Below are 112,888 nucleotides of genomic sequence, written 5' to 3'. Positions count from 1 at the left end.
GCCGCTGTCGTGGGCGCGGCCATTGCGCTGGTGGGGCAGTACTTGGCGAAGCGCAGGGAGGAACGGGCGAAGGCGGTGGAGTTGCTGCTCAACTCCTGTGCCGAGGTCGCGGCCTCGTGCAGCGATCTGCTGTACCGGGTGTGGGAGGAGCGCGAGCTCGGTCTCCCGGGCCGTGTGGAGGGGTGGGACCTGAACGGCCACCGGCTGGCCACGGCGCGCATCCGGATCCTCTCGGGCGATCCCGCTCTCGTCGCCGCGTCCGAGGAGGTGAACACCGCAGGCCAGGCACTGAGCTCGTACTGGCGCAAAGGCGTGGTCGACGACACCGAGTTCCAGGTACGCCGTGAGCGCTACCGGGCGGCGACGGACTCCTTCGTGGACGTCAGCGGCCGCAGGATCGGCGTGCGGGCGGGCTCGGCCGCCTCCCGCGCTGAGGGGTCGGAGGGCCGACAGGATCGGGGGCGGCGGGCTTCACCGGGCACCTCACCGGCGGGCCGGGGTGGGGACGGGGCGGCCTCCGGGTGCCGCGGCCACCGGGACGTCCCGCCGCCGGGGGTGGTGCCCGCTTCACCCGTCGGGGGTGGTGGTCGGTAGGGTGCGGGGCGTCGGGGCTTGGCAACGGGGAAGGGGGCCGGGATGACGGAATCGCCGGTGGGGAGTTTCGGTGCCGCGCCGGAGCCGGTCGAGGTGGCGCCCGAGGTGCGGGCGCTGCTGGTGCGGCTGCGGGACGGCGTGTTCGACGCGCCGTCGCCGGAAGGGGCGACCCACCTGTTGGAGAAGGTCGCCCGCGAGATGACGTCGCTGCTGGGCCGCTACGACCGGGACACGCTGGTGGCGTGGCGGCAGCTCGGCCAGATCCGCAACGAGTCCGGCGAGTGGGCCGCCGCCGTCCACCTGCTCGGGCAGGTGGCAGCAGACATGGCCCAGGTGCTGGGCCCCGCCGACCGCGAGAGCCTCCACGCGCAGGCCGACCTCGCCTTCGCGATCGGGAACGCCGGGAGCGGCGAGGACGCCGCAGCCCGCCTGCGCCACCTGTTGCCTTCGCTGCACGCCGAGTTCGGCCCGCAGCACCCCATGACGCTCACCGCGCAGGTGCAGCTCGCCGTGAACACCGCACGCACCGGCGACGTCCTGACCGCCGTCGGCGACCTCGTGCAACTGCTCCCGGTCATCGAGCAGGCCGTCGGCGACGAAGGCCTCACCCTGTCCGAGGCCCGGGCCGAACTGGGCCGCCTCGTCCCGCAGTGGCGGCGGGTGACCGGCGGCGCGGCGCTGGCGCCGGTGATGGCGGTCGCGATGGTGCACCGCCTCATCGTCTGGGACTTCGACTCGGACCAGGAGGCGGACGCCTTCCTGACCGAACTGGAACGCGCCACCGGTCGCAAGGGCCTGGCGGGACGGCTCGCCGCGGTCCCCGACGGCATGACCGCCCCGCATGCGACGGCGATGGTCCTCGCCTGACGATGCGTCACCTCCCGTTTCGATCAAGGCCGGAGGACTCCTTGGCCACTGTCCGCGGCGGCGCCGGGGTGTCAGAGCGGCAGTGACAGGAGCGTGTAGCCGCCGATGTCGACGTCGTCGCAGACCTGGGTGAGGCGGTGGACCACGGCGGCGGCGCCGGTGCCCCCGGGCGGGGCGCTCAGCTCGACGGTGGCGGTGCCGGCGGCGGGTATGTCGGCCTCGGCGGCCGGCCGGCCGAAGTCGTGGCCGGGCGCCCGGCGTTGGCGCAGGTCGTCGAGGACCGCGTCCGGGTATCCGCCGCAGCGGGCGTCGGCGTCGACGACGGCGTCGCCGATCCACAGGCCCCGGCCCGGTTCCGGTGCGGTGACCTCGGCGCCCAGGGCGGCGAGCGGTTCGGCCAGGACGGGGTCGTCGACGTGGAGCAGGGTGTCGGCCGGGGAGAGCGGCAGGCCGAAGCCGGGGAGCCGTTCGAAGCCGGTGATTTGGAAGGTGCGCACGTACAGGGTCGTCCGGGCGTCCTCGCCGAACGGGTTGGCCAGGGTGAGGACGATGCGCTGCGGTTCGCCCTGCGGCGACAGCACGGTGACATTGCGCTGGCCCACGTGCCGGTCCAGGTCGGGCCGGAAGGTGCTGGTCAGTGGGTCCGACAGCGAGGCGATCTCGACCACCAGGCATTCGTGGCCGCCGTTGACGAACACCGGGGTCCAGGGCGTCGTGCAGGTCAGCGTCTCGGCGAGGCCCGCGGCGATCGGCGTGCGGTCCGAGGCGCCGATGAAGGTCGCCTGCTGGGGCGTCAGCCCGGCAGACGGGTCCGCCCACCAGAACCGGGCGCGTACGCCGGGCGCGGCCGCGTGGCCGAGGTTCTGCGCGGTGACCGACACCGTCACGGGGTCGCCGGCCCGCACCCTCCCCCAGGCGTCGGCGGGCGCCGCCGCGATGTCCGGGCTGGCGTAGTAGACGGCGCCGGCGGGCAGCGGCCGTGCCCCCTGGTCGCCGGGTGCGGCCCGCACGACGAGCCACGGGGTGTAGGTCGGCGGTGGTCCCTCGCCCTGGGGGCGGCGGGGCGTGTCATGGGCGGGCGGTGTCATGGCGGGCCTCCCTTCACGGTCCCTGGTGCCGGTCCCGGCGGTCGGTCCGGACGGTCGTCTTCGGCGGTCGGTACCGGCCGTGGGTTCCGGCGGTCGTCTTCGGCGGTCGGTACCGGCCGTGGGTTCCGGCGGTCGTCTTCGGCGGTCGGTCCGGACGGTCGTCTTCGGCGGTCATTCCCGCACGACGGGGCCGGGCTGGCCGGCCGCGTCCTGGAACATCCAGGTCGGCCAGCCGATGCCGCGGTCCCCGTCGAGGTCCCAGTCGGGGAGCGGGGTCGTGGGGCTGCCGATCAGGGCGACCGCGACGTCGACGGCGTTGCCGAAGGCGCCCTGCGGGCTGCCGCCCGCCTCGGCGCGCCGCATCCGCAGCTCCCACTCGGCGGCGTCGAGGACGGTCGGCTTGCCGCCGGCGGGCGCGGCGAGCGGGTTGTTCTGGGTGGACGGGAACCGCGGCACGGCGCCGGGTCCGGCGTCGGTGAAGGTGAAGCCGTCCACGAAGTGCAGCGGCCACCACGGGCCCTCCGGGTAGGACAGCTGCGGGGGCGGTTCGAGGGGCTCGGTCGGGTACTGCGGCCAGTTGCTCTCGTTCGGCGCGACGGGACTCCACAGCGCGGCGGGGTAGCCGTCCCCCTCCTGTGCGGACGGGCTGCGGCAGGTGCCGAGCGCGGAGTCCGGCGGGACGACGGTGCCCCAGGTCTGGAACTGGATCTCGTTGTGGGCGAGTTGCACCGCGTACGGCGGCCCGAGGCCGCTCGTGCCGAGCAGGTCGTGGAACGCGTTCTCCAGGCGGGCGAGGAAGGAGTCCGTCCAGCCGGACTGGCAGCGCAGGTTGTCCCAGCCGGGGTCGGTGGCGTCGTCCAGCAGCTCGACCGCCGCCCAGATCAGCGCCGCCGCCGCGGCCAGTCCGGCCAGCAGGTACTCCGCCACGGCGAGGATCGCCGCCGCGATCGCGCTCGCGATCTCCGGGACGGACGGATCGGGCCGGGCGACCGGCGGCTGCGGGACCGCCGTGCCGCCGACGACCACGCTGCCGTCCACCTCGACCCAGTCGGGCCGGTCGCCGCAGGCGTCCGGCTCCTGGATCCGGTGGGGCGGCGTCGAGCCGAGCAGCGCCGCCGAACTCGTGATCCAGGTGGTCAGCCAGGTCATCGCGTACGCGCCGTCCAGGCCCGGCCCGTCGACGCCCGGCGAGGGCGGGTCGCCGACCGCCTCGCGGTAGCTGTCCAGCCAGAGCGTCAGGAGCTCGGGCGGCAGGAAACCGGTCAGGGGAACCCGGTCGCGGACGGCGTTCAGCACCAGGTCGGGCGCGATCCCCCCGACGGCGAACCGGTCCTGCAGCTCGGACCCGGCGATGTCGTCCCAGGTGCCGCACGGCGGCAGCGGCACCCGGCCGCCGGTCCCGGCCGGGAAGACGATCTCCCCGCCCGCGGCGCGCACCCGTTCCCTGGTGCGGTAGTAGCCCCACACCCAGGCGTCCACGTGGTGCGACACCCAGCGGTGGCGCCACCAGTGGGTCCGGTACGGCGACCCGACCACCCCGTTGACGAACGGGTTCCCGCACAGAGCCCCCGCGTACCCCACGGCGGTGCCCAGGCCGAAGGCCCGGACCCGCGGGTCGCCCGAGGCCGCGGCCTTCTGCCGCAGCGCATGCCAGAACGCCCCGGTGCGGTGGGCGTGCACGGTGTCGCGCGGCACCCACGCGCCGGCCGGCCGGGCCTTGGGGCGCGGCCGGGTCCTGAGGATCGCGTCCTTCAGCGCGGACCTCAATCCGCTGATCGAGGCGAACTGCCCCTGCAGGGCCGTCACCACGCCGGGCAGCCCCCGCAGGTCGTCCTTCATCGCCAGCAGCGCGAGCTGGTCCTTGTCGCGCACGGCCCGCTCGAAACGGCCGAGCACGTCCTTCAGCGTGCGCAGGTTCGCCGCCATGCCCGGGGTGCCGGGAGTCCCCGCGAGCAACCCGAGGACCGGCGCCCACACCCCGAACATCGGCGCGCTGCCACCGGCCGGGGCCGCCGGATGGGTCGGCAGGAAGTCCGCGAGCACCGGACCGAGCGCGCCGAGGCGGAAGAACGGCAGATCCGCGTCGTCCGGCACCGGGCCACCACCGGAACGCAGGGAGTCGAGCACGAGATCCGCCACCGTCAACTGCGTGGCCACACCGGTCACGACGCTTCACCTCTTCACGGGAGGCCGACGGCGGCCACAGGCGCTGGCATCGCGTCATGCTCCACCGCAGGCCGTACGAGCGCGGTACCTCCACCGTCCTCCTGCCCCCACCCGGACGCAATCGGGACGCCCCGGCAGCCGCTCGACGTCCAGGCGGCCCCGGGAGCAGCGGGCAGGCAGGCGCAGGGCCGGGGCGCGCACCACGGGCCTGCCGCGCGACAGGCGGGGGCGGAGCCGGACACCGTCCGTCCCGCGGGCACCGGGCGGGCCGCGTCACCCCCGGCGGTGGTGGGCCTCGATGGGGAGGCGGGCCTCGTCGAAGAGGGCCGGGCCGTGCTGGGGCACGGTCGGCCAGGCGCCCGACTCGGGGTTGAGGGCGACCAGTTGGGCGGTGGAGAGGGCGAACACCACCCGGCCCAGGCCGGAGCGCTGCAGGGCGCCCGCGCACATCGTGCAGGGCTGGCAGCTGGTGTACATCGTGGTGCGGGCCGCGGCCGCCGGGTCGAGTTCGCGGGCCGCCCAGCGGGCCAGCTTCAGCTCCGGGTGGGCGGTGATGTCGCGGTCGCGGCGCACCGTGTTGTGCGCCTGCGCGAGCACGGTGCCGTCCGGGCCGGCCAGCAGCGAGCCGTACGGGGCGTCGCCCAGCTCGACCGCGCGGGCGGCCAGGGCGACCGCCCGGCGCAGCAGGGCCTCGTCGGCGGTGGAGATCACGGCAGCTCCTTGCGGTGGGCGGCGACGGCGGCCAGGTCCCGCCAGGCGGTCTCCGGCGACCGGGTCAGCTCCGGGTCGCCGTGGTACGGGTCGAGGACGGCGGCCTGCGCGCCGAGCGCCCTCAACTGCCGCAGGTCGTCCAGCACTTGCGGCAGGTCGCCGGTTCCGGCCGGTCGGTCCGCACCGGGGACCGGCCGGTCCGTGAGGCGGAACGCCAGCCGGGGCGCGAACCCCGGAAGCCGGTGCGCCGCCAGGACCTCGCGCATCGCCGGCAGCGACAGCCGCAGCGGGTGCCAGGCGTCGCCGTACCGGACGGCGCGGCGCAGCGCCGCCGGGCTGTGGCCGCCGACCCAGACCGGCACCGACGCGGCCGGGCCCTCGCGCAGCACCCGCAGGCACGCGTCGGCCCGCCGCCCGCGCTCCGTGAACGGCACGCCCAGCGCGGCGAACTCCTGCCGGGCCCAGCCGGTGCCGACGCCCAGCACCAGCCGCCCGCCGCTCAGCGCGTCCAGGTTGGCGGCCATCCGCGCGGTCAGCAGCGGGTCGCGGTACGGCAGCACCAGCACGGTGGTGCCCAGCCGCACCCGGGTGGTCAGCCCCGCCAGCCAGGACAGCAGGGTGAACGGCTCGTGGAACGGCTCCGGGTAGCGCTCCGCCACGTCCGGGGTGACGGCCACGTGGTCCGACACCATCAGCAGGTCGAAGCCCAGCCCCTCCACCGTCCCGGCCCAGGCCCGGAGCACGCCGGGGTCGGTGCCGGGCCCGAAGTTCGGTACATTGACGCCCAGTTGCATGCGGCGAGGCTATCCCGGCGCCCGGCGGCCGGTGAAGATCGAACTCCCGGTGAACGGGCCGATCTGCCGGGAGATCGCCGGTAGGATCGCCGGATGACCGGGAACCTCGACGACACCGACTGGGCGATCGTCGCGCAGTTGCAGGCCGACGGCCGCCTCTCGCTCAGCGAACTGGGCCGCCGGGTCAACCTCGGGTCCTCCGCCACCGCGGAGCGGGTCCGCGGCCTGGAGGCCGCCGGCGTGATCACCGGCTACCACGCCGCCGTCGACCTGGGCCGGCTCGGCTACCCCGTGCTCGCCGTCGTCCGGCTCAAGTACCCGGGCAGTCGGCACCAGCCGCTGCACCGGCTGCTCGCCGAACGCCGGGAGATCCTGGAGTGCCTGCGCACCACCGGGGACGACTGCTACACGCTCAAACTCGCCGCCACCTCCATGGAGCACCTGGAGACGCTGGTCGACGAACTCTGCACCCTCGGCACCACCACGACCAGCGTGGTCTACCGCCAGACCCTCCCCTACCGGGGCCCCGACCGACCCCGCTGACCCCGTCGCACGGAACAGGGCGGAGCGGGGCAGGGCGGAGCGGGGCAGGGCGGAGCGGGGCAGGGCGAGGCGGGGCAGGGCGAGGCGGGGCAGGGCGAGGCGGAACAGGGCGAGGCGGAACAGGGCGAGGCGGAACAGGGCAGGGCAGGGCAGGGAAACCAGGGAACGGGCCCGCCGCACCCTCCCGGACCGGAGGCACAGCGCACCCGCGCAGCAACGCCACCCGGGCAGGCAGTGCCCGGGCCCCGCCGTTCGGGCCGACTGCGGCGGCTCCGTCCCCGGCCGGACAGCCGCCGGGGCGCTGGGGCGGCATCTGCACTGGTCAGAACGGGGCGCGGTCAAAAAATGGCGTGGACAGCCCGGCTGCAGGGCCCCTATCCTCCGGATGATCTCTGCGCGTGACCGGCACCGCAGGCGTGGCTGTCGGGGGCAGTGGTGGACTCTGGACCTGTTGTGGGAAACGCGCCGCGGGCCCTGGCCTACAGCGGGGCGGTGGCCGATCCCCGGCGCCTGGCCACGGCCACCCAGGTGATCATCGGCGCGCAGGCCGTCCTGCAGGTCGCGGTGGGAGTGGCCGGCGGCACCGGATCGGCGCTGTTCGTCTGGACCCTCCCGGTGTCCGTGCTGCTGTACTTCGGCGGCATCATGGTGTTCCTGTGCTGGTTCCGGCGCTGCCGGCTCAACGCTGAGGTCTTCGCGCCCGGAACGCACCGCTACCCGCCGGGCTTCGCCGTCGGCGCGTGGTTCATCCCGCTGGCGATGTGGTGGATACCGCGCCGCGTGGCGCTGGACGTCCACCGCGCGAGCGGCACCGGCGGCGGCGCCCGGGTGGTCGACGCCTGGTGGGCCGCATGGCTCGCCAAGACCCTCGGCGGGGCGATCGTCATCCGCTTCCAGGCGCACCCCGACGGCTTCTCGCCCTACCACCTGGTGACCGGCGTCGCCGCCGCGGCCCTGGCGGTCCTGTTCGTCCGACAGGTCACGGCCGGTCAGGACGAGAAGGTCCACGCGGACCTGGCGGCCCTGCCGTTCGCCCCGACTCCCGCCGCCTGACCGCCCGCAAGCCCTCCCCTCGTCGCGGCGAGGAGGATGTCGAAGCTGTCGGTGTCCGGCGCCGGCGGCGGACGGCGCCGCCGCGACGAACTCGCTTTCCCCGCGGGCTGCTCCTCCTCTACGCTGCGGCGTCGTGGTCATCGGCGGGTACGCGAAGCGCCGGTGTCCGTCAGGGGTGGACCGCCGCAGGGGAGGGAAGGGCCGTGTCCGAGCAGTGTCCGCAGTGCGGGGAGCGGGGCGGCACTCTGAGGGCGCGTCAGGCGTACGAGGGCGATCCGCCGGCGCTGGAGGTGTCGCCGCCGGCCGCGCCGCCGGTGACCCGGATCGCCACCGCCGAGCCGCGCTGGAACCCCGGCACGCGGGCGATGGCGCTGATCGTCGGCTGCTACCTGCTGGTCGCCCTGGTGGCGGTCCTGGGCGCCGAGGCGGCGGGGATGAGCGGGGGCGCCGTCCTGGCCGGGGTGCCGCTGCCCGGCGTCGGGTTCTTCGTGGTGCTCCACCTGGCTCGCAGCCGGGCTCCGCGCCCCGAGGCCAACGCCGAGCTGGTATCCTACCACAAGCGCGTCTGGACGAAGCGGATGCAGGCGTGGGAGAACGCCTGGTTCTGTACGGGCTGCCGGGTGGCGTTCTGGCCCCCCCGGGGCGTTGACGCCTGCCTCCCCCGCCTCGGCCGCGGTGCCCGCGCGGGAGTTCCCGCTGGCGGTCGCCTCGCTGGCCGAGCGGGCGTACGGGCCGGCCTGACCACCCGTCGGCCCTCCAGGACTTCCCACCGCCGGTGGGCCTCCGGCCCGCAGAGGGTGGCGCACCGTCGGCGCCACGACCGACCGGGGTCTCGAACACGGTCGTGAGCAGCACACCCCCTGCTGGCGCCCGGCCCGGAACCTTCTCACCAGTACTCCCCCGGTCGAACGGAAGCAGCACCGATGAGCCGTCCCGCGGTACCCGACCCGGCCTGGTGGTGCGAGGACCCGGAACGGTGGGAGCTGCTGGAGTTCGACGGGCGACACGACGACCGCGGTCTGCCCGTCGACATCTACTGGGAGGACCGGCAGCAGGTCCTCGAAGCCCTGATTCTCACGCCCGAACCCGGCGTCGGGGACTTCGCCAGGTACCTGCTGGCCCAGGAGACCGAGCGCCACCGGCACTCCTGGGGCTTTTGCCACAGCATCGAGCTCGCGGCCCTGCTGGTCGCCGAGGAGCGCCGGGTCGAGGACGTCTGGCTCCTGTGGAACGCGATCTGCCGGAGTTTCGACACGTGGTGCGGACTGCCGCACCATCTGCTGCTCGCCGCCGGCGTGGCCCGCACTGTCGAGTACGTCGGCAGCTCCGAACACCCGCAGCGGGACAACCTCCTGGGGCATCTCGGGCAGCTGAACGAGACCGGTGACGACGAGGTCGCCCGTTCGCTGACCGGGCGGCGTCGCCACTACGGCCGGCTCCTCGGCGAGCCGGCCGGGGAGTGAGACGCCGAGCTCGTGAGGCGGCGAGTACAGACCCCGTCCGCTGGTTACTGAAGGTGGGACCGACATGTTCGAGTACGTCCGTGGCCTCACCCCGTCCCTGGGCGCTCACCTGACCGCACTGGTCGAGGAGTGCCTCCCGCTGCTGGGCGGTGACGGCGGGATGGACCTGGTCCAGGAGCGGCTGCGTGAGCGGGGGTCCGGTGTCCTCGAAGCCGTCATCGTCACGCGCGGGCTGCTCGGCTTCGAGGAGGTGTCCCTGTGGGAAGCCCGGGAGATCGTGGTGACCAGCCCTGCCCGCACGGCCGGGTTCAGGGACCTCGATGCGAGCGACGACGAAGACTCGGCCGGCGGGGCCGACGCCGCTGTCAGGGCTGCACGGAACGGTCAGCGCATGCTGGTGGCGACGAATGAGGCCGAGCTGCGGGTCAGGAAGCCCTCGAAGCCTGCGACGAGCACCATGCTGGCCGATCTCCGACGCGGAAACGCGTTCCTGATCGTCGAGCACGTCCCGGAGCAGCCCGACGCCGACCGGTACGTCCAGGTGCGGCTTCGCGACGACAACACCTACCAACTGGAGTACCGGGACGGCGGCGCCGCCGAGCACTACCGGACCCGGACGGTCTCCCGGGAGAAGGTGGTCGCCGCAGTGATCGGGTGGGCTTCCGGAGATCCGGCCCGGAAGGACGCCTTCATGGGGAACAACATCGGCTCCGGGTTCGCGGGTCGGGGTCAGCAGCCGGCTCGGTCGGCGTTCCCGAACCACCATTCGACGTTGTGCACGCCGGCGGCCCAGTCGTTCATGACCCGCTCGATGGCGGGCAGTCCCACCCTGCGGGCGACCGTCCCCACGATGAACCGGCGGTCCGCCGGCGCCTCGGCCAGCCCGTTCAGGGCGGTGAGGCCGGCCGCCAGTCCCGCCAGGTCCTCCGCCGAGAAGGGGCCTCCGCGGTAGGCCTGGACGCAGACGTTGGCCCCGGGCCCGGTCACCTCGAAAGTCCCGTCGTCGGCGACCTGCAGCACGTCTCCGGCAGCGCATCCCGGCACCAGGCCAGGACTGCCGGTCAGCTCGAACGCGTCCGCTCCCAGGGTCCGGGCAGGAAGCACCTCGAACACCGGCTGCCCGGCGCCGCTGTGGCCCGCCAGCAGCCGTACGTGGGTGTCAGCACCGGCGAAGGACTCATCGATCATGAGCGTGATCGTGTCACACGAGCGCGACGAGGAAGCGGCCCGGGCGGCCGGACACCGGCGCTGCGGCACTGGGTACGGTGGCCCGAGGAGGGGACGCCCCGGTCCCCGACCCGCCAGGTCGAGGGCCGCCTCGTGCCCGAGACCGGAGCCCCGCCCACGGACCGCCACCGGCTCCTCGCCGCACTCCAGGAGGTTCGACACCGAGGCGGCGGCCTGCGCCTACCTGTACGCCTGGTTCGTGAGGACCTGACGGACCCTGTCCCCCGGGCACGCCGGTCCCCGCCGAAGCCGGGCCCCGCTCTCCGGCGGCAACCCGAACCGACCGCCCCCGCCCGCCCCGCCCGGACGGCGAGAGCACCGTGCGGCCCCGGTCCGCTACGGTGCGGTGCATGCGATCGCTGATCACCACCGTCCGCGGGAACGACGACGCGGCCGACTACCTGTCCTGGCCGGGCGACTTCGACCTCGACCGGGGCGACCACGTCGAACCGGTCCACCTGGCCTGCGGCGCGGCGCTGGAAGGCTTCGCGGGCGACGGCGCCGGCGGCACCTACTTCTTCTGCGGGGACGGCGGCGAGGAACGCCCGGTGCTCTACGCGGACTCCGAGGGCGGCGCGGCCCTCCTCGCGATCGGCCTGCCGGAGCTGCTGCGGCTCCTGCTCGTCGCACCCTGGTGGCGGGACTGCCGCGCGTTCACCGCCGAGGAGAGCGCCGAACTGGCCGAGGACTGGGCGGAGGACGTCCCCGACCTGGCCGAGCAGCGCGATCGCGCCGCCACCGCCCTCGGCCTGTCCCTGCCCACCGCGCCCGAGGCCCTCGCCCGCCTGCGCGAGGTCGCCACCGGGCCCGGCCGGGAGTACGCCCTGGTCTTCACACCCGAGAACACGCCCTACGCCCCGCTCATCGAGGGCTGAGGCGGCCTCGGTCGGCCTGCGGGCGTTGTCGACAGCGCTTCGGGACCGGCTCCGGCCGTCCGCCGCCACAGCCGACGCCCGCCCCTGCCCGGTCGGACGGGCAAGGGGCAGGGCTTCGGCGAAGTCGCGGGATGTCCGATTCGTGAGCATGTGGCCTCAAGAGGGTGAGAGGCATTCACGGATACGGATGTCCAGCCCGAGACCCAGCCTTACGGCAGCTTCAAGCTGTCGACCAGTTGCACCTGGGGATCCCACGCCGCCGGGCGTTCGCTCACCGATCCGCGCCAAGGGCAGCCAGCCTCGATCCATGCAGCCCGCGCGGTCATGACCCCCGCATTCGAGGCGTCCTCGTAGCCGAACTCGATGAAGCAGCAGCTGCAGATCGCGAACGACGGCGTCAGTCCGTCGGAACCCCAGGGATCGAATCCCTGATCGAGCCCGCACACAGGGCAATGAGCTCCTGGCCTCGGTGTCCTCGTCACAGGCTGATGCTACGTGCCGTCGTACCCCGTCGCTGATGCTTGCCCGGGTCAGGCAGGCACGGCTTCCAAGATCATGGAGTTCTCGTGGAGCGCCCCTGCCCGCGCTGCGGGCCGAGACCGGTCTGCTGTGCACCACGGCGGGGCCGTCGCGGCAGAGCCGGGGCAGCGCACGCCGGGAGCAACTTGACCATATGGCCGGACCACCGGGCCACCGGACCGGTGGTGCCGTGGTGGGAATGCCGGGCCCGGCGATCGGCGGCGGGCAGGGGTTCGGCCTGCAGTTTTTCGGCCGGGCCCCATCAGTAACAGTCGCCACAATTGTTTCACGGGCTCCGGGGGAATCGATTCCGATCACAGCGTCCCGCTACCGGGAACGGGGCAGGGATTTTCGCCGGGCGGACCTGGACAGGCCATTTCCGTCCAATGAATTCGGGAGGGGGAATGGTTTGTCGAGGCTCCTGGTGGGGAGCTAGTGACGGAACGGCCGGGGCGGTATCGACGGGTGGGCGCGTGACGGATTCCAGGTGTTCCGTCGCATGCGCGGGTCTGCCGGGTCGGCCTTATGACGGGAGGTGGTCCGTGGCAGCCGGAACCGCAGTTGCGCGGGTGGTGTTGGCGATCGAGGTGGACGAATCCGGCGGGGCGCGGCGGCTGTCCGCCGTATCGGATCAGCTGGCCGGGGAACTGACGGCGGCACGTGCTGTGGTGACGCGGATACCGGCGGGGGATGCCCCGGACCATACGAAGAGCGGCGTATTCGCGACCGCGGGCGAGCTTTTGGTGACGACCGGTTTGTCCGTCGCGGGGTTGCGGCAATTGGTCCGCCTGGCGATCGCGTTCGTGGAGCGGGGTTCGGCGCGAAAGATCACGCTGGAATCGGGGGGTGAGACGTTCACGGCGGAGGGCCTGTCCGCGCGGACGGAGCGCCAGCTGGCCGACGCGTGGATCGCCAAGGTTCTGGCGGCCGGGCAGTCCGCCGCCGATGCCGCGCCCGGCGAGTCGGAGAGCGGTGGGTCGGCATGAGCGGGACGGGGCGACGGCACGCCCTGCTCGTGGCGACCGGCGAGTACACCGATGCCCGGCTCGGTCGGCTGCGCGCTCCGGACCAGGACGTCGAACGACTGGCCGCCGTGCTGGAGGACCCCGACGCGGGCGCGTTCGACGACGTCCGGGTGCTGCGGGACGCGCCGGACTTCGAGATCCGTGCCGCCGTCGAGGACGTGCTGGCCGACCGGGCCGGTGACGACCTCGTCCTGGTCTACTTCTCCTGCCACGGCTTCGTCAGCGCCCAGGGCCAGCTCTACTTCGCCGCGACCAACACCCGGACCGATCGCCCGGCCGGCTCGGCCGTTCCGGCGTCCTACGTCAACGATCAGCTGCAGAACTGCGCGGCGGCCGGGCGCCTGCTGCTGCTCGACGCGTGTTTCAGCGGCGCGTTCACCGACGGGTTCAAGGCCGGTACGCCGGACGTCATGGACGGCAGGGTCGGCGACGGGTACGTCGTGATCACCGCGTGCGACCGGTACGAGTACGCGTACGAAGCCGACAGCATGGTGCTCGAGTCCCCCCGCGCCTCGGTCTTCACGGACGCGGTCCTCGAAACGCTGACCGGGGACGCGGCGCCTGGCGGCGAGGACGGCTGGATCACCGTCGACGAGTTCTTCAAGCACGTCCAGGACGGGGTGCTGCGCCGGCAGCCGGAGCAGCGTCCGCGGTTCTTCGCGCACGCCGCCGAACCGCACCGGATGCGTCTGGTGCAGAAGGCGGCCCGCAGGTCGGCCGGGGTGGCGGTCTCGGGGGCGCCCGCCTCCGCCAAGCCCGTGGCCTCGACGTACACGCAGAACCAACTGGTCGTCGCACGCGGCATCAAGGCCCTGGCCGAACCCATCGGGCGCACGCTCGGCCCGATGGGCCGGCGGGTCATCCTGCGCGACGGGACCGGGATCTACCAGGAGGCCGCCGACTCGTTGGCGATCGCCGAGCAGTCCCGGCCGGACGACCCGCGCGACGCGGTGGGCATGGCGTACGTGCGTGATCTCGTGCTGGAGATGCGCAGGACGGTCGGCGACGGCGCCGCCACGGCGGCGGCCATCGGCTGGGCGAGCGTGCGCGGCATGATGGACGCCCAGCGCCGCGGGGCGCGGCAGGTACGGCTGCTGCACGGGTTGCGGGCGGCGACCGACCTGGTCCGGGAGCAGCTGACCCGATCGGCGATCCGGCCGGACCTGGCGGCGCTGACCGCGATCGCCACGGAGGTCTGCCCCGACCCCGGGACGAGTGCCCTGGTCGCCGAGGCGGTTCTGGCGATGGGCGCCTTCGGCGCCGTCCACGTGGAGGAGGCCAACGGGTTCGGGATCGACAGCATCCGCACCGCGGGGCTGCGCATCGACTCCGGCTACATGTCGGGCCACTTCGTCACCCATGCGGAGCGCGCCGAAGCGGTCCTGGACGACGCCTACCTCCTGGTCACCGACCTCGAACTGTCCTCGGTCCACCCGCTGGTGCCGCTGCTGGAGAAGATCATGTCCTCGGGCAAACCGCTGCTGGTCGTGGCGCGGGACGTGCGGGACGAGACGATGGCGACGCTGGTGGTCAACAAGGTCCGCGAGACCCTGAAGTCCGTGGCGGTCAAGCTTCCGACCTTCCCCGGCGGCGCCATGGACTGGGGCACCGCCCAGGACCTCGCCGTCGCGACCGGGGCCACCCTGGTCACCGCGCGGTCCGGGCCGGCCCTCGAAAGCCTGGAACTCTCCCACCTGGGCACCGCGGTGAAGGTCGTGATGACCAAGGACCGCACCCTGGTCTCCGGCGCCGGCGGAAAGCCGGAGCTGACCGGTTCCCACGTCAACGCGCTCACCGAGCACCTCCCGCGCGCCGCCTCGCCCGGGGAGCGGGCCTGGTACCAGCACCGGATCGACCGCCTCACGCACGGCCTGTGCGTCATCCGCGTGGGCGGCGAAACGCAGGAGAAGCTCACCGAACGCGTCGCCCTGGTGGAACGGATCCTGCTGGTGTGCCGCCTCGCGTACGACCAGGGCGTCATCCCGGGCGGCGGCGCCGGGCTGGCGCGGGCCGCGCAGCTGCTCGAAGCGTCGGAGGGCACCGGGCGGGAGCAGGCCGAAGCGGCCGCGGTCCTGGCGCAGGCGCTGCAGGAGCCCTACCTCAGGATCGGCGCGAACGCCGGCTACGAGGAGGACGAGATGCTCCAGGACCTCCACCGGACGCCCTCGACATCGGTGTTCGACGTCCGCACCGGGGGATTCCGCGACCTGGCCGAGGCCGGCCTGTTCACACCGGTCGCGCAGGCTGCGGCAGCCATCGACAGAGCGGCCGGGCTCACGGAACGGTTCCTCATGGTCGAATGACGGAGCTCCGGGCCGGCGAGAAGGACGTGCCGGCTGCGCCGGGACGTCGACGAGACGGTGTCGGGGCGGCGCCGGGAGGAGGGTGTCTCCGGCCGGATCGGACGGCGGTGCGCTCTGCCCGGGCCCGCCGGCGCGGGGGGCCGACCCGGCCGCCGGGTCAGCGTCCCTCGCGTACCTCGAAGACGCCGCTGTCCCAGTACACGGAGGGTTCGTCGGCGTCGCTCGGCCAGTCGCTCTGCAGGTGGCGGCGGTTGCGTCCGAGGGCTCCGATGCGGTGCGGGCTCAACCGGCCCGCGGTCAGGTCGTCCGCCTCGGCGTCGGTGATCGGCAGCACGGTCCGGTACTGGGCGTCCTGCGAGGCGGCCCAGTCGATGTACTCGGTGAAGACGCTCGCGAAGGCCTGGGAGCAGAGGGTGCAGCGCTGGATCGAGACGATGAAGTGCGAGTCGTCCCGGATCATCGCCTCGTGCCGGACCCCGGTGCGGTTGCGGTGGTGCGCCCGTGCCACCGCGACGTCGTCGGCGCAGCATGTCGCGCATCCGAAATCCTCGGACTCCGTCAACTCCGTCACGCCGCCCCCGTTGTCGTGCCCTGTTCCGGTCGTGGGCCCATGCTACCCAGGGGTTGGAGGCGTGAGGGAGCGTCCGCCGTGCGGGGGTGCGCCGACTTCGGCTGCGCGATCGTGCTCAGAAGTACGTACCAGTGAGCAACTATTGACATCATGTGTCAACTGGGCTGCACTGTTGGGCAGTTGGCCCGCCGTGCGTCAGGGCCGCAGCGCTCACCGTCCCCCTCGATCCTGAGCCCCCGGAGGCACACATGCGCCTGCTCAGACTCCTGCTCGCCACCCTGTGCACAGCCGCCGCCGTGGTGGTGCCCGCCGTCACGGCCGCGCCGGCCGGTGCCGCGACCGGGGCCCCGCAGACGGTTCCGGCCCTGCGTCAGTGGACCGCCGGCGGCGGCAGCGGCTACACCTTCGGCGCCGCCTCCCGGATCGTCGTCGACCCGGCGTACAGCGCCCAACTCACCGACGAGGCAGCGACCTTCGCCGAGGACCTGGGCGCCCTGGAGGGCCGGACGGTGAGCGTGGACACCGGGACGGCCGCCTCCGGGGACATCTCCCTCACCCTCGGCGACGGCTCACTGCCCGCCGAGGGCTACCGGATGACGGTCGGCTCCTCGATCACCCTCCAGGGCTCCACCGACGTCGGCGCCTTCTACGGCACCCGGACGGTCCTCCAGCTGCTCCACGGGTCGGCCACCGTGCCGGCCGGGACGGCCGTGGACTGGCCGGCCAAGCCCGAGCGCGGCCTGATGATCGATCAGGGGCGGAAGTTCTTCACCGTCGCCTGGGTGGAGCAGCACATCAGGGAACTGGCCTACCTCAAGCTCAACTACTTCCACTTCCACCTCTCCGACACCTTCGGCTTCCGGCTGGAGAGTTCGACCCACCCGGAGATCGTCTCCGCCGACCACTACTCCAAGCAGGACATCGCCGAGCTGGTCGCCCTCGGGCAGAAGTACCACGTCACCATCGTTCCGGAGATCGACACCCCCGGGCACATGAACACCGTCCTGGCCGCCCACCCCGAGCTCAGGCTCAAGAACAGCTCCGGCACCGCGAGCAACGAGTTCATCGACCTGTCGCTCCCCGGCACGTACACCCTGGTCGAGGACCTGATCGACGAGTACCTGCCGCTCTTCCCCGCGCCGTACTGGCACATCGGCGCGGACGAGTACGTCGGCGACTACGGCCAGTACCCCCAGCTGCTGGCGTACGCCCGCGCCCACTACGGCGCGAACGCCACCGCCAAGGACACCTACTACGGCTTCGTCAACTGGTCCGACGCCCTCGTCCGGGCGGCCGGCAAGACCACCCGGATGTGGAACGACGGGATCAAGTCGGGCGACGGCACCGTCACGCCCAACAGCGACATCCTCGTCGAGTACTGGTACGACTACGGGCTCACGCCTCAGCAGTTGACCGCGCGCGGGCACACCGTCGCCAACGAGTCCTGGACGCCCACCTACTACGTCCTGGGCGGCGCCAAGCCCGACACCAAGTGGATGTACGAGACCTGGACGCCCGACCTCTTCCAGGGCGGCGCCACCGTCACCGACGGCAGCGCGAACCGCGGCTCGCTGATCCACGTGTGGTGCGACAACCCGAACGCGGAGACCGAGGACCAGATCGCCGCCGGCATCATGTTCCCCCTGCGCGTCCTCGCCCAGCAGACCTGGGGCTCGCCCAGGCCGACCGCCGGCTACGACGCGTTCGGGCCGATCGTCACGGCCGTCGGTCACAACCCGGCCTGGCCCGGCCTGGCCCAGCCCGGCAACCTCGCCCGCAACCGGCCGACCACCGCGTCCAGCACCGAGACGGCCGACTTCCCCGCCTCCGCCGCCACCGACGGCGACGGCGCCACCCGGTGGTCCAGCGCCTACGGCGACCCGCAGTGGCTCCAGGTCGACCTCGGCACCACCCGGGCCATCGGCCGGGTGGTGCTGCGCTGGGAGGCCGCCTACGGCCGGGCCTTCCGGATCCAGGTCTCCGACGACGCCTCCACGTGGCGCACCGTCTACTCCACCACCAGTGGCGCCGGAGGCGTCCAGGACCTGACCGGTCTCACCGGCTCGGGCCGCTACGTCCGGATGTACGGCACCGGGCGCGGCACCGCCTACGGGTACTCCCTCCACGAGTTCGAGGTCTACGCGGGCGGCGGGCTCGGCGGCACCCGCACCCTCACCGCGAGCGGCAAGGCGCTCGACGACCCCGCCTCCTCCACCGCCGCCGGCACCAGGCTGATCACCTGGACCCCGCACGGCGGCCCCAACCAGCAGTGGCAGCTCGCCCTCGACACCGACGGCAGCTACACCCTGGCCAACGGCGCCTCGCACCTCTGCGCCGACGTCGCCGCCGGAGCCACCACCGCCGGGGCGGCCGTCGTCCAGGCCGCCTGCACCGGCGCCGACAGCCAGCACTGGCGGCTCGTCCCCCTCGGCAGCGGCTACACCGTGACCAACCGGAAGAGCGGCCTCGCCCTGACCACCGCCTCCACCGCCGACGGCGCCCAGGTCACCCAGCAGCCGTCCACCGGCTCGGCCCTGCAGACCTGGCAGATCGCCTGACCGGCCCCGGTCGTCCGCCGGGGGCGCACCCGCCCCCCGGCGGACGGCCGGGCGACGGGCGTGGCGGCGGGTGGGTTGTCGGTGGCGCGTGGCACGCTGACGGCGTCCCAGGTGCCGCCCGTGGGCCGGGCGGACCGCACACGCGCAAGGACGGAGCCCCGATGTCCCGGGTCAGGGTGCACAACTTCTCCATCTCGCTGGACGGATTCGCCACCGGAGAGGGGCAGAGCGAGGAGGCGCCCTTCGGGCACGCGGGCATGCGCCTGCACGAATGGGCGTTCCGGACCAGGACGTTCCGCGCCATGCGCGGCCAGGACGGCGGCGGCACCGGCGTGGACGAGTCCTTCGCGCAGGCGTCCGAGCACGGCGTCGGCGCGGAGATCATGGGGCGGAACAAGTTCGGCCCGCAGCGCGGCCCCTGGGCGGACGAGGAGTGGAAGGGCTGGTGGGGGCCGAACCCGCCGTTCCACACCCCGGTCTTCGTCCTCACCCACCACCCCCGCCCCTCGCTGGAGATGGCGGGCGGCACCACCTTCCACTTCCTCGACGCCCCGCCCGAGGAGGCGCTGCGGCAGGCCCGCGCGGCCGCCGACGGCCTGGACGTCCGCATCGGCGGCGGCCCGACCGTCGTCCGCGAATTCCTGGCCCGCGACCTGATCGACCACCTCCACCTGGTGGTCGTCCCGATCCTCCTCGGCCGCGGCGAACGCCTCTGGGACGGCCTGGAGGGCCTGGAGCAGCGCTTCGGCTCCGTGGAATCGGTCTCCTCCCCTTCCGGCGTCACCCACGTGACCTTCCAGCGCTGAGCACACCGGCCCCGGCGGGCGGGCGGAGGTCGGGCCGTCAGCGCCCGCCGGTCGGGCCGCGCAGGGTGAGGGCGACGGTGGCGGCGGTGGCCGTGAGGGCGAGGACGGCGAGGAGGGGGGCCCAGCCGTCGACGGTGGTGGGGAGGAGGGCGAGGGCGAGGACGGCGGCGGCGCCGGTGGCGGCGGCCACGGGGGCGAGGCGGCCGCGGAGCTGGCACAGGCCCGGCGGGCCGGCGGCGCGGGCGTCGGTCAGCAGGAGGTGGGCCAGCAGGAGGGCGGTGTAGACGGCGGCGGTCCACGGGCCCGGGTGGTGGAGGGCCGCGAGCAGGACGGTGCCGGCCGCGAGCACGGTGTTGCGGTGGTGGGCGAGCCGGCCGCGCAGGCCGGTGGTGGCGCGGACCGGGCGGCGCACCACGGCCGGGGCCGCCCACCAGGCGAAGGCGCAGGCGACGGCGGCCACCAGCATCCCCGGCACGCCGTGGCGCAGCAGGGTGGGCGGGTCGCAGGCCGCGAGGGCCAGTGCGAGGCCGAGCGGCCGGGCGGTGCGGTCCTTGGACGTCATCGGGGCCTTCCCGGGATTCTGGAACGCGTCAGCGGGGCGAGGGACAGGTCGAGGCTCTCGCCGGGGCGGTGGGCCACCACCGGGATGCCCCGGCCGCGCAGCGCCGCGCGGACCGCCTCGCGCTCGGCCTGCCACAGCTCCAGGGCGAGGTCGGCGGCCGGGTCGGCGGCGGCGGTCCGGGGGCTGCCGGTGGGCACCTCGACGACGACCAGCGCGGTCCCGCGCGCCGTCAACGCGGCCAGGGTGTCGAGGATGCGGAGGTCCGCGAGCGGGGTGAGCACGTACACCAGCGCGTCCGCGGGCACCGCCAGCGCGACGGCTCCCGCGCCGGACTCGTCGCCCCCGCGCCCGGCGGTGCTGCGGTGGCCGGTGCCCCGGCGGCCGGTGCCCCGGCGGTCGGTGCCCCGGCGGTCGGTGCCGCCGCGGTCGGTACCGCTGCGGTCGGTACCGCTGCGGTCGGCGAGCGGGTCGCGGGCGTCCAGGACCGTCTCCACGATCCGGTAGAAGTGGGCGTCGCCCGTCCCCGGGCGCAGCCAGCGCACCGCGGCACCGACGCTGACCACGCCGACCCGGTCGTGGCTGCGCAGGTAGGCCCGGGCGATGCCCGCCGCCGCGCGGACCGACTCGTCGAGGCTGGAGGTGCCGGTGGCGGCGTCCACGTAGTCGGCGCGGGCGTCGATCAGCACCACCGTGTCGGCGGCGTGCTCGGCCGCGAAGCGGTTGAGCTGGAGCGCCCCGCGCCGGGTGGTGGACGGCCAGTGGATGCGCCGCTGCCGCTCCCCCCACGCGTACGGGGCCACCCCCACCACCTCGATGCCCTCGCCGGCCCGGCGCACGGTGTGCTCGCCGATCGACGCCGGGAGATGGACGGGGACCGGTGTCAGCGTCGCGTCGCCCGGCACCGGGAACACCTGCGCGCGGCCGAGGTCGGCCCGCACGGTGCGCCGGACCAGGCCCCCGCGGTCGTGGACGTCGACGTCGACGGCGCCCAGGACGGGGTGCCCCCAGCGCGCCACCGCCAGCTCCAGTTCCACGACCGCCCCCGTCACCGCCAGCGACCGCAGTTCCACGCCCGGGCCGAGGTGGACCCCCGGGTCGAGCCAGCCCGCCGTTCCCGCGAAGTCGACACCGATCCGCGCCGTGAGGACCTCCCCCTCGAAACAGCGGCGCGGGGTGACCTCCACCGTCGCGGACAGGTTCCTCGGCGCGCTGTCCCCGGCCGCGCCCAGGGCCAGCAGCACGACCGCGGCCGCCGCCGGGGCCAGCAGCCACGGCTCCCGGAGCAGCAGCGCGGCACCCGCCGCCGCGACCGCGACCGACAGCAGGCGCAGCGCCCGGACCGTCAACCGCCCGCCGGGGGGCGGCAGCGGCGGCGGCTCCGCCGCGTCGGGGACGTCCTCGCCCAGGGCGCGGGACAGCGCGGGGCCCGCCAACCGCCCGCCCGCAGGAGCGGACGCGGACGGGGGCGAGGGCGGGGACGAGGACGAGGACGAGGAGGGCGGCTCGGCCGTGTCGGGAGCGTCCCCGCCGAGGGCGCGGGCCGGTGTCACGCGCCGACCGCCGCCGGGGCGGTGCGCGGAGCCGGGACCCGGGCCACCAGGTCCGCGACGACCTCGTCCGCGTCGACCTGACGGACCCACAGTTCCGGCCGCAGCGACACCCGGTGCGCCAGCGCGGGGACCGCCAGCGCCTTGACGTCCTCCGGAACGACGTAGTCCCGCCCCGCCAGCACGGCCCGGGCGCGGGCCAGTTGGATCAGCGCGAGACCGCCGCGCGGCGACGCGCCGACCCGCAGCTGCGGGTCGCTGCGGGTCGCGTCCAGCAGCGCCACCACGTAGTCGACCAGGTCGCCGGAGACCTCGACCCGCTCCAGCGCCGCCCGCATCGCCAGCACCTCCAGCGGATCGGTCAGCGCCTTCAGCACGGCCTCGGGCGCGGCCCGGTCCAGCCGGGCCCGCAGCATCGCGGCCTCGTCGGCGACCGGCAGGTAGCCCATCCGCACCCGCAGCAGGAAGCGGTCGAGCTGTGCCTCGGGAAGGGTGTAGGTGCCTTCGTACTCGATCGGGTTGGCGGTGGCGATCACCACGAACGGCGACGGCAGCGGGTGGGTGGTGCCGTCGACGGACACCTGCGTCTCGGCCATCGCCTCCAGCAGCGCCGCCTGGGTCTTGGGCGGGGTGCGGTTGAGCTCGTCGGCCAGCAGCAGCTGGGTGAACACCGGTCCCGGACGGAACACCATCTCACCGGTGCGCTGGTCGTAGAACGGCGCGCCGGACACGTCGGAGGGCAGCAGGTCGGGCGTGAACTGGATCCGGCGGAAGTCCAGGCCGAGCGCGGTGGCGAAGGACCGGGCCAGCAGGGTCTTGCCGAGCCCCGGCAGGTCCTCGACCAGGACGTGGCCACCGGCCAGCACGGCCAGCATCACCAGTTCGAGGGCCTCCCGCTTGCCGGTCACCGCCCGCTCGACCTCGTCGAGGACGGCGCGGGCGCACTCGCCCGCCTGCTGCGGCGTCAGCGTGCCGGGGGCCGGGTGGGTGCTGGTCACGGTGCTCCTGGGAAGAAGGGGAAGAAGAAGAGGAGAGGAAGGACGGAGGGGCGGGGCGGTCAGAGCTGCCGCAGTCCCTCGACGAGCAGGCGCAGGTCCGACTCGGTGACCGGGCCGGGCGGGTCGGTGCGGGCCGGGTCCAGCCACGGCCAGACCTGGGGGCCCGTCAGTTCGGCGACCCGCTCGGGGTGGTGGTGGCGGGAGAGGCGGTGGCGCTCCAGCAGTCGGGCGTCGTACAGGCGCTGGACGCGGTGGCGCAGCACCGGCCCGTAGCCGTCCTCCTCCCGCAGGGAGCGGGTCACCTGCTGCCGCCAGTCCCCGAGGTCGACCTGCCGGGCGTGCATCCGGTGGGTCTCCTTGCGGTGCCCCCGGTCCTCGGAGTGGGCGCCGGCCGCGTACCGGGCCACGACCAGCGCGAGGACGGTCAGGACGAGGGCTCCGCCGCAGAACGCGGGCAGTCCGCCGACCAGGGCGAGGCCCGTCTCGACGACGGTGGCGAGGACGGCGGCGTGCGCCAGGCTGTGCGCGACGCTGCCGGGGACGAGGTGCTTCGCCGAGGGCTCTTCCGAGGGCTTCGCGGGGGGTGTCACCGGACGCCCCCCGGCAGGTCGGTGGTGGCGGGGGCGGTGGCGGTGGCGGCCGGCTCGGCGAGGGCGGCCGCGATGGCGTCCAGCGCGGCGGTGGCGCGGCGGACGTGGTCGGCGTCCATGGGGTGGGTGGAGTAGCGGGCCTCGCGGAAGAGTTCCGCCAGGGTCTGCGCGTCGCCGGTGTCGTCCAGGTGGCCGGTCCGGGCGGCGCGGCGCAGCAGGTCGGTCGGGCTGTCGGAGTCCAGCAGGTCGACGCCCGCGTCGGCGAGCGAGAGTTCCATCGCCCCGTAGCAGGCGATCACCGCGCCGCGCGGGTCCGTCCCGCCCAGCAGCGCGGCCCGCCCGGAGGCGACCGCCTCCGCGAGCACCCCCGCGCCGGCCACGCCGCCCGTGCCGTGCACCAGAGCCGCCGTCGGCGGCGGGGCCGGGCGGGAGCGGCGGCGGCGCCACAGGCGGACGGCGAGCACCGCGGCCACCAGCAGGGCGGCGGCCAGGCCGATCCACAGCAGTCCCGTACCGAGGTGGAGCCCCGACTGCGGGTGCGGGGACGAAGTGCCGTGGCCGGACACCGACCTGCCCGACGTGTTCGGCCCCGCCGTGCCGAGCGGCATCCGGGTGGGCTGCGGCTCCTCGGGGACGAACGGCGCCGGGCCGGTGTCCTGCCCGTGCACCAGCAGGAACGCGACGGGGATCAGGACCGCCCCCGCCACCAGCAGCAGCCCCACCGCGTCCGCGAGCCGGCCCGCCGCGGCGGTCGGCGGCGGGCCGGACCTCAGCGCGGCCCGGAACCGCCGCGCGAGCACGCCCAGCAGGACGGCGCTCCCCACGACCAGCAGGCCGATCAGTCCGGAGTGGTGGGCCAGCGGCGCGAGGTCGTGGCCGCGGGGCGGGTCCGCGTCCGGGCGCAGGGCCAGCGCCGCCACTCCGAGCCCGAGGACCGCGGCACCGGCCGCGGCCGTGCCCGCCCACCGCGACGCGACCGCTCCACGACGACCGGCGCCGCCTGTACGCGACATGGTGCTGACTCCCCCGTACTCCCCGCATCGGCCCGGTGTGCTGGTTGCGAATGCTCGGCCGACCGGGCGACAGCCTTGCACACCGCCGGAGGTTCTGTCAGCAGCCGAACGGTCGGGACGACCGGGCGCGGCCGGGTCAGAGGGTGAGGGCGAGGGTGGCGGCGACCGGGGCCAGGTAGAGGAAGGGGAAGACCACGGTCTTGTAGGAGCGGGCCCGCAGGATGGTGGCCACCGCGCCGAGGAAGTACAGGAGCAGGCCGACGGCGGCCGCGATGCCGAGGGCGGGCACCGCGAGGCCGACCAGCAGGCCGGCGGCGCCGACGAGCTTGGCCAGGGCCAGCGGGCCCCACCAGGAACGCGGGACCCCGTACTCGACCAGCGGGCCGGTGACGAACTCGGCGCGGCGGGCCAGCGAGACGCCCGAGAAGCCGACCCAGGCGGCGGTGGCGACGGTGAGGACGACGAGGACGACGAGGGTGACGGACATCGGGGACTCCCGGGTGCTGCGACAGGGGGCGGGGGGCGGAGGTCCGGGAGGCGCTGAGGCGCTCCCGGGTTCCGCCGTACCTGCTCGGACACTCCGCTGACCCCGCCCGGGCCGCGGATGTGACAGCGCGTCGGAAAGATTTTTTCCCGCGTCCCCAGGAGCCCCGTGGTGGGGGTGGCGGGGCAGTGCGACGCCCCTCGGAACGGGGTTCTCCGGAGGGGTTCCGGGCGGAAGGTGACGGGGGGTCAGGGCGGGGCGCCCGGCGGGGTGAGGAGGGAGTGCAGGGAGCGGTTGTGGCGGCGCAGCCAGGCGCGGTAGGCGGGGTTGCCGGCGGCGAGGTCGAGGTAGGTGTGGCGGAGGTCGGTCCAGAGGCCGTCGAGGGCCGGGGCGGGGATGGTGTCGGGGCGCCAGGTGAGGAGGAGGCGGACGGCGAGGGGGTCGCCGTGGACGGGGCGCAGGACGGTGCCGGGGCCGGGGGGCGAGGTGGGTTGGCAGGGGCGGACGGCTTCGCCGGAGGCGACGAGTTCGGCGGCGGTGGCGTTGTCGCGGACCTGGACGACGCGGGGGTCGAGTCCGGCTTCGGCGAAGACCCGGCGCAGGGCGGCGTACTCGTGGTCGGCGGTCGGGTCGACCATCCAGGTGTCGTGGGCGAGGTCGGCGAGGCTGACGACCGTCCGGTCGGCGGCGGGGTGGGTGGCGGCGAGGGCGACGAACTGGGGTTCGCGGGCGACCAGGACGCGTTGTCCGGTGCCGGCGGGGACGTGCAGGGGGAAGCCCTCGCTCTCGTGGACGAAGGCGATGTCGAGCTGTTCGGCGGCGACCAGGTGGAGCAGCGCGATCGCCGAGATGTCGATGTGGATGGTGGTGTCGGTCTCCGGGAGCCGGTCGTGGACGCGGCGCAGCCAGGCCGCGACGGCGCGGCTGCCGACGCTGCCGATCCGCAGTCGGCGGCGGCCCGGTCCGGCGGCCTCGGCGCGGGCGGCGGCGACCAGGGCGTCCATCTCGGTGATCACGGGTCGGGCGCGGGAGAGCACGGAGTGGCCGAGGGCGGTGGGGCGGCTGCCGGTCCGTTCGCGGGTGAACAGCCGTCCGCCGATGGTCCGTTCGATGCGGTGCAGTTGGGTGGTCAGCGTCGGCTGGGTCATGCCGAGCCGACGGGCGGCCTTCCGGACGCTGCCGGTGTCCGCGATGGCGCACAGCACCCGGAGGTGTCGGACGTCGAGCTCCATCACGGGAGCATAGCCAGGCGCCCCTTGTCTGCCAAGGGCATGTCAAGAGATGTCCATGGGGCGTCAACTCGCTTGCCGCGCAGGGGTATTGCCCGGAGCTATCGCCGGTTGGCATCTCCGCGCCCCGCCCGGCCTGCCCCCAAGCTCGGTGCAACACCACCTGTCACCGCGCCCCGGACGGCCCCCCACGGCCCCGGGGCCCCGCGAATGGAGTCCCCCATGAACCGCTCCATGACCGTGCTCGCCGCCGCCCTCGGGATCGTCCTCGCGGTCGGCACCGCCGCCGTGCCGGCCTCCGCGGCCACCACCGCCACGGCGGGGACGGCGACCACCGCCCAGGGCTACACCCCGTCCCCGGGCATCGCCGCCAACTCCTCCGAGGACGCCAACAACAAGGCGTTCTACGAGGCCGTGATGAAGTCGGCCCGGGCCAAGCAGGCCGCCAACCCCTACCTGCTGGCCGTCACCGTCACCTACGACACCACCAACGCGCCGACCTTCCGCACGACCATCGCCCAGAGCGCGCAGATCTGGAACTCCTCGGTCACCAACGTCCAGCTCCGCTCCGGCACCAACGCGGACTTCCGCTACTACGAGGGCAACGACTCGCGCGGCTCCTACGCCTCCACCGACGGCCACGGCGGCGGCTACATCTTCCTGGACTACGCGCAGAACCGGCAGTACAGCTCGCTGCGCGTCGTCGCCCACGAGACCGGCCACGTGCTGGGCCTGCCCGACCACTACTCCGGCCCGTGCAGCGAGCTGATGTCCGGCGGCGGCCCCGGCACCTCGTGCACCAACCCGAACCCGAACAGCACCGAGCGCAGCCGGGTCAACAGCCTCTGGCGGAACGGCCTCGCCCTCGTCGGCTGATCCCCCGTCCGGCCCGACCGGGCCCGACCCGCCCTCCCGGGGCGCGGGTCGGGCCCGGTCCGCTTCCCGTCGGGGGCGCTCGGTCCGGACTCCCCCGCCTCGCCCGCCGTGGAGCTGACGGGGTTTCCGGGACAGGTGAGGGCGGCGGCGTCGTTCGGCGCCGCGGCGGACGTCGCGGCGGACGTCGCGCGCTGAACCGTCCGGGCCGGTCAGCGGCCGCGTACCCGTCAGTTCCCTTGGCGGCGGGGGGAACTGACGGTGTCCCGGCCGGTCGTCCGGGAGGGGCGCGGGCGGGGAGGTCTGTGAGATCTGCCACGGCGGAGGGAATTGCGTAGACACGCCCGCGTGCGGCATCGTGAGGGTCCTGTCAGGCCCCGCGTACGGCTCCACCGCCTTCATCCGGCCCGTCCGGACCGGCGGCCGAGCCCGCGCCTCCGGTGACCAGTGTTCGACGGAGGCCAGTGTTCCGGGGCAGATACGCGCCCGTACGGTCACAGGCCGGGCGACGCCGGAAGGAAACCATGTGACTCGGATCTCGGTCCGGGGAGTCGCTGTCGCCTCCGCCACCGCGGTGACCGCCGTCGGTGCCGTGGTGGGCGCCGCCTCCGGGAATGAGGGTCAGGCCGTCACCACGGCCGACGTCGCGAGCGCGACCCTGCTCGCCGACGCCCCCACCGGCGCGCACGTCCAGAACGTCAGCGACGGCATCGGCCGCCAGGCCGACGCCCAGCAGGTCTCCGCCGACGCCGCGGCGAAGAAGGCCGCCGACGAGGCCGCCCGGCAGAAGGCCGCCGCGGACGCGCAGGCCAAGGCCGACGCCGAGAAGGCCGCCAAGGCGGATGCGGACAAGGCCGCCAAGGCGGACGCGGACAAGCGTGCCAAGGAGGAGGCCAACCGGGCCTCCGCCCGCAGCACCCTGGCCACGATCAGCCCCGGCTCGGTCCAGGACATGGCGCTGCAGATCATCGGCGACGCCGACCAGTTCCAGTGCTTCAGCCAGATCGTCAAGCGCGAGAGCGGCTGGAACTACACGGCCATGAACCCCTCCGGCGCGTACGGCCTGGTCCAGGCCTTCCCGGGCTCCAAGATGGCCTCGGCCGGCGCGGACTGGCGCACCAACCCCGCCACCCAGATCAAGTGGGGCCTGAACTACATGAACGGCCGCTACGGCAGCCCCTGCGGCGCCTGGTCCTACTGGCAGGTCCACCACTCGTACTGACGCCGGGCGATCCGTGGCTCCGGAGCGGCGGGTGACCGTCCTGCACAACGGCGCGCTGCGGGCGGCGGGCGTCCGGCAGGGGGACGTCGTCGCCTACGACTGGGGCTTCCGCCTGGACGGCGTCGACCACGTGCAGCGCACCTTCGTGCTGCTCGCCGAGCACCTGCAGATCAACCAGCCGGTGGCCTTCCCCCCGCAGCAGCGCGGCTGGTGGTACTGCGACCTGGTGTCCCTGGAGTGGGACGGCCGCGACCTGCTGCGGACCCGGGACCTGTGGATCGACGTCGTCGTCGGTCCCCCGGACCACCCCTACCGCCTGCTCGACCTGGACGACTACGCCGACGCCCTCGCGGACGGGCGCCTCGCTCCGGAGCAGGCCGCCGACGGGCTGCGGCGGGTGCAGCGCTTCCTCGACCGCCGGCTCAACCGCCGGCACGAGGCGGTCCGGAGCTGGCCGGACTTCCCGCCCGCCGAGGTCGCGGAACTCCTCACCGCCGAGCTCCCGCAGGACTGGGAACTGTTCGGCTGACGCCTCGTCGCCCCGCGCCCCGGGCGCCCGCGCGGCTCCGGTCCGACGGGGGCTCAACTCCCTTGCGGGGCAAGGACGGCGGCGCTTTGTGGCGGGTGGTGCGTGAACGTAGACTGCGGCCGTCCCGGCACGTCATCGTCGAACGGAGCGCCCCGTCATGTCCAAGGTCACCGCGATCGCCCTGCTCAAGGCCGCGCCCGGCGCCGAGGAGAAGGTCCGCGCGCAGGCGCTGTCGCTGGTCGGGCCGTCGCGGGCCGAGCCGGGCAACCTGAGCTACCAGGCGTACGTCCACCCGGAGGACCCGAGCGCGTGGCTGGTGTTCGAGGAGTGGGAGGACCGGGCCGCGTTCGAGGCGCACCTGTCGAGCCCGCACCTGACCGCGGCGCTGGCGGCCGGGCCGGGCCTGCTGGTCGGGCCGCCCGCCGAGCACGTGTTCACTGCCGCGGAGTGACGCCCCGGGGGGGCCTGAGCGCCCCCGGGTCCGGTGCGGCCGCGGGTGTCACCGGCGGCCGGTGAGGGCGGCGGCCGCGGCCCTGCCCTGGCGGTGGCCGGCCCGGGCCGCGGCCGGGCGGCGGGCGTCGGCGGTGAGGTCGCGGCCCATCGCGCGGCGGGCCTCGGCGTCCGGGACGACCAGGGTGGTGGGGGTGCCGGCCGCGCGGAGTGCGGCGGCCTGCTGCCGGGCGTCGGGGTGCGGGCCGACGGCGGCGGGGACGGGGGTGACCGCGAGGACCCGGCGGTGGCCGGCGGCCAGCTGGAGGTTGCCGGTGGAGCGGGTTCCGCCGTCGATCCACCGGCGGCCCAGGGCGGTGGCCGGGGGCCAGAGCAGCGGAACGGCGCAGCTGGCGGCGACCGCGTCGACGAGGTCGATCCCGGTGCCGGCGTGGAACGCCTCGACCCGCCCGGTGGCGGCTTCGACGGCGGTGATCCACAGGGGGCGGTCCGGCCAGGCGGTGTGGCCGCCGAGCAGGGTGCGCACGGTGTCGTGCAGGCCCGGGCCGGGGGCGGGGCGGGCGGTGAGGGCGGCCCGTCCGAGGCGCCGGATCGAGCGTTCGGGGTCGCGGGTCGGCAGGGCCGCCCACAGGAACCGGGCCGTCCGGGCGAGGGTGACGTCCATCTCCACCCCGTCGAGGCCCGCGAGTTGACGTTCGTACAGGGTGCGGGCGTCCTCGCCGCAGGCGAGCCGGGTGCCGTGGACGGCTCCGGCGGAGGTGCCGATGACGGTTCCGGCCGCGGCCGGGTCGACGCCGGCCTCGGCGAGGCCGGCCAGCACGCCGAGCGTCCAGGCACCGCCGACGGGCCCGCCGCCGCCCAGGACCAGTGCGGTGTCGTCCACGGGGTTCCTCTCCGACCTGCCGGACCGGCAAGCGGGGAGTGCTCCCCGCTTTGCTTCCGTGGGACGATACCACCCGTACCGGGGACCGCTCCCCGCTTCTCTGGAGGCCGGCATGACCGACGCGAACGACACCGCACCGCCGCCCGGGCGGCGGGACGCCCGGCGCAACCGGGAGCGCCTGGTCGAGGCGGCCCGGCGGACCTTCGCCGAGCAGGGCCTGGACGCCCCGTTCGACGTGGTCGCCCGTCGCGCGGGCGTCGGCAACGCCACCCTGTACCGCCACTTCCCCACCCGGGCGGCGCTGGTCGACGCGGTCTTCGGCGACCTGCTGGCCGCGACCTCGGCGGCCGGCGAGCGGGCCCGCAGCGCCCCGGACCCGTGGGAGGGCCTGGTCGGCTACCTGGAGCACGTCTTCGCGGGGCTCGCCGCCGACCGGGGCAGCAACGACCTGATGACCGCCCACCTCCCGGACAGCCGGACCCTGGAGGCCGTCCACGCGCACAACCGGCGGACCGTCGAACTGCTGCTGGCCCGCGGCCGGGAGCACGGCAGCGTCCGCCCCGACCTCACGCCCGAGGACGTCCTGCTCGCCCTCGCCGCCCTCGGCCGCACCGTCCCCGCCCTGGCCGGGGCCGCCGGTCCCGGGGCCTGGCGCCGCCCGCTGGCCCTGCTCCTCGACGGCTTCCGCGCCTCCCCCGGGCACGGTGCGCTGCCCTCCCCCGCCCTGCGCCCCGAGCAGTTCGACGCCGTCCTGCACCGCCTGGGCCCGCACCGCGCCGCGCCGACCCGACCCGGGGGTCCGGCGGGGACTTGACGGGGGCTCGGTGCGCGGCGAAGTGGACCCCGCCCCCTGCGGAGCCGGCTTCCCCAGGGTGGAGCCGGGTTCAGGGCAGCGGGGTCTCCCAGTCGAGGAGGCGGAGCAGGGCCTTGTCGGGGTGGGTCGGGGGGCGTTCGGAGTCGCGGGGCGGGTGGGTGGTGCCGGTGGTCGGGGGGCGGCCGGCGGTGAGGCGGGCGCTGGCGGCCATGTTCTGTTCGGTGCGGGGGCGGCGGTGGTGTTCGTAGCGGGCGAGGGCGTCCTCGGTGGCGGGGGTGTCGCGCAGGGCCTTGGCGAGGACGAGGGCGTCCTCCAGGGCCATCGAGGCGCCCTGGCCGGTGGCCGGGGAGGCGGCGTGGGCGGCGTCGCCGACCAGGATCGCGCGGCGGGTGCGCCAGCGGGTGCCGGCCCGGAGGTGGAGGGCGTTGGTCACCATCAGGTCGTCGCCCGTCCCGGCGACGATGTCGGCGCAGGGGGTGCGGTCCGGGCGCAGCAGGGCGGTGAGTTCGGCGCGCCACCGGGCCGGGGTGGTGCGGGTGCGTTCCTCGACGGTGACGGGCGGGCCGGGGACGCGGGCGAACCAGTAGGTGTGGCCCTCGGGCGAGACCAGGTGGCCGAAGGCGGCCTGGCTGCCGCGGACCATGGTGATCAGCGCGGGTGCGGCGGCGGGCGGCGGGGCGGCGGTGCTGTAGCCGTAGAAGACGCGCTGGCCCGCGTAGGCCGGGGCGGCGTCGGGGTCGAGCCAGGTCCGCACGGTGGAGCGCAGGCCGTCGGCGCCGACCAGGAGGTCGCCGGTGGCGGTGCTGCCGTCGGCGAAGTGCGCGGTGATCGCGTCGGCGGTCTCGGTGACGCCGGTGAGCCGGGCGGCGTGCCGCAGGGCGATGCCGCGCCGGGCGGTCTCGGCGCGCAGGACGGTGGCGAGTTCGGCGCGGCGCAGGCAGCGGTAGCGGGTCAGGGGGTGGTCGGCCTCGCCGAGGGGGACGGCGGCGAGTTCCGTCCCGGTCTCGTCGAGGACGTTCATGCGGGTGACGTCGAAGCCCGCCCGGGCCACCGCGGCCGCGGCGTCGAATCCGGCGAGGGCGCGCATGCCGTTGCTGGCCAGGGTCATGAACGCGCCGATGTCCTCGCCGGTCTCGGGGTGCGCCTCGTGGACGACCGGCTCGTGGCCGGCCTTGTGCAGTGCCAGGGCGGTTGCCGTCCCGGCGATTCCTCCGCCGACCACCACGATCCGTGCCATCGGCCGCCTCCTTGTCGTGTCCGCGCCGTCTTCGACGGTTCCATCCTGGCAGAACCGTCCGCCCGGGCGGCGGCGGACGGCGGGAACGCGCGGGGCGTTCTTCTTCGCACCGGGCTTCGGAGGGAAGGGAACTGACGGTGCGTCATGCGAGCGCCGCCCGGCCGCCGCCCCGGCAGCAGGGCGGGGGCGGGGGTTTCCTCATCGGCGGGGTTGTCCCGCCCGAGGCCGGGTGGGAGCACCGGGGCGGGGGAAGAGGGCCGGTGTGGAAGCCATCGTGGGCAGGACGGACAGCGCGAGCGGCGCGGACGGCGCACCGGCGGGGGCGGGGCCGTGCGCCTGGCCGTGGCCGTGGCCGTGGCCGGAGTTGATGGGCCGTCGGCCGGTCCTGGTCGCCCCGGCCGCCCCGGGGCGGGACGTCCTGGCGGCGGAGGGCTGGGTCGACCGCGGCTCCTTCCCCGCCGGGGGCGGTGGTGGCGACGGTCCGGCGCCGGGCTGGTCGGCCGTCCTGACGGGCCGTCGGCTGACGGTTCGCCGCCCGGCCGGGGAGCTGTGGTTCGACGGTCCGGTGGCCGCCGACCGCGAGTGGCGGCGGCGGGTCCGCGACCACGGCGCCCTGCTCCTGATCACCGGGCCGTTCACCGGGCCGTTCGACCTGCGCGCGGCCGCCGAGGCCGACTCGCTGCGCCTCCTCACCGTCCAGGCCCGCGCCGCGACCGACCTCTGACGCCCCGGCCCGCACCGCGGTCGGCGATCGGCGCTCCGGCGCGACGGGTGCCGCTGGGGGTCAGGTCCTCCGCATCCGGTAGGTGCAGGTGCGGTAGGGCATCTCGACAGTGTCGCGGCCGGTCAGTGCGGGGTCGGTGGTGGCCAGTTCGGTGGTCTCCCGGTCCAGTCGGGCCTGTTCGGCGGGGTCGGCGGTGAGGTAGCGGGAGCGGGAGCGGACCAGGTCGGCCAGGCGGTCCGTCGGGACGGTCACGGTGTGTTCGGCCAGGCCGCGTTCGGGGGCGGTGAACCACGGGGCGACCGGCCCGTACGGCCAGGCGTCCTCCAGGCCGTAGCCCTCGCTGCCGACGATGGCGGAGAGGGCGGCCACCCAGGGGGTGCGCTCGTCGCGGACGTTCCACAGGGCGGCGAGCACGCCGTCCTCGCGCAGCACCCGGTGGATCTGCGGCAGCGCGTTCCGCGGGGCGAACCAGTGGTACGCCTGTCCGACCACGACGGCGTCGACGGAGCCGTCCGGCAGCGGGATGTCCTCGGCGCTGCCGGCGAGCACCCGGGTGCCCGGGTGGCGTTCGGCGGCCACGGCGCGCATCTGCCCGTCGGGTTCGACGGCGACCACCTCGTGCCCGGCGGCGCGCAGGACGCTGGTCAGCAGGCCGGTACCCGCTCCCAGGTCCAGGACGCGCAGCGGCGCGGGGCCGAGGGCCCAGGAGAGCGCCTCCGCCGGGTAGTCGGGCCGGATCGAGTCGTACAGGCGGGCGGCGGCGCCGAAGGACAGTGCGGGGATCGACATGTTCCCGAACCTACCCGGCCCGGGACTCCCGACACTGGCGCGGCAGCACTGCGGCACCGCGGCACGGCGCCGGATTTCGGGGCGGCCCGGGCATTTCGACAGTCCGTCCCCGTACTCGGAATTCTGCTTTCCGGACGGCTCGAGCGGAACTCGAGTTCGACGCCGTGCAAGATCGTTGACACCTTCGCTTACGTATGAGCATGATGACGACATCAGTTCGGCGGGGGCCGAGTGCCGGAAGCACCGGGAAGTGAAAAACACTTCGGAATTCCACCCCCTTGTCGAAGATGAACAGAGAAGGGGGATACACCCATGTCCACCGAGATCACCGCCGTCGAGGCCCTCGACTTCAGCGACTTCGCCATCGACGAGATCGAGGCCGTCGACCTGCCGGACACCGTGGGCCTGCCCGCCATGGGCGCCTCGGACGGCGCTTCCTGCTGCGCCCTGAGCTGCTCCTGCTGCAGCTCCAGCAGCTGATCCGTCCCGCGGTCCGGCCCTGATCGGGCACGGACGGGGCGACGGTCAGGCATCGGGCGGACCCGGCCGGACATCGGCCGGACATCGGCCGAATGCCGACCGGGCGCCAACAGGGCGCCGAGGCCGGGCTTCGGGGGCGCAGCAGGACCCGCTCCCCCGGAACCCGGCCGCCCGACTTTTCCGAAAAGAACCGGGGCCGGTCGCCGGAGATCCGCGACCCGCCCCCACCGAAATCCCACGTATTCCGATGAAATTCGACCGACCGAACGACCGGAGATTTCCGTGGACATCGAAAATGAATCCGCCGGACATCCGGTCGCGCGCTTCGCGGTCGCGGGCGAGTCGGTTACGCGCATCAATCCCGTCCCGTTCTCCGACTTCCTGCCGCCCGCCGCCGCAGCGGCGTGGGAGCGGCTCGGGGCCGCCCGGGGCGCGGTGCTGGAGAGCGCGGCGACGGCCGCCGACGCGCTGCACGAGCTGGCGCGGCTGGAGCCCGCCCGGGCCGGGGAGCACGTCCGGCTGCGGCGGCGGGTGCGCGGCAAGCCGTTCACCCCGCTCGCCGAGGCGCCGGCCGGGCCGGCGGCGGTGGGCGGGTGGCACCGGGCCGCGCGCGACTACCAGTGGCTGCTGGACGATCTGGCGGACGGTCAGGACGCGCTGCGGGAGGCGGAGCGGGCGGGGCTGGCCGAGGTGTGCGGGCGCGAGGAGTTCGCCGCGTCGCTCGCCCTGGTGAGCGCCGACCTGGACCGGGCCCGGGACCGCTTCCTGCGGCACCGGGGCGGTTGGGACCGGCAGGACCGCAAGTCCGAGCACCAGTTGTTCTCGTACGCGTACCGCGCGATGCTGCGCACCAGTCCGCGTTCGCAGTTCACGGGTGTGGCGCTGCGGCCGGTCGGGCCGGGGCCGGTGGGGTACGACCTGGACGGCCCGGTGGTGCGGCCCGGGCTGGAGCTGAGCCGCAGCGTCGAGGTGCAGCGCGGCAGTTACGTGTCGATCGCGGAGTCGGCGCTGGCCGCCGAGCTGCGGCGGACCGGCCGCCCGCCCCGGCACGTGCGGCTGGCCCCGCTCGCGGCGGCCGGACCGGCGGAGGTGGCGTTCCTGAGTTTCACGGCGGCCGGGCGGCGGCGGGTGACGGTCCGTCGGCAGCCGCCGCTGACCGCGGTGGTCCGACTGGTCCGCTTCGACGTGCCCGGGCGGGTGGAGCTGGCCGGTCGGCTGGCCGTCGAGCTGGGCTGTTCCGCCGCGGACGCGGAGCGGGTGGTCCGCTCCTGCCTGGAGATCGGCCTGCTGCTGCCGGCCCTGCCGGTGCCGGACGCCGAAGAGCGCTTCCTGCCGGAGCTGGCCGCCGCGATCGAGGCCGAGGGCGCGAGCCTTGCCGAGGGCGAGGGCAATGCCCGGGGCGGGGCCGGGGCCCGGGTGGCCCGGGAGGTGCGGGCCGTCGCGGGGCTGGTGGACCGGCTGGCGGTGGAGGGGGCGGCGGCGCGGCCGGGGCTGCTGGCCGAACTGCGGTCCCGGCACGCCGGGTTGCAGGTGCACGCGCCGCTCCCGCTGCAGGTGTACGAGGACACCGTGGTGCGGACGGACGCGCCGGTGCCGGTGGCGCCGGAGCGGCTGGCGGAGCTGGCCCGGCTGCTGGGGTTCCTGGCGGTGTTCGACCTGAAGGCGGACATGCGACTGGGGCTGCGGGCGGCCGTCCGGCGGCGCGGCGGCGAGGTCCGGTTGGCGGACCACGCCGAGGCGTTGGCCGAGGAGGCGCCGGCCGCGGCGGTGGCGGCGGGGCAGGGCCGGAGCGTCGGCGATCCGCTGGTGGACGCCGGGTTCGGGCGGCTGTGGTCCGTCCGGGGGCGCATCCTCGGCGAGGTCGCGGACCTGCTGGCCGCGGTGCCGCCCGGCGGTGTGCTGGACCTGCCCGACGCGGCCGTCCGGGCCTGGTCGGAGCTGGTCGCGCCGCTCCTGCCGGACGGCCCGGCCTCGTTCGGCGCGATGCTCCAGCCGGCGGGCGGACTCCTGGTCTGCAACGCGGTGTTCGCCGGGTTCGGCACCCATCTGGCCCGGTTCCTCGGGCCGGACGCCCGGGCCGGCGGGGCGGCGCTGGAGCGGACCTCGGCGCGGCTGCGGGCCGTGCTCGGCGACCGGTACGCGGAGGACCGCTGCGCGCACGGGCTGAACACCGGGGTGCACCCGCAGCTGCTCGACCGCGCGTTCGCCCCGGCGGACTGGGGCCGGCTGGTGCTGGCCGACACCGGTGCCGGGGGCGGGCTGCGGCTGGGGACGCCGGAGGGCCGGACGCCGTTCGTGCTCACCTCCACCCGCTGGGACCTGCTGCCCGCGCCGACCCGGATCGCGCTCTGGCTGCAGGGCGGCGGCGAGGTCTCGGGCGGCCTGGACCGGCTGTACCGGGAGCGGCTGCACCGGGAGCGGGCGGGGGCGGAGGAGGTGGTGGCGGTGCCGCGGATCGGCTACGGGGGCGTGGTGCTGCAGCGGGCGCGCTGGTACCTGCCGTCGCTCGCGGAGCTGCTGCCGGCGGGCGAGGAGCGGGAGCGGCTGCACCGGCTGCTGGGGTTCGCGGACCGGTGGGGGCTGCCGCGCCGGACGTTCGGCAAGTCGGTGCCGCCCTGGCAGCAGGTGGGCCGGTCGGCGCTGCCGGACTGGACGGCCGGTCCGGCGGCGGTGCGGGGCAAGCCCCGGTACCTGGACCTGGCGAGCCCGTCGAGCCTGGCCGCGCTGGCGAGGTCGGCCGCCGACCTGGACCGGACCGTGCTGGAGGAGTGCCTGCCGCTGCCGGTCCCGGGGCGGCGCACCGCGGAGTACCTGTACGAATTCGACCGGATCGGATGACACCGTGATCACTGTCGTACGTGTTTACGACTACCACCCGAGCAAGCTCGGGCTGTTGAGCGGGACGGTGCTGCCGCTGCTCGGCGAGGTCGGGGCGGCGCACGCCCTGCCGGTCGCGTTCTGCACCCGGGGCTGGGACGGCGGTTCGCACCTGGCGCTGCACCTGGCCGGTCCCGGCCTGGACCGGGGCGTCGTCGACGGCCTGTCCCGGCGGCTGGCCGCGGCCGTGGCCGCGCGCCCCGCGCCGACCTGGAGCGGGGCCGAGTACGCCGCCGCCGCCGAGCGCAACCGCGCCCTGGAGGGCGGCGCCGGGTTCCGGCCGCGGCCGGAGCCGCACGGCACCGTCGAGGTGGAGCAGGTCCCGGACGACGGCCCGCTGGCCGCCCCGCGCCGGACCTACCGCACGGAGCTGGCGGGCGTGCTGCGCGCGGCGCTGTCCCCCGCCCCCGGTGCGGACACTGACGCCGCGTCGGGCGCCGTCCCGGGCGGGGTCGACGGCCTCGTGACGGGGCTGCTCGCGGCGACGGCGGCGGTCTACCCCGGCGGGCTGCGCCTGGGTTCGCTGTCGCTGCGCTCGCACGCCGAGGCGTTCCTCGCGGGGCGGCCCGACGGCGAGCAGGTGCGGGAGCACTTCGACCGGGCGTACCGGCAGCACCGCGCCGGGCTGCTCCGGCTGGTCGCCACCGGCCTGGAGTCCCCCGCCGCGCTGCCCGGCCACGGGCCGGCCGCGCGGACGTACGCCGCGCTGCGGACGGCCGGGCACGCGGCGGACGTCCGGCTGCTCACCGCACCGCGACAGCGCGACCTGCCCCGGCCGCAGCACGGGGCGGGTCCGGAGCCGGACGCGGCGAGCGAGTTCCATCTGACGCTGCGTCGGGCCGGTTTCTGGGACGCCCCGCCCGAGGGGTTCCGGGAGTACCGGGTCCTGGTCAACTGGCTGTACGAGTCCCTGCCGCTGCTCGATGTCCGTCCCACCACCCGTTACCTCTGCTGCCACCTGCTGGCCTGCGCCGTGGACGAGTTCCTCGGCGAGAGCTGGCAGCAGCGCCTCGTCCGGAGGACCGTCTGATATGTCTGCCACGTCCGTCGTGCTGCGTCCGAGCGTCGTCTTCGGTGCCGTTCCCACCGGGGTCTTCGTCCAGTCCCCGTTCGAGTCCTTCGCCCTCAGGCTGCCGCCCGCCCTGGTGCCGCCGGTGCTGGGCTGGCTGGCCGCGCTGGAGGAGCCCACCACGGTGGAGGGGCTGCTGGCGGTGGCCGGCGGCCCGTCGGCCGAGGCCGTCTGCCGCCAGGTCCTCGACCAGCTGGGCCGCCGCCGGGCGGTGGTGGAGGTGCCCGGCGAATCGGCGGGGGACGCGCTGCCGGCCGACGCCCGGACCTTCCTGCGGGGGCACGCCCCGGACCCGGAGCGGGCCGCCCGGGCCCTGACCGGGGCCCGGGTGACCGTGCGGGGCGACGCGCCGCTGGCGGCGGCCTGCGCGGCGGCGCTGCGGCGGCGCGGGATCGCGCCCGGCGTCGAGCCGGGCGGCACCGCGGAGCGGCCGCTGGTCCTGCTGGCCGAGCGGCCGGAGGGCGACCGGGTCGAGGTCGAGCTGCACGCCGCCGGGAGCCGGTGGTGGGTGCTGCCCGGCGGGGCGCCGGGGCGGGAGCTGCGCGAGCGGCTGGACCGTCCGGGCGAGGTCGGCGACACGGCCCGGCTGCTGGCCGCCGGGCTGGCCGCGGACTGCCTGTTCGCGCTGCTCACCGGCACCGAGGACCGGCCCCGGGTACGGGTGGTGGACGCGGACGTGGTCGGCTGGCGGGTGGTGCCGCTGGGCGATCCCGCCGCGGAGCGGCACCCGGGCACGACGGCGCGGGCCGCGCTCGACCCCGACCACCCGGCCGCCGACGAGCTGGTCGGCGTGCTGCGCCTGGACACCCCGGACGACTGGGAGCAGTTGCCCGTCTCGCTGTCCCGGGCGAGCGGCCGGTACGGGTCCTCCCCCGTCGCGGGCTGGGGCCTGTCCCACGAGCAGGCCGGGACGGACGCGCTGTGCGGCGCCGTCCGGGCCGGGCGGGCGGATCGCGGGAGCGGGCCGACCGAGCGGGCGGCGTTGGCCGACCTGCGGCTGCGGGCCGCCACGGCCGAATTCCGCCGGGCCGCCGGACCGGACTGGTCCACCGGCCCGCTGCCGGGTCCGGCGGCGGAGCTGGCCCGGGCGGTCGACGCGCCGGGGCCGGTCTCCTGGCGGGTCCACCCCGCGCACGGCGGGCTGCGGTTGGCCGAGCTGGACCGCGCCGGGCTGCGGACCGCCGCCTGGGGCGTGGACGGGTCGGACGCGCTGGAGCGCGCCCTGGGCCGGGCGCTCGCGGTGGAGACCCTGGGCCGCCGGTTCGGGGCGGCCCGCGAAGACGGCGACGGCACCGGCGCGGTGCTGCGGTTCGGGGGCGGGGGGACGGACGGGGTGCTGATCGAGACGGTCGACACCGGCGTCCTGCACGCCCTCGCCGAACGCGGCGGGTCGGACGGGCTGCCCACCCTGGACGGGCTGCCGCTGCTGGCCGCGCCGCCCGGCCCGGACCTGTTCCGGGACCGGCCGGACCCGGTGGTCGGGTACGCCCAGGTCGCCGGGATCGGCGGCACCGAGACGGCGGGGGCGGGCCGGTGAGCGCCGTCGGGCTGCCCGAGGCCGGTGAAGTCACCGGTATGTCGGCCGAGTTGACGGACCGTCCGCGCCACCGCGACGGCGGGCCGGTGGGCGCCGTCGGACTGCCCGACGCGGCCGACCCGGTGGAAGCGGACGGAGCGGCCGCAGTGGACGGGGTGGACGGGGTGGACGGAGTCGCCGGGATTCCGGCCGAGTTGGCGGAGCGCCTGCGGGCGGTGGCGGTCCGGGTCGGTGCCCGGCTCGCCGTGTTCGCGGGGCATCGTCCGGAGGCCGAGTCGGCGGTGCTGCGGCGGTGTGCCGAGGCGGGCGAGGCGCTGTTGCCGGTCCGGGTGTGGCCCGGTGAGGTCGAGGTGGGGCCGCGCTGGTCGGCCGGTGGCCCGGACGGCTGTCCGCTGTGCGCGGCGACCGCCCAGTTGCGCGGCCGGGCGGTGCCGCCGGGCTCGGCCCGGCTGCGGGCCGCCGGCGGGCTACTGGCGGGGGCCGTCGAGCAACTGCACCGCGCGGCGGACGTGTTGGCGCACTGGACGCCGGGCGGCGGCGAGGTGCTGGTGGTCACCCGGACCGGTGCCGCGGTGCAGCGCGTCCGCAGGGTCACCGGGTGCCCGTCCTGCGGGGCCCCGCCCCTGGGCGACCCGGCGGTCGGCAGCGTCCCGCCCGTCCTGCTGGACGAGGACCTGCGGCCGGTGGCGGCGGACACCACCGGGCTGGACCGGCTGACCGAGCACTGCGTGGACGCCCGGTACGGGCCGGTGCTGGGGCTGCAGCAGGTCGCGGACTCCCCGGGCGCGCTGGTCGCGGCGCTGCACTCGCGTTCCGGCGAGCACGCCGAGACGGCCGGGTTCGGGCGCGGGCGGCAGGTGGCCGGGGCGGCCCGGACGGCGATCCTGGAGCGGCTGGAGCGGGCCGGTTCGGAGGCGGTGCTGGCCCGGGAGCCGGTCCGGGCGTCCTACGCCGAGCTGGGCGGCCTGGCCCTGGACCCGCGCCGGCTGGGCCGGTTGAGCGCCGAGCAGTTGGCGCACCCGTCCTGCCGGGTGGACCCGTTCACGCCCGACGCGGAGCTGCTCTGGGCGGAGGCCGCCTCGTGGGAGGACGGCCGCCGGGTGCTGGTGCCGGTCGAGGCGGCGTCGTACCACGTCACCCCGCGTCCGGGGGCGGGGCTGCGCTGGGGCCGGGTGCTCTTCGAGTCCTCGAACGGCTGCGCCCTGGGGTCGTCCCGGGACGAGGCCGTGATCCACGCGCTGCTGGAGGTGATCGAGCGGGACGCCTTCCTGATGTCCTGGTGGCGGGGCGCGCCGCTGCCGCGGATCGACTGGCGGTCCGTCACCGATCCGTTGAGCCGTCAGCTGCACGCCCGGATGCGGCAGGCCGGCTACCGGGTGCACCTGCTGCGGGTCGACGGCGGCGTCCCGGTGCCGGTGGTCTGGGCGCTGGCCTTCGACCCGCGGTCGCCGGGCCGGTTCAGCCTCACCGCGGCCGGGGCGCACCCCGATCCGGTCCGGGCGGTGCGCGGCGCGCTGACGGAGCTGGCCCCGCTGGTGCTGGGGCGGCTGGTGGCCCGGGACGACGGGGCGGCTCGGCGGCTGCGCGCCGATCCCTGGCGGGTCTCGACCCTGGCCGACCACGTCCGCTGGTACTCGGTGCCGGAGGCGGCGCCGGTGTTCGAGCCGTTCCTGTCGGGTGGGGCGCGGCCGCTGTCCGAGGTGTTCGCCGACTGCGTCTGGGGGCGGCGGCCGGCCGCCGCCCCGGCCGGGCAGCCGGTCGGCGGTCTGGGCGAACTCGCGTACGGTCTGCGGGAGTTGCTGCGCGCGGCGGGGATGCCGGAGGTGCTGGTGGTCGACCAGGGCGGTTGGGAGCACGTCCGGGTGGGCCTGCACGCGGTGCGGGCGATCGTGCCGGGCGCGGTGCCGATGTGCTTCGGCTTCGCGCACCAGCGCGTCCTCGGGCTGCCCCGGCTGGCCGCCGCGGTCGCCGGGGTCGAGGAGGGCCCGCTCGCCGACCGCCTGACCGTGCACCCGTTCCCGTGAGCCGCCGGAGCGCCGTCCCACCGTCCCTCCCCTCCCTCCCGTCCCGACGTTCGGAAGAAGCGATGCCCAACAGCCCGGCCCCGCAGACCCTTTCCCAGCCCGCGCCCACCGTCCCGCCGCGCCCCGAGGAGCGGCGGCGGGCCGCCCTGGAGCTCGCGGGCCGCCTCTCCGCGCTGCCCGAGGACCCGTCCCGGTACGACCCGCAGGCCCGGCCGTACCGGCAGCGGGTGCGACTCGAACTGGCCTCCGCCTGCCGGGAGTTGCCCCGGCAGCCGCTGCGGCCGGCCTGGGAGCGGCTGGCGGGGCGGCGCTGGCCGGAGTCCGGTCCGGCCGTGCCGGGGGTCGGCCCGGCCGAGCTGGCGGCGACGGTGGCGTCCCCGCTGCGCCACGAGATCGTCAACCCCTATGCGGAGCACCGGCTCTACCCGTCGCCGCGCTCCAAGTTCCCGGTGCGGGTGGCGGTTTCGGACGGTTCCGGGCGGCACCTGGTGGTGCCGGAGCTGGACTCCCTGGTCCGACTGGACGGCCGGGGCGGCCCGGCCGCGCTGGAGACGGCGTCGGCGCTGGCGGCGCTGCCGGACTTCTACGGCGACCTGCGCCCGGTGCTGGCGGGCCTGGAGACCGGCCACGTGCTGGCGGCGCTGGCCGACACCGGCCGGGCGCTGGGGCTGCCGCTCACGGTCGCGGGCCCGGCGACGGGCGACTGGACCGACTGGCCGGCCCGACGGACCGGACCGGTGCTGCCGGGCTTCCGGCTGGTGCCCGCCGAGGCCGGTCCGGCCGAAGCCGACCAGGGCAACTGCACCGCAGAGGAGGGGAGTTGGGCCGAGGTCGGCTGGCGGCGCAACAGCGGCCGGGCCCCGGGCGGCTTCTACGGGTTCACCGCCCGGCACGGCGTGCTCCCGCCGGAGGCGCTGGCGGCCGTCCTCGGCGAGGCCGCCCGGGGGCCGGCGGGCAGCGGGTTCCTCGCGCGGTGGATGCCTGCGGTGCGCGTCTTCTGCGCGGTGCGCGCCGTCACGGGTCTGCCCGACGGCCTGTACGAGGCCCCGCTCGGCCCGGAGGCGGCGGCCGCGGGGCCCGCCGCCCTGCGCCGGGTCGGCGGCCTGGACGCGCTGCGCGGCGGCCTCGTGCTGGACTCGGCCCCGACCGCGGGGCTGGCCTACGACCTGGCCGGGTCGAACCTGGTGTGGGTGCTGGCCGTCGACGCCCTGCGGGCGGTCGGGCCGTCCGACACGGCTGCGGCTACGGCTACGGCTACGGCTGGGGCCACGGCCACGGCTGCCGGGGTGTCCGACGGGGAGGCGCCGGCGGCCGGGGCGGCGTTCCCGGGGACGCTGGCGGCCGTCGGCTGGCTCGCCCAGCGGATCTGCATGGGGGCCGCGGCCGCCGGGCTGTTCGCCCGTCCGCTGCGCAGCTTCCACGCGGGGACGGTGGCCGCCGGGATCGGCGCTCCCGACACCCTGGTGCCGATCTACCAGGTCGCGTGCGGGCGCAACCGGTTCACCGAGCCGGCGATCGACCTCCGGTTCCACCGCTCCGGCGCGTCCGGGGGTGCGCGGTGAGCACGGTGAACGTGGTGAGCACGGCGCGGGCGGCGAACGCGGCGGACGCGGTGCGGGCGCCCCGGCCCGGTGCGGGCGGCTGGCTGTCCTGGCACCTGCACGTGCCCTTCGCGGCGGCCGGCCGGATCGACGGCCTGGTCGCCGGTCCGCTGGCGGAGCTGGTCGCGGCGCTGCGCGCGGACGGGGCGGTCGACCGCTGGTTCTTCATCCGGTACTGGGAGGGCGGCCCGCACCTGCGGCTGCGGCTGCGGCCGACCGGGCGGTGCGCGCCGGACGTGCTCGACGCCGCCGTGCGCGCGTCCTTCGCCGGTCTGGCCGCCGCGCCGGACGATCCGGCGTCCGTCGCCGCCTACCTGGGGCGGATCTCCCGGCTGGCGCGGGCCAGCGGCCGGGCCGATCCCTCGGTGGACCCGGCGCTGGCGGGTACCGTGCGGGCGCCGGGCGTGCATCCGGCCGAGTACCTTCCGGAGTACGGGCGTTACGGCTCCGGCGCGGCACTGGACGCCGCCGAGGCGGTGTTCGAGCACTCCAGCGACCTGGCGGTCCGGGTGGCCCGGGCCGCCCCGGACGAGCTGCGGCGGAGGCTGGTCGGGCTGGAGGCGATCGCCAAGCTGGCCGACGGCGTCGCCCGCTCGGGCGGCGACCTGGACGCCCAACTGGCCCGGTACGCCGCGTACTGGCGCCGCTGGGCCGGGTCGGTGACGCCGCCGGTCTTCGACACCGCGGCCGCCGAACGGACCGCGGCCCGGCTCGCGGCAGCCCTGACCGGGCGGGGCGGGGTCTCGGTGGAGCGGCTCGCCGCCCGCGGGTCGGCCGTCGGCGCCTGGTCCGCCGCGGCCGTCGACTCGCTGTGCCCGCACCCGCCCGCCGGCCCGGGCCCGCTCACCCGGGAGGGCCTGGCCGTCTCCCAGACGCACATGACGCTCAACCGGCTTGGCATCCTGGTGCACGACGAGTACATGCTGATCACCGCACTGCGCGCGCTGCGCGGGGCGGACCTCGCACCGGGGGGCCGCACCGACGCACCGACGCGCTGACATATGGACGTGTCGACAGAACACGCCGCCGCACACCGTGAACGACGCACCGGACACACCAGGGGACCACGCATGGGGAAAGACCGCCGCCGCACACCGTCACCGGCACAGCCGCCACCACCGCCACCGCCCGGGGCCGGACCGGCCGTACTGACCGCCGAGGACGTCGAAGTGGGCGTGGGCGGGCGGCAGTTGCTCGCCCTGCCGGCGCTGGAGCTCCCGGCCGGCGGCTGCCTGGGGCTGGTCGGCGTGAACGGCTCCGGCAAGTCCACCCTGCTGAGGACGCTGGCCGGGCGCCATCTCCCGGACCGGGGCTCCGTGCTGCTGGACGGCCGACCGGTGCGGGAGCACGAGCTCGAATTCCGGCAGCGGGTCGGCGTGTTCCTCGACGACACCGACTGCTTCCCCGACCTGACCGTGGCCGAGCACCTGCGGATGGTCGCCGCCGCGCACGGGCCGGGCCCGGACGCGGCGGCCCGCTGCGACCGGCTGCTGGACGCGCTGGGCCTGCGCCACCGGGCGGACGCCTTTCCGGACACCCTCTCCGCCGGGCAGCGCCAACTCCTGCTGCTGGGCGCCGTCCTGGTCCGCCCGGCCCGGCTGCTGCTGCTCGACGAGCCCGAGCAGCGGCTCGACACCGGTGCCCGCGGGCGGCTGGCGGAGGCCCTGCTGCGCTGCCGGGCCGAGGGGACGGCGATCGTGATGGCCGTCCACGACGAGGAGCTGCTCGGCCGGGTCGCCGACCGGGTGATGGTGCTGGAGGGCGGGCGGGTGGTCGACCACGGCCCGACCGCCGAGGTGCTGGAACGGGGGGCCACGCCGTGGCGCTGACGACCCGTCGGACCGTGCCGGACGCCCCGGTGCCGGACGCCGCGGCGGCCCGGGACGCGGTCGAGGAGGCCCGCCGGCTCCGGGCCCGCCGGGCGGCCGGGGCCGCGGGCGGGCGTTCGCTGCGGGTGTGGACCGGGCTGGTCGCGGCCGCGGTGGCGTTGGCGCTGCTGGCCGGGTCGGTGGACACGCTGTCCGCGCTGGCGGGGTCGCTGCCGGTGTCCGGCGGCGGTCGGCTGCCGGGGCTGCTGGTCGGCCTGGGCACGCTCGGCGCGGCCGGGCTGCTGCGGCTGTCGCTCTGGCTGGGCCCGGTGGTGCTGCCCGCGCCGGACCTGGGCTGGCTGCTGCCGCTGCCGGTGGACCGCCGCCGGCTGCTGCGTCCCGCGCTGCGGGGGGCGCTGGCCGCCACCGGGGCGGGCGGGGCGGTGCTGGGCGCGCTGGGCGGGGCGCTGGCCGCGGCGGGCGGGCGGCCCGGTCCGGCCGGGATCGCGCTCGCCATGGCGATCGGCCTGGTGGCAGCCTGGGCGGCCACGGCCGTCGGGGTGCTCGCCGAGGGGTCGCCGCGCTGGGCCCGGGCCGTCCGGGTCGGCTCGTCCGTGCTGGCGCTGGCGGGTCTCGCGCAGTTGGGGGCGCTCGGGACGGGGGGCGGCCGGGTGGCCACCGCCGTGCTGGCGGCCTCCGGGCCGTGGGGCTGGGCGGGGTGGGCGCTCGGCGGGACGGCGGGCGGCTTCGGCCCGGGCCGGTGGGCGGCGGCGGCCGGGCTGCTGGCCGCCGCCGGGTGCGCGCTGGTCGCGGCGGACCGCTCGCTGGCCGTGCTGCCGACCGCCGACCTGGCGGTCCGCTCCCGGGCGGCGGGGCGGGCCCGGGCGGGGCTGCTGCTGCTGGAATTCCGGCAGGTCGCGCTGGTCGCGCAGGCCGCCGCCCGGGCCCGGCGGACCGGTCCGGGGCGGCTGCGGCTGCCGGTGCCGGGGAACCGGCTGCTGGTGCTGTGCTGGCGGGACGCGACGGCGCTGCTGCGCCGCCCGGGCCGGGTGGCGGCCGCGGCGGGGTGGGCCTTCGGCTCGGTGCTGCTGCTGCACGCGGCCCGGCTCTGGGCGGCGCACGCGCACCCGGCGCCGGTGGCCGCCGCCTGGCTGGGCTGCCTGCTCAGCCTGGGGCCGTACCTGGCGGCGTCCGCCCTGGTGGAGCCGGCCCGGGAGGAGACCGACCGGCCGACCCGCACGGGGCTGCTGCCGTTCTCCCCCGCGACGGTCGCCCGCTCCCACCTACTGGTGCCGACGGTGCTGCTGGCCGTCCTGGGCGCGACCGCGACGGGTGCCGCCGCACTGCTGCTGCCCGTCCCCTCCCCCGTGCTGTCGGCCGTCCTGCTCCAGTTCACGGCGGGCGCCCCGGCCCTGGTCGGCGCGGCCCTGCTGGGCGCCTACCGGGGCCCGCTCAGGTACGACCTGATGTCCGTCAGCGCCGACTGGTACGGCGCCCTCCCCTTCGTCCTCTGGTACGCCGCCCCGGCCCTGACCGCCCTCGCGGTCGCCGCCCCGTTCCTCTGGCACGCCGCCGTCACCCCGACCCTCACCGCCCCGGCCCTCCTCCGGTTCGCCCTCACCGCCCTCCTCACCACCGCCCTCGCCACCTGGCGCCTCTCCCGCCCCGCCCCCGCCCCGGCCGGGACCTGAGGGCCCGTCCCGGGCCCGACGGAGCGTCGGGTCCGGGGCGGGGCGGGGCGGGCGGGGTCAGGCCGGGCGGGTGCGGGCCCAGTCGTAGAGGTGGTGGGCGCCGGTGGTGAGGCGGGTGGCGTAGAGGGTGCCGGGGAGGCCGCCGGCGAGGTCGTCGGTGGTGGTGGTGACGCCGATGACGGTGCCGGTGCCGGTGCGGGGGTCGAAGTCGACGAAGTGCGGGCCGCCGCTGGCGCCGTGGGACATGTCGCAGGTGGTGCCCCACAGCGGGGGCGCGACGGGGCTGGGCCGGTCGGGGCCGGCGCAGTGGATCAGGCGGGAGCCGGCGTACTTGTCGGCGGGGTTGTTGAGCCGGGACGCCGGGTAGCCGAAGGTGTGCACGGACTCGCCCTCGGCGGGGCGGGTGAAGGCGATCCGCTGGCTGCCCGTCACGTCCGCGGCGCGGCGCCCGTCGGGGGCGCGGTTGAGCACGGCCACGCCGGTGTCGTGGCCGGCCTCGGCGACGTCCTCGGAGGTGGTGGTGCCGGGGTCGGCGTCCCAGGCGGTGGAGGTGGCCAGGGCGGCGGCGCTGAAGCCGCCGAGCGGCTTGGCGCCGTTGCGGTAGCCGGGGACGAAGTACACGTTGTGGTGCCAGGTGTCGTCGGCGCCGGAGGGGCCGACGCCGCGCAGGCAGTGCGCGGCGGTGAGCAGGGTGGAGCGGTTGGCGGCGGTGACGACCGTCGCGGTGCAGCTGCCGTCGTAGCCGTCGGAGAAGGTGAAGAACAGGCGGCCGACGCTCCGTTCGACGGCGCCGCCGTAGGTCCAGACGGCGCCGGGGTCGGGGGTGTCGGCGGGCAGCGGGCGGGGGTCGTCGGGGGTGGTGTCGTCCGGGGGGATCGGGGTGATCTCGGGGACCATGGCCCCGGCCAGCCGCATCCGGTCGGGGGTCCAGTAGGTCTCGACGCGTTCGCGCTCGGCGGCGGTGGTGGCCCCGGCGCGGGTGCTGGTGGCGGGCGCGGCGGCCGCGGCGGCGGGCGGCAGCAGCGCGGCGGCGGTCGCGCCCAGCAGCAGGGCGGACGCGGCGGCGGCCGCGCGGTTCGTGCGGGTTGCTCGGGAGGCGGGTGTGTTGGGCATGGCCCGAACGTAGGCGGGCCGTGTCAGGGCCACGTGTGGATCGGGTCTCGCCCGCCCGTCGGACGGGTCAGGGTCTCGTAACGGCCGCCCGGGCCCGGGCCGGTGACCTGCCGTCGGGACGGGCGGGACGGGTACGTAGGATCGGGGCCATGGCGACACGACTGGTGCAGGTCAACATGAAGGCGCGCGACGACGAGGCGCTGGGGCGGTTCTGGGCGCGGGCGCTGGGCTGGGGGGTGGAGCAGGAGGCTCCGGGGGTGACCAATCTGGAGCCGGTGGGGTTCTCGTACCCCGATCCGTCGGCGGTCTGCATCGACCTGGTGGCCCGGCCGGAGCCCAAGACGGGCAAGAACCGGGTGCACCTGCACCTGGCGACCGTCTCGGCGGAGCACCGGGCGGAGCTGACGGCGCGGCTGCTGGAGTCGGGGGCGCGGCCGGTGGACGTGGGCCAGGGCGACGGGGTGCCGTGGACGGTGCTGGCGGACCCGGAGGGCAACGAGTTCTGCGTGCTGGAGCCGCGGCCGGACCGGCCGGGCACCGGGCCGGTGGCGGCGGTGGTGGTGGACTGCGCCGATCCGCGCGGGATGGCCCGGTTCTGGGGGGCGGCCACGGACTGGACGGTGCACGAGGTCTCGGCGGAGCGCGCCGTGCTGCGCTCGGCCCGGGAGGTGGGCCCGTACCTGGAGTTCGTCCGCGTCCCGGAGCCGAAGGGCGGCTGGAACCGGATGCACCTGGACGTCCGCCCCTATCCGGGCGACGACCACGGGGCGGAGGCGGACCGGCTGCGGGCGCTGGGCGCCACCGATCCGGCTTTCGACGCCTCGGCGATCTCCTGGACGGTGCTGGCGGACCCGGAGGGCAACGAGTTCTGCCTCCTCTCCCCCGCCTGAGAAGCCGTTCGGACAGCCGCCGTCAGGGGGCCGGTCGGGTCCGGCTCCCGAACGGGTCGGGTTCGCCGGTCAGCGCGCGGGCCCGGGCGGCGGTCATCGGACGGCCGAACAGGTAGCCCTGCCCGAGCGGGCAGCCCATGGCGGCGAGCAGGTCGCGCTGGGCGGCGGTCTCGATGCCCTCGGCGATGACGGTCACGCCGAGGGTGTCGGCGATCCTGACGATGCCCTCGACGAGGGCGTGCTGCTGCGGGACGCTGCCGAGTCCGTCGATGAAGGTCTTGTCGATCTTCAGGGTGGAGATCGGGAACTCCCGCAGGTAGGAGAGCGAGGAGTAGCCGGTGCCGAAGTCGTCGATCGCGATGCCGACGCCGAGGGCGGTGAGCGCCCGCATGTCGGCGAGGGTCCGGTGGTCGCGCCGCATCAGCACGGACTCGGTGAGTTCCAGGACCAGCGCGGTCGGTGCGATCCGCCCGGTGTCGAGCGCCTCGCGGACGGTGGCGAGGAAGCCGGCGTCGCGGAACTGCCGGGCCGAGACGTTGACGTTGATCCGCAGCGGCGGGCCCGGGCGGGCGGTGTCCCGCGGCGCCCACGTCCCGGCCTCGTGGACGGCCTGGCCGAGGACCCATCCGCCGAGTTGGACGATCTGGCCGCTCTCCTCGGCGATCGGGATGAAGTCGTCGGGCAGGATGGTGCCGTGCCGCGCGTGCGGCCAGCGGATCAGCGCCTCGAACCCGGCCAGCGTGTCGTCCTGGAGGTCGACGATGGGCTGGTAGTGCAGCCGGAACGCGGATTCGGTGAGCGCGTCGTCGAGGTTCTCGTGGAGTTCGTGCCGCCGCAGCAGCCGGGCCTGGAGCGCGGGGCGGTAGTGCCGGCGCTGCCGCCGGCCGGCATCCTTGGCCGCGTAGAGCGCGAGGTCGGCGTGGGCGAGCAGTTCGGTGATGTCGGAGCTGTCCTCGGTGGTGGCCGCGCCGATGCTGGCCGAGACCCGGGCGGCGCCGGTGCCGAGTTCGAACGGTTCGGCGAAGAGCGCGAGCAGGCTGTCGGCGACGGCGTCGACGTCGGCGGGGGCGAGGGCGTTCTCGACCAGGACGGCGAACTCGTCGCCGCCGAGCCGGGCCGCGGTGTCGGAGCTGCGCAGGGCGCCGGAGAGGCGGTGGGCGACCGCGAGCAGCAGTTCGTCGCCGACGGCGTGGCCCCGGGTGTCGTTGACGGCCTTGAAGTCGTCGAGGTCGACGAACAGGACGCCGGTGACGGTGCCGCTGCGCTCGGCCCGGTCCAGGGCGTGGGTGGCCCGGTCCTGGAACAGGACGCGGTTGGCGAGGCCGGTCAGCGGGTCGTGGAAGGCCAGGTGGGTGAGTTCGCGCTCCATCTCGCGCTGCTCGGTGACGTCGCGCAGGGTGAGCACCAGTCCTTCGACGGTCGGGTCGGCGCGCAGGTCGTCGAACCGGACCTCGGCCTCGATCCGGGTGCGGTCGCGGCGCAGCAGGCGCCAGTGCTCGCGGGGGCGGGCGCGGTCGGCGGCGGGGCCGACGGGGGCCGGGGAGCCGGGGGAACCGGCGGGGTCGCGCATCCGGGCCAGCGCCCGGGCGATCCCGGGGGCGTCCTCGGGCGGCACCAGGTCGGTCAGGGCGGTGCCGCCGAGGTGGGTGTGGCCGAGCACCCGGGCGGCGGAGGTGGAGGCGTAGCGGACGGTGTCGTCGTCGTCGAGGATCAGGATGACGTCGCTGGCGTTCTGCACCAGGGTGCGGAAGTAGAGCTCGCTGTTGCGGTGGTTGATCTCCTGGCTGAGCATGGCGCGTTCGACGGCGAGCGCGGCCTGGGCGGCGAGGATCTCCAGCGATCCGCGCAGGTCGGTGAGTTCCCGTTCGGTGCCGGTGGCGACCAGGACGCCGAGCAGCGGGTCGCCGGAGGGGCGCTCGGCGAGGGTGAGCGGGCAGAGCAGGACGTGCGGCATGTCGTGCCGGAGGGCCGCGGGGCTCTGCCGGAGGTCGTCGGCGGGCAGCAGCAGCGTGGTGTGCGGCGAGGCGAGGTCGAGCAGTGCCCCGGCCTCGGGGGTGACGGCGGGCGCGGCGGGTCCGGCGGTGGGGCCGGTGGGCCGGGAGTGCGGGGTGCGGGCGACGGCGAGCCGGACGAGGTGGCCGGGGCGGGTGGGCATCAGGGCGGCGGCGGCGGCCTCGACGCCGGCGGCGATCTCGTCGACGGTGACGGCGGCGGTCAGCCGCGAACCGGCCTCGCGCAGGGTGCGTTCGCGTTCGGCGACCCGCCGGTAGGCGGCCACCACGACGGCGAGCCGGGCCAGCACCAGCAGGTAGAGGACGGCGGAGAAGGCGCCGATCACGCCGGTGTTGGCGGTGTTCCCGGCCAGCCACTCGGCCAGCAGGATGGCGGGGGCGATCAGTGCCGCGGCGGTGAGCAGCAGCAGGCGTCCGGGGCCGAGGCCGGGTTGCTGGGCGGGGAGCGGCCGGGTGAGTTCGACCATCGAGGGGTGCAGCGCGGCCGCGCCCCAGGCGGCGTAGAGCACGGCCCAGCCGAGGTCGACGGGCGTGCCGATGCGCCAGTCGCCGTGCAGTTGGATCAGCCCGTAGGCGGTGTCGGAGAGCAGGATGCCGACGGTGCCGACGGTCAGCAGTTGCAGGGAGCGGCTGGCGCCGCCGCTGGGGGTGAGCAGGCGCAGCAGCAGGGCGAGGACGACGATGTCGCCGAGCGGGTAGGCGATGGAGACGGCCTTGGAGAACCAGTCGAGGTCGGGGTTGCGGGTGTAGGGCAGGATCAGGTAGATCCAGCCGAGCAGCGCCAGGCTGATGGTGAGGACGAGGGCGTCGAGCAGTCCGGCCCAGTCCTGTCTGGCCTTGCGGCGGCGGATGAAGAGCAGGGCGCCGGCCGCGTAGAGGACGAACTCGGCGAGGTAGAAGACGTCCGCGACGGACGGGAACGGGTTGTCGAGGTGCAGGAACTGGGTCTGCACGACCTGGGTGACCTCGCCGGCGGTGAAGCTGGCGTTGGCCAGGGCGAGCAGGTACCAGGGCAGGGGATGGGCGGGGCGGTTGAGGCGGACGCCGGTGACGACGGCGGCGGCTCCGCTCAGGCCGATGGCGGTCCACCAGACCAGCCGCTGTTCGGGGTTGGCGTAGTAGATGCCGGTGAGCAGCGCCATCCATAACAGGTAGCAGGCCATGAGGAGCCGGCGGCGGGGTGTCATGGGCCACCTCCTGCGGGGCGGGTCGGGGACCGGCTGCGGGCGGACCGACGGCCGGCGGACGCCTCTGTCCACCATGGGTGCATATAGTCGAACAGCACAATTTCGTGCGCCCCTCCGTCTCCCGCGCAAGCGAGGTCAGGCCGTGGTGGAACGAGCAGGCGGTACGGTCGGCGGTGCTTCTCCCCCGCCGGACCGGGAGCTGTGGCAGGTGGTCCGGGACGGCGCGGGGCGGCACGCGGTGCGGCCTGCGGGGGCGCCTCCGGCGGCGGGGTGGGAGCGGGTGTCCGGGCCGGACGGGCGGGCGGAGTGCCGGGCGTTCGTGGCCCGGCACTGGCGGCCGGCCGAGCTGGGTCTGGGCGAACCGGGTCCGGGCGGGCCGGGTCCGGGCGGGCGGGCGGCGGGTCCGCGGCCCGGTCCGGGCGGGGCGGTGCCGGTGCACGAGGCGGTCCGAGCCCGGGCCGCGCGGGCCCCGGGGGCGCTCGCCGTGCTGGGCGACAGCGGCGCCCTGTCGTACGGGGAGCTGGTGGCGCGGGTCGGGCGGCTGGCGGGGGCGCTGCGGGCGGCGGGGGTCCGGCGGGGCGATCCGGTCGCGGTCGGGCTGCCCCGCGACACGGCCCTGGTGGTGGCCTGGCTGGCCGTGCTGGAGTCGGGCGGCGGGCTGCTGCCGGTGGACCCGGCCTGGCCCGCGGAGCGGCAGGCCGCGGTGCTGGAGCGGTGCGGGGTCGCGGTGGCGGTGGGCGGGCCGGAGCGGCCGGGGGTGCGGGTGCTCGGCCCGGACGCGGCGGCGGGGGCGGGGGCCGCGGGGGCGGTCCCGGTGGGAGCGGTCCCGGTGGGGGCGGGCGATCTGGCGTACCTGATCCACACCTCGGGTTCCAGCGGCGTGCCCAAGTGCGTGGCGGTGGCGCACGGCGCGCTGGCGTTCACCCTGGGGCGGGTCGCCCGGGCGTACGGGCTGGGGCCGGGCGACCGGGTGCTGCAGGTCGGCGCGCTGGGTTTCGACACCGCGCTGGAGCAGGTCCTCGCGCCGCTGACGGCCGGGGCCGCGGTGGTGCTGGGCGGGGTCGACCCGTGGGCGCCGACCGAGTTGCTGGAGCGGATCGGCGGGCTGCGCCTGACCGTCGCCGACCTCACGCCCGCGTACTGGCACCGGCTGCTGGAGCTGCTGCCGCCCGGCGGCCCCGGCCCGGCGGGGCTGCGCCTGGTGGTGGTCGGCGGCGACGTGGTCCAGGCCGCCGACTGCCGGGCCTTCCTGGAGCGGCTGCCGGGGGTGCGGCTGCTGAACGCGTACGGGGTGAGCGAGGCGGCGATCACCTCGACGCTGTGCGAGGTGACGGCCGGGCTGCTGGACGGGGCCGCCGCCTCGGCGCCCGCCCCGATCGGGCGGCCGCTGCCCGGGGTGCGGGTCCGCCTGCTGGACGGGCGGGCGGCACCCGTCCCGCCGGGCGGGCGGGGCGGAGTCCACCTCGGCGGTCCCGGTCTGGCGCTCGGGTACTGGCGGGACGCCGCCACGACCGCGGAGGCGTTCGGGCCGGACCCGTGGGACGGTGCGCCGGGGGCCCGGCTGTACCGGACCGGTGACGCGGGGCGGCTGCGGCCGGACGGGGAGCTGGAGTTCCTCGGACGGCTCGACGACCAGGTGAAGGTGGGCGGTTTCCGGGTCGACCCGGGCGAGGTGGAGGCGGTGCTGGCCGGGCACCCGGACGTCCGGCTGGCGAAGGTCCTCGCCGACCGGACCGCGCCCGACGGCAGCACCGCCCTGACCGCGTACTACACCGCGCCCGACCCGGAGACCGCCCGCGCCCCGGAGCGGATCGCCGAGCTCCGCGCGCACCTGGCCCGCCACCTGCCCGCGTTCATGGTGCCGGCGGCCTTCGTGCCCCTGGCGGCGATGCCGCTGACGGCGGCCGGAAAGATCGACCGCCGGGCCCTGCCGAACGGTGCCGCGGGCACCCGCCGGGGGGCTGCTCCGGGCGGCGGTCGGGACGGGGCTCCGCCCGAAGCCCCGGGCGGTGCCCCGCACAGGGCCCCTGCCGGGACTTCCGCCGGGACTCCCGCCGGAGCTCCGGGCAGCGTTCCGGAAGAAGTTCCGGGCGATGCCCTGGCCGAGGTCCCGGGCGGAGCCCCGGGCACCGTTCCGGGCGAAACCCCGGGCGAAATCCCCGGCGGCGCCTCGGACAGGCCCCCTGCCGGGACTCCCGCCGGAGCTTCGGGCGAAGCCTCGGGGGACACGACGGAGGTGGTCGTCGGGCGGCTCTGGGCCGAGTTGCTCGGGGTGGAGCGGGTGGGGCCGGCGGACGACTTCTTCGGGTTGGGCGGGACGTCGTTGCTGGCCATGGAGATGCTGGCCCGGCTCCGGTTGCTGGTCGGTCTGGACGTCACGGCGGTGCGGGCGCTGACCCGGGCGCTGTTGGGCGATCCGAGGCTGCGGGCGTTCGCCGCCGCGGTGCGGGCGGCCCGGGCGGGTGCCGGGCCGGTGGCCGGGGAGGTCGACTGGGCCGCGGAGTCCGCGCCGCGGTGTCCGGTGCGCCTGGGCGGCGGCGGGCGGGCGCCGGACCGGGCCGATCCGGCCGAGGTGCTGCTCACCGGCGCGACCGGGTTCTGCGGCGTCCACCTGTTGGAGGCGCTGCTCGCCGGTACCGGGGCGCGCGTCCACTGCCTGGTCCGGGCGGCCGACGGCGCGGCGGCGGCCCGGCGGCTGGAGGAGGCGCAGCTGCGGTTCCTGGGGCGGCGGCTGGACGATCCGCGGATCGTCGCGCTGCCCGGGGACCTCGGCGAGCCGCTGCTGGGCCTGGGGCGGGAGTGCTTCGACCGGTTGGCCGGGCGGCTGGACGCGATCCACCACCTGGGGGCCCGGGTGAACTTCCTCTACCCGTACCACCAGTTGCGGCGGGTCAACGTGGACGGCACCCGGGAGGTGGTCCGGCTGGCGGGGCACCGGCGCGGCGTGCCCGTGCACTACGTGTCGACGCTGGCCGTGCTGGCCGGTCTCGGGGCCGCCGGGGTGGACCGGGTCGACGAGCGGACCCCGCTGGCCCGTCCCGAGCACCTGGGGGTGGGCTACGTCGAGTCGAAGTGGGTGGCCGAGCAGCTGCTGCACCGGGCGGCGGCCGAGGGGCTGCCGGTCACCGTGGTCCGCACCAACGACGTGACGGGGGACCTGGCGGGCGGGAGCATGAACCCGGACACCGAGCTGTGGGCGCTGATGGCGTACTTCGCGGTGAGCGGGCGCTACCCGGCGGTGGAGCTGCCGCTGGACTTCGTGCCCGCCGACCGGTTCGCCCGCGCGGTCGCCCGGATCGCCGCGCACGCCCCGGCCGGCGGCGACGTCTACCACCTGGCCTCGCCGCGCCCGGCGTCGCTGCCGGAGCTGGCGGACCGGATGCGGGCGGCCGGGCGGCCGCTGGTCGAGGTCCCGTACCGGGAGTGGGTGCGCGAGCTGGTGGCCTTCGCCGCCGCGTGCCCGGGGCATCCGATCGCACCGTACGTGCCGCTGTTCGTGGACCGCGCGCCCGGCACCGGCCTGACGATCAGCGAGCTGTACTTCCGGCCGGTCTTCCCGCGGTTCGACCGCTCCGGGGCGGAGGCCGCCCTGGCGGGCAGCGGGATCGTGCTTCCGGACGTCGACGCGGGGCTGCTGGACGGCTGCGTGGCCCAGCTCGACCGGGCCGGGCTCCTGCCGCGCGGGGCGGGGCCGATGCCGGGGCCGGGGCTGTCGTGAGCGACGTCCACGGCCGGGCCGGCGGCCGGACCGACGACTGGGCCGACGGTCTCTTCGACGGTTTCGACCCGGCGGACGCGCCCGGGGACGGCCCGGTGGCGTTCGGTGGCGCCCCGACCGGTGCGGTGCTGCTGGCGGCGGCCCGGCGCGGGCTGTTCCCGCTGCCGGGCGACGACCTCGCGGCGGCGTACCGGGAGGCGCGGTACGGCGCGGAGGTGGCGTCGGGGCGGGTCCGGCTGCTGCCGGGTCCGGCGGGGGCCGATCCGTACGCGCTGGCCTGGTGGTGTCCCGATCCCCGTCCGGTGGTCACCGCGGGCGGGGTGCACCTGTCGACCCGGCTGCGCCGGGGCCTGCGGGGCCGGGCGGACTGGTGCAGCACGGCGGACCGGGCCTTCGCCGAGGTGGTGGCGGGCTGTGCGCGGGGGCGGAGTCCGGTCTGGCTGACCCCGGAGCTGCGGGCGGCGCTGGTGGGGCTGCACCGGGCGGGTGCCGCGCACAGCGTGGAGGTGTGGGAGGGGGACGCGCTGGTGGGCGGGGTGTTCGGGGTGGCGGTGGGCGGGGTGCTGAGCCTGGACTCGATGTTCCGGCTGCGGCCGGGGGCCGACCGGGTCGCGGTCGCCGATCTGGGCGACCGGTTCGCCGCGGCCGGCGGCCGCCTGCTGGACCTGCAGTGGGACGGTGCGCACGTCCGGGCTCTGGGCGCCCGGCCGGTGGCGCGGCGGGACTACCTCGGCGCGCTGGCCGGGCCGGGCGCCGAGGCAGTCCCGCTCGGGACGGGGCCGCTGCCGGTGGCGCGGCTGGGCTGAGCCGCTGCCCCGCCGGCTCCTCCTTCGGACTGGAGGCGGAGGCCGGCCAGGGTGAGGTCGAGTTCGGCGAGGAACTGCTCGCGGTCGTCGTGCCCGTCGAACACCTCCACGATGTGGTGCAGGAACGGGTAGCGCTCCGGGTCGAGGGCGCGCCAGTTGTCGGCGAACCGGCCGAGGTACTCCTCGCGGTCGACGGCGCCCTCGACGACCGCCTCGGGGGGCTCCTGGCCGAGGTCGGCGACGTTGCCGACCACCACGCCGACGATCGCGGAGAGCGCGTGGAAGCGCTGGCGCGGGGTCAGGTCGAGGCGCAGCAGCTGCTGGCCGAGGAGTTCGTACAGGCGCAGCGAGTTGCCCTCGGTCTCGATGTTGCCGAGGAAGCGCCCGCCGATCCAGGGGCGGTCGACCACGGCGTCGAACAGCGCGACGGCGAGGGCGCGCAGGTCGCCGATCGGGTCGTCGGTGTCGGGGCGGGCCTCGACGGCGGCCACCACGCCGCCGAGCACGTGGTCGATGGCGCGGTCGAGCAGGTCGTCCTTGCCGGAGACGTACCAGTAGATGCTGCCGACGCCGGTGCCGAGCCGGGCCGCGAGGGCGCGCAGGGTGAGTGCGGGTTCGCCGGACTCGTCGAGGAGTTCGACGGCGGCGGTGAGGACGGCCTCCATGGAGTGCGAGGCGCGGCGGCGCCCGCGGGCGGGGCGTTCGGCGGGGTGCGGTCGGGAGGCTGCCATGGGCCCCATCCAATCACGGTTGCAGAATTATCGAACTCGGTTCTATCGTAGAACCGTGTTCGATACGGGGCGCCGCGCCGGGCCCCGCACTCCCTCTTGCCCTTGCCGTGAAACCCGCCCGTGGCCCGGACCTGCTCGGACCTGCCCCTGCCTCGGGACCTGCCTCGAAAGGAGGCCCGTCATGACTGCCACCGTTGCCGCCCCCGCGGCCTCGCGCACCTATCCGTCGCTGCGCGCGGCCTGGATTCCGCTGGCCGCGCTCTGCCTGGCCTTCTTCGTCGAGATGGTGGACAACACCCTGCTCTCGATCGCCCTGCCCACCATCGGCCGCGACCTGGGCGGCGGCACCACCGCGCTGCAGTGGGTCACCGGCGCGTACTCGCTGACCTTCGGCGGCCTGCTGCTGACCGCCGGGTCGATGGCCGACCGGCTCGGGCGGCGGCGGGTGCTGCTGGCCGGCCTGGCGGTGTTCGGCACGCTCAGCCTGGGCGCGGCCCTGGTGACCGAGTCGGGGCAGCTGATCGCGCTGCGGGCCGGGCTGGGCGTCGCGGCGGCGGCGATGGCGCCGATCACCAACTCGCTGGTGTTCCGGCTGTTCGACGACCAGGCGCTGCGGATGCGGGCGATGACCGTGATGATCGTGGTCGGCATGTCCGGCTTCGTGCTCGGCCCGCTGCTGGGCGGCACCGCGCTGGCGCACGTCGGCTGGCAGTGGCTGCTGCTGGTGAACGCCCCGATCGCGCTGCTCGCGGCGGTCGGCGTGCGGCTCGGCGTCTCCGCCGACCGGCCGGAGGACCTGACGAAGGACCGGCTGGACCTGCCGGGCGCGGTGCTGAGCGTGCTGGCCATCGGCCTCGCCTGCTACGCGCTGACCAGCGGCGTCGAGCACGGCTGGGCGTCGGCGGCCACCCTCGGCTCGGTGGCCGGGGCGCTGCTGGCGGGCGCGGTCTTCGTGTGGCACGAGCGCCGCAGCTCCTCGCCGATGCTGGACCTGCGGCTGTTCTCCCGGGGCACCGTCCGGGGCGCGGCGGTGGCGCAGATCGGCACCTCGATCGCGATGGCCGCGGTGATGTTCGGCCTGATCCTGCACTTCCAGTACGCCTACGGCTGGAGCCCGGTGCGGGCCGGGCTGGCGAACCTGCCGATCATCGTCACGATGCTCGCCGCCACCCCGCTGTCGGAGTGGCTGGTGCGGCGGTTCGGCCACCGGGTGGCCTGCCTGGTCGGCGCGCTCTGCCTGGCGGGCTCGCTGGCGGGCCTGGCCTGGGGCGTGGACCACGGGTACGCCGCCATCGCGGTCTGCATGGTGGTGATGACGACCGGCCTGCGCACCGTGATGACGATCTGCGCGATCGCGCTGGTCGAGGCGATGCCGGAGAACCGCACCTCGATGGGCACCGCGCTCAACGACACCGCCCAGGAGGTCGGCAGCAGCATCGGCACCGCCGTGGTCGGCACGATGATCGCCGCCCTGGTCACCACCCAACTGCCCGCCGGACGCTGGGGCGCCGACCTGATCGGCTCGTTCTTCCACGGCGAGCGGATCACCTACGCGGTGCTCGCCGTGATCGTCGGCCTGGTCACCACCGCCGGAGCGCTGTCCCTCACCGACTCCCGCAGCACCGAGGAGCACTGAGCCCCGTCCCTGCCCCGCCATCCTTCCGGCCCCCGTCGCCCTTCCGGCCCCCGTCGCGCTCCGCGGCGGGGGCCGGACCCGTGACGGGGGCGGCGGGGTGACGGCGGGTCAGTCCTGGAGGTCCTTGATGATCGCGCCGGTGAGCGGGGTGAGGCGTCCGACCAGGTCGTTGAGGTCGGCGGTGCGGCCGTCGGACCACTGGGCCGCGCCGACCAGCGCCAGCGGACCGTAGGAGGAGAGGGCCTGCACCACGCCGCTGCCGGCGGGCAGGGCGCGCAGGCCCGACCCCTCGGGCCGGGCCTGGGCCACCACCTGGCGGTTCGTCAGGTCGCGGGAGAGGCCGTTGACCAGGTCGAAGGCGTCGAGCTGCTCCCGCATGACGAACAGCGCGAGGTCGTACTGGTTGTCGCCGGCGTCCTTGTAGAGCGCGCGGGCGACGCCGAGGCAGCCGTGGCTCCGGCCGATCAGCCCCGCCAGGGTCGGCCCCACCGTCCCCGGCCCGGCGCAGTCCTGATCGACCGTGCTGGAGACCAGCGTGTAGCCGTCGACCTGCCCCGGGAAGGCCGCACCACCCAGGATCATGACCGTCCGGGGCCCCGACAGGGCCTCCCCGGACGCGGACCGGGCGGCGGACGGCGACGCGGACGGCGAGGCGGCGGCGGTGGCGGCAGTGGCGGGGGCGGACGGGGCGGCGGGGGCGGACGGTGACGCAATCGGCGGGAGTGCGGCGGCGGTCGGCCCCTGCTCCTTGCCGTCGAGCGCCAGGTAGCCGGCCGAACCGGCGGCCGCGACGAGGACGACGGCGGCCAGCACGGGCCAGGTCCGCGAGCGGCGCCGGGCGGCGGGCCCGGCGGCTTCGGTGGCGCCGTCAGGGCCGGCAGCGCCGGCGGAGGTGGTCGGGGCGGGCTTCGCGGTGCTCTTCTCGAACTCCCGGACGAACTCTTCCCACTGGGCGTCATTGGACGCTTGTTCGGTCACAGCGGCACACCATAGTGATCTCCGCCCCGGCGGGAAAGTCCGGACGCGACCGACCTCCGACCGGGGGCGGGGTTCAGCGGCGCGGGGCGCGGTGGGCGGCGCCGAGCATCATGGCCTCGGCGGTCATGTCGTAGGCGAGCCGCCAGGCGGCGGCGGTCTCGGGGGTCCAGCCCTGCGGGCCGACGGCCTCGGCCAGGGCGGCGAGCAGGGCGGTGCGGACGTGGGCGTAGTGCTCGGCGCGGACCCGGTACTCGGCGTGGCGGGTGCCGAGGGAGCGGGTGCGGTCGAGGAAGCCGGCGAAGTCGGGGATGGTCTGCACGATCGCGTCCAGCTCGTCCGCGAACTTCAGCCGCAGCCGGTCCTGGTCGCCGGTGAACAGCGGCCGCACTTCGGGGTGTTCGGCGAACAGGCGACGGTAGAAGGAGTCGGCGACCTCCGGCAGGCGGGGGCGCAGGACGGTCACGGAGGCGGTGACCAGGTCGATCTGCTCGGGCGTCATGGGCGCTCTCCTGCTCTGTGCGGGGGGTGCGGGGCGTGCTTGGCGTGCGGGGACGGCGGGGCGGGGTTCGTGGCGGCTTCGGGGGCGGACTCGCCGAGGGCGGCGGCGAGTTGGCTGCGGCCGGTGACGCCGAGCTTGCCGTAGATGTTCTGCAGGTGGTTGTCGACGGTGCGCACCGACAGGTGCAGCCCTTCGGCGATGGCCCGGCTGGCGGTGCCGGCGGCGGCGAGCCGGGCGATCTCGCGTTCGCGGGCGGTCAGCGGGGTGAGCGCGTCCACGGCGGCGGTGAGGCCCGGGGTGGCGGCGCCCTCGCAGTCGGCGCGCAGCGCCTCGGCCCGGGCCAGGGCGTGGGCGGCGGGCCGGGGCGCGCCGTCGCGGCGGTGCCGTTCGGCGGCGGCGATCCAGCTCTCGGCGGCCGCGAGGTCCGCGCCGAGGTCGGTCAACGCCTGGGCGGCGTCGGCGAGTTCGGCGGCGGTGCCGTGGGCGTGCGCCCGCAGGTGGGCGAGCCGGGCGGTCGCGTAGGGGCCGTCGGGGAGTGCGTCGTCCGGGAGTGGGCCTCCCGGGAGTGCGCCGTCCGGGAGTGCGCTGTCGGCCGGGGCGCGAGTGAGCAGGGCGTGGGCGTCGGGGGCGGCGCCGAGGCGGGCCAGGTCGTGGCAGAGGACGAGCGCGATGGTGCGCTCCCCCGCGGCGAGGGCGGTCCCGGCGGCGGCGAGCAGTGCGGTGCGGGCCTGGTGCGGGCGTCCGGCGACGGTGTCGGCCCAGGCGAGGGCGCGGACGGTGTCGGGTCCGGCGGGGGCGGGTCCGGCCAGGGCGCGCAGCGCGGTCTCGGCCTCGGGGTCGGTGCGGCCGAGGGCCGCGGCGGCCAGGACCAGTCCGGCCAGCGGGCCGAGGGTCGCGGCGGGGACGGCGAAGGAGCGGGCCTGGGCGAGGGATTCGCGGAAGTGCAGGGCGGCGCTCTCGGCGCGGCCGCGGGCGAGCGCGATCCGGCCCAGTTGGAGCGGGAACCAGGAGGTCAGCGAGGTGACGCCGTCGCGCAGGGCCAGTGCCTGGCCCTCCAGGACGGTGGCCCGGGCGTCGGCGAAGGCGCCGAGTTCGAGCAGGGCGCCGGCGAGTTCGCTGAGGCGGCCGGCGGGGTGCGAGAGGCCGGTCCGCTCGGGGGCGGCGCGGTGCAGGTCGAAGACCGTCCGGCCGAGGGCGGCGGCGTCCTCGATCCGGCCGCCCGCCAGCAGCACCCGGAACCGGGCGGCGGCGACCACCACCGCGCAGCGGCTGGGGCCGCCGTCGACCGCCGTCTTTTCGGCCGCCGTCTTTTCGGCCGCCGTGCTTTCGGGCGCCGTCTTTTCGGGCGCGGGGGCGACCGGCGCGGGGGCGACCGGCGCGGGGGCGACGGTGGCGAGCAGGGCGGTGGCCTCGGTGGTCCGGCCGGCCAGCGAGAGCAGCAGCGCCTCGAAGGCGGTGAGCGCGGTGTGCACCGGTGTGCCGCCGCGTTCGCGGGCCTGCCGGAGCCGGTCGCGGGCGGCGGCGAGGCCGGGCGAGCCGTAGAAGCAGTTCAGCGCGAGGGTGATCGCCAGCGCCTCCAACTCCTCGGCGGGGACCTGGTCGAGGGCGGCGCCGAGCACTTCGGCGGCCTCGTCGGCGCGGCCGAGTTCGCCGAGCGCGATGCCGAGCAGCAGGTGGGCCCGGGGGTCGGGGCCGTGCCGGAGCGCGGCCCGGGCGAGGTCGTGCATCCGCTCGATGTCGTGGGCGTAGTGGGCGAGCCGGGCGGCGCGCAGCAGCAGGCCGGGGTCGGCGGTGCCGGTGGCGTCGAGCCGCCAGCCGGCCAGCCGGAGCGGGTCGCCGGTGCGGCGGGCGCCGTAGGACTCGGTGCGGGCGATCTGGTCGAGGAGCAGCGAGCGGGCGCGCAGCCGGGGGATGCCGGAGCGCAGGATGTCGGCGTGCACGGGGTGGGCGAGCCGGGCCTCCAGCCGGCAGCCGTCGGGGCGGACGGTGATCAGCCCGTTCTCCTCCAGGGCGGTGAGCAGGGGCTCGGTGGTGTGGGTGAGGAGTTCGTCGACGCCGAGGGGTTCGCACAGCGCGAGGCGTTCCAGGACGCCGCGCTGGTCGTCCGTCAGTCCTTCGAGGCGTTCGCGGACCAGGTCGGCGACGCCGCCGCCGGCGCTGAGCCGGGCGGCGAGGCACCAGACGCCGTCGGTGCGGGCGAGGGCGCCGTCGGCGACGCCGTGCAGGACGAGTTCGCGCAGGTAGAGCAGGTTGCCGCGGCTGGCGGTCCAGAGCGCCTCGGCGGCGGGGGCGGCGACGGGGGCGCCGAGGGCGAGGTGCAGCAGGGTGTCGGCGGTGGGGCGTTCGAGTTCGGCGAGGTCCAGGCGCAGGGCGCGGCCGGAGCGCCACCAGCCGGCCAGCGTGTCGGGCAGCGGGGCGCGGTCGCGGACGGTGGCGACCAGCAGCACCTCGGGCTGGGTGCACAGTGCGGTGAGCAGGGCGAGGGAGGCGGGGTCGAGCAGGTGGAGGTCGTCGACGCCGAGGACGAAGCGGCGGCCCCCGGCCTGTTCGACGGTGCGGCTGCGGACCAGGGCGAACAGTTCGCGCGGGTCGGTGGGCGCACCGGCGTCCTGCGGGGGCAGCAGCGGGGCGAGCACGGACAGCGGGACGGCGGCGGCGCTGGCACCGGCGGCGAGGTGGGCGGTGCGGTGGCCGCCGGAGCGGGCCAGGTCGAGGTACTCCTCGACCAGGCGGCTCTTCCCGGTGCCGGGGCGGCCGCAGACCAGGACGGCGCGGCAGCGCGGGTCGGCGGCGGCATCGCCGACGCGTTCGAGTTCGGTGCGCCGTCCGATGAACGGCCATTGGACCGCCACTGTCCCCAGCATGTCCGCCCCCCGGACCTCGTGGTGCCGACCGGCCCCCCGACCGCACCGTCGCCGGTGGCGGCCCGGGCCGACCCCGCTGCCGCGACCGGTCGCCGCGGCGTTCCGGCGGTCAGTGTGGCACAGGTCGGCGGGGTGGCGGCCGACTCCCGTTCCGGGTGGCGGCGTGGGGCGTTCGGCCATTCCCGCACCCTACGGACGGGGCCGGGCCCGGCACCTGAGTAGTCGTTACTCAGGTGCCGGGCCCGGTGGTCGGTGCCGTCACTGTGGCGTTGGGGTCTCACTGCGGTGACGGGGCGTCGCAGCAGTAACAGCCCATAACTGGAGCGACTGGCATTCATTTTGGTGACATGTTGTCACATTGTCGATGGGCCATCACTCCAGTTAATGGGTATCACGATGGCGATGGCCTGCAACTCTGGTGACAGGACATGGCACCGTGTGACGCGACACGGATGTGACAGGACGTCACTTCAGTAAGGGGGTATCACCGAAGCGACGGGGTGTCAGGCCCGGGCGGGGAGCGCGGCGCGGCGGGCGGCGGGGCCGGTGACGCCGACCTGGGCGGTGTACGTCCAGCCGGAGGCGTCCTCGCCGGTGGCGACGGCGGTGGTGATCACCAGGTGGTCGCCGACGAAGGCGCAGGCGGTGGGCCGGGAGCAGGGCAGTTCGATCCGGTCGAGTTCCTTGCCCTCGGGGTCGAGGCGCAGGACGGCGCCGCCGTCCCAGAGTGCGACCCAGAGGCAGCCCTCGTCGTCGACGGCCAGGCCGTCGGGCAGGCCCTGCGGGACGGTCAGCGGGGGGAGTTCGGGGCGCGGGAGGCCGGGGAGGTCGGTGCGCAGGCGGTGGATGCGCCGGTTCTCGGTGTCGACGGCGTAGGCGAGGGCGCCGTCGGGGCTCCAGCCGATGCCGTTGCCGACCAGCATGCCGTCGAGCAGCACGTGCGAGGTGCCGTCGGTCTCCAGCAGGTGCAGCCTGGCCTGCGGGTTTCCGGCTTCGGCGGGGCCGTAGGGGATGGAGTCGACCCAGAGGCGCCCCTGCGGGTCGACCGCGCCGTCGTTGAGCCGGACCGGGCCGGGGTCCTCCTCCAGCCGGGCGAGCACGGGGGCGGTGGCGGGTTCGACGCCGGGCCGCCAGTGCCGGACCAGGCCGCCGTGGGCGACCAGCCAGTCCTCGCCGTCGCCGGCCCGGACGGCGCAGCCGGTCTTTCCGGGGAACTCGGCGAGCAGGACGGGTTCGTCGACCGGTTCGGCCGCGCCGGGGCGGGCCCGGGCCAGCCAGAGCTGTCCGGCCGCCAGGTCGACCCAGCTCAGGGTGTTCGTCGCGGCGTCGAGGCGGGGGCACTCGCCGAGCCGGGCGCGGGGCAGCGGGGTGCGCCGGACGGTCGGGTTCATCTCACGGGCTCCGTAGGGGTGCGCGGCGGACGGGATCACGCCTGCCTACCACGATCACCGGGCCGGCACCACCGTCCGGTCGGCGGGGCCGCTCCCCGGCGGGGGCGGGTGCCCCGGCAGCTGCCGCCTCCCGAGCCACCTCCCGAGCCGCCTCCCGAGCCGCCCCCGACGGCCGTGCCTCCCGGTAGCCGTCCGGGGCCTGAGTAGTGCGGGGGCCCGGCAATTGAGCAGTGGACGCTCATGTGCCGGGCGGCGCGGTGGAGTTGTCTTGTGGTCATCGGGGAGGCCGACCGGGCCGAACCGCAAACGAATCCCTTGGGGGGAACCGTGTACCGCACCGTCCGCAACGCCGGCGTCGCTCTCGTCCTGGCGGCCGCCGCCACCCTCTCCGCCACCACCGCGGCGAGCGCCGCCCCGGCGCCCGTCACCGGGGCGGCCGCCGCGAAGTCCTCCGCCCCGGCCGCGCTGTCCTCGGCGGCCGCCCGGAGCACCTTCGTCCAGGTGAACAACTGGACCCAGTGCGAGATGGACTTCGTCACCGCCGACCTGAGCAGCGGCATCTGGACCGGGATCGACTGGCCGCCGCTGACCATCACCAACAGCACCTGGGGCGTGTGGCAGTCCGAGTCGAACGGCTTCATGACCGGGACCGAGGGCACCGCCACGTACCAGCTCAAGAAGTGCGTGAACCCGGCGAACAACTACAAGTGGGTCAAGTTCCACTGGGACAACCCGTTCCGCGGCAGCAACTCGTACGACAACAACGGCACCAGCGCGGGTGTGAACATCACCCGCTCCGGCGGCTCCGGCGACAACGCGGTCGTCACCTTCGTGGTGAAGACCGGCTGACGCCCCGCCTCCCCCGGCGTCCCCGCGGCCCCGTCCTGCGGGCGGGCCCGCGGGGACGCCCGCGTGCGGACGGCCTGCGGCCAGTGGCCTGCGGTCGACGGCCTGCGGTCAGTGGCCGCGGGTGACCGACCAGGCCGGGAGGTGTTCGAAGAAGGCGACGGCCTCGGGGCGCCAGCGGCCCCGCCAGGCGGCGGCCCGTTCGGCGGCCTCGCGGGCGAACCGTGCGGCGCTGTCGCGCAGTTCGCGTTCCACGCCGCGGGCGCGGGCGGTCCGGCGCAGCCGGTCGAGGGTGTCGTCGTCGGTGTCGGGGTTGCCCAGCGCGCCCTCCAGCAGGGCGCGTTCGGGCCCGTCGGCGGCGGCCGCCAGGGCGCGGACCAGGTAGCTGCGCCGTCCGGAGCGGATGTCCGTGCCGAGCGGCTTGTCCAGGACGGCGGGGTCGCCGAACAGGTCGAGCAGGTCGTCGTGGATCTGGTTGGCGGTGCCGACGGCGCTGGCGTAGCCGCGCAGTTCGGCGTCGTACGGGGCCGGGTCGGCGCCGGCAGCGAGCAGGCCGAGGCGCAGCGGGGCGAGCACCGAGTACCGGGTGGACTTGTACTCGGTGACCTCGTGCAGGAACTCCGTCCCCGTATCGGGTTCGAAGTCTCTTTCCAGGTCGAGGAGTTGGCCGTTGACGGCGGCGGCGCCGGCCTCGGTGGCGACGGCGGCCATGGCGGCGGCGCGCGCGGGCGGCAGGTCGCCGGTGAGCAGGACCCGGACGGCGAGGAAGGCCGCGAGGTCGCCGGCCAGCACGGTGAGCGCCCGCGCCGTGTCGGGCCGGTCGGGGAACTCGGCCCGGTAGGCGTAGTACGTGGACGGGCCGCCCCGGCGCACGGGCGCGTCGTCGATCAGGTCGTCGTGGATCAGCCCGTGGGTGTGCAGCAGTTCGACGCACACGGCGGCGGTGTCGGCTCCCGGCACCGGGTCGGCGGCGACCAGTGCGGCGGCCTCGTGCAGCAGCGCGACCCGCAGCCGCTTGCCGCCGCGCAGCGACAGTTCCCGCACCAGCTCCAGCGCCCGCCCGGGGAACGCCCCGCGCCCGGGCAGCACCCCGGCCCCGCCGCCCGCCGGGTCGGCCGCCGCCGCGAAGTACGCGGCGAACCGCGCCTCGAACCGCACCCCGTGCCCGACCGCCCGCCGCAGCGCGGCCCGCACCACCTCGTCCACGGCATCCACCGCGTCCGTCCCGCCCGCCCTGTCCGTCCCGTCCGTCTCTCGCATCCGGCCAGCCTGCCATGCCGCTCGCGGTCCGCCGGACCGGGGACGGCCGCGGGGGCTGAGCTGCGAGTCTTGACCCTGACCCCACGTCAGGCTTCACGGTGGGCGCAGCGCGGCGGTACGGGTGTCGAGGGGGATTTCGCGAGTTGGTCGGTCGGGCAGGTCTCGGGTTTTGCGGGGGGTCACGGTGCGGACCCTGCACCACTACGACCGGTCGGGGCTGTTGTCGCCGAGCGAGCGCAGTCCGGCCGGTTACCGGCTCTACGGCTCCGGCGACCTCGCCCGGCTCCAGCAGGTCCTGTTCTACCGGGAGTTGGGTTTCCCGCTCGAGGAGATCGCCACCATCCTCGCGGACCCGCAGGCCAACGCGCTGGACCATCTGCTGGCCCGTCGGCAGGCGCTCACCGAGCAGATCGCGCGGCTGCACAAGCTCGTCGATGTCGCCGAGCGGGCGATCGAGGTCCGCAGTCTCGGGATCGAGCTGACCCCGGAGGAGCGTTTCGAGGTCTTCGGCGACGTCGTCTTCGACCTCAGCTACGCCACCGACGCCCACCTCAAGTGGGGGGGACCGCGCGGGGCACCGGGAGTCGATGGCCCGCGCCGCCGCCCATTCGAAGGAGGACTGGCGGCAGTTGATGGCCGAGGCCGGTGCGTGGCGGGTCGGGCTGCTGGCGGCTTTCGACGAGGGGCTGGCCCCGCACGACGGGCGGGTGCTCGACCTCGCCGAGGAGCACCGGCAGCACATCTCCCGCTGGTTCACGCCGTGTCCGCCCGAGATGCACTGCCGGATCGCCGACGACTACGAGGCGGACGCCCGCGCGTTCGCCCTGGTGGTCCCGCCGGCCGAACAGCGCCCCGGACTGGCCGCGTACCTCCGTGCGGCCATCGGCGCCAATGAGGAGCGCCGGGACGGACACGGACACGGACACGGACACCGGCGCGGACGCGGACGACGTGGAGGAATCCCGGTGAAGATCCTTGTCATGGCGGCCGGTTCGCACGGTGACGTCGCCCCCTACACCGGCCTCGGCGCGCGCCTGCGCGCGGCGGGGCACGAGGTCGCGCTCGCCGCGCCCGAGACCTTCGGCGGCCTGGTGACGGAGAGCGGTCTCGAGTTCCGGCCGCTGTGCGCCGACCCACGGGGCGGAACGGGCGGAGCGGGCAGGCCGGGCGGGACAGGCGGGCCGGGCGGGGGTTCGTTGCTGGGGAGGGCCGCCGCGTTCATCGACCGGCTCGGCGACGGGCTCGCCGACGCCGCCGCGCCCGGCGCGGACCTGCTGCTGCCCTCGGCCACGACCGCCCCGCTCGGCTGGCACCTCGCCGAGGCGATGGACGTGCCGAGCCTCGGCGTGTACGTGCAGCCCACCCTGCCCACCGGCGAGTTCCCGCCGGTGGTCGGCGGCACCCGCTCGCTCGGCCGCTGGGGCAACCGGGCCGCCGGCGCCGTCGGCCAACGCGTCGTCGACCGCCTCCACGCCGATGCGGCGCGGCGGCTGCGCGTCCGCCTCGGGCTGCCGCCGCTCGCCCAGGGCGCCCGGCGGCGGGCCCGGGAACGCGAGAACTGGCGTGTCCTGCACGGTTTCAGCCCGCTCCTCGTCCCGCGGCCCGCGGACTGGCGCAGCGGGTTGGAGGTCGTCGGCCCCTGGTGGCCGTACGTGGCGCCGGACTACCGGCTTCCCGCCGAGGTCGAGGACTTCCTGCAGGCCGGGCCCGCGCCGGTGTTCGTCGGCTTCGGCAGCATGGCGGGCGGCGAGGGCGAGCGCCTGGGCGCGCTGGTCGCGGAGGCCCTGCGGCGGGCGGGCGTGCGGGGTGTGGTGCAGGCCGGCTGGGCGGGGCTGGCCGCGGCGGGGGACGACGTCCTGGGCGTCGGCGAGATCCCGCACGCCCGGCTGTTCCCCCGGATGGCAGCCGTCGTCCACCACGCCGGGGCCGGCACCTCCGCCGCCGCGCTGCGCGCCGGCGTGCCCGGCGTCCCGGTCCCCGTCGCGGCCGACCAGCCCTTCTGGGCCGCGCGCCTGGCCCGCCTCGGCGCGGCGACCGATCCCCTCCCGTTCCGGGAGCTGACGGCGGAACGCCTGGCCGAGCGGGTCCGCCGGGCCGTGGCGGAACCCGCCTTCCGCATCAGGGCCGAGACAGCAGCAGGCGAACTGGGACGGCAGGACGGCGCGGCACGAGTGGCCGAGGTGGTGGCCGGGGGGATGTGAACGGACCTCCGGGCGGCGGCCGGACGCGTCCTGCCCGGCTCCGTACCCGCCGAGGTTCTCCGCAAGTTGGCTGGACAGGTTTCGCCAAGTGCTCATCGCGGGTTCACTCGTGCCGTCCGGCGGGTGCATACGTTCGTAGTCGTTCGGAATTACCCCCGTACGAACAGGAATGGACAGCACGTGGCATCCATCGACCGTCGTCGTTTCCTCCAGTTGACCGGTGCGTCCGCCGCCGCGGCCGGGCTGAGCGCCTTCCCGCCCGCGGTGGAACAGGCCCTGGCCCTGCCCGCGATCGGCAGGCGGGGCGGCATCGAGGACGTCGAGCACGTGGTGATCCTGATGCAGGAGAACCGCTCCTTCGACCACTACTTCGGCACCCTGCGCGGAGTGCGCGGGTTCGCCGACCCGCGGCCGCCGCAGCTGCCCGACGGGCGGCCGAACTGGCACCAGCCGGCCGCCGCGGTGCGCACCGACCGGTACCACGCGCGCGGGCTGCCGGACACCGAGCGGGAGGTGCTGCCCTGGTACATCGACCCGCGCAGCACCACCGACCAGCAGGCCGGCACCGACCACGGCTGGAGCAGCGGGCACCTGGCCTGGAACGAGGGCCGCCACGACCAGTGGGTGAACCAGAAGCAGGACGTCCTGACGATGGGTCACCTGCTCCGGCAGGACCTGCCGTACCACTTCGCGCTGGCGGACGCCTTCACCGTCTGCGACTCGTACTTCTGCTCGGTGCACGCCGACACCGCGCCGAACCGCATCCACCTGTGGACCGGCACCTCGGACCCGCGCAACGTGTACGGCCGCAAGCCGAACGGCCCGGGCCTGTGGGAGCGCAACGACACCAACGGCTACACCTGGACGACGTACGCCGAGCGGCTGGAGGACGCCGGGGTCAGCTGGAAGCTGTACCAGGGCGGCACCGGCGAGCCGGGTTCGCCGACCGACAACTACACCGACAACTCGCTGATGTTCTTCGCCAACTTCCAGACCGCGGAGGGCGCGAAGGGCCCGCTGGTGGAGAAGGGCGCGAGCGACCACACGCTGAAGGAGTTCCGGGCCGACGTCGAGCAGGGCCGGCTCCCGCAGGTGTCCTGGATCGTGCCGCCGTACCTGTACAGCGAGCACCCGGCGGCCACGCCCACCGACGGCGCGTACTACATCAACCTGGTGCTGGAGGCGCTGACCGCCAACCCCGAGGTGTGGGGCCGGACGGTGTTCCTGATCAACTACGACGAGAACGACGGCCTGTTCGACCACGTCGTCCCGCCGATGCCGCCGACCGCGGACGGCCCGGGCGGGCAGGGCATGGTCTCCCGCGACCTGCGGGCCTCGCTCGGCGACGAACTGCTCGACCTCGACAGGTACCCGGACCAGGCGCACCCGCTGGTGCCGGGCGCCGACCCGCGCGGCCTGCAGCCGATCGGCCTGGGCCCCCGGGTGCCGCTGCTCGTCGTCTCGCCCTGGTCGCGCGGCGGCTGGGTCTGCTCGGAGACCTTCGACCACACCTCGGTGCTGCGCTTCCTGGAACGGCGCTTCGGCGTCCGGGAGCCCCACATCAGCGCCTGGCGGCGCTCGGTCTGCGGCGACCTGACCTCGGCGCTGGACTTCTCCGGCCGCGATCCCCGCCCGGTCCGCCTCCAGGTCCCGGCGAAGGTCGCCGGCCGCGGCAACCCCTACCAGGTGCCGCTGCCGCAGCGGATGCCCGCCCAGGAGCCCGGCACCCGGCCGGCCCGCGCGCTGCCGTACGACCTGCGGGTCAACGAGTCCGCGGACCGCACCGCCGGGGAGTTCCGCCTCGACCTCGCCAACCGGGGCCGGGCCGGCGGCTGGCTGTACGTCTACGACCGCACCGCCCCCGGGAGCGCGCCGCGCCGGTACACCGTCTCGGCGGGCGACACCCTGCAGGACCACTGGCGGCTGCCCGCCGACGGCCGCCACCACCTGGTGGTCAACGGCCCGAACGGCGCGGTCCAGGAGTTCGAGGGACGCGCGGGGTCCGGGCTGACCGCCCGCTTCGAACCGTCCGACAGCGGCGTGCGGGTGACGGTCCGCAACCTGGGCCCCGGCACCCGGAACGTCTCCGCCGACGACGCCTACACCCGCGACCCGGCCCGCACCCGTCGGCTGCGCCCCGGCCAGAGCGCCCGGTTCTCCTTCGACACCGACCGCTCCGGCCACTGGTACGACATCACCGTCGCCGCCACCGACGGCGCGGCCGCCGCCGACTTCCGCCGCCGCTGGGCCGGCCACCTGGAGACCGGCCGCCCCAGCACCAGCGACCCCGGCCCGCGCTGACCCGGCCCGCCCCGCCCGGCCCTGCCTCGTCCGGGGGCAGGGCGGGCGGGGCGGAAACGGTTGTCCGATTCCGGTGGTGCGACGGTATGTTGATCACCCGTCGATCGCGTGCGACCTTCACGGCCCGCACGGTTTCGTACCGCCCGCGTGGTCCTGCGGGCCGGGCCGGGGTCGGTGGGTTTCCGCTCCTTCGAGGCAAAGGGTTCCTTGCATGTCGCTTCCGCCGTCCGGGCCGGAGGAGTTCGATCCGTGGGCGCCGAATCCCGTGCTGGGGGTGGCGGCGCGGCCGGTGGACGGGCCGCCGCCGCGGAACGGGCTGGGGGTGGCGGCGCTGGTGGTCTCCGGTGCGGCGGCGGTGCTGGCGGTGACGGCCGCGCTGTACTGGGCGGCCTGGCTGCCGGGGGCGGTCGGGGTCATCCTGGGGGCCTTCGCGCTGCGGCGGGTGGGCCGGGGCCTGGCCGACAACAAGGGCGTGGCGACCACCGGCGTGGTGGTCGGGGTCGTCGCCATGTGCGTCTCCGCGGTGGTCTTCGGCGCGGTCTCCGGCAAGGAGGAGGCGCAGACGGCGCAGCGCGAGCGGGCGGAGTCGGCGCGGGTCCGGAGCGAGGAGCGGGCGAAGCGCGAGACGGCGGACCGCGAGGAGGCCGCGCGCCGGGCGCGGGTGGAGGCCGACCGGCGGGCCGAGGAGCAGGCGAAGAAGGCCGCCGAGGAGAAGTCGCGCCAGTTGGCGTTCGGCCAGTCCTACACCTTCGAGGACGGCCTGACCATGACGGTGGGCGCGCCGGAGCCGTTCGAGGCCGACGGGACGGCCGTCCGGGCCCCGGCCGGTTCCCGGCTGGTGCAGGTCCGGATCGTCCTGCGGAACAACGGGCCCCGGGAGATCGGACTGGTCGGCCACCAGGTGGTCTTCTTCCACGACGCCCGGGGCGGCCTGGTCCACTCGTTCTTCGACGGGTCGGGCCGGAACCGGTTCTTCGCGGACTCGGTGGCCCCGGGCGCGGAGACGGTGTACCTGTCGGCGTACGCGGTGCCCGAGGACGCCGGCGCCACCCTCTCCGGCCAGTACACCTACGGCACCGGCACCTCCTACCGGCCCGTCACCTGGAGCGGCCCGCTCCCCTGACCCGGCCCCTGATCCAGCCCCGGGCCCGTCATCGGGCCCGTCGCCGTACCGGGAGCGGCGCCGTACCGGGAGCGGCGTGAATTGCGGTGCGGACGGCGGCCGGTGGGCCTAGCCTGCCTGCATGTCCTCCTCCTTCGCGCCCCTCACCGAACTGTCCGACTGGTACCCCGCGTTCCGGCAGCGCCACCTCGACGGCTTCCTGGCGGCGGGCCTGCCGCCGGCGGCGGCGCTCCGCTCGGTCGACGAACTGCTGGACACGGCGCAGGACTTGGCGGCGGTCGCGGTCCTGGACGCGGACGGGCGGCGGGTCGGGCAGGCCGCGGTGCTGGTGGTCGACCCGGGCGGTCGGGCGGTCGGCCGGGTGGTCGACCTGTGGACGGACCCGGCGCTGGACCCGGCGGGCGGCCACCGGCGCGCGGCGCTGGAGTGGGCCCGGGAGTGGTGCGTCGGGCAGTCGGCCCGCCGGTTCGCGGTCCGGCTGGCCGGGCCGGACGCCTGTTTCGACGACTTCCCGGTCCGTTCGCAGACCAGGTTCAAGGCGTTCGGGGCGGGGATCGCGCCGGTGGTCGAGGGGGTGACGATCCGTCCGATGACGGCGGACGAGTTCCCGGGCTGGATGGCCGAGGAGCAGGAGGGGTACGCCGCCGACATCGTCCGCTCGGGCAGCCGGTCGGAGCGGGAGGCCCGGGAGCAGTCCGAGAAGGAGTTCGCGGAGCTGCTCCCGGCGGGCCTGGCGACCCCCGACACCTCGGTGCTGGTGATCGAGGCGGACGGCGTCCGGGTCGGTGTGGTCTGGCTCCGGCACGGCTACCTGCCGGAGGTCGGCTACCTGTACTCGGTGGCGGTCGATCCGGCGCACCGCGGCCGGGGCTTCGGCCGGGCCGCGATGGCGGTCTCCGAGGCGGCCTGCACGGCGGCCGGCGACCGGGGTCTGTTGTTCAACGTGTTCGGCGGCAACGACGTCGCCATGAACCTCTACACCAGCACCGGCTCCCTGGTCCTGGAGGAGCACCGCTCGATCGACCTGTCCCCGGCCGCCCCCTGATCCCGCCCGGGCGGAGCGGTTCCGGGGTCAGCTGTGGATGCCCCGGGAGAACGCCGGCGTGGAGCGGTCGATGATCTGGGTCCGGACGGTGTGGCCCGGGCCGTCGTAGATCCACGGGGACTGTACGCCGCTGTACGTGTCGTACACGATGTGGTTGCTGTCCCAGATCAGGAACTCGCAGTGGCCGTTGGTCCTGGTCGGGTCGATGGCCTGGAAGTCGTGGCAGAGGCCGTCGGTGTACGGCCGGACGCGGCCGTGCTTCCAGTGGCCGATCACCGGGGCAAGGGCCGAAACCGGCCGCCGGAGCCCGGCTCCCGTCCGCGGGGGACGGGACGACGGGACCGGGGACGGGACCACGGGACCACGGGACCGGGGACGGGACGACGGGGCGGGGCGGGGTCAGGAGCCGGTCTTGGCGAGGACGCTGATCCGGATGCCGAAGTCGCTGTACGCCTGCTGGGCCTCGACGGCTTCGCTGAGCTTGGGGCCGCCGCTCAGGCCGGTCGGGTTCTGCACGCAGGTGTTGGCGGCGGTCTCGATCCGGTTCAGGGTCTCCTCCCAGCTCTTCTGGGCGTCCTGGTCGGGCAGTTTCCGGAACGCCCGGGCCGTCTTGACGTGGTCGAGGATCTCCCGGCACTTCGCCGCGTCGCCGTTGCCGGAGAGCCGGATCAGGGCCTGGACGTCGCCGCCGATCACCTTGGCCTGCTCCTGGCCGCCCTTGGCGGTCCAGGTGGCCATGGTCTCCTTGTCGTCCGAGCAGCCGGCCAGGGTCAGGGCCAGCACGGCCGCCCCTGCCAGGGCGAGCGCCCCGCGCGGGGTACGGCGGGAACGGGTGTCCGTCTGCATCTGGGTACGTCCTTCTTCTTCCGGTACGAACGGGGGCCGGTCCCCTGTCAGCGTAGGAGGACGCCGCCGCGGGGCCGCCGGTTCGCCGCCGACCGCCCGGGTTTCCTTCCCCCGGAGCGGAACTGACCGACCGTCAGTCCTCGTCGCAGCGGTGGGGCGGACCGGGGGGCCGGGTGTGCCCCACAATGATCGTGGAACGGGGTGGTGCGACGCTTGGGCGGGGCTGTGGGCGGGGACGAGGGGGGCGGGGCGGCCGAGTACTGGGCGCCCTGGCCCGATCTGACGCGGGACCACCGCCCGGTGCTGGTCGTGCCGTTCGACCGGGGGCGGCCGGTGCTGGCCGCCGACGGCTGGACCGGTTCGGACCGCTGGGTGGAGCCACGCCGCTCCCCCGCCGGGCCGGTCCGCTGGTTCGCGGTGCTGGACGGGCCCCGGCTGACGGTGCGCCGCCCGGGCGGGGTGCTGTGGTTCGACGGGCCGGTCGCCGCGACCCGCGAGTGGCGGCGCGCGGTGCGGCACTGGCAGTGCCTGACCCTGCTGACGGGCCCGTTCCGCTCCCCCTTCGACCTGGCGACCGCCCCGGGCAGCTCCCTGCGCCTGGTCGCGGCCACCGCCCGGCTGGCCGTCCCCGCCCCGCCCCTGCGCGCCGCACTGCCCGCCGCACTGCCCGCCGCGCCGCCCGCCGTCCGGCCCGCCGCCGGGCCTGCCTCCCTGCCGGAGCCCAGTACCGGCAGGAATCTGTGACCGGGTGCTCCAAGTTCACTCTTCGGATTCGCAACACGATCCTGCCGACCGTCACGGGCGGGGCGGCCGGAGTGGTTGCCGGGACCACGGGGGAGCCGGGGCCGGGCCTCGGCTCCGAGCACGCCTGCCGGCGGCATCTCGGGCTCCGGCAGGACACCGGAGCGCTTGAGGCCCTGCACCGCTTGCTCCTGGCCGGACCGAACGCGGCCGGACCGATCGACTGGACGCGTGCTCGCACAGCGCCTCCCCCGCACGCGGAGAAGAGGGGCGGGGCGACAACCGATCATCACGCCTCGGGTGGTGCGTCCTCGTCAGCGGCACGGCGGCCTTGCGGCGGCGCACCGGGGTCGAGGGTGAGTCCGGAGATGTCCCTCCCCATGATCACGGTGCCGTACTGGCGGCCGCCACTGATGGTGTTGTGGACGTCGCCGCTGCCGGTGCGCACCAGCTTCGCCCGTTCGCACCACTGCTGCAGCCCCGTGCGGAAGTCCGGGTCCAGGGCGGCGCGCACGGCCAGGGCGGTGCTCAGCGACTGCCCCCGTGCCTGATCCGCCGGTGCCCGCTCCAGGGCGGTCAGCTCGGCTTCCCCGGAGCTGACCGCCGGTGCTTCCGCGTCGTCGACGGTGGCCGGCCCGTGTCCGAACGGGCGGCGGACCAATTCGCTCAACCCGCTCCACGCCTGCCGGCCCATCTCCCCACCGGCTCCCCCGGCCAGCGCCGCCAGCAGCCCCACCGAAACCGGATCCACTTCGCACCTCCATCGACGAAAGCACCGGTGCCGGACAACTTACTTCAGCCACGGTGGAACTGACAGGGGATCAGCTCTTGGTCGAAGTGGCGTTCCGTGTGAACGGGATTTGCTCTGCGGCCAGTCGGCGGTCTTCCCTTTTCCGCCGGAGAGCCGCACTGTGGTCGGCGCAGACCTGTCGGGCGGGGTGGGTGGTTTGGACGACCGGGGCGACACGCACAACAAGATCATCGACAGTACCGTCCACGGCAACGTGATCATGGGAGGCGTGATCTCGCTGTTGGCGGGGCCGAGACGGCCTTGGCGCCTGCTGACTGCCGTGATCTGTGCGATGGCCCTGGTGGGCGCCGGCCTCACCTACTGGGCGCTGCGGACGGCAGGGGCGGGCCCAGCACCGCAACTCAGCGCCCGCTACGACCCGGGGCACGGGGACGCGGGTGCCACCGCAGTCGTCCCCGGAACCGTGGGAGCGGCGGAACTTCCCGCCGTCGACGGCTGCAGCAGCGTCCGGACGTGGTCGCACGCGCAGGGCGGCACGGACGTGGGAGCGTCGCCGCTCTCGATCTCGATGGTCGGCAACGGCCACACCGTGGTGGTCGAGCAGATACGGGCGACCGTCGTGGGCGAGCCCCGCGACCCGTTGCCCGGAACGGTCGTGGACTGCGCCGGGCAAGGGGTCGGGCAGAAGATCGACATGGGCGTCGACCTCGACTCCGCCGACCGGACCGCGCTGATCGGGGCCTCGGGGCCGATTTCGTTCGCCTCGTACTTCACCGACAAGTACGTCTACCTGGAGAACCGGAAGCCCGAACTCGTCAGCCTCACCGTGCTCGCGGTTCGGCACAGCTACGACTACGTACTCACGGTCGAGGGCTCGGTCGACGGCAAGCACCGCACCTGGACGCTGAAGAACGGTGATCGCCCGTTCCGCGTCTCCGGGGTGCGACCGGAACGCGGCACCGGGCTGGCCACCCAGGGGAACGGCTGGCAGACCGCCTACGGCACCGGTTTCGGCGAACGCATCCGGTGCAATCCCTGCTACGACCAGGACGAGCAGGAGATTCCGGGCACCTCGGTCGCTGCCGCACCGGCCGGCTACACCTTCGCCTCCGCCCCGGGGGCCGATCCGACCGTGCCACCGGCTCCGCCGAAGGAACGACCCTCAGCGGCCACGCCACCCTTGACGGTCGACGACCACGACGCCGAGTCGGTCGCGGTCGCCTGGTCGGTCACCTCGGGAAGCTTCGACACGTCTCGCGGCGACAACGCACCGGCTGCCGTCCTGGGCCGGGTCCGTCCGTACCTGACCCCCGAACTGTACGCAGCCGGCGGCGGCTTGAATCCGTGCTCGACGGACGGCCCGGCCTGGCCCACCGAACTGACCGCGCGTCAGGGCTGGTCGGTGGTCCTGCGAGCGGTGGCGGGGCCGCCCCAGGACCATACCGATCCACACGACCTCACCACCGACGTGGTCGAGTTGGAGGTCCCGGTCGACTGCGTCTACGTCGCGGAGAACGGCTGGTTCCAGCGCCCCGGGGGAATCACCGCCGACCTGCGACTGCGCCGTCAGGCCGACGGCCGCTACCTGATCTCCGACATCGGCGAGGTGAAGTACGACTTTCCGACTCCCGCCGATACCGTGCAGCACCCCTGAAGGGATCGGGCCGGCCGACGATCCGGAGGGCATCGGCCGGCCCTCGCGGTGTCCCGGCCGAATCGTCGGCAACCCGACCAGGCCCTCACCGGCGAAGCCCGCCCCCGAAACCAGGTCTGCGCGTCGGAGAGAGGGATGCTCCTTCGACTGCCCGCGAACCGACTCCCCCAGCCGCGCCCCTGCCGCGGGACGGCGGAACCCCGGATGTCCCGGACCGGTCGAACAACGACTCCTGGCAGCACCGGGGCGTGCTCACCTCGTCCGGAGTGTCGGTCGACGTCCCGTCAGGGGGCGGCGGCGGTGCGGTCGGGGAGGGCGGCGGTGAGGTCGACCTCGACCAGTTGGCCGGTGAAGCCGAGGCAGGTGACGCCCAGCAGGGTGCTGGCGGTGCCGAAGGCCGGGCCGAGGGCGGATGCGGTCAGGCGGCGCCAGGCGGCGCCGAGGAGCGCCTGCTCCCCGGTGGCCACGTAGACCACCGAGCGGACGACCCGCTCCGGGCCGGCGCCCACCGCCCGCAGGGCCGCCAGGGCGTTGGCCACCACCTGGTCGATCTGCGCGTCGAGGCTCCCCTCCCCCACCAGCCGCCCGGCCCGGTCGAGCGGGCACTGGCCGGCCAGGTGGGCCGTCCGGCCCGCCTCCACCACCGTGATGTGGTGGTAGCCGGGCGTCCCGTGGAGTTCGGCGGGGTTGATGCGCGTGATCTCGGGGGTCATGGGCCGAGTCTGCCGCCCGGCCACGCCGGTCGCACCGCCTTTTCCCCGGCCGGACCCGACCCGGCGTCGGCCGGGGCGGACCTGACCCGGTGTCAGCCGCGCGGGCCCGACCAGTCGGGGTCGCGGCCGAGCAGGCGCAGGATGCGGGGGAACAGGCCGGCCCCGGCGGGGCCGTCCAGCACGGGTGCGAAGGCGGCGCCGGGGCGCTCCCGGGCGGGGCCGGTGGGGACGTGTCCGGCGATCGGGAGGACGGCTTCCAGCAGGTCGGTGTCGAACTCGGCGGGGCGGCCGAGGGAGACGGCGACGTCCCAGCCGTGGACGACGTAGTCGAGGAGGTGGAAGCCGATGGCCGTCGGGGCGGGGAAGAACTGGCCGCCCCGGACCTCGGCGAGCCAGAACGACCGCTCCAGGACGCCCTCTTCGGCGAAGGCGGCGGTGACCTCGGCGGCCGACTCGGCGAACGCCCCGGCCGGGTCGTCGCCGACCGGGCGGTCGGCCCAGACTTCGAGGCCGGGGGCCTCCTCCCGGGCGGCGGCCGCGAAGCCGTGGTTCTGGCCGGTCATGTGGGCGAGCAGCTGCCCCAGCGTCCACGACCCGCAGGGGGTCGGCAGGCCGAGCATGCTCGGGTCGACCAGGTCGACCAGGGACTTCGTGGTCTTCAGTGCGCGTGCGTCGAGTTCCTGAATGTCCGTCACTTCACGGATGCTACCCGGCGATCGGTGCGCCCGGGCCCGGACGGTGGCCGACAAAGGGGCACCCGGGCCCGGGCGGTGGCGGCCCGGTCAGCGCTCCTCGGGGGTGAGGCTGTCGAGCAGGCGGAGCAGGGTGGCGCGGTCGTCGGCGGGGAGGGGGGCGAAGTGGGCGGCGAGGACTTCGTCGGCCACCTGTTCGCCGGCCGCGAGGATGCGTTCGCCGGCGGGGGTGAGGCGGTGCTCGATGCGGCGGCCCCGGCCGGGGCTGCGGTCGATCAGGCCCTGGGCGGCGAGGCGAGTGGCCAGGGTGCCGAAGGACTGCTCGGTCTGGAAGGTGACGGCGGCGAGTTCGCGGGCCGAGGCGCCGGAGCGGCGGCCGACGGCGCGCAGGGCGTCCCACTGGGCGAGCGTGGTGCCGACGGCGGCCAGGGCGGTGTCGAGGGCCCGGCCGGCCTCGACCGGATCGCCGACCTCGCCGGGTTCTACCTGGACCTGCTGGAGCGCCGCGGCCTGCGCGACGTCCTGCTGGTGGGCTCCTCGCTGGGCGGCTGGATCGGCGCGGAGATGGCGGTCCGCGACGCGCTCCGCCCGGCGGGGGCCCCGGCGCTGGTCGGCGGCCTGGTGCTGATCGACGCGGTCGGGATCGACGTGCCGGGCGAGCCGCTGGTCGACGTCCTCGGCCTCGACGCCCGCGGCCTGGCCGAGCTCTCCTGGCACGAGCCGGAGCGCTTCCTGGTCGACCCCGCGACCCTGCCGGCCGAGGAACTCGCCCGCCGCCGGGGGAACTTCGCCACCATGCGGGCCCTCGCGGGCGACCCCTACATGCACGACCCCGGCCTGCGCGACCGGCTGCGCGAGGTGCGGGTCCCGGTGCTCGCGGTCTGGGGCGGGAGCGACCGGATCGCCACCCCGGCGTACGGCGCGGCCTACGCCCGCTCCTTCCCGGACGGCCGGTTCACGGTGGTCCCGGGGGCCGGCCACCTGCCCCACCTGGAGCGGCCCGCCGAGGTTCACGCCCTGCTCGACGCCGAACTGGCCCGACACTCCCGGGAGTCCGGGACCGGCGCGCGCCGCGCCTGAGCGCCGTCGGGGGCGCTGTCGTGCTCCCGCACGCCGGAGTGCGGAAGATCGGGAAACGTTTCTCCTGGGAATAACGAGGCTGAACTGCCGCACAACCCGGGAGAGTGCCGCCTTGGCCCCGACGACCCCTTCGAACACGCCGACGCCTTCCGCGGACGACCCCGTAGTGGTGTTCGACGCCCCGTTCTCCGACCGCACCCAGTGGGTGGCGGGCGCCACCTCCGCGTACCCGCCCGACGGCCGCAACCCCGCCGACAACAAGCTCGACCACCTGGTGCCCGGCTTCGGGCCGGACGGCGACCGGTTCACCGCCGTCCGGGAGGGCGCCCGCAGTTGGCGGACCCCGCTGGTGACCACCGAGAACAGCCGGGGCGGCTTCGAACTGCGGCCCGGGGACCGGCTGGAGGCACGCTGCCTGCTGACGGCGAGCCGGGGCGCCTGGCCGGCCATCTGGACCTGGGGGCGCGACGTCTCCACCGGCCACCCGCAGCCCGGCCACGGCGAGGTCGACGTGCTGGAGTACCACGGCGACCACCCCCGGATGCTCGAACTCGGCAACCACGCCGCCCCCGGCCCCGGCGCCTACCTGGACGACCTGGTCACCCCGGGCCGCTGGTTCACCGTCGGCTGCCGGTTCGGCACCGACGCGGTCCGCTGGTCGGTCGACGGCAGCGAGGTGCACGCGGACACCGTCGGCGTCGCCCCCGGCTGGCGCGCCTGGATCATCGTCAACCTGTCCGTCTCCGCCGGGCAGTGGAGCCACCCGAGCCCCGCGGCCACCACCCAGCGCCTCTCCTGGCGCTGCACCGGCCTGCGCGTCCTGCGCCCGCCGGCCACCGCGTAGCCGGCTCCGGGGCGTCCGCGCGCGCCCGGGCCGGTGGGCGGGCGGACCGGTGGGCAAGGTGGGGCGGGCGGTGCGGCAGACTGGTCGGCGGGCTTCCGGAGCGGCCGGGGCGGGGCCGGGTCGGGGGCGGTGTGGAGGTCGGCGAGGTGGTCGGCGGGCGGTACCGGGTGGTGGGCGGGCCGCCCGGGCGGGTCCGGTTCGCGGAGGAGGCCGGGTCGGGGCGGCCGGTGGCGGTGAAGTTCCCGGACGGGGTGCCGGGGCCGGGCGCGGAGCTGCGGCACCCGGGGATCGTCGAGGTGCTGGGGACGGGCGTGCACGAGGGGCGGCCGTACCTCGTCCTGGAGCGGGTCGACGGCCACAGTCTGGAGGACCACCTGCTGGACGGCTGGTACCGGCCCCACGAGGTGGCCGGGTTCGGCGCGCAGGTCGCCGAGGCGCTGCTCGTCGCGCACCGGGCCGGGCTGTCGCACGGCGGTATCGCCCCGGCCCACCTGGTGCTGGCCCCCGCCGGGGTGGTGAAGGTGCTCGGCTTCGGCACCCCCGGCCCGGCGCCGCGCCCCGACCTGGTCGCGCTCGGCGACACCCTGCTCGAACTGCTCGGCCATCCGCTGATCCCGTCCGTCCGCCCGGAGCCGGGTGAACTCGACGACCTGATCCGGGAGTTGCGGGCCGTCCCGGACGATCCCCCGGACCCGGCGGTGACGGCGTCCTTCGCCGCCCGCCTGCACCGGCTCGCGGCGACGACCGCAGCGGCGGCCGCCGCCCCGCCGGAGCGCCCCGCCCCCCGCCGCGCCTTCCGGATCGACCGCCGCCCGGAGCACCGGACGGCGGCCCTGGCCCTGCTCCTGCTCTCCGGCGCCGCCCTGCTGGCGGTGGCGGTGTACGCGGCCGCGTCGGTGTTCTGACGGAGCGTCGGGGGCCGCCGGACCCATCCGGGCGGGCCCGGGCTCCGAAGCACCGGACGGGAGCGCGCGCCGCCGGACGGTGCGCAGGTGCGACGGGCGCCGTCCCGGAGCGGAGGGCGGCATGGCGGACGGTGGACCGGAGGGCCTCGGGGTGACGGCCTGGCCCCCCTGGCCGGAGTTGACGCGCGGTCAGCAGCCGGTGCTGGTCCTGCCCTTCGACCCGGCCCGCCCCGACCCGCCGGGGTCGGACTGGACCCGGGCCGACGGGGGCTTCCCCGAGCCGCCGCCCGGCTGGTCGGCGGTCTTCGACGGGGCCCGGCTGCTGGTCCGCCGCCCCGGCGGCGACACCTGGTTCGACGGCCCCGTGCACGCGACCCGCGAGTGGGGCCGGGCCGTCCGCACCCACCGGACCCTGCTGCTGGTCACCGGCGGTTTCGCCAATGCCTTCGACTTCCCCGCCGCGGCGGCGCGGGGCGAGCTGCTGCTGCTCGCCGTCCCGGTCCGGCCGGTGGAGGCCCGGGGGGCCGTGCCGCCGGGTCAGTAGGGTGGGGGCGGAGCGGGGAGGGTGTCGTGCTGTTCGGGTCGCGGGGCGGGTTCGGTCTGGAGTTCCGCTTCGACCAGGACCCGGGGCTGCTGTGCGTCGACGTCTTCGTGGGCGGGCTGCGGGTGAACGCGCGGGACAACGCGTTCTACCCCCCGCTGCTGGTGAAGAAGCTCGGGGACGAGGCGGGCCGCCACCGGGAGCCCGCCGCGCCGCCGGACGGCTTCACCACCCCGGCGGAGTCCTACCGCCGCGCCGAGCAGGGGCTGTACGACGAGGCCGGCCCCGGCGACCGGGCGGAGCCGGCCCGGTGCGCCTTCCTGGAGTGGGGCGAGTGCACCGACGACGTGCTCGCCTTCGCCTTCCCCGACGGGGACCGGCTCCACCTCGCCTGTCGGCTGCGCGCGGACGGCGGCCCCGCCTGGGGCACCGGACCCCGGCACGGCCCGACGGTGGCCACGGTCGACCGGGCGGCGTTCGTCGCGACCCTGGACCGGGCCCGGGCCGCCGCAGCGGGCGAGTGGTCCGCCCGCCTCACCGCCCGCCTTGCCGCCCGCCCCGGCTCCCCCGACGGCACGGACCCGGCGTGAGCGACGGCCGACGGGCCGCGGGCCCGGCGGCGGCGCTTGACCGATAGCTGATTAGGCGCCATATTACTTTCGTGAGCCAGTACTTCGAGACCGGGGCGGCAGGCCCCTCGCTGGAGCAGGCCCGGCGGCAGATCGTCCGCTACGGGCTGGACGCCGATCCGCAGGCCGTCCTGGTGGCCGCCCGGCTGATGGCGGCCGGGGCCCGGGTGGGCCAGGCCGGCGAGGTGCACTTCGGGCGGTTCGGGCTGTCCACCGGGCGCTACCGGCTGCTGTCGGACCTGGAGGACCACGGGGGCGAGAAGTCCCCGTCCCAGCTGGCGGCGAGCCTCGGCGTCTCCCGGGCGACCGTGACCGGCCTGGTCGACGGCCTGGCCCGGGAGGGGCTGGTGGCGCGGCGCCCGTCCGTCGAGGACGGGCGCGGCAACGTGGTGATCCTGACCGCGCGCGGGGCCGACCGACTGCGCGAACTGGCGCCGGAGCACTTCGCCCGGATGCAGGCCATGGTCGGCGGCCTCACGCCGGAGGAGCGCGCGACCTTCCTCGACCTGCTGGGCCGGGTGGTCGCGGGCGTCGACGCGCTCACCGCGGACTGACCCGGGGCGCCCCCGAGGGCGCGGCCCATCCCGCGCCGTACCGCCTCGCGCCCATATGGTTAGCCACCTAAGTACCGACTCACGCCCACATGATTAGGCAGCTAAGTACTTACCGCACGGAAGGAACCCAGAGATGAGCAGCAGGAGAACCCGCGGCGCTCCCCCGCCCTTCGTCCTGTGGCGCGAGGTGCTGGCCTCGTACGCGATGCCGACGGTGTCGGCGGGCCTCGGCGGGCTGGCCACCCGGCAGAGCGAGTTGCTGCTGGCGGCGCCGACCACCATCGGCGGCACCTCCGCCCTGGTCGCGGCGGGGCTCGGCGCGGTCCTGCGGCGGCGACCGGTCAGGGCCCGGCCGCACCGGCTTCCGCGGGGAGCGGCGGCAGCGGGCCTGGCCCTGGTCGCGGCGGCGTTCGGCCTGGCCGCGGGGCTGGCGGCCGCGCACTGGCTGCCGCTGCTGCCCGGCCTCGCGGACAGTCCGTGGCCGCGCCGCCTGCCGGTCGACTTCGCGGTCTCCGCGACCGTCGCCACGGCCGTCACCACCTGGCGCTGGCGCGGCAGCCGCCGCCCCGCGCCGCTCCCGCCGCTGCCGTCCCCGCTCCCCCCGCACACCACCACCACCCCTCGACCCGAAGGACGGACGTCATGATCGTCGTCATGGGCGCCGCCGGCGCCACCGGCGGTGCCACCCTGCGCAGTCTCGCCGCGCTCGGCGTGCCCGCCCGCGCGCTGAGCCGCGACCCGGCCCGGCTCGCGGCCGCGCTGGACGGGCCGGTGCTCGCCCGGGCCGAGCCGTTCGCGGCCGACGCCGCCGACCCGGCCTCGCTGCGCACGGCGTTCCGCGGGGCCCGGCAGGTGTTCCTCACCATGGCCAACGGGCCGGAGCAGGTCCGGTACGAGCTGAACGCGGTCGAGGCGGCCGTGGACTGCGGGGTCGGGCACGTGGTGAAGGTGTCCGCGCCGGCCGCCGAGCCGGACTCCCCGGTGGCGGTCTCGCGCGGCCACCACCTGGTCGAGGAGCGGCTGCGCGCCTCCGGCCTCGCCGTCACGGTGCTGCGGCCGTACGCCTTCATGCAGAAGCTCCTGCTGCTGGCCCCGGGCGTGGCGGCGGCGGGGGTGCTGCCGGGGGCGATGGACGGGGCCCGGTGCAACTACGTGGACGTCCGGGACGTCGGCGACGCGGCGGCCGCGCTGCTGACCCGGCCGGAACCGCTCGGTGGCGTCCATCCGCTGACCGGCGGGCGGGCGTACAGCCACCCGGAGCTGGCCGAACTGCTGAGCGGGCTGCTGGGACGGCCGGTCCGCCACGTCGACCTCGGCCCGGCGGGCCTGTACGCGCAGTTGACGGAGCGGGCGGGGATGCCGGACTGGCTGGCCGCGCACGTGGTGGAGATCCAGCGGCTGGCGGTGGCCCGGCCGGAGGCGCCGGACGACACCCAGGTCCGCCTGACCGGGCGGCCGCCGCGCACCCTGGAGTCCTTCCTGCGGGAGAACCTGGGCCACTTCCGGCGGACCGGCCCGTTCATCGAAGACTGAGCGGGCTCTCATCGGGCGCTGAGCCGCGGCTCATGGCGGGCCAAGGGGCGCGGCGCAGCATCGTCGGCATGAGCGCACCGTCGAACTCCGGGCCCGCCGCGCGGCGGCGTCACCGCCCCGCCCTCCGGGTCGGCTGGTCGGTGGTGGCGGTGGGGCTGCTGGTCGCCGGCTGGCCGGCGGCCCCCCCGGGCGGCGACCTCCACCCCGGTGGCCGCCACGGCCACCGCCGGACCGGCCACGTCCACCGCCACCACAGCCGCCGCCGCGACCGGCAGCCCGACCACCGACAGCACGACGACCGACAGCCCGACGACCGCCGCCGCGGCGGCCGGTGCCGCCGACGCGGGGGCGGCGGCTAGCATCACGGCCGTGGACACGGATGCGGCGCTGGCCGCCGCGGTCGGCTCGCTGGGCGGGCACTTCGCGGTCGCGGTCACCGACCTCGGGTCGGGGGCGGCGGCGCAGTGGGGCGCGGACTCCTTCGTGACGGCGTCGATCGTCAAGGTGGACATCCTGGCGGCGCTGCTGCTGCGGACCGGCGGCGACGGGCTGACGGACGATCAGAAGGCGGCGGCGGAGCTGATGATCGAGCAGAGCGACAACGACGCGGCGAGCGCGCTGTTCGAGGCGGCGGGCGGCGCGGCGGGGCTGGACGCGGCGAACGCCCGGTTCGGGCTGACGGGGACGGTGGCCGGCACGGACGGCTACTGGGGGCTGACCTCGACCACGGCGGCGGACCAGGCCCGGCTGCTGCGGGTGGTGTTCACGGCGGACTCGCCGCTGGACGCGGACTCCCGCGCCTACCTGGGGCAGTTGATGGGCCGGGTCGCCGACGGCCAGGACTGGGGCGTCTCGGCGGCCGACCAGGGCGGCGCGGCGCAGTTGAAGAACGGGTGGCTGCCGCGCTCGGCGTCCGGGCTGTGGGTGGTCAACAGCATCGGCCGGGTCGCGTACGGCGGGCGGGACCTGCTGGTGGCGGTGCTGAGCGACGGTTCGGCGACCCAGCAGGACGGGATCGACCTGGTGGAGTCGGTGGCCGCGGCGGCGGCGCGGGCACTGGTCACCGCCCAGGGGCAGCAGGGGTAAGCCCGGCGGTTCAGGGGTTCGGCGGTTCCGAGCCGGGGCCCGGGCCGCGCTGCTGCCGGAGTGCCTCCTCGATCGCCCCGGCCAGTTCGGCCTGTCCGGTGTAGTGGGCGACCTGCGGACGGATCGTCAGGTCGTCGGCGTCGTCGGTGTGTTCGGCCGGCACCTCGGCCCGGGCGAGGCTCCGGCCGTCCCCGGCGGGGGGCAGCAGCAGGAGGTCGAGTCCGGCGGCGGTGATCCGTTCGCCGGGGCGGCCGGGCGGCAGTTCCAGGCCCAGGTGGTACTCGCGGGTCTGCCCGTCGGGGGCGTCCACCCGGTACTCGACGACGCCGGGTCCGGTCGGCAGGCCCCGGCCGGTCAGGTCCTCGACCTGCGGGGCGACCTGTCTGAGGAAGCGCACGGCGGCTCCGGGCGGGGTGGTGATCCGCAGGGCCAGGTCGCGGGCGAAGGTCTGCCGGGTCCGTTCGACGATCCCCGCGAGGTCGGTGGCCAGGGCGGCGGCCAGCGCCGGGGCGGTGGCGGCGTGGACGAGGTCGACGGTGCCGTTCAGGGCCTCGGCGACGGCGCGGCCCTGGGAGACCTGCCAGTCGGTGCCGATGCCGCGCACGTGGCAGCTGAACCGGCCGCCGGCGGCGGCGAGGGCGGCCGTCAGTTCCTCGGGGCGTTCGGCCTCCGACGGGAGGTCCATCAGCAGGACGGCGGTGCGGACGGCGTCGGGGTGGCCCGCGAGCAGCCGGTCGGCCTGCCGGACCCAGCGTCCGAAGGCGGCCGCGCGGACCGGTTGCAGCCGGTCCAGGGCGGCCCGGGCCTCGGCCTTGGTCGCGGGGGCGGCCCGTACGGTGCGCAGGGTGTCGGGGTAGCACATCGCGGCGTACTCGGAACCGGCCACGATCGCGAAGCGGACCCCCTCGTCGAGGGCGTCGACGGTGTCGGCGACGGCGCGGGTGACGGCGCGGAAGTGCGCCTCGGGCAGGTGCGCGGACAGGCCGAGCAGGAGGACCAGGGCGCGCGGGGCGGCGGCGGCCAGGTCGCGCGGGCCGGTGCGGCCCGCGGTGACGGTGACGATCGCGTCGAGTTCGGTGCGGCCGGGCGGGAGGTACGGGTTGTGGGACGCCTCCAGGCGGAGCCCGGGGTCGGCGGGTGGTGCCCCGGCGGGGGCGGCCGGGCCGGCGGGCGCTCCGTCGTGCCGGGTCGCGGAGCGGCCGGCGGTGCCCAGGGCCCGGAGCCGGTCGGCGACGACGCCGGCGTGGGCGGGGCGGTCGTCGGGATGCTTGGCGAGCAACTGGGCGGCGAGCAGGTCGAGTTCGGCGGGGACGCCGGGGCGCAGCGCGGCCAGGCGGGGCGGCGGGGTCTCCAGGTGGTCGTACATGGCGGCCCAGAAGTCCGGGCGGCGCGGGAACGGGGTGGTGCCGGTGAGCAGTACGTACAGGACGCAGCCGAGGGCGTAGAGGTCGGTCCGTCCGTCGATGTCGGCGGAGCGCCACTGCTCGGGGGCCATGTAGTCGGGTGTGCCGAGGACGCTGCCCGCGCGGGTCAGGCCGGAGCCGCCGCGGACGAAGCCGGCGATGCCGAAGTCGCAGACCTTGACCCGGCCGTCGGGGAGCAGCATCAGGTTGGGCGGTTTGACGTCCCGGTGGACGATGCCGCGGGCGTGCGCGTGGGCGAGGGCGGCGGCGGTCCGGGCGAGCACGTCCGCGGCGCGGTGCACGGGCAGGCCGTCGGGGTGTTCCCGCAGGACGGTGGCGAGGTCCCGGCCGTCCAGCAGTTCCATGGTGAGGAAGAGGCGGCCGTCGTGTTCGCCGTGGTCGTGGACCTGGGTGATGCCCTCGTGCTGGAGTTGCGCGGTGATGCTCGCCTCGCGGTGGAAGCGGGCGGCGGCGCTGCCGTCCGGGTCGGGTTCGGGGTGCAGGAACTTGACGGCGACCCGGCGGCCGAGGCGCAGGTCGTGGGCGCGCCAGACCTCGCCCATGCCGCCCTGCCCGAGCCGCCGTTCCAGGCGGTAGCGGTCGGCGACCAGCCCTTCGGACATCTGTGAACGCCCCCGTTCCGGCCGTCGGCGGCCCGGTCCATCCTAGGGTGCCGGGGGCCGGGCCGGGGCGGGCCGACGGTCGGTCAGGGGGCGGTCGGTCGGCGGGCGGGCGGGCGGCGGGCGGCCCGGGCGACGACGCGCAGGTAGCGTTCGATCGCCAGGTGCTGGAGCAGCAGCGTGACCGGTCGGCCGAGGCGGGCGTACCAGGCGGCGGGGCGGGAGAACGCGGCGACCTCGAACCAGACCTCGCCGTCGGCGTCCATCTCGACCACGAAGGACTCCTCGCCGCGCTCGGGGTGGCCGGGGAGGGTGCCGTAGGCGAAGCCGATCCGCCGCCGGTCCCGGACGGTCCACACCACCCGGCAGGGGATGACCAGCCGGGGCAGCCGCAGGCCGGGCGGGGCGAGGCGGAGCAGGACGGTGTCGCCGGGGGCGGCGGGTCGGGCCGGGGGGTGGACGGCGAAGCCGGTGTCGAGCTGGGTGCCCCAGTGCAGGACGTGCTCCCCGGCCCGTTCCAGCACCTCGGGGCCGTGCCCGAGGTGGACGCGGCGGCGCAGCAGCCCGTACCCGGCCGGGAAGGCCGCGTTCCGGGTGGCGCCGACCTCGGGGTAGCTGGGCGCGGCGGCGCAGGCGGCGAGGTAGCGGCGGCGCAGGGCGGTGGACGGCATCCGCCAGTTGTACGTCGCCGTCCGGGCCGCTGCCAAGCGGCGGGGTCAGTCCTCCAGGACGCGGACCAGGGCCAGCGTGATGTTGTCGGGGCCGCCGGCCCGGATCGCGGCGCGCCAGAGTTCGACGACGGCGTGCTGGTCGTCGTCCTCGGCCTCGGCGAGCAGTGCGGGCCACTCCTCCGGGGGGACGGGGTCGCTGAGGCCGTCGGTGCAGAGCAGGTAGCGGGTGCCGGGGCGGAGCGGGAGGCGGCGCAGGTGGGCGTCGAGGGCGTGGTGCTCGACGGTGCCGCCGAGGATGCTGGTGATCAGGTGGGTGGTGCGCTGCCCGGGTTCGAGCGGGGGGCTGTCGTCGACGGTGAGCTGGCGGGGGCCGGCGGCGGCGAGTTCGTAGCCGCGGCTGTCGCCGACGTTGAACACCAGAACGGCGTCGGCGGTCAGCACGAGTCCGGCGACGGTGGTGCCCATGCCGGTCAGCGCGGGGTCGGCGGCGGCGGCCTCCCGGACGGCCGCGTCGCAGTCCAGCAGGGCTTCCTCGATCGTCGGTTCGTCGGTCAGCTCGGTTCCGATGTGGGCGAGTTGGCTGACCACCAGGGCGGAGGCCAGGTCGCCGCCGGGGTGGCCGCCGAGGCCGTCGGCGACCACGACCGGGACGGGGGTGTCGCCGAGCGGGAAGTACAGCGTCTGCGGGCTGTCGGCGGAGGTGGCGCAGAGCGTCCACGGCCCGGCGGCCGCGCTGTCCTCGTTGCGCCGGCGCACCACTCCGGTGTGGCTGAGCACGGTCACCGCGGCCATCGGCACGGCCGTTCACCTCTTTCGTTCCGTCCCCGCTCGCCGGGGCGGTTCCAGCGAAGCACATCGGGGCGGGCGGGGGGAGGCCGGGGGTCGGACCGGCGCGGGAGCGGGCGGGGGCGGGCGAGGAGGGGAACGGACCGGCAAGGACTGGCGAGTGCCGGGCTGTTGAGGGTTTGCATGTCCATGGATACCCTCGCCCGACGACGCGCGGACGCGAGGAAGGGGCCGGGGTGGGCGAGCTGACGGTGGATCAGGGCCGGGCGGGCGGGGCGGGGGTGGACCCGGCGCTGGCCGACCGGGTGATCGAGGCGCTGCTGCTGGCCGGTCTGCCGGTCGCGTACGGCGGCCACGGGCCGGGCGTCCGGCTGGTGCCGGGCGGCGACGACGACGGCGACGGCGGGGCGATGGCGCTGCGCTGGGTCTGCTCGGCCCGGCTGGAGGACGCGGCGGCGGCCGGGTCCGACGGGCCGTGGCACCGGGCCAGGCGGCTGGTCGTGGACAGCGTGGAGACGGCGCTGGCGGAGTTCCTGCCCGCGCTGGGCGTTCCGGCCGAGCGGCTGCCCGACCTCGGTGTGACCAGGGTGGGTCCGCTGCCCGCCGCCGAGCCGCTGCCCGTTCCGGGGCCGCTGTCCGCCGCCGAGCCGCTGCCCCACCCGGAGCCGCTGTCCGCCGCCGAGCCGCCCGTCCTCGCGCGGGCCGCCGCCGGGTCGCTGCCGGGCCCGGCCGGGGTCGATCCGGAGCTGACCGCGACGGTCCGCCGGATCGCCGCCCTGGCGGGGCTGCCGGTGGCCGACCGCCCGGGCTCGGCCGGGGTGGTGCTGGGCCCGCACGCGGCGGACGACGAGGGCGACGGCGTCGTCCCCGGCACCGCGGACCTGGATTGGCGCCCGTCCCGCCAGCTGCCCGGCGGGGACGAGCCGGACGGTGCGCGGGTCGCGGTCACCGGCGCGATGCGGCACGCCCTCGGCGCGGCACTGAACGCGGGCGGCCTCCCCACCGCCTGGCACCGCCCGCGCCACCGCCCCGCCCACCTGCACGCGGTGCCGCCGCCGCGCTGAACGCGGGCCCGGCCGGTTCAGCCGCCGACGCCCGCGGGGGCGGTGGCGGCGGCGGGAGCGGCGGTGGTGAGGCGGGCGAACCAGGCGATGGTGGCGGTCAGGCCGCGGTCGACGTCGACGGCGGGGTGCCAGCCGAGGGCGGTGCGGGCCAGGGTGATGTCGGGGCGGCGCAGCAGCGGGTCGTCGCCGGGGCGGGGGACGAAGGCGATCGGCGAGTCGGAGCCGCACAGTCCGCGGATGCGGCGGGCCAGGTCGAGCATGCCGAGTTCGACGGGGTTGCCGAGGTTGACCGGGCCGGGGTGGCGTCCGGTGGCGGCGGCGAGGATGCCTTCGACGGTGTCGTCCACGTAGCACAGCGACCTGGTCTGGCTGCCGTCCCCGGCGACGGTGAGGGGCTGTCCGGCGAGCGCCTGGGTGACGAAGGTGGGGACGGCGCGGCCGTCGGTGGGGCGCATCCGGGGGCCGTAGGTGTTGAACAGCCGGACGATGACGGTGTCGAGGCCGTGCACGCCGCCGTACGCGGTGGTCAGCGCCTCGGCGTAGCGCTTGGCCTCGTCGTACTGGCTGCGCGGGCCGACGGGGTTGACGTTGCCCCAGTAGCTCTCGGGCTGGGGGTGGACCTGCGGGTCGCCGTAGACCTCGGAGGTGGAGGTGAGCAGGAAGCGGGCGTCCTTGCGGCGGGCCAGTTCGAGGGCGTTGAAGGTGCCGTGGGCGCCGGCCCGCAGGGTCTCCAGGGGGTGGCGGGCGTAGTCGTGCGGGGAGGCGGGCGAGGCGAGGTGGACGACCAGGTCGACGGGGCCCTCGACGTCGAAGGGGTCGCAGACGTCGTGGCGGCGCAGTTCGAAGCCGGGGTCGTCGGCCCGGTCGGCGAGGTTGTCGAGGGCGCCGGTGAGCAGGTTGTCGACGCAGACGACGGCGGTGCCGCGTTCGCGCAGCCGGTCGCACAGGTGGGAGCCGACGAAGCCCGCACCGCCGGTGACCACCGCCCGCCGGGCCGGTCCGCCGCCGGCGGGGTGCTGGGTGGGCCGATTCATCGTCAGGACTCCCGGAGCGAGCGGCCGGTGCGGGCCAGGAAGACGTCGTCGAGGGTGGGGCGGTGCAGTTCGATGGTGGCGGTGTCGATGCCCGCGTCGGCGAGCGCCCGCATGATCTGCGGCATCGCGCTCTCGCCGGTGTCGACGGACATCCGCAGCGCGCCGCCGTCGCGGACCTCGGCCTGCCGGACGCAGTCCTGCCCGGCCAGCACGTGCAGGGCCTTGTCGGCGTGGCCGGGGTCGGCGACCCGGACGGTGACGACCTCGCCGGCGACGGAGCGCTTGAGCGCGGCCGGGGTGCCCTCGGCGACGGTGCCGCCGCCGTCGATGACGGCGATCCGGTCGCAGAGCGCGTCGGCCTCGTCGAGGTAGTGGGTGGTGAGGAAGACGGTGGTGCCGCGGTCGCGCAGGCGGCGGATCTCGTCCCAGAGGCGGGTGCGGCTGCCGGGGTCGAGGCCGGAGGTCGGCTCGTCGAGGAACAGCACCTTCGGCCGGTGGACGACGCCGAGGGCGAGGTCGACGCGGCGGCGCTGGCCGCCGGAGTAGGTCCGGCAGTGCCGGTCGGCGTGGCCGGCGAGGTCGAAGGCGGCGACGGCGGCCTCGGCGCGGCGGACGGCCTCGGCCATGGGGAGGCCGTGCATCCGGGCCTGCAGGACGAGTTCCTCCCGGGCCGTCACGTCGTCCCAGGTGCCGCCGCCCTGGGCGACGTAGCCGATCCGGCGGCGGACCCCGGCGGGGTCGGCGAACAGGTCGGCTCCGGCCACGGTCGCGGCGCCGCCGTCGGGGCGCAGCAGGGTGGCGAGCATCCGCAGGGTGGTGGTCTTGCCGGCGCCGTTGGGGCCGAGGAAGCCGAAGATCTCGCCCTCGGCCACCGCGAGGTCCAGCCCGGCCACGGCGTCCACGGTGGCGGCGGTGCGGCGGCGTCCGGTCCGGTAGGACTTCCGCAGTCCGCTGGTCTCGATCATCCGGGTTCCTCGTCTCGGGGGCGGAGGGAAGGGGGAAGGGGGCAGGGGGCAGGGGGCGGGTACCGGGTGTGACGCGCCGTCAGCGGACGGCGCGGGCGAACTGGCGGGCCGACCAGGTGAGCGCGGCGAGCGCGACCACGGCCAGCACGGCGAGGCTCCGCAGGACGGCGCTGTCGCCGGGGTGCCCGGCGAAGACCTCGCGCATCCCGGCGACGGCCCAGCTGAACGGGTTCCAGTCGGCGATCCGGCGCAGCCAGAGCGGGGCGAGGGCGAGCGGCAGCAGGGTGCCGGAGAGCAGCATCAGCGGCTGCGCCAGGTTGTTGACGACCTGTCCGAGGGTGTCGGGGTTGCCGATCCGCAGCGCGAGGCCGTAGGAGGTCGCGGCGCTGCTGAGCGAGATCAGCGCGAGCAGCAGGTAGGCGAGCAGGACGTCCTGGAGCCGTACGGCGAGGCCGAGCGGCAGGGTCAGCACGATGATCAGGGCCGCCTGCAGGGCGAGCGTGACGACGTCCCGCAGCGCCCGCCCCAGCAGCAGCGCGACCCGGCTGACCGGCGTCACCCGGACCCGCTCGACCACACCGGCCCCCAGTTCGGCCAGCAGCCCGAAGCCGACGTACAGCCCTCCGCCGAGCGCCAGCGCGACCAGCATCCCGGGCACGTAGATCCGGTACGCGTCGGCCATCGACCCGGCGCCCATCGAGGCCAGCGCGGGCTTCAGCAACGGCGCGAACAGCGCCAGGTAGACCACGGGCTGGGCCACCCCGAGCACAATCTGCAACGGCGACCTGGCCAACAGCACCAGGTGCCGCTGGAACACCAGCCAGGTGTCGCGGAGGGTCTTCATCTCCGGCTCTCTCCATCTCTTCTCTCGGCACACGGATCGTTCGTCGGCCCGCACCCACCGGACGGTGCGGCGCGCGGCGCGGCCGGCAGCGGCGCGGCGACGTCGGGCACCGCCTCCGGCGGGCCTGCGGGGGTGTCGACGGGCAGTTCCCGCAGCGCGCCGGCGGCCGCGGGTCCCTCGCCGGGCGACGCCCCCGGCCGTCCGGCGGCAGCCGGGAGGACGCGACCGGGCGAGGCCATCGACCGGGCGTCACCGTCGGCGGTGACCACGGGCGGCGGCGCGGCGGGCGGGGCCGAGCGGCGGGCCGGAGCGCCGCTCGGCGGCGGGGGCCCGAAGCGGTCCGCGGCGGCCACGGCTCCGTCGGCGGGCACCGCCTCCGGTGCGGCGGCCCCGTTCGCGGGGGTCGCGGGCGGCGTCCCTGTGGCGGCGGGGGGCAGCAGGGTTTCCAGGTGGTCGGCGGCGGCGGTGGTTCCGCCGGCCTTCCGGAAGGTGGTGGCGATGTGGCGGGCGGCGGTCGTGTAGGCGGGGTCGTCGAGGAGGGTGAGGAGTTCGGTGCGCAGGCGGTCGGGGCGGGTGCCGTCGAACCTGATGCGGCGGCCGGCGCCGGCGGCGGTGACCTGGGTGGCGTTGACGGGCTGGTCGCCCTTGATGGGGGCGATCAGGAGGGGGACGCCGTGGGCGAGTGTTTCGCAGACGGTGTTGAGGCCGCCGTGGCTGATCACCGCGTCGAGGTGGGGCAGCAGTTCGAGGACGGGGACGCGGCGGCGGACCAGGAGGTGGGCGGGTGGGTCGGGGACGGTGCCGTCGGGGGCGGCGATGATCGCCTGCAGCCGGTCGCCGAGCGGGCGGAGGGCTTCGACGGTGCGGGCGTGGAAGTCCCGGGCGAGGTCGAGGGAGAGGGTGCCGACGGTGACCAGGACGTGTCGGCGGGCGGGGTCGAGCCAGTGCCACGGGAAGTCGGGGTCGGGCGGCCGGGGGGCGAGTGCGGGGCCGACCAGGGCGGCGTTGGGGGGCCACGGCAGCGGGCCGGTGAGCGCCTCGCCGGTGAAGGCGATCAGCAGGTGCGGGGAGAACCGCAGGTCGTGCGGGGGTTCGCCGGGCATCCCGGCGGCCTGCCAGATCGCGGTCAGGCGTTCGCCGATCCATGCCTCGACCTTGGGCACGGCCCGGTAGGGGCGGGTGAGTTCCATGGTGGTGGGGGCGAGCGAGGCCCAGGGCAGTCCGGCCCGGTGCGCGGCGACGGCGCCGGCCACGGCGTGCTGGTCGACGGCGAGCACGTCGGGGCGGAACGCGGCGACGGCGCGTTCGATGCCGGGCAGGGTGTGCCGGGCGTGCGGGACGATGTAGCCGTCCCAGCGGGACTTGGCGGCGGCCGCGCCGCGGTCGGCCTGGCCGCGGTGGGCGCGCAGCGGGATCGGGGCGATCGGGGTGTCGGGCCCGAGCAGCGGGCGCAGGAAGGACTCGGAGCCGGCCCACAGGACCTGGTGGCCGCGGGCCCGGAGTTCGGCGGAGACCGCCGCGAGCGGGTGGACGTGGCCGGTGAGCGGCAGCGAGACGAAGAGGTAGCGCCCCATCAGTTCCCGTCCTCCACCCGGCCGTTCGCCGAATCCGAGCCCGGCCCCGGCCCCTGCCCCGTCGGCGCCGCTCCCCCGGCCAGGGCCAGCGCGGCGACCTCGCCGACGGTGAGCGCCACGATCGCGTCGAGATCGAGCCCGGCGACGTGTCCGGCCAGGTCGACGCCGGGGCCGTAGCGTGCTGCCAGCGCCAGCGACCAGGCGGCCAGTTCGTGGCTCTCGACCAGGAGTTCGCCGTCCACCAGGGTGTCCGCGCGGACGGCGTCCAGCCAGTCGGCGTCCTCGTCCAGCACCTGCCGGAGCAGTTCGGCGACCTCCCGCAGCGTTCCGGGGCCCGCGCCGCTCATCGCGCGGGGTCCGGCGCGGTGGCGCGCAGGGCGCCGTAGGTGATGACGCCGGTGTCGAAGCCCTTCTTCATCAGCGGTCCGGCGTGGAAGAAGCCGAGGACGTCGACGCCGCGTTCGCGGGCCAGGTCGCGCATCGCGGCGGGGCCGCGGGCGTACTGCGGGACGAGGGCGAAGGCCGGGTCCCAGGAGTTGGCGACGGCGGAGCTCCAGTCGGCGGTGGCGACGTCGGTGAAGCCGGCGGCCCGGGCGAGGCGTTCGTGCTCCGCCAGGGAGGAGAAGTCGGGCATCACCTGGTGGATCAGGATCTGCCGGACCAACTCCTGTTCTTCGGGCGTGAGTTCGCCTTCGCGGACGGCCCAGGTGGCGACGGCGAGGGTGCCGCCGGGGGCGAGCAGGCGGCGGGCCTCGGCGAAGAAGGCGGCCCGGTCGGCGATGTGCATCAGGCTCTCCAGCGCCCAGACGGCGCCGAAGGAGGCGTCGGGGTAGCCGGTGCGCAGGGCGTCCAGCCGGTGGAAGCGGGCCCGGTCGGCGAGGCCGGCGGCGCGGGCCTTCTCGGTGGCGCGGGCGGCCTGCCGGGCGCTCAGGGTCACGCCCTCGACGGTGCAGCCGTGCGGCCCGGCCAGGTGCAGGGCGGGGCCGCCGATGCCGCAGCCGACGTCGAGCACGTGCGCGCCGGCGGGCAGCCCGGCGTGGGCGACGAGTTCGCGGACCAGCCGGTCGGTGGCGGCGTGCCGGTCGGCGCCGTCCCGGGCGGGGGTCTCGCCCGCGTCCCAGAAGCCGTGGTGGACGTGTTCGCCCCACAGGTCCTCGTACAGGTCGAGGGTGATGTCGTAGTAGCGCTCCACGGCGGTGTTCAGGCCGGAGCCGTTCACTGGGTCCACTGGGCCGATCCTCGGAAAGTTGACATGAATGCGCACGACAAGGCCGCCGGAATGGCGGGCGGAAATGCCGCCGCGCGACCGGACTGGTCTGATCCACTCGGGGTTTCGCCCGTCGGGGAAGCGACCCGTGGGCATGCGGAAGACGCACCGGCATTGCGGGTCGCGTCGAAAGGTGAACGGCCGGGCCGGGGCGGGCGGCGCGGCCGACGGACCATCGGGAAACGGTCCGTCAGGGTCGGCAACCTGCCCTCGAAGCTGGGGAGTTGGCCGACCGGCGGTCACACTAGCCCCGGCCCGGACGTCCGTCAACGCATCGGGCGGCTCTTCCCCGGCTCTTTCCGCCCGGGCCGAAATGCCGTTCCGGTGACGGGTCTTGACACCCGGCCAATTCACCGTTGAAAGTTCGGCGTGGGAATTCCGCCAGTTCCCTCCGATCGTGACCAGGAAGAGGTTCTGGTACTCCATGAATGACGCCGCCGCTGCACCGCAGCGCAGCATGGGAGCGCTCCCACAGCATCGCCCCAGCTCATCCGGGGCCTCCGCCCCGGCCGACTTACCCGGTCCGCCCGTCTCCCCCGCCTTTCCCGAGCCGGCCCGGATCGCCCCGGACCGGCTCGATCCGGGCTGGGTGGACGAGGTGCTGCTCGGCGGTCCGGGCGGTGAGCCGTGCCTGTTCTTCGACGAACCGGTCGGGCGGGCGGAGCTGCGCCGACTGGTGCGCGAGCGGCAGGCGGTGCTGGCCGCCGCCGGGCTGCGGGCGGGCGGTTCGGTGGCGCTCCGCCTGGCCCCGTCGCTCGCGCTGGTGGTCGAGCTGCTGGCGAGCTGGCGGATCGGCGCGCAGGCCGCGCTGCTCGACCACCGGTTGACGGAGTTCGAGACCGGGCGGGCGCTGGCGCGGCTGGCGCCGCAGGTGGTGGTGGGCTCGGCGGAGCCGGTCCGGGGCGGGCCGCCGCGCGGCTTCCACCACCAGGTGCCGGTGGTCGCCGCCCGGCCGGGGCGGCCGGCCGCGGGGCCGCACGCGCTGGTCCAGTTCAGTTCGGGCTCCACCGGCCCGTCGAAGGCCGTCGGCCGGACGGCGGCCGACCTGGTCGCCGAACTCGGCCGCTACGCCCGGCTCGACGGGGTGCCGCGGGCGGGCGACCGGATGGTGTCGCTGGCCTCCCCGGTGCACGTCCTCGGCCTGGTCGGCGGTCTGCTGCACTGCCTGCACGCCGGGGTGCGGCTGGTCTTCCCGGCGCGGGTCACGGCGGACGGCGTGCCGGCCGCGGTGGCGGCCGGTCCGGAGCCGACCACGCTGCTGGGGGTGCCGTTCCACCTCGAACTGCTGGGCTGGCGGACGGCGCCGCCCCGGCTCCCCCAGCTCACCGGCATGACGACCGGCGGCGAACCGGTCCGCCCGGAGGTGCACGCGGCCTTCGTGGACCGGTACGGGGTGCGGCTCGGCAGCATGTACGGCATGACCGAGGTCGGCGTGATCGCCACCGACCTGTTCGGCGCGCACCGGCCCGAACTGGCCCCGGTCCCGGGGCTGGCGGTGCGCGAGCGGGACGGCGAACTCCTGGTCGCCGCCCCGCGCTCCCCCTACCTGGACCTCGGCGGCCCCGCGGCCGCCGACGCCTCCGCGGCCGCCGACGCCCCCGAGCGCTGGGCGGACGGCTGGCTGCGCACCGGGGACGGCGGCACGGTCGACCCCCGCACCGGGCGGGTGCGGGTGCTCGGCCGGCTGGACTCCCAGGTGTCGGTCGGCGGCCTGAAGGTCGACCTCACCGAGGTCGAGCACACCCTGGCCGCGCTGCCGGAGGTGGCGGGCGCGGTCGTGCTGTTCGGCAGCTCGATCGAGGCGTACGTCTCGCTGCACGGGCACGGCGGACACAGCGGGAGCGGCGGACACAGCGGCGGGAGCGACGCCGTGGCGCTGATCGAGGCGCGGCTCGCCGAACGCCTCGCCCCGCACAAGCGGCCGCGGCTGGTCCACCTGCTGGCCGAGCTGCCGCGCACCGCGACGGGCAAGCCGGTCCGCGACCGGGCCGCGCTGGCCCGCGCCGCCGCCCAGGACTGACCGGCCGCGCAAGGCGGTCCGACCATCATCACGACCCCTCCGGAAGGAAACCGAGCGATGTCCACCGAGCTGCCCTCGACCGAGGAGATCCGCGCGTTCGTGCTGTCCGCGCTGAGCGAGATGAACTACGACATCAGTGACGTCGACGCGGACACCCCGCTCGGCCCGGCCGGCGCGGACCTGGAGTCGCTGTCGCTGGCCGAGCTGGGCGTCCGGGTCGAGGAGCGGTTCGCGGTGCGGTTCGACGACGAGGAGTCGGAGCTGCTCGGCACCATGACGGTCGGCGAGTTCGGGGCGGCCGTCGCGGCCCGGCTCCGGTCGGCGTCCGTCGCGGGGCGTTGAGCGTGCCGGCGGTGTCCGGACGGGACGAAGTCGTGTCGCTGCTGGCCGAGTTCGGCGGGCGGGCGCCGGAGGAGGTCCCGGAGCGGATCGACTCGATGGAGCTGGCCTGGCTGGCGCACGTGCTGGAGCAGCGCCACGGCCGGCGGCTGGACGACGACACGCTCGCCCGGATCGCCACCGTCGCCGACGCGGCCGCGCTGCTGGAGTCCTTCCGCACCGCCGCCGACCGCTGATTGTCCGTCAAGAACCTTGCTGCTGAGTCTTTTTGGGAGGTGAACCGCCGTGATCGACCGTGCCGCCGCACCCTTGCCCGCACCCCTGCCCGCGCCCTTGCCCGCCCCGGTGTCCACCGCGCGGCGCGGTCCCCGGGCCGTGGTGCTGACCGGGGCGGGCGTGTTCAGCGCGTTCGGCCGGGGTGTCGGGCCGCTGCTGGCGGCGGCGCTGGCGGGGGTGCCCGGGTTCGGGCCGGTGACGCGGTTCGACGTCGCGGGGCGGCGGGTGGACCGGGCCGCCGCGCATCCTGGGACGCCTTCGCTGGTAAGGGAGTTGGAGTCGGCGGTGGCGGCGGCGTGCGCGCAGGCCGGGCTGTCGGCGGCGCAGCGCGCGGCGTGTCCGCTGTATCTGGCGGTGCACGGCGATCCGGCGTTGGCGCGGGCCGCCGTCGCGGACCGGCCGGGGTTGGGGGCGGACGCCTTCGCGGCGGGGGTCGCGGGGCGGGCGGGGCTCGCGGCCGCGGCGGCGCGGGCGTACCCGTCGGCGTGCGTGGCCTCGGCGAGTGCGGTGGCGGACGCGGCGTCGGCGGTGGCCCGGGGCCGGATGGAGCGGGTGGTGGTGGCTGCCGGGTACCTGGTGGAGCCGGACCGGTTCGCGCTGTTCGACGCGGGCGGGGCGCTGGCCCGGGACGGCCGGGTGCGGCCGTTCAGCGCGGGTCGGACGGGGCTGCTGCTGGGGGACGGGGTGGCGGCAGCGGTGGTGGAGTCGGCCGCGGCGGCCCGGGCCCGGCGGGTGGAACCGCTGGCGGTGCTGGCGGGGTGGGGGCGGGCGGGCGACGCGCACCACGTGTGCCGGCCGCGGCCGGACGGTCTGGGGCTGGCCCGGTCGGTGGCGGACGCGCTGCGGCGCGGCGGGGTCGGTCCGGAGCGGGTGGGGTACGTGAACGCGCACGGGCCGGGGACGGTGCTGGGCGACGCGGCGGAGGCCGCGGCGCTGCGCCTGGTGTTCGGGCCGCGGGTGGCGGAACTGCCGGTGAGTTCGACGAAGTCGGTGCACGGGCAGGCGCTGGAGGCGGGCGCGCTGCTCGAACTCCTGTTGACCGCGGCCGCGTTGCGGGCGGACCGGCTGCCGGTGAACGCGGGCTGGCTGGGCCCGGACCCGGACTGCGCGCTCAGCCCGGTGCTCGCCCCGGTGCCGCCGCGGGCCGGTGCGGGCTTCGCGCTGAGCCTGAGTTCGGCCTTCGGCGGCGCGAACGCGGCGCTCCTGGTGGCTCTGCCGTGACCGGCCGGCCGTCCGGGGACACCGCCACCGCCCTTGCCCGGCAAGCGAGTTCATCCGCCTCTGTTCCCCCGGTTCCCGCCGCTCCCCCGGTTCCCGCCGCTCCTCCGGCCTCCGTCGCCGTCCTGGCCGCCGCTGCGGCGTCCGCCGGTCTGCGGGGGTCGGCCGCCGCGCAGTGGCCGGAGGGTGCCGAGGACGTGGCGCCGCCGCCCGTCCCGGGGTTCGTCGGCTCCTCGTTCGGCCCGCTGGCGGCGGAGGCGGCCCGGCGCTGCCTGGACCGCCGCCCGGGTCCGGTGGCCGAACTGCCGGTCACGGCGGTGCTGTTGGTGGCCCCGCTGGGCGATCTGGGCAGCGCGGTGCGGGTGGCGGAGGCGGTGGACGGCGGGGCGCGACTGGGCCCGCTGCTGTTCTTCCAGGCCGTACCGCACGCGGTGGCGGGGCATGTCGCGGCGCGCCGGGGGCTGACCGGCCCGGTGGTGTGCGTCGCGGAGACGGCCGGCGCGCTGGAGGTCGCGGGCCTGCTGCTGGCGGACGGGGACGCGGACGCGGTGCTGCTGCTCCGGGTCGACCAGGCGACCGCCCCGGAGGCCCCCGACCACGCCGCCGCCGTCCTGCTCACCCCGCCGCCGCCCGGCGGACAGCCCGAGAGCGAACAGCCCGCGCACGAGCACCCTGCGCACGGACACCCCGAGCACGAGCAGCCCGAGCACGAGCAGCCCGCGCACGAGCACCTCTCGAACGCGCGCCCGAGCAACGAGCCCCCTGCCGGCGGGCACCCACCGGCCGGGCGCAGCTCGAACGGAGCACCCGATCGGATCGCACCCCGCCTGGAAGGAGTCGGAGCGTGAGCGCAGCAGCAGCGGGAGTCGCCGTCACCGGGATGGGCCTGGTGACGCCGGCGGGGTGTTCGGCCGCCGAGGTGTGGGCGGCGATGTGCGAGGGGCGGTCGGGGCTGTCCCGGCCGGAGCCGGGCGGGCCGTTGGCGGGGTCGCTGGAGGTGGCGGGGTTCGCGCCGCCGATCGATCCGGCGTCGGTGCTGTCGGGGCCGGAGACCCGGGTGGTGGACCGTTACGTGGTGCTGGCGCTGCGGGCGGCGGCGGACGCGGTGGCGGACGCCGGGATCGAGGTGGGGCGGGACGTGGCCCCGGACCGGATCGCGGTGGTGCTGTCGGGGACGGGCGGCCTGGCGACGCTGGAGGCGCAGGTGGTGCTGCGCGGGGAGCGCGGGCGGCTGGGGGTGAGCCCGTACCTGCTGCCGGGGATGCTGCCGAACATGGCGGCGGCCCGGGTGGCGGTCCGGTACGGCATCCGGGGGTACAGCTCGGCGGTGGCGACGGCGTGCGCGGCGGGGGCGCAGTCGGTGGCGGAGGGGTTCCGGCTGCTGCGCGAGGACCTGGCGGACGTGGTGGTGGCGGGGTGCGCGGAGGCACCGCTGTTCCCGACGCTGGCCGACACCTTCGGCAACGCCCGTGCGCTGGCGCGTGGTTGGGCGGACGATCCGGCGGCGGCGAGCCGGCCGTTCGACCGGCGGCGGAACGGGCTGGTGCTGGGCGAGGGCGCGGGGGTGCTGGTGCTGGAGCGGGTGGCGCACGCGGACGGGCGGGGCGCGGCGGGGTACGCGGACGTCCGGGGCTGGGGGGCGACGAACGACGCGCACCATCCGACGGCGCCGCGGCCGGACGGTTCGGGTGCGGCGGCGTGCATGCGGATGGCGCTGCGCGGCGCGGGGATCGGCCCGGCGGAGGTGGGGTACGTGAACGCGCACGGCACCGGGACGCGGGCGGGGGACGCGGCGGAGGCGGCGGCGGTGCGGTCGGTGTTCGGCCCGGACGGTCCGCCGGTGAGTTCGACGAAGGCGGTGACGGGCCATCTGCTGGGCGCCTCGGGGGTGGTGGAGGCGGCGGTGTCGGTGCTGGCGCTGCGGCGCGGGCTGCTGCCGCCGACGCACAACCTGGACGACCCCGATCCGGGGTGCGCGCTGGACCACGTCCGGGCGGGGGCGCGGCCGGCGCCGGGGGTCGGGCACGTGCTGTCGAACTCGTTCGGGTTCGGCGGCCACAACGTGAGCCTGCTGCTGGGGCTGCCGAGCACCCGGCTGGTCCGGGCGGTGTGACGGTCCGTCACCGCGAGCTTCTCTTCTCTTTTTCCGCTGCTACTCGGAGTTAGGAACGGCTGTCACGATGAATGTCCTCGGCGTCGATCATGTCGAGTTCCAGGTGGGGGACGCGCGCCAGGCGGCGTACGTGCTCTCCGCCGGTCTGGGGTTCCGCCCGCTCGGGCAGGGCGGTCCGGAGTCGGGCCTGCCGGGGCGGCGGAGCCTGCTGCTGGGGCAGGGCGCGGCCCGGGTGCTGCTGACCTCGGGGCTGGTGCCGGACGATCCGGCGTCCCGGTACGTGGCGCGGCACGGCGACGGGGTGGCGGTGCTGGCCTTCGCGGTGGCGGACGCGGTGGCGGCGTTCGGGGCGGCGGTGGCGGGCGGGGCCCGGCCGGTGGCGGCGCCGGTGGCGCACCCGGACGGGTCGGTGACGGCGCTGGTGTCGGGGTTCGGCGACGTGCTGCACCGGCTGGTGGAGCGGCCGGCGGGGGCCGGGTTCCTGCCGGGGGTGGTGGAGTCGGCGGCCCCGGACGGGTCGGGGCCGGAGCAGGTGCGCGGGATCGACCACGCGGCGGTGTGCCTGCCGGCCGGGGAGCTGGCGGCGACCGCGGGGTTCTACCGGCGGGCGTTCGGTTTCGAGGTGGTCTTCGAGGAGTACGTCGCGGTCGCCGACCAGGGGATGTTCTCGCAGGTGGTGCAGTCGCCGGGCGGTGGGGCGACGTTGACGCTGGTCGCGCCGGACCCGGCGCGGGCGCCGGGGCAGATCGACGACTTCCTGTCCTGGCACGGCGGCGCGGGCGTCCAGCACCTGGCGCTGGACTGCGCGGACGTGGCGGCGGCGGTGGACGCGATGGCGGCGCGCGGGATCGGTTTCGCGCCGACCCCGGACGCCTACTACGACACGCTGCCGGGCGTCGTGCCGGAGCGGTTGCGGCGGCGCGGCATCCTGCTGGACCGGGACCACTGGGGCGAGCTGTACCAGATCTTCGCCACCTCGATGCACCTGCGGCGGACGTTCTTCTGGGAGCTGATCGAGCGGCACGGCGCGCGCACCTTCGGGACGGGCAACATCCCGGCGCTGTACGAGGCGAAGGAGCGCGAACTCGCGGCCGTCCGGGTGCAGGCGCAGGCGGTGGCCCGGTGACCGGGGAGCTGCGGTTCGAGCTGTCCGCCGGGGAGCGGGCGCTGCTGCCGACCGCCGCGGACGTGGCGTTCTACGCCGAGCACGGCTGGTTCCTGACGGGGCGGCTGTTCTCGGACGCGGAGGTGGACGCGCTGGCGGCGGCGGCCGACGGGTACTACGCGGGCGTGCGGAGCCGGGTGCTGCCGGTGCGGCCGCCGCGGCTGGCGGCCTGGCGGCCGTCGGACGGGCCGGTGCAGCGGCACAACGACTACGTGCACTACGAGAGCGACCCGATCGCGGAGGTGCTGGCGAAGCCGCTGCTGGGGGCGGTGGCGGCGCTGCTGGCGGGGGCGCGGGAGATCCGGGTGTTCCAGTCGACGCTGATCCTGAAGCCGCCGATCGCGGGCGAGCCGAGCAACGTGGTGCCCTGGCACATGGACCGGCACTACTGGTCGACCTGTTCCTCGGAGCGGATGCTGACGGCGTTCGTGCCGTTCCACGACTGCGACGAGGAGATGGGGACGCTGACGGTGGTGGACGGCAGCCACCGCTGGCGGGAGACCGGCCGGGAGGACTCGGTGACCCGGCACTTCGCGGACCGCGACCGGGACGACCTGGAGCGGCTGCTGGCGGCGAACGCGGCGTTCAACGGCGCCGAGGTGCGCAAGGTGCCGCTGGTGATCCCGAAGGGGCACGTGAGCTTCCACCACTGCCGGACCTACCACGGCAGCGGCCCGAACCGCAGTGCGCGGCCGCGCCGGGCGGTCTCCTTCCACCTGCAGGACGGCGCGAACGCCTACCGGCGCTTCCCGCTGGCGGACGGCTCCCCGGCGGTCTACAACCACGACGTGCTGGTGCGCCGGCTGCCGGACGGGCGGCCGGACTACGCGGACCCGGAGTTCTGCCCGGTGCTGTGGCGCGACGACAGCTCCCGCATGGGCGACAACTCCTCGGCGGTGCACGGTGTCTGACGAACCGTCACCCCGGCGTCCGTCCCTTGACCCGTCATCCCCGGTGGGGCTGTACCGGACGGTGGCGCTGATCCGCGGTTTCGAGGAGCGGGCGGTGGAGCTGGTCCGGGCGGGCGTGGTGCCGGGCGGCATCCATCCGTGCACGGGGCAGGAGGCGGTGGCGGCGGGGACGTGCGCGGCGCTGCGGCCGGACGACGTGATCACCAGCACCCACCGGGGGCACGGGCACGTGCTGGCCAAGGGGGCCGACCCGGCCCGGACGATGGCCGAACTGGCGGGCCGGGAGACGGGGTTGAACCGGGGGCGGGGCGGGTCGATGCACGCGGCGGACTTCGCGCTGGGCGTGCTGGGCGCGAACGCGATGGTGGGGGCGGCGGTGCCGATCGCGGCGGGGGCGGCCTGGGCGCTGCGCCGGGCGGGCGGGGACCGGGCGGCGGTGTCGTACTTCGGGGACGGCGCGGTGAGCCAGGGCGTGCTGCTGGAGGCGTTCAACCTGGTGGCGCTGTGGCGGCTGCCGGTGGTGCTGGTGTGCGAGAACAACGGGTTCGCGACCTCGATGCGGGCGGCGGACACGGTGGCCGGCAGTGTGCTGGGCCGGGCCCGGGCGTTCGGCATCCCGGCGTTCGCGGTGGACGGCGCGGACCCGGAGGCGGTGCTGGCGGCTTCGGCGGAGGCGGTGGCCCGGGCCCGGGCGGGCGGCGGGCCGACGCTGCTGGAGTGCGCGGTGTACCGGTTCGACGCGCACCACACCTGGGAGCACACCGCCCGGCCGCGCTACCGCACGGAGGCGGAGGTCGCGGCGGGGCGGGCCCGCGATCCGCTGGAGCTGCAGGGGGCCCGGATTCCGGCCGCCGTGCGGGCCGCGGTGGACGCGGAGCTGCGCGGACTGCTGGACGCGGCGGTGGAGTTCGCGGTGGCGAGCCCGCACCCGGACCCGGCCTCGGCGCTGGACTGGCTGTACGCGGACGGCCCGGCGGCGAGCGCTCCGGGGGTGCGCTGATGCCAAAGCTGTCGTACCTGAAGGCGTTGAACCGGGCGATCGCCGACGAGATGGCGCGCGATCCGGCGGTGTGCGTGTTCGGCGAGGACGTCCGGGTGGCGGTGAGCAACGTGACGGCGGGCCTGCTGCGGCGGTTCGGGCCGGAGCGGGTGCTGGACACGCCGATCTCGGAGCAGGCGTTCACCTCCTTCGCGACCGGCGCGGCGCTGGCGGGGGCGCGTCCGCTGGTGGAGTTCCAGATCCCGTCGCTGCTGTTCCTGGCGTTCGAGCAGATCGCCAACCAGGCGCACAAGTTCTCGCTGATGACGGGGGGTCAGGCCCGGGTGCCGGTGACGTACCTGCTGCCGGGTTCGGGGTCGCGGGAGAGCTGGGCGGGGCAGCACTCGGACCACCCGTACGGGCTGTTCGCGCACGTCGGGGTGCGGACGGTGGTGCCGGCGACGCCGGTGGACGCGTACGGGCTGCTGGTGTCGGCGCTGCGCGCGGACGACCCGGTGGTGGTGTTCGCGCCGGCCGGGGCGCTGGGGGTGCGGGCGGAGGTGGACGCGGCGGAGCTGGTGCCGGTGCCGCTGGGAGTGGGGCGGGTGCACCGGGCGGGGTCGGACGTGACGGTGGTCGCGGTCGGGCACCTGGTGCACGAGGCGCTGGCGGTGGCGGAGGAGCTGGCGGGGCGGATCTCGGTGGAGGTCTTCGACCCGCGCACCCTGCACCCGCTGGACCGGGCCGGGCTGGCGGCCTCGCTGGGGCGGACCGGGCGGCTGGTGGTGGTCGACGACTCCAACCGGTCCTGCGGGTTCGCCGCCGAGGTGGTCGCGGCGGCGGCCGAGGGGGCGCGGCTGCTGGCCCCGCCGCGCCGGGTGACCCGGCCGGACGGGGCGGTGCTGCCGTTCGCCCCGGCGCTGGACCGGGCCTGCCAGCCGGACCGGGCGGCGCTGCGCGCGGCGATCGAGCAGGTGTGCGGGTGAACGGGGGTGTGCGGGTGGGCGCGGGCCTGCGGGTGAACGAGGGTGTGCCGTCCGGGAGTCGGGCGGCCCGGCGGGAGGAGAGCGGAGTGACGGTGACGGACCCCGGCATCAGGGCGCGGCTGGCCGCGGACCCGGAACTGGGCACGGGCAACGTGCTGCCCAAGCTGTTCGAGCACGGCGCGGACCCGGACGGTCCGGGCGCGGCGTTCGACGTCCCGGTGGACGGCTTCCCGGCGGAGCACCCGCTGACGCTGGGTCAGCTGCGCGAGCGGGTGGCGGCGCGGGCGGCCTGGTGGCGGGGGCGGGGGGTGGGGCCGCGCGACCCGGTGGCGCTGTTCGTGTCGGGGTCGGCGGACTGCCTGCTGAACTTCCTGGCGCTGGCCTGGCTGGGCGCGGTCCCGGCGCTGATGAACCGTCACCTGGCGGGCGGCGTCGCGGCGGAGTACCTGCGGCGGCTGCGGCCGGTGGCGGTGCTGACGGACGGGGCGCTGCGGGAGCGGCTGGCGGGCGAGGAGCTGCCGCCGGGGCTGCACGCGGACGCGGCCGGGCCGGGCACCGGCGATCCGGCGGCGGCCCCGGCCCCGTACCGGCACCACCCGGACGACCCGGTGGTGATCACGCACTCCTCGGGGACGACCCGGATGCCGGCGGCGGTGGTGCACTCGCACGCCAGCCTGTTCGCGGCGACCCGGCTGTTCCGGCTGGCGGCGCCGCGGGCCCGGGGGGTGGGGCGGGTCCTGAGCGCGCTGCCGGCCGCGCACGCGGCGGGCGTGTCGACGCTGAACCTGGCGTTGTGCGGCCGCAGCGAGGTGCTGTTCCTGTCGTCCCAGGGCGACGGGGCGGCGCTGCTGGACGCGATCGAGCGCTGGCGGCCGACCGGCGTGTTCGGTTTCGCGGCGGCCTGGGCGCAGCTGGCCCGGTTCGACCTGGCGGAGCGCCGGGTGGACTCGGTGGAGCTGTGGTTCAACACCGGGGACTGCGCGCACGAGCCGCACGTGCGGCGGCTGGTGGCGGCGGGGTCGCGGGTGGTGGTGGACCGGGCGGGGGTGCGGCGGGTGCCGGGGTCGAGTTTCGTGGACGGCCTGGGGTCGACCGAGATGGGCCATTCGGCGTTCCACCTGACGCACTCGCCGGACACCGAGCGGTACGGGCGCTGCGTGGGGGTGCCGCACGGTTTCGCCGAGGTGGCGCTGCTGGACCCGGCGACGGGGCGGGAGGTCCCGGTCGGCGAGGTCGGCCACTTCGGGCTGCGGTCGCCGACGCTGGCGCCGGGGTACTGGAACGACTCGGCGGCGACGTACCGCGGCCGGGTGGACGGCTGGTACCTGACGGGCGATCTGCTGTACCGCGACGCGGACGGCTACTACTTCCACGTGGACCGGGCGGTGGACGCCGTGGACCTGGGCGGCGGGCAGTGGCTGTACACGGCGCTCAGCGAGGAGCGGGTGCTGGCGGCCTGCCCGGACGTGCACGACTGCACGGTGGTGTCGCTGGAGGCGGACGGCCGGGTGGTCACCGACGTGCTGCTGGCGCTGCGCCCGGACGCCGATCCGGGCGCGGACCGGACGGCGGCGGTGCGGGCGGCGCTGACGCCGGCCGCGGCGGCGACGCTGCGCGCGGTGCTGCCGGTCGCGGAGCGGGACCTGATCGTCGGCCCGACCGGCAAGGTCCGCAAGTTCCTGATGCGGGAGCGGCACCGGGCGGCGGACGCGGCCGCGGGCGCGGCGGTGTCCGCTCCGGCGGGGGCGGTGGCGCGGTGAGCGGCCCGGTGCTGCCCACCGAGCGGGTGCCCGCCGAGCGGGTGCCGGTGGAGTTCGCCGGTCCGGGCGCGGGCACCGGCGAGCTGTCCTGGGGCATGTGGGAGATCTGGCACGCGATGGCGGCGCAGCGCAGCGCGCTGCCGATCGGCGGCCGGACGGCGCTGCCGGCCGGGTCGACGGTGGCGGGCGTGGCGGGTGAGCTCCGGTACCTGATGGGCCGGTTCCCGTCGATGCGGACCAGGCTCCGCTTCGACCCGGCGGGGCGGCCGACCCAGCGGCTGTTCGACGCGGGGCGGATCGACCTGGAGGTGTTCGACGCGGGCGGGTCCGATCCGGGCGCGGTCGCCGAGGCGGTCGAACTCCGTTACCGGGCCGTGCCGTTCGACTACGCGGAGGAGTGGCCGGTGCGGATGGCGGTGGTCCGGGACGCCACCGGGGCGGCCGCGCAGCTGGTGTCGGTGATGCACCACCTGGTGGCGGACGCGGCGGGCGGGGCGATCATGCTGCGCGAGGTGGCGGCCCGCAGCGAGGCCCCCGTCACCGGCCTGCAGCAGCTCGAACAGGCGGCCTGGCAGCGCTCCCCGGCGGGGGTGCGGCAGAACGCGCGGGCGCTGCGGCACTGGGAGCGGGTGCTGCGCGCCGTCCCGGCCCGCCGCTTCCCGCCGGTCGCCGCGCCCGCCCCGGGCACGCCCACCCACTGGACGGGCGCGTACCTGTCGGCGGAGCTGCCGGGGGCGCTGCGGGCGCTCGCCGGGCGGACCGGCTCGAACCCGCGCACCGTCCTGCTGGCGCTGTACGCGCTGGCCCTGCGCGGGTCGGTCGGCGGCGGCCCGGTGGTGGTCCGTCCGGTGGTCAACAACCGTTTCCGGTCGGCCCTTTCGGACGTGGTGTGCATGGCCGCGCAGGCCGGGGTCGTGGTGCTGGACGTGGCGGGGGCGGACCTGGCGGAGGCGGTGGAGCGGACGGCCCGGGCCACCCTGGCGGGCTACAAGCACGCCTGGTTCCACCCGGAGGACCTGGACGCGCTGATCGCCCGGGTCTCGGCGGAGCGCGGCGAGCCGGTGGAGGTGCGCTGCTTCTTCAACGACCGCAGTGCGCACGCCCCTTCGCCCGCCGGGCCGTCCACCGCCGCCCCCGACCGGGAGTTCCGCTGGGTGCGGCGCGCGGACCTGGCGGGGCCGGTGCTGCAGGTCCAGTTCGAGGACGCGCCGGGCGGGCTGCTGGTCGAAGTGCTGACCGACGTCCGGCAGTTCGCGGCGGCCGACGCCGAGGCGCTGGTGCGCGGCATCGAGGAGCTGGCCGTGCGGGGCGCGCTCGCCGCCGGGGGTGCGCGGTGACGGCGCTGCTGGCGGTCGCCGACCACCTGCCGCCGGGCCGGGTGCCGATCGAGGATTTGGCCGGCGGGTTCGGCCTGACGCCGATGCAGGTGAAGGTGTTCCGGCGCTACCACGGCTTCGGCGAGGTGTCCCGCGACCCGGGCGGCACCCTGCTGGACCTGCTGCGGGGCGCGGTCGCGGCGCTGCCCGCGCTGCGCGGCCGGGAGCACCGGGTGCGCTGGGTGCTGCACGCCCGCTCGGTGCCGACGGTGGCCCCGTACCCGCACCGGCCGGTCGAGGAGCTGTGCGCGGAGCTCGGCCTGGGCCGGGCGACCGTGCTGGCGGTCGGTCACCACGCCTGCGCCTCGGGCCTGCTGGCGCTGGACGCGGCGGGCCGGCTGCTGGCCGCGGACGGCGATCCGGCGGCGCTGGCGCTGGTGCTGGCCGGGGAGAAGGCGTTCACCCCGGAGGCGGTGATGGTCCCGGAGACCTCGTTCTTCGGCGAGGGCGCCGCCGCCTGCCTGGTCGCCCCGGACGGCGAGCGGGACCGGGTGCTGTGCTACGCGGCCGACCAGCGCGGCGAGTTCGACAGCGACGCGCCGGAGCGGGCCGCCGAGTTCCAGCGCGACTACGCCGGGCACCTGGCCGGGGCGGTGCTGGCCGCCGTCACCGGGGCCGGGCTGACCCTGGCGCAGATCACCGCGGTCCTGCCGCACAACGTCAACCGGGCGGCCTGGCACCAGGTCTGCCGCCTGCTCGGCTACCCGCGCGAGCGGGTGGTGCTCGACAACGTCGCCGCCCTGGGCCACGTGTTCTGCGCCGACCACTTCGTCAACCACCGCACCGCCCGCGAGCGCGGCCTGCTCCGCCGGGGCGAGCCCTACCTGATGGCCGCGGCGGGCGCCGGGCGCGGCGCGACCTTCGCCGCGACGGTGCTGCGCCACTGAGCCCGGCCCGCCCGCCCCGAAGACCGATCCCCACGGAGGAACGAGCACCCATGACCGACCCGGCCCTGCACGCCCGACTCGTCGACGCCGTCCGCGCGTTGCTGCCCGAGGTGCTCGGGCACGAGGTCGCCGACCCGGACGCCGGCACCGCGCTGACGGCGGCGCTCGGCGTCACCTCCACCACCGGCCTGGAACTCGTCCTCGGGCTGGAGGAGCGGCTCGGCCTGGAGATCAGCGTCGAGGACCTGTCCCGGGACGACTTCGACACCGTCGGCTCGCTCGCCGACTACGTGGCGCGCAACCTGCTGGCGGACGAGTGAGCCCGCGCACCCTGCCGCCCCCGGACCCGGCCGCGCCCGGACCCGCCCCGGGCTGGGGCGTGCGGCGGGCCGCCCGGCGGTCCTTCCCGGCCCCGGCGGCGCTGGCCGCCGACCCGGCGCACGCCGCCCGGCTGGAGCGCTTCCTGTCCGACCTGCTGCGCCCGTACGGCCTGCGCCCGGCGCCCGCGGACGGCCGCGGCCAGTCGTACGGCGAGATGGGCGAGGCGCTGATCGCCGACGTCGTCCCGCCCGGCGAGGAGGTCGACCTGCTGGTGCTGGCGCACGCCGTCCCGGACCTCGCCCCCGGCCGGGCCACCGCCTGCCGGCTGGGCCACGTCTGCCCGGGCCGCCCGCTGGCCCTCGCGGTCACCGACGAGAGCGGCCCGCTCGGCGGCGCCGCGCTGCGCCTGCTGCACGCCTACGCCCGGGAGGGCGGGCTGCGCCGGGCCCTGCTGCTGCTCCTGGAGCAGGACCGGCTCCCCCACCGCCCGGACCCGCCCGCCCACCTGCCGCCGGCGAGCCGGGGCGTGGCGCTCCTGTTCGGCGACCCGCCCCCGGGCGGGCCGCCGCCCGCCCCCGCCCCGCCCCCTCCCGTCGGCCCCGGCCTGGACCCCTGGTGGTCCCTGGCCGCCCCCGCCCACCCCGCCGAGGACCGCCCGTGACCCCGCCTCCCTCCCCCCTCCGCCTGGACGACTACCACCTGCTGTCGCACCGTCACCTCCCACCCGACGTACGGGACTTCATCGAGGGCGGCGCCGAGTCCGAGCGCACCGTGGACGCCAACCGGCGGGCCTTCGAGCGGGTGGTGCTGCGACCCCGGGTGCTGGTGGACGTCTCGCACTGCGACCCGTCCCTGGAGCTGCTCGGCGCCCGGCTGGCCACCCCGGTCGGGGTCGCGCCGACCGCCTACCACCGGCTCGCCCACCCGGACGGGGAGACCGCGACGGCGCGGGGCGCGGGCCGGGCCGGGGCGCTGTACGTGGTGAGCCTGTTCGCCAGCCGGACCCTGGAGGAGATCGCCGCGGCCGCCACCGGCCCGCTCTGGCTGCAGCTGTACTGGCTGCGCCGCCGCGCGGTGCTGGCCGGCCTGGCCGACCGGGCGGCGGCGGCCGGCTACCGGGCCCTGGTGCTGACGGTGGACGCGCCCCGGCTGGGCCGCCGCCACCGGGACGCCCGCAACGGCTTCGCGCTGCCGCCGGGCGTCGCCGCCGTCAACCTCGACCCGGCGCTGACGGCCGCCGCGCACCGCCCCGTCCCGGGCCGCTCCGCGCTGGCCGTGCACACCGCCGAGGCCGTCGACCCGTCCGTGACCTGGGCCGACCTGGCCTGGCTGCGGGAGCGCACCGCGCTGCCGCTGGTACTGAAGGGCATCCTGACCGCCGAGGACGCCCGGCTCGCCGTCGAGCACGGCGCGGACGCGGTCGTGGTCTCCAACCACGGCGGCCGCCAGCTCGACGGCGCACCGGCCGCGTTGGACGCACTGGCCGAGGTCGCGGACGCGGTGGGCGCGGCCTGCCCGGTGCTGTTCGACGGCGGGGTGCGCGGCGGCGCCGACGCCTTCGCCGCGCTGGCACTCGGGGCGCGGGCCGTGCTGCTGGGCCGCCCGGTGCTGTGGGGCCTGGCCGTGGACGGCGCGGCGGGCGTCGCCGGGGTGCTGGGCCTGGCCACCGGGGAGCTCGTCCACACCATGGCCCTGACGGGCCGTCCGTCGCTGTCCGCCGTCGACCGCTCGGCGGTCGTCCTGCCCGCCGCGCACCGGAGGTGAGCGCCCCCGTGACCGACGCCCTCGCCCTCGACGACCTGCACGCCTCGGTCTCCGACCCGGCCGCGGCGTCGATGGACTTCCTCAACGAGGTCGCCGCGCGCTTCCCCGCCGCGATCCCGCTGGCGGCGGGCCGCCCGTACGACGGCTTCCACACCGCCGCCGACCTGACCCGCTACCTGGGCGGCTACCTCGACCACCTGGCCGGGCTCGGCCTGGACGCGGCACGGCGCGACCGCCACCTGCTCCAGTACGGGCGCACCAACGGCCTGCTCGGCCCGCTGATCGCCCGGATGCTGGCCCGCGACGAGGACGTCCACGTCCCCGCGGAGGCCGTGATGGTCACCTCGGGCGCGCAGGAGGCGATGGTGGTCGCCCTGCGCGGCCTGTGCGCGGGCCCCCGGGACGTGGTGCTGGCCGTCGACCCCTGCTACGTCGGCCTGACCGGCGCGGCCCGCCTGCTCGGCGTCGAGGTGGTGCCGGTGCCGGAGTCCCCGGCCGGCCTCGACCCGGAGGACGTGCTGGCCGCGGCCCGCGCCGTCCGGGCGTCGGGCCGCCGCCCGCGCGCCCTGTACCTGGTGCCGAACTGCGCCAACCCGTCCGGCGCGACGCTGCCGCTGCCGGCCCGCCGCCGGCTGCTGGAGGTCGCCGACGAGGCCGACCTGCTGCTGCTGGAGGACGACCCGTACGGCCTGTTCGCCGAGCCCGCCCTCCCCTCGCTCAAGTCCCTGGACGCCTCCGGGCGGGTCGTCTACCTGGGCTCCTTCGCCAAGAGCTGCTTCCCGGGCGCCCGGGTCGGCTTCCTGGTCGCCGACCGGCCGGTGACGGACCGCCAGGGACGGCGCGCCCTGCTCGCCGAGCGGCTCTCCACCGTCAAGAGCCTGCTGACGGTCAACACCTCCCCCGTCGCGCAGGCCGTGGTCGGCGGCTACCTGCTCGCCCACGACTGCAGCCTGCGCGCCGCGACCCGCCCGAAGGCCGCCGTCTACCGCCGCAACCTGCGCACCCTGCTGACCGCCCTGGACCGCGCCTTCGCCGACCACCCCGGCGTGCGCCGCTCCGCCCCCGCCGGCGGCTTCTTCGCCGTCCTGGACGTCCCCTTCGTCGCGGACAAGGCCCTGCTGGAGGTCTCCGGCCGCGACTACGGCGTCCTGTGGACGCCGATGTCCTTCTTCCACCAGGCG

104 protein-coding genes and 1 pseudogene (2 of these 105 running past the window's edge) are annotated in these 112,888 nt (G+C 76.2%); 65 read left to right on the top strand and 40 right to left on the bottom strand.

Features of this window, described 5'->3' with window-relative positions; genetic code table 11:
* Window positions 1–594, top strand: the 3' portion of a protein-coding gene (locus ACIQBJ_RS16475) for a hypothetical protein (RefSeq protein ID WP_400709714.1). Its footprint begins 24 nt before the window's first position; only the last 594 of its 618 coding nucleotides appear in the window; its start codon lies off the left edge, out of view; it ends in the stop codon at window positions 592–594.
* Between the two features lie 42 nt (window positions 595–636).
* Window positions 637–1,461: a hypothetical protein gene (locus ACIQBJ_RS16470; RefSeq protein ID WP_400709711.1), complete on the top strand. Its 825-nt coding sequence runs from the start codon at window positions 637–639 to the stop codon at window positions 1,459–1,461.
* A 71-nt stretch (window positions 1,462–1,532) separates the two neighbouring features.
* Here ACIQBJ_RS16470 and ACIQBJ_RS16465 read toward each other — a convergent pair whose 3' ends face one another.
* From ACIQBJ_RS16465 to ACIQBJ_RS16450, 4 genes are all read right to left on the bottom strand, one after another.
* Window positions 1,533–2,549 (bottom strand): hypothetical protein, encoded by a 1,017-nt coding sequence (locus ACIQBJ_RS16465; protein WP_400709708.1) that lies wholly within the window; start codon window positions 2,547–2,549, stop codon window positions 1,533–1,535.
* Between the two features lie 171 nt (window positions 2,550–2,720).
* Complete coding sequence (locus ACIQBJ_RS16460; RefSeq protein ID WP_400709705.1) at window positions 2,721–4,715, bottom strand: hypothetical protein; 1,995 nt, start codon at window positions 4,713–4,715, stop codon at window positions 2,721–2,723.
* 273 nt (window positions 4,716–4,988) lie between these two features.
* Window positions 4,989–5,426, bottom strand: coding sequence for a nucleoside deaminase (locus ACIQBJ_RS16455; protein ID WP_400709702.1), 438 nt, complete (start codon window positions 5,424–5,426; stop codon window positions 4,989–4,991).
* A complete protein-coding gene (locus tag ACIQBJ_RS16450; protein WP_400709699.1) occupies window positions 5,423–6,220 on the bottom strand; it encodes an LLM class flavin-dependent oxidoreductase in 798 nt (265 codons plus the stop codon). The genes ACIQBJ_RS16455 and ACIQBJ_RS16450 overlap by 4 nt, the downstream gene beginning before the upstream one ends.
* 93 nt (window positions 6,221–6,313) lie before the next feature.
* Here ACIQBJ_RS16450 and ACIQBJ_RS16445 point away from each other — a divergent pair, with 93 nt between their 5' ends.
* From ACIQBJ_RS16445 to ACIQBJ_RS16435, 3 genes are all read left to right on the top strand, one after another.
* Complete coding sequence (locus tag ACIQBJ_RS16445; RefSeq protein ID WP_400709696.1) at window positions 6,314–6,763, top strand: Lrp/AsnC family transcriptional regulator; 450 nt, start codon at window positions 6,314–6,316, stop codon at window positions 6,761–6,763.
* A 492-nt stretch (window positions 6,764–7,255) separates the two neighbouring features.
* A complete protein-coding gene (locus tag ACIQBJ_RS16440; protein ID WP_400709693.1) occupies window positions 7,256–7,816 on the top strand; it encodes a DUF4328 domain-containing protein in 561 nt (186 codons plus the stop codon).
* 923 nt (window positions 7,817–8,739) lie between these two features.
* Window positions 8,740–9,279: a hypothetical protein gene (locus tag ACIQBJ_RS16435; protein WP_400709690.1), complete on the top strand. Its 540-nt coding sequence runs from the start codon at window positions 8,740–8,742 to the stop codon at window positions 9,277–9,279.
* Window positions 9,280–10,008: 729 nt separating this feature from the next.
* Here the strand turns inward: ACIQBJ_RS16435 and ACIQBJ_RS16430 are convergent.
* Window positions 10,009–10,467 carry a DUF4265 domain-containing protein gene (locus ACIQBJ_RS16430; RefSeq protein WP_400709687.1) on the bottom strand — a complete coding sequence of 153 codons (459 nt, stop codon included), beginning with the start codon at window positions 10,465–10,467 and terminating at the stop codon, window positions 10,009–10,011.
* Between the two features lie 389 nt (window positions 10,468–10,856).
* Between ACIQBJ_RS16430 and ACIQBJ_RS16425 the strand changes: the two genes are divergently transcribed.
* Entirely contained in the window at window positions 10,857–11,381 is a 525-nt protein-coding gene (locus ACIQBJ_RS16425; protein ID WP_400709684.1) for a hypothetical protein, read from the top strand.
* 209 nt (window positions 11,382–11,590) lie between these two features.
* On the opposite strand, the gene ACIQBJ_RS16420 is transcribed toward ACIQBJ_RS16425, so the two are convergent.
* A complete protein-coding gene (locus ACIQBJ_RS16420; protein WP_400709681.1) occupies window positions 11,591–11,827 on the bottom strand; it encodes a hypothetical protein in 237 nt (78 codons plus the stop codon).
* Window positions 11,828–12,442: 615 nt separating this feature from the next.
* Here ACIQBJ_RS16420 and ACIQBJ_RS16415 point away from each other — a divergent pair.
* Together ACIQBJ_RS16415 and ACIQBJ_RS16410 are read left to right on the top strand one after the other, a co-directional pair.
* Entirely contained in the window at window positions 12,443–12,886 is a 444-nt protein-coding gene (locus ACIQBJ_RS16415) for a hypothetical protein (RefSeq protein WP_400709678.1), read from the top strand.
* Window positions 12,883–15,228 (top strand): TCP-1/cpn60 chaperonin family protein, encoded by a 2,346-nt coding sequence (locus ACIQBJ_RS16410; RefSeq protein ID WP_400709675.1) that lies wholly within the window; start codon window positions 12,883–12,885, stop codon window positions 15,226–15,228. Before ACIQBJ_RS16415 ends, ACIQBJ_RS16410 begins: the two co-directional genes overlap by 4 nt.
* Window positions 15,229–15,385: 157 nt before the next feature.
* Here ACIQBJ_RS16410 and ACIQBJ_RS16405 read toward each other — a convergent pair whose 3' ends face one another.
* Window positions 15,386–15,736 carry a hypothetical protein gene (locus tag ACIQBJ_RS16405; protein ID WP_400709672.1) on the bottom strand — a complete coding sequence of 117 codons (351 nt, stop codon included), beginning with the start codon at window positions 15,734–15,736 and terminating at the stop codon, window positions 15,386–15,388.
* 311 nt (window positions 15,737–16,047) lie between these two features.
* Between ACIQBJ_RS16405 and ACIQBJ_RS16400 the strand changes: the two genes are divergently transcribed.
* Together ACIQBJ_RS16400 and ACIQBJ_RS16395 are read left to right on the top strand one after the other, a co-directional pair.
* Window positions 16,048–18,357, top strand: a complete 2,310-nt coding sequence (locus ACIQBJ_RS16400; protein WP_400709669.1) for a family 20 glycosylhydrolase — start codon at window positions 16,048–16,050, stop codon at window positions 18,355–18,357.
* A gap of 161 nt (window positions 18,358–18,518) precedes the next feature.
* Window positions 18,519–19,163 carry a dihydrofolate reductase family protein gene (locus tag ACIQBJ_RS16395; RefSeq protein WP_400709666.1) on the top strand — a complete coding sequence of 215 codons (645 nt, stop codon included), beginning with the start codon at window positions 18,519–18,521 and terminating at the stop codon, window positions 19,161–19,163.
* Between the two features lie 37 nt (window positions 19,164–19,200).
* Here ACIQBJ_RS16395 and ACIQBJ_RS16390 read toward each other — a convergent pair whose 3' ends face one another.
* The 7 genes from ACIQBJ_RS16390 to ACIQBJ_RS16360 all read right to left on the bottom strand — a co-directional run bounded on the left by ACIQBJ_RS16390 (window position 19,201) and on the right by ACIQBJ_RS16360 (window position 25,589).
* Complete coding sequence (locus ACIQBJ_RS16390) at window positions 19,201–19,725, bottom strand: hypothetical protein (RefSeq protein WP_400709663.1); 525 nt, start codon at window positions 19,723–19,725, stop codon at window positions 19,201–19,203.
* Window positions 19,722–21,275 carry a DUF58 domain-containing protein gene (locus ACIQBJ_RS16385; protein WP_400709660.1) on the bottom strand — a complete coding sequence of 518 codons (1,554 nt, stop codon included), beginning with the start codon at window positions 21,273–21,275 and terminating at the stop codon, window positions 19,722–19,724. The genes ACIQBJ_RS16390 and ACIQBJ_RS16385 overlap by 4 nt, the downstream gene beginning before the upstream one ends.
* A complete protein-coding gene (locus ACIQBJ_RS16380) occupies window positions 21,272–22,270 on the bottom strand; it encodes an AAA family ATPase (RefSeq protein ID WP_400709657.1) in 999 nt (332 codons plus the stop codon). Before ACIQBJ_RS16380 ends, ACIQBJ_RS16385 begins: the two co-directional genes overlap by 4 nt.
* Window positions 22,271–22,329: 59 nt before the next feature.
* Entirely contained in the window at window positions 22,330–22,860 is a 531-nt protein-coding gene (locus tag ACIQBJ_RS16375; RefSeq protein WP_400709654.1) for a hypothetical protein, read from the bottom strand.
* Window positions 22,857–23,873 (bottom strand): DUF4129 domain-containing protein, encoded by a 1,017-nt coding sequence (locus ACIQBJ_RS16370; protein ID WP_400709651.1) that lies wholly within the window; start codon window positions 23,871–23,873, stop codon window positions 22,857–22,859. Before ACIQBJ_RS16370 ends, ACIQBJ_RS16375 begins: the two co-directional genes overlap by 4 nt.
* Before the next feature lie 136 nt (window positions 23,874–24,009).
* Window positions 24,010–24,360: a DoxX family protein gene (locus tag ACIQBJ_RS16365; protein ID WP_400709648.1), complete on the bottom strand. Its 351-nt coding sequence runs from the start codon at window positions 24,358–24,360 to the stop codon at window positions 24,010–24,012.
* A 245-nt stretch (window positions 24,361–24,605) separates the two neighbouring features.
* Window positions 24,606–25,589 carry a LysR family transcriptional regulator gene (locus ACIQBJ_RS16360; protein ID WP_400709646.1) on the bottom strand — a complete coding sequence of 328 codons (984 nt, stop codon included), beginning with the start codon at window positions 25,587–25,589 and terminating at the stop codon, window positions 24,606–24,608.
* Between the two features lie 219 nt (window positions 25,590–25,808).
* Between ACIQBJ_RS16360 and snpA the strand changes: the two genes are divergently transcribed.
* The 4 genes from snpA (at window position 25,809) to ACIQBJ_RS16340 (ending at window position 28,661) form a co-directional block, all read left to right on the top strand.
* Window positions 25,809–26,462, top strand: a complete 654-nt coding sequence (snpA, locus tag ACIQBJ_RS16355; protein ID WP_400709644.1) for a snapalysin — start codon at window positions 25,809–25,811, stop codon at window positions 26,460–26,462.
* Window positions 26,463–26,985: 523 nt separating this feature from the next.
* Window positions 26,986–27,681 (top strand): transglycosylase SLT domain-containing protein, encoded by a 696-nt coding sequence (locus ACIQBJ_RS16350; RefSeq protein ID WP_400709641.1) that lies wholly within the window; start codon window positions 26,986–26,988, stop codon window positions 27,679–27,681.
* Window positions 27,682–27,712: 31 nt separating this feature from the next.
* Window positions 27,713–28,210, top strand: a complete 498-nt coding sequence (locus ACIQBJ_RS16345; protein ID WP_400709637.1) for a DUF402 domain-containing protein — start codon at window positions 27,713–27,715, stop codon at window positions 28,208–28,210.
* 157 nt (window positions 28,211–28,367) lie between these two features.
* Window positions 28,368–28,661, top strand: a complete 294-nt coding sequence (locus ACIQBJ_RS16340) for a putative quinol monooxygenase (protein WP_400709634.1) — start codon at window positions 28,368–28,370, stop codon at window positions 28,659–28,661.
* 48 nt (window positions 28,662–28,709) lie between these two features.
* Here ACIQBJ_RS16340 and ACIQBJ_RS16335 read toward each other — a convergent pair whose 3' ends face one another.
* Window positions 28,710–29,543 (bottom strand): patatin-like phospholipase family protein, encoded by an 834-nt coding sequence (locus ACIQBJ_RS16335; protein WP_400709631.1) that lies wholly within the window; start codon window positions 29,541–29,543, stop codon window positions 28,710–28,712.
* 112 nt (window positions 29,544–29,655) lie between these two features.
* Between ACIQBJ_RS16335 and ACIQBJ_RS16330 the strand changes: the two genes are divergently transcribed.
* Window positions 29,656–30,357 carry a TetR/AcrR family transcriptional regulator gene (locus tag ACIQBJ_RS16330; RefSeq protein WP_400709628.1) on the top strand — a complete coding sequence of 234 codons (702 nt, stop codon included), beginning with the start codon at window positions 29,656–29,658 and terminating at the stop codon, window positions 30,355–30,357.
* A 70-nt stretch (window positions 30,358–30,427) separates the two neighbouring features.
* Here the strand turns inward: ACIQBJ_RS16330 and ACIQBJ_RS16325 are convergent, their stop codons facing one another.
* Window positions 30,428–31,594 carry an FAD-dependent oxidoreductase gene (locus ACIQBJ_RS16325; RefSeq protein ID WP_400709625.1) on the bottom strand — a complete coding sequence of 389 codons (1,167 nt, stop codon included), beginning with the start codon at window positions 31,592–31,594 and terminating at the stop codon, window positions 30,428–30,430.
* A 262-nt stretch (window positions 31,595–31,856) separates the two neighbouring features.
* On the opposite strand from ACIQBJ_RS16325, the gene ACIQBJ_RS16320 reads away from it, so the two are divergent.
* Entirely contained in the window at window positions 31,857–32,318 is a 462-nt protein-coding gene (locus ACIQBJ_RS16320) for a hypothetical protein (RefSeq protein WP_400709622.1), read from the top strand.
* Between the two features lie 60 nt (window positions 32,319–32,378).
* On the opposite strand, the gene ACIQBJ_RS16315 is transcribed toward ACIQBJ_RS16320, so the two are convergent.
* Window positions 32,379–33,107 (bottom strand): class I SAM-dependent methyltransferase, encoded by a 729-nt coding sequence (locus ACIQBJ_RS16315; protein WP_400709619.1) that lies wholly within the window; start codon window positions 33,105–33,107, stop codon window positions 32,379–32,381.
* Window positions 33,108–33,419: 312 nt separating this feature from the next.
* Between ACIQBJ_RS16315 and ACIQBJ_RS16310 the strand changes: the two genes are divergently transcribed.
* From ACIQBJ_RS16310 to ACIQBJ_RS16270, 9 genes are all read left to right on the top strand, one after another.
* The gene (locus ACIQBJ_RS16310; RefSeq protein ID WP_400709616.1) at window positions 33,420–33,587 is read left to right on the top strand and encodes a thiazolylpeptide-type bacteriocin; all 168 of its coding nucleotides are present in this window, start codon (window positions 33,420–33,422) and stop codon (window positions 33,585–33,587) included.
* 282 nt (window positions 33,588–33,869) lie between these two features.
* On the top strand, window positions 33,870–36,425 hold the full coding sequence (locus ACIQBJ_RS16305) for a lantibiotic dehydratase (protein WP_400709613.1): 2,556 nt from the start codon (window positions 33,870–33,872) through the stop codon (window positions 36,423–36,425).
* Window positions 36,426–36,429: 4 nt separating this feature from the next.
* A complete protein-coding gene (locus ACIQBJ_RS16300) occupies window positions 36,430–37,494 on the top strand; it encodes a hypothetical protein (RefSeq protein WP_400709610.1) in 1,065 nt (354 codons plus the stop codon).
* Window position 37,495: 1 nt separating this feature from the next.
* On the top strand, window positions 37,496–39,070 hold the full coding sequence (locus ACIQBJ_RS16295) for a hypothetical protein (protein ID WP_400709607.1): 1,575 nt from the start codon (window positions 37,496–37,498) through the stop codon (window positions 39,068–39,070).
* Complete coding sequence (locus ACIQBJ_RS16290; protein ID WP_400709604.1) at window positions 39,067–41,094, top strand: YcaO-like family protein; 2,028 nt, start codon at window positions 39,067–39,069, stop codon at window positions 41,092–41,094. Before ACIQBJ_RS16295 ends, ACIQBJ_RS16290 begins: the two co-directional genes overlap by 4 nt.
* Window positions 41,095–41,156: 62 nt before the next feature.
* On the top strand, window positions 41,157–42,656 hold the full coding sequence (locus ACIQBJ_RS16285) for a hypothetical protein (RefSeq protein WP_400709601.1): 1,500 nt from the start codon (window positions 41,157–41,159) through the stop codon (window positions 42,654–42,656).
* Window positions 42,653–43,693 (top strand): thiopeptide-type bacteriocin biosynthesis protein, encoded by a 1,041-nt coding sequence (locus tag ACIQBJ_RS16280; RefSeq protein ID WP_400709598.1) that lies wholly within the window; start codon window positions 42,653–42,655, stop codon window positions 43,691–43,693. Before ACIQBJ_RS16285 ends, ACIQBJ_RS16280 begins: the two co-directional genes overlap by 4 nt.
* 72 nt (window positions 43,694–43,765) lie before the next feature.
* Window positions 43,766–44,524 carry an ATP-binding cassette domain-containing protein gene (locus ACIQBJ_RS16275; RefSeq protein ID WP_400709595.1) on the top strand — a complete coding sequence of 253 codons (759 nt, stop codon included), beginning with the start codon at window positions 43,766–43,768 and terminating at the stop codon, window positions 44,522–44,524.
* Window positions 44,515–46,194, top strand: a complete 1,680-nt coding sequence (locus tag ACIQBJ_RS16270; protein WP_400709592.1) for a DUF6297 family protein — start codon at window positions 44,515–44,517, stop codon at window positions 46,192–46,194. Before ACIQBJ_RS16275 ends, ACIQBJ_RS16270 begins: the two co-directional genes overlap by 10 nt.
* Before the next feature lie 57 nt (window positions 46,195–46,251).
* Here ACIQBJ_RS16270 and ACIQBJ_RS16265 read toward each other — a convergent pair whose 3' ends face one another.
* Window positions 46,252–47,307 (bottom strand): trypsin-like serine peptidase, encoded by a 1,056-nt coding sequence (locus ACIQBJ_RS16265; protein WP_400709589.1) that lies wholly within the window; start codon window positions 47,305–47,307, stop codon window positions 46,252–46,254.
* A 149-nt stretch (window positions 47,308–47,456) separates the two neighbouring features.
* Here ACIQBJ_RS16265 and ACIQBJ_RS16260 point away from each other — a divergent pair, with 149 nt between their 5' ends.
* The gene (locus tag ACIQBJ_RS16260; RefSeq protein ID WP_400709586.1) at window positions 47,457–48,197 is read left to right on the top strand and encodes a VOC family protein; all 741 of its coding nucleotides are present in this window, start codon (window positions 47,457–47,459) and stop codon (window positions 48,195–48,197) included.
* Window positions 48,198–48,219: 22 nt separating this feature from the next.
* Here ACIQBJ_RS16260 and ACIQBJ_RS16255 read toward each other — a convergent pair whose 3' ends face one another.
* On the bottom strand, window positions 48,220–51,396 hold the full coding sequence (locus tag ACIQBJ_RS16255) for a putative bifunctional diguanylate cyclase/phosphodiesterase (protein WP_400709583.1): 3,177 nt from the start codon (window positions 51,394–51,396) through the stop codon (window positions 48,220–48,222).
* Between the two features lie 142 nt (window positions 51,397–51,538).
* Between ACIQBJ_RS16255 and ACIQBJ_RS16250 the strand changes: the two genes are divergently transcribed.
* Entirely contained in the window at window positions 51,539–55,114 is a 3,576-nt protein-coding gene (locus ACIQBJ_RS16250) for an amino acid adenylation domain-containing protein (protein WP_400709580.1), read from the top strand.
* Window positions 55,111–55,920 carry a leucyl/phenylalanyl-tRNA--protein transferase gene (locus ACIQBJ_RS16245; RefSeq protein WP_400709577.1) on the top strand — a complete coding sequence of 270 codons (810 nt, stop codon included), beginning with the start codon at window positions 55,111–55,113 and terminating at the stop codon, window positions 55,918–55,920. Before ACIQBJ_RS16250 ends, ACIQBJ_RS16245 begins: the two co-directional genes overlap by 4 nt.
* Here ACIQBJ_RS16245 and ACIQBJ_RS16240 read toward each other — a convergent pair.
* On the bottom strand, window positions 55,839–56,651 hold the full coding sequence (locus tag ACIQBJ_RS16240; RefSeq protein ID WP_400709574.1) for a TetR/AcrR family transcriptional regulator: 813 nt from the start codon (window positions 56,649–56,651) through the stop codon (window positions 55,839–55,841). The two genes, ACIQBJ_RS16245 and ACIQBJ_RS16240, sit on opposite strands and share 82 nt — an antisense overlap.
* 181 nt (window positions 56,652–56,832) lie before the next feature.
* Between ACIQBJ_RS16240 and ACIQBJ_RS16235 the strand changes: the two genes are divergently transcribed.
* Window positions 56,833–58,287 (top strand): MFS transporter, encoded by a 1,455-nt coding sequence (locus tag ACIQBJ_RS16235; protein ID WP_400709572.1) that lies wholly within the window; start codon window positions 56,833–56,835, stop codon window positions 58,285–58,287.
* 108 nt (window positions 58,288–58,395) lie between these two features.
* Here ACIQBJ_RS16235 and ACIQBJ_RS16230 read toward each other — a convergent pair whose 3' ends face one another.
* From ACIQBJ_RS16230 to ACIQBJ_RS16215, 4 genes are all read right to left on the bottom strand, one after another.
* Entirely contained in the window at window positions 58,396–59,265 is an 870-nt protein-coding gene (locus ACIQBJ_RS16230; protein WP_400709569.1) for a hypothetical protein, read from the bottom strand.
* A 73-nt stretch (window positions 59,266–59,338) separates the two neighbouring features.
* Complete coding sequence (locus tag ACIQBJ_RS16225; RefSeq protein ID WP_400709566.1) at window positions 59,339–59,764, bottom strand: globin domain-containing protein; 426 nt, start codon at window positions 59,762–59,764, stop codon at window positions 59,339–59,341.
* The gene (locus tag ACIQBJ_RS16220) at window positions 59,761–62,616 is read right to left on the bottom strand and encodes a LuxR C-terminal-related transcriptional regulator (protein WP_400709563.1); all 2,856 of its coding nucleotides are present in this window, start codon (window positions 62,614–62,616) and stop codon (window positions 59,761–59,763) included. The genes ACIQBJ_RS16225 and ACIQBJ_RS16220 overlap by 4 nt, the downstream gene beginning before the upstream one ends.
* 515 nt (window positions 62,617–63,131) lie before the next feature.
* The gene (locus ACIQBJ_RS16215) at window positions 63,132–64,019 is read right to left on the bottom strand and encodes an SMP-30/gluconolactonase/LRE family protein (RefSeq protein ID WP_400709560.1); all 888 of its coding nucleotides are present in this window, start codon (window positions 64,017–64,019) and stop codon (window positions 63,132–63,134) included.
* 327 nt (window positions 64,020–64,346) lie between these two features.
* On the opposite strand from ACIQBJ_RS16215, the gene ACIQBJ_RS16210 reads away from it, so the two are divergent.
* Window positions 64,347–64,868 (top strand): hypothetical protein, encoded by a 522-nt coding sequence (locus tag ACIQBJ_RS16210; protein WP_400709557.1) that lies wholly within the window; start codon window positions 64,347–64,349, stop codon window positions 64,866–64,868.
* Window positions 64,869–64,976: 108 nt separating this feature from the next.
* Here ACIQBJ_RS16210 and ACIQBJ_RS16205 read toward each other — a convergent pair whose 3' ends face one another.
* Window positions 64,977–66,125, bottom strand: a complete 1,149-nt coding sequence (locus ACIQBJ_RS16205; RefSeq protein WP_400709554.1) for a polyprenyl synthetase family protein — start codon at window positions 66,123–66,125, stop codon at window positions 64,977–64,979.
* A gap of 141 nt (window positions 66,126–66,266) precedes the next feature.
* Here ACIQBJ_RS16205 and ACIQBJ_RS16200 point away from each other — a divergent pair.
* From ACIQBJ_RS16200 to ACIQBJ_RS16180, 5 genes and pseudogenes are all read left to right on the top strand, one after another.
* Window positions 66,267–67,030 (top strand): annotated as a pseudogene (locus ACIQBJ_RS16200) (MerR family transcriptional regulator); the annotation flags it as partial.
* A 60-nt stretch (window positions 67,031–67,090) separates the two neighbouring features.
* Entirely contained in the window at window positions 67,091–68,326 is a 1,236-nt protein-coding gene (locus ACIQBJ_RS16195; protein WP_400709808.1) for a glycosyltransferase, read from the top strand.
* 180 nt (window positions 68,327–68,506) lie between these two features.
* On the top strand, window positions 68,507–70,627 hold the full coding sequence (locus ACIQBJ_RS16190; protein ID WP_400709551.1) for a phosphocholine-specific phospholipase C: 2,121 nt from the start codon (window positions 68,507–68,509) through the stop codon (window positions 70,625–70,627).
* A 211-nt stretch (window positions 70,628–70,838) separates the two neighbouring features.
* Window positions 70,839–71,750 (top strand): hypothetical protein, encoded by a 912-nt coding sequence (locus ACIQBJ_RS16185; RefSeq protein WP_400709548.1) that lies wholly within the window; start codon window positions 70,839–70,841, stop codon window positions 71,748–71,750.
* 121 nt (window positions 71,751–71,871) lie between these two features.
* Complete coding sequence (locus ACIQBJ_RS16180) at window positions 71,872–72,795, top strand: GNAT family N-acetyltransferase (protein ID WP_400709545.1); 924 nt, start codon at window positions 71,872–71,874, stop codon at window positions 72,793–72,795.
* A 27-nt stretch (window positions 72,796–72,822) separates the two neighbouring features.
* Here the strand turns inward: ACIQBJ_RS16180 and ACIQBJ_RS16175 are convergent, their stop codons facing one another.
* Together ACIQBJ_RS16175 and ACIQBJ_RS16170 are read right to left on the bottom strand one after the other, a co-directional pair.
* Complete coding sequence (locus ACIQBJ_RS16175; protein ID WP_400709542.1) at window positions 72,823–73,071, bottom strand: hypothetical protein; 249 nt, start codon at window positions 73,069–73,071, stop codon at window positions 72,823–72,825.
* A 123-nt stretch (window positions 73,072–73,194) separates the two neighbouring features.
* A complete protein-coding gene (locus ACIQBJ_RS16170; RefSeq protein ID WP_400709539.1) occupies window positions 73,195–73,641 on the bottom strand; it encodes a hypothetical protein in 447 nt (148 codons plus the stop codon).
* A gap of 213 nt (window positions 73,642–73,854) precedes the next feature.
* On the opposite strand from ACIQBJ_RS16170, the gene ACIQBJ_RS16165 reads away from it, so the two are divergent.
* The gene (locus tag ACIQBJ_RS16165; protein ID WP_400709536.1) at window positions 73,855–74,385 is read left to right on the top strand and encodes a hypothetical protein; all 531 of its coding nucleotides are present in this window, start codon (window positions 73,855–73,857) and stop codon (window positions 74,383–74,385) included.
* Between the two features lie 286 nt (window positions 74,386–74,671).
* Here ACIQBJ_RS16165 and ACIQBJ_RS16160 read toward each other — a convergent pair whose 3' ends face one another.
* Window positions 74,672–75,118 carry a hypothetical protein gene (locus ACIQBJ_RS16160; protein WP_400709533.1) on the bottom strand — a complete coding sequence of 149 codons (447 nt, stop codon included), beginning with the start codon at window positions 75,116–75,118 and terminating at the stop codon, window positions 74,672–74,674.
* Window positions 75,119–75,293: 175 nt separating this feature from the next.
* On the opposite strand from ACIQBJ_RS16160, the gene ACIQBJ_RS16155 reads away from it, so the two are divergent.
* Window positions 75,294–76,787, top strand: coding sequence for a hypothetical protein (locus tag ACIQBJ_RS16155; protein WP_400709530.1), 1,494 nt, complete (start codon window positions 75,294–75,296; stop codon window positions 76,785–76,787).
* A 284-nt stretch (window positions 76,788–77,071) separates the two neighbouring features.
* On the opposite strand, the gene ACIQBJ_RS16150 is transcribed toward ACIQBJ_RS16155, so the two are convergent.
* The 3 genes from ACIQBJ_RS16150 to ACIQBJ_RS16140 all read right to left on the bottom strand — a co-directional run bounded on the left by ACIQBJ_RS16150 (window position 77,072) and on the right by ACIQBJ_RS16140 (window position 78,582).
* Window positions 77,072–77,500 (bottom strand): RidA family protein, encoded by a 429-nt coding sequence (locus ACIQBJ_RS16150; protein ID WP_400709527.1) that lies wholly within the window; start codon window positions 77,498–77,500, stop codon window positions 77,072–77,074.
* Between the two features lie 92 nt (window positions 77,501–77,592).
* Window positions 77,593–78,195, bottom strand: coding sequence for a TIGR03086 family metal-binding protein (locus ACIQBJ_RS16145; protein WP_400709524.1), 603 nt, complete (start codon window positions 78,193–78,195; stop codon window positions 77,593–77,595).
* Between the two features lie 87 nt (window positions 78,196–78,282).
* Window positions 78,283–78,582, bottom strand: a complete 300-nt coding sequence (locus ACIQBJ_RS16140; protein ID WP_400709806.1) for a MarR family winged helix-turn-helix transcriptional regulator — start codon at window positions 78,580–78,582, stop codon at window positions 78,283–78,285.
* Here ACIQBJ_RS16140 and ACIQBJ_RS16135 point away from each other — a divergent pair.
* The 10 genes from ACIQBJ_RS16135 to ACIQBJ_RS16090 all read left to right on the top strand — a co-directional run bounded on the left by ACIQBJ_RS16135 (window position 78,475) and on the right by ACIQBJ_RS16090 (window position 85,364).
* A complete protein-coding gene (locus ACIQBJ_RS16135) occupies window positions 78,475–79,272 on the top strand; it encodes an alpha/beta fold hydrolase (RefSeq protein WP_400709803.1) in 798 nt (265 codons plus the stop codon). The genes ACIQBJ_RS16140 and ACIQBJ_RS16135 overlap by 108 nt on opposite strands.
* 166 nt (window positions 79,273–79,438) lie before the next feature.
* A complete protein-coding gene (locus tag ACIQBJ_RS16130) occupies window positions 79,439–80,116 on the top strand; it encodes a beta-glucanase (RefSeq protein ID WP_400709521.1) in 678 nt (225 codons plus the stop codon).
* Between the two features lie 131 nt (window positions 80,117–80,247).
* Window positions 80,248–81,021 carry a hypothetical protein gene (locus ACIQBJ_RS16125; RefSeq protein WP_400709518.1) on the top strand — a complete coding sequence of 258 codons (774 nt, stop codon included), beginning with the start codon at window positions 80,248–80,250 and terminating at the stop codon, window positions 81,019–81,021.
* Window positions 81,022–81,142: 121 nt separating this feature from the next.
* Window positions 81,143–81,565, top strand: a complete 423-nt coding sequence (locus ACIQBJ_RS16120) for a hypothetical protein (RefSeq protein WP_400709515.1) — start codon at window positions 81,143–81,145, stop codon at window positions 81,563–81,565.
* Window positions 81,566–81,591: 26 nt separating this feature from the next.
* On the top strand, window positions 81,592–82,152 hold the full coding sequence (locus tag ACIQBJ_RS16115; protein ID WP_400709512.1) for a hypothetical protein: 561 nt from the start codon (window positions 81,592–81,594) through the stop codon (window positions 82,150–82,152).
* A 71-nt stretch (window positions 82,153–82,223) separates the two neighbouring features.
* Entirely contained in the window at window positions 82,224–82,745 is a 522-nt protein-coding gene (locus ACIQBJ_RS16110) for a MarR family winged helix-turn-helix transcriptional regulator (protein WP_400709509.1), read from the top strand.
* A gap of 133 nt (window positions 82,746–82,878) precedes the next feature.
* A complete protein-coding gene (locus tag ACIQBJ_RS16105) occupies window positions 82,879–83,391 on the top strand; it encodes a hypothetical protein (RefSeq protein WP_400709506.1) in 513 nt (170 codons plus the stop codon).
* The gene (locus ACIQBJ_RS16100; protein ID WP_400709503.1) at window positions 83,388–84,278 is read left to right on the top strand and encodes an NmrA family NAD(P)-binding protein; all 891 of its coding nucleotides are present in this window, start codon (window positions 83,388–83,390) and stop codon (window positions 84,276–84,278) included. The genes ACIQBJ_RS16105 and ACIQBJ_RS16100 overlap by 4 nt, the downstream gene beginning before the upstream one ends.
* Window positions 84,279–84,346: 68 nt before the next feature.
* A complete protein-coding gene (locus ACIQBJ_RS16095; RefSeq protein WP_400709500.1) occupies window positions 84,347–84,637 on the top strand; it encodes a hypothetical protein in 291 nt (96 codons plus the stop codon).
* 10 nt (window positions 84,638–84,647) lie between these two features.
* Window positions 84,648–85,364: a serine hydrolase gene (locus ACIQBJ_RS16090; RefSeq protein WP_400709497.1), complete on the top strand. Its 717-nt coding sequence runs from the start codon at window positions 84,648–84,650 to the stop codon at window positions 85,362–85,364.
* Between the two features lie 10 nt (window positions 85,365–85,374).
* Here the strand turns inward: ACIQBJ_RS16090 and ACIQBJ_RS16085 are convergent, their stop codons facing one another.
* From ACIQBJ_RS16085 to ACIQBJ_RS16075, 3 genes are all read right to left on the bottom strand, one after another.
* The gene (locus ACIQBJ_RS16085; RefSeq protein ID WP_400709494.1) at window positions 85,375–87,390 is read right to left on the bottom strand and encodes a protein kinase; all 2,016 of its coding nucleotides are present in this window, start codon (window positions 87,388–87,390) and stop codon (window positions 85,375–85,377) included.
* Between the two features lie 83 nt (window positions 87,391–87,473).
* A complete protein-coding gene (locus ACIQBJ_RS16080; protein ID WP_400709491.1) occupies window positions 87,474–88,058 on the bottom strand; it encodes a DUF1990 family protein in 585 nt (194 codons plus the stop codon).
* A gap of 45 nt (window positions 88,059–88,103) precedes the next feature.
* Entirely contained in the window at window positions 88,104–88,850 is a 747-nt protein-coding gene (locus ACIQBJ_RS16075; RefSeq protein WP_400709800.1) for a PP2C family protein-serine/threonine phosphatase, read from the bottom strand.
* 230 nt (window positions 88,851–89,080) lie between these two features.
* Between ACIQBJ_RS16075 and ACIQBJ_RS16070 the strand changes: the two genes are divergently transcribed.
* A complete protein-coding gene (locus ACIQBJ_RS16070; protein ID WP_400709488.1) occupies window positions 89,081–89,908 on the top strand; it encodes a hypothetical protein in 828 nt (275 codons plus the stop codon).
* Window positions 89,909–89,925: 17 nt separating this feature from the next.
* On the opposite strand, the gene ACIQBJ_RS16065 is transcribed toward ACIQBJ_RS16070, so the two are convergent.
* The 6 genes from ACIQBJ_RS16065 to ACIQBJ_RS16040 all read right to left on the bottom strand — a co-directional run bounded on the left by ACIQBJ_RS16065 (window position 89,926) and on the right by ACIQBJ_RS16040 (window position 95,553).
* Window positions 89,926–90,942 (bottom strand): NAD-dependent epimerase/dehydratase family protein, encoded by a 1,017-nt coding sequence (locus ACIQBJ_RS16065; RefSeq protein ID WP_400709485.1) that lies wholly within the window; start codon window positions 90,940–90,942, stop codon window positions 89,926–89,928.
* A 2-nt stretch (window positions 90,943–90,944) separates the two neighbouring features.
* Window positions 90,945–91,907, bottom strand: coding sequence for an ATP-binding cassette domain-containing protein (locus ACIQBJ_RS16060; RefSeq protein WP_400709482.1), 963 nt, complete (start codon window positions 91,905–91,907; stop codon window positions 90,945–90,947).
* Window positions 91,908–91,986: 79 nt separating this feature from the next.
* Complete coding sequence (locus ACIQBJ_RS16055; RefSeq protein WP_400709479.1) at window positions 91,987–92,751, bottom strand: ABC transporter permease; 765 nt, start codon at window positions 92,749–92,751, stop codon at window positions 91,987–91,989.
* A complete protein-coding gene (locus tag ACIQBJ_RS16050) occupies window positions 92,748–94,325 on the bottom strand; it encodes a nucleotide disphospho-sugar-binding domain-containing protein (protein ID WP_400709476.1) in 1,578 nt (525 codons plus the stop codon). Before ACIQBJ_RS16050 ends, ACIQBJ_RS16055 begins: the two co-directional genes overlap by 4 nt.
* Window positions 94,325–94,672 carry a hypothetical protein gene (locus ACIQBJ_RS16045; protein WP_400709473.1) on the bottom strand — a complete coding sequence of 116 codons (348 nt, stop codon included), beginning with the start codon at window positions 94,670–94,672 and terminating at the stop codon, window positions 94,325–94,327. Before ACIQBJ_RS16045 ends, ACIQBJ_RS16050 begins: the two co-directional genes overlap by 1 nt.
* Window positions 94,669–95,553 carry a methyltransferase domain-containing protein gene (locus ACIQBJ_RS16040; protein ID WP_400709470.1) on the bottom strand — a complete coding sequence of 295 codons (885 nt, stop codon included), beginning with the start codon at window positions 95,551–95,553 and terminating at the stop codon, window positions 94,669–94,671. The genes ACIQBJ_RS16045 and ACIQBJ_RS16040 overlap by 4 nt, the downstream gene beginning before the upstream one ends.
* 628 nt (window positions 95,554–96,181) lie before the next feature.
* Here ACIQBJ_RS16040 and ACIQBJ_RS16035 point away from each other — a divergent pair.
* The 17 genes from ACIQBJ_RS16035 to ACIQBJ_RS15955 form a co-directional block, all read left to right on the top strand.
* Window positions 96,182–97,612, top strand: a complete 1,431-nt coding sequence (locus ACIQBJ_RS16035) for a class I adenylate-forming enzyme family protein (RefSeq protein ID WP_400709467.1) — start codon at window positions 96,182–96,184, stop codon at window positions 97,610–97,612.
* 57 nt (window positions 97,613–97,669) lie between these two features.
* Window positions 97,670–97,954: an acyl carrier protein gene (locus ACIQBJ_RS16030; RefSeq protein ID WP_400709464.1), complete on the top strand. Its 285-nt coding sequence runs from the start codon at window positions 97,670–97,672 to the stop codon at window positions 97,952–97,954.
* A gap of 11 nt (window positions 97,955–97,965) precedes the next feature.
* Window positions 97,966–98,187: an acyl carrier protein gene (locus ACIQBJ_RS16025; protein ID WP_400709461.1), complete on the top strand. Its 222-nt coding sequence runs from the start codon at window positions 97,966–97,968 to the stop codon at window positions 98,185–98,187.
* Window positions 98,188–98,236: 49 nt separating this feature from the next.
* On the top strand, window positions 98,237–99,448 hold the full coding sequence (locus ACIQBJ_RS16020; RefSeq protein WP_400709458.1) for a beta-ketoacyl synthase N-terminal-like domain-containing protein: 1,212 nt from the start codon (window positions 98,237–98,239) through the stop codon (window positions 99,446–99,448).
* A gap of 194 nt (window positions 99,449–99,642) precedes the next feature.
* Window positions 99,643–100,293, top strand: a complete 651-nt coding sequence (locus tag ACIQBJ_RS16015; protein ID WP_400709455.1) for a hypothetical protein — start codon at window positions 99,643–99,645, stop codon at window positions 100,291–100,293.
* Window positions 100,290–101,558 (top strand): beta-ketoacyl-[acyl-carrier-protein] synthase family protein, encoded by a 1,269-nt coding sequence (locus ACIQBJ_RS16010; protein WP_400709452.1) that lies wholly within the window; start codon window positions 100,290–100,292, stop codon window positions 101,556–101,558. Before ACIQBJ_RS16015 ends, ACIQBJ_RS16010 begins: the two co-directional genes overlap by 4 nt.
* A gap of 67 nt (window positions 101,559–101,625) precedes the next feature.
* Window positions 101,626–102,684: a 4-hydroxyphenylpyruvate dioxygenase gene (hppD, locus tag ACIQBJ_RS16005; RefSeq protein ID WP_400709449.1), complete on the top strand. Its 1,059-nt coding sequence runs from the start codon at window positions 101,626–101,628 to the stop codon at window positions 102,682–102,684.
* Complete coding sequence (locus ACIQBJ_RS16000; RefSeq protein WP_400709446.1) at window positions 102,681–103,634, top strand: phytanoyl-CoA dioxygenase family protein; 954 nt, start codon at window positions 102,681–102,683, stop codon at window positions 103,632–103,634. Before hppD ends, ACIQBJ_RS16000 begins: the two co-directional genes overlap by 4 nt.
* A gap of 43 nt (window positions 103,635–103,677) precedes the next feature.
* Window positions 103,678–104,634: a thiamine pyrophosphate-dependent dehydrogenase E1 component subunit alpha gene (locus ACIQBJ_RS15995; RefSeq protein ID WP_400709443.1), complete on the top strand. Its 957-nt coding sequence runs from the start codon at window positions 103,678–103,680 to the stop codon at window positions 104,632–104,634.
* A complete protein-coding gene (locus ACIQBJ_RS15990; protein ID WP_400709440.1) occupies window positions 104,634–105,599 on the top strand; it encodes an alpha-ketoacid dehydrogenase subunit beta in 966 nt (321 codons plus the stop codon). Before ACIQBJ_RS15995 ends, ACIQBJ_RS15990 begins: the two co-directional genes overlap by 1 nt.
* 86 nt (window positions 105,600–105,685) lie before the next feature.
* Window positions 105,686–107,359, top strand: coding sequence for a class I adenylate-forming enzyme family protein (locus ACIQBJ_RS15985; protein WP_400709437.1), 1,674 nt, complete (start codon window positions 105,686–105,688; stop codon window positions 107,357–107,359).
* Window positions 107,356–108,696, top strand: coding sequence for a condensation domain-containing protein (locus tag ACIQBJ_RS15980; RefSeq protein ID WP_400709434.1), 1,341 nt, complete (start codon window positions 107,356–107,358; stop codon window positions 108,694–108,696). Before ACIQBJ_RS15985 ends, ACIQBJ_RS15980 begins: the two co-directional genes overlap by 4 nt.
* A complete protein-coding gene (locus ACIQBJ_RS15975; protein WP_400709431.1) occupies window positions 108,693–109,622 on the top strand; it encodes a 3-oxoacyl-[acyl-carrier-protein] synthase III C-terminal domain-containing protein in 930 nt (309 codons plus the stop codon). Before ACIQBJ_RS15980 ends, ACIQBJ_RS15975 begins: the two co-directional genes overlap by 4 nt.
* A 50-nt stretch (window positions 109,623–109,672) precedes the next feature.
* The gene (locus ACIQBJ_RS15970; protein WP_400709428.1) at window positions 109,673–109,942 is read left to right on the top strand and encodes an acyl carrier protein; all 270 of its coding nucleotides are present in this window, start codon (window positions 109,673–109,675) and stop codon (window positions 109,940–109,942) included.
* Window positions 109,939–110,604 carry a hypothetical protein gene (locus ACIQBJ_RS15965; RefSeq protein WP_400709425.1) on the top strand — a complete coding sequence of 222 codons (666 nt, stop codon included), beginning with the start codon at window positions 109,939–109,941 and terminating at the stop codon, window positions 110,602–110,604. The genes ACIQBJ_RS15970 and ACIQBJ_RS15965 overlap by 4 nt, the downstream gene beginning before the upstream one ends.
* Window positions 110,601–111,707, top strand: coding sequence for an alpha-hydroxy acid oxidase (locus tag ACIQBJ_RS15960; protein ID WP_400709422.1), 1,107 nt, complete (start codon window positions 110,601–110,603; stop codon window positions 111,705–111,707). The genes ACIQBJ_RS15965 and ACIQBJ_RS15960 overlap by 4 nt, the downstream gene beginning before the upstream one ends.
* Before the next feature lie 8 nt (window positions 111,708–111,715).
* Window positions 111,716–112,888: the 5' portion of a PLP-dependent aminotransferase family protein gene (locus ACIQBJ_RS15955; protein WP_400709419.1), read on the top strand. The gene runs 111 nt beyond the window's last position; the window shows 1,173 of its 1,284 coding nt (coding positions 1–1,173); it begins with the start codon at window positions 111,716–111,718; its stop codon lies beyond the right edge, outside the window.

It is taken from the genome of Kitasatospora sp. NPDC088391 (genome assembly GCF_044753345.1).
GTDB lineage: Bacteria > Actinomycetota > Actinomycetes > Streptomycetales > Streptomycetaceae > Kitasatospora.
The sequence above is the reverse complement of the archived record's forward strand: the minus strand, read 5'-3'. Positions and strand labels throughout refer to the sequence as shown.

Coding starts and splice junctions, on each gene's coding strand:
- ACIQBJ_RS16310 (WP_400709616.1), top strand. CDS start 33,420: ATGTCCACCGAGATCACCGCCGTCGAGGCCCTCGACTTCAGCGACTTC.
- ACIQBJ_RS16450 (WP_400709699.1), bottom strand. CDS start 6,220: ATGCAACTGGGCGTCAATGTACCGAACTTCGGGCCCGGCACCGACCCC.
- ACIQBJ_RS16240 (WP_400709574.1), bottom strand. CDS start 56,651: ATGGCAGCCTCCCGACCGCACCCCGCCGAACGCCCCGCCCGCGGGCGC.
- ACIQBJ_RS16370 (WP_400709651.1), bottom strand. CDS start 23,873: ATGTCGCGTACAGGCGGCGCCGGTCGTCGTGGAGCGGTCGCGTCGCGG.
- ACIQBJ_RS16365 (WP_400709648.1), bottom strand. CDS start 24,360: ATGTCCGTCACCCTCGTCGTCCTCGTCGTCCTCACCGTCGCCACCGCC.
- ACIQBJ_RS16410 (WP_400709675.1), top strand. CDS start 12,883: ATGAGCGGGACGGGGCGACGGCACGCCCTGCTCGTGGCGACCGGCGAG.
- ACIQBJ_RS16255 (WP_400709583.1), bottom strand. CDS start 51,396: ATGACACCCCGCCGCCGGCTCCTCATGGCCTGCTACCTGTTATGGATG.
- ACIQBJ_RS16425 (WP_400709684.1), top strand. CDS start 10,857: ATGCGATCGCTGATCACCACCGTCCGCGGGAACGACGACGCGGCCGAC.
- ACIQBJ_RS16065 (WP_400709485.1), bottom strand. CDS start 90,942: ATGAATCGGCCCACCCAGCACCCCGCCGGCGGCGGACCGGCCCGGCGG.
- ACIQBJ_RS16325 (WP_400709625.1), bottom strand. CDS start 31,594: ATGGCACGGATCGTGGTGGTCGGCGGAGGAATCGCCGGGACGGCAACC.
- ACIQBJ_RS16105 (WP_400709506.1), top strand. CDS start 82,879: ATGAGCAGCAGGAGAACCCGCGGCGCTCCCCCGCCCTTCGTCCTGTGG.
- ACIQBJ_RS16315 (WP_400709619.1), bottom strand. CDS start 33,107: ATGTCGATCCCCGCACTGTCCTTCGGCGCCGCCGCCCGCCTGTACGAC.
- ACIQBJ_RS16205 (WP_400709554.1), bottom strand. CDS start 66,125: ATGCGAGAGACGGACGGGACGGACAGGGCGGGCGGGACGGACGCGGTG.
- ACIQBJ_RS16050 (WP_400709476.1), bottom strand. CDS start 94,325: ATGGGGCGCTACCTCTTCGTCTCGCTGCCGCTCACCGGCCACGTCCAC.
- ACIQBJ_RS16120 (WP_400709515.1), top strand. CDS start 81,143: ATGGCGGACGGTGGACCGGAGGGCCTCGGGGTGACGGCCTGGCCCCCC.
- ACIQBJ_RS16360 (WP_400709646.1), bottom strand. CDS start 25,589: ATGGAGCTCGACGTCCGACACCTCCGGGTGCTGTGCGCCATCGCGGAC.
- ACIQBJ_RS16095 (WP_400709500.1), top strand. CDS start 84,347: ATGAGCGCACCGTCGAACTCCGGGCCCGCCGCGCGGCGGCGTCACCGC.
- ACIQBJ_RS16170 (WP_400709539.1), bottom strand. CDS start 73,641: ATGCAGACGGACACCCGTTCCCGCCGTACCCCGCGCGGGGCGCTCGCC.
- ACIQBJ_RS16180 (WP_400709545.1), top strand. CDS start 71,872: ATGTCCTCCTCCTTCGCGCCCCTCACCGAACTGTCCGACTGGTACCCC.
- ACIQBJ_RS16265 (WP_400709589.1), bottom strand. CDS start 47,307: ATGCCCAACACACCCGCCTCCCGAGCAACCCGCACGAACCGCGCGGCC.
- ACIQBJ_RS16080 (WP_400709491.1), bottom strand. CDS start 88,058: ATGCCGTCCACCGCCCTGCGCCGCCGCTACCTCGCCGCCTGCGCCGCC.
- ACIQBJ_RS16260 (WP_400709586.1), top strand. CDS start 47,457: ATGGCGACACGACTGGTGCAGGTCAACATGAAGGCGCGCGACGACGAG.
- ACIQBJ_RS16340 (WP_400709634.1), top strand. CDS start 28,368: ATGTCCAAGGTCACCGCGATCGCCCTGCTCAAGGCCGCGCCCGGCGCC.
- ACIQBJ_RS16390 (WP_400709663.1), bottom strand. CDS start 19,725: ATGACGTCCAAGGACCGCACCGCCCGGCCGCTCGGCCTCGCACTGGCC.
- ACIQBJ_RS16435 (WP_400709690.1), top strand. CDS start 8,740: ATGAGCCGTCCCGCGGTACCCGACCCGGCCTGGTGGTGCGAGGACCCG.
- ACIQBJ_RS16395 (WP_400709666.1), top strand. CDS start 18,519: ATGTCCCGGGTCAGGGTGCACAACTTCTCCATCTCGCTGGACGGATTC.
- ACIQBJ_RS16225 (WP_400709566.1), bottom strand. CDS start 59,764: ATGACGCCCGAGCAGATCGACCTGGTCACCGCCTCCGTGACCGTCCTG.
- ACIQBJ_RS16295 (WP_400709607.1), top strand. CDS start 37,496: ATGTCTGCCACGTCCGTCGTGCTGCGTCCGAGCGTCGTCTTCGGTGCC.
- ACIQBJ_RS16075 (WP_400709800.1), bottom strand. CDS start 88,850: ATGGCCGCGGTGACCGTGCTCAGCCACACCGGAGTGGTGCGCCGGCGC.
- ACIQBJ_RS16060 (WP_400709482.1), bottom strand. CDS start 91,907: ATGATCGAGACCAGCGGACTGCGGAAGTCCTACCGGACCGGACGCCGC.
- ACIQBJ_RS16330 (WP_400709628.1), top strand. CDS start 29,656: ATGACCGACGCGAACGACACCGCACCGCCGCCCGGGCGGCGGGACGCC.
- ACIQBJ_RS15990 (WP_400709440.1), top strand. CDS start 104,634: ATGCCAAAGCTGTCGTACCTGAAGGCGTTGAACCGGGCGATCGCCGAC.
- ACIQBJ_RS16100 (WP_400709503.1), top strand. CDS start 83,388: ATGATCGTCGTCATGGGCGCCGCCGGCGCCACCGGCGGTGCCACCCTG.
- ACIQBJ_RS16085 (WP_400709494.1), bottom strand. CDS start 87,390: ATGTCCGAAGGGCTGGTCGCCGACCGCTACCGCCTGGAACGGCGGCTC.
- ACIQBJ_RS16445 (WP_400709696.1), top strand. CDS start 6,314: ATGACCGGGAACCTCGACGACACCGACTGGGCGATCGTCGCGCAGTTG.
- ACIQBJ_RS16055 (WP_400709479.1), bottom strand. CDS start 92,751: ATGAAGACCCTCCGCGACACCTGGCTGGTGTTCCAGCGGCACCTGGTG.
- hppD (WP_400709449.1), top strand. CDS start 101,626: ATGAATGTCCTCGGCGTCGATCATGTCGAGTTCCAGGTGGGGGACGCG.
- ACIQBJ_RS16150 (WP_400709527.1), bottom strand. CDS start 77,500: ATGACCCCCGAGATCACGCGCATCAACCCCGCCGAACTCCACGGGACG.
- ACIQBJ_RS16235 (WP_400709572.1), top strand. CDS start 56,833: ATGACTGCCACCGTTGCCGCCCCCGCGGCCTCGCGCACCTATCCGTCG.
- ACIQBJ_RS16465 (WP_400709708.1), bottom strand. CDS start 2,549: ATGACACCGCCCGCCCATGACACGCCCCGCCGCCCCCAGGGCGAGGGA.
- ACIQBJ_RS15970 (WP_400709428.1), top strand. CDS start 109,673: ATGACCGACCCGGCCCTGCACGCCCGACTCGTCGACGCCGTCCGCGCG.
- ACIQBJ_RS16430 (WP_400709687.1), bottom strand. CDS start 10,467: ATGATCGATGAGTCCTTCGCCGGTGCTGACACCCACGTACGGCTGCTG.
- ACIQBJ_RS16470 (WP_400709711.1), top strand. CDS start 637: ATGACGGAATCGCCGGTGGGGAGTTTCGGTGCCGCGCCGGAGCCGGTC.
- ACIQBJ_RS16400 (WP_400709669.1), top strand. CDS start 16,048: ATGCGCCTGCTCAGACTCCTGCTCGCCACCCTGTGCACAGCCGCCGCC.
- ACIQBJ_RS16275 (WP_400709595.1), top strand. CDS start 43,766: ATGGGGAAAGACCGCCGCCGCACACCGTCACCGGCACAGCCGCCACCA.
- ACIQBJ_RS16215 (WP_400709560.1), bottom strand. CDS start 64,019: ATGAACCCGACCGTCCGGCGCACCCCGCTGCCCCGCGCCCGGCTCGGC.
- ACIQBJ_RS16030 (WP_400709464.1), top strand. CDS start 97,670: ATGTCCACCGAGCTGCCCTCGACCGAGGAGATCCGCGCGTTCGTGCTG.
- ACIQBJ_RS16045 (WP_400709473.1), bottom strand. CDS start 94,672: ATGAGCGGCGCGGGCCCCGGAACGCTGCGGGAGGTCGCCGAACTGCTC.
- snpA (WP_400709644.1), top strand. CDS start 25,809: ATGAACCGCTCCATGACCGTGCTCGCCGCCGCCCTCGGGATCGTCCTC.
- ACIQBJ_RS16285 (WP_400709601.1), top strand. CDS start 41,157: ATGCCCAACAGCCCGGCCCCGCAGACCCTTTCCCAGCCCGCGCCCACC.
- ACIQBJ_RS16185 (WP_400709548.1), top strand. CDS start 70,839: ATGTCGCTTCCGCCGTCCGGGCCGGAGGAGTTCGATCCGTGGGCGCCG.